Annotated in this window: 96 protein-coding genes and 2 pseudogenes (2 of these 98 running past the window's edge); 50 read left to right on the forward strand and 48 right to left on the reverse strand. The window is 56.0% G+C overall.

Annotated features, from left to right (window positions below; translation table 11 throughout):
• From IPM58_11415 to IPM58_11445, 7 genes are all read left to right on the forward strand, one after another.
• Positions 1-2,025, forward strand: the 3' portion of a protein-coding gene (locus IPM58_11415; GenBank protein ID MBK9307667.1) for an ABC transporter permease subunit. 297 nt of this gene lie to the left of the window's left edge; only the last 2,025 of its 2,322 coding nucleotides appear in the window; its start codon lies beyond the left edge, outside the window; the stop codon is at positions 2,023-2,025.
• 102 nt (positions 2,026-2,127) lie between these two features.
• Positions 2,128-3,543 (forward strand): phosphate ABC transporter permease PstA, encoded by a 1,416-nt coding sequence (pstA, locus tag IPM58_11420; GenBank protein ID MBK9307668.1) that lies wholly within the window; start codon positions 2,128-2,130, stop codon positions 3,541-3,543.
• 58 nt (positions 3,544-3,601) lie between these two features.
• A complete protein-coding gene (locus IPM58_11425; GenBank protein ID MBK9307669.1) occupies positions 3,602-4,402 on the forward strand; it encodes a phosphate ABC transporter ATP-binding protein in 801 nt (266 codons plus the stop codon).
• Positions 4,403-4,406: 4 nt separating this feature from the next.
• Positions 4,407-5,081: a phosphate signaling complex protein PhoU gene (phoU, locus tag IPM58_11430; GenBank protein MBK9307670.1), complete on the forward strand. Its 675-nt coding sequence runs from the start codon at positions 4,407-4,409 to the stop codon at positions 5,079-5,081.
• A gap of 94 nt (positions 5,082-5,175) precedes the next feature.
• Entirely contained in the window at positions 5,176-7,611 is a 2,436-nt protein-coding gene (locus IPM58_11435; GenBank protein MBK9307671.1) for a DNA translocase FtsK 4TM domain-containing protein, read from the forward strand.
• Positions 7,608-8,312 (forward strand): outer membrane lipoprotein carrier protein LolA, encoded by a 705-nt coding sequence (locus IPM58_11440; protein MBK9307672.1) that lies wholly within the window; start codon positions 7,608-7,610, stop codon positions 8,310-8,312. Before IPM58_11435 ends, IPM58_11440 begins: the two co-directional genes overlap by 4 nt.
• Before the next feature lie 45 nt (positions 8,313-8,357).
• Entirely contained in the window at positions 8,358-9,128 is a 771-nt protein-coding gene (locus IPM58_11445; GenBank protein MBK9307673.1) for a 2OG-Fe(II) oxygenase, read from the forward strand.
• A gap of 110 nt (positions 9,129-9,238) precedes the next feature.
• Here IPM58_11445 and IPM58_11450 read toward each other — a convergent pair whose 3' ends face one another.
• The 5 genes from IPM58_11450 to ubiE form a co-directional block, all read right to left on the reverse strand.
• Positions 9,239-9,748, reverse strand: a complete 510-nt coding sequence (locus IPM58_11450) for a hypothetical protein (GenBank protein ID MBK9307674.1) — start codon at positions 9,746-9,748, stop codon at positions 9,239-9,241.
• 68 nt (positions 9,749-9,816) lie between these two features.
• Entirely contained in the window at positions 9,817-11,211 is a 1,395-nt protein-coding gene (locus IPM58_11455; GenBank protein ID MBK9307675.1) for a radical SAM protein, read from the reverse strand.
• Between the two features lie 84 nt (positions 11,212-11,295).
• A complete protein-coding gene (locus IPM58_11460; GenBank protein ID MBK9307676.1) occupies positions 11,296-13,368 on the reverse strand; it encodes a universal stress protein in 2,073 nt (690 codons plus the stop codon).
• A 202-nt stretch (positions 13,369-13,570) separates the two neighbouring features.
• On the reverse strand, positions 13,571-15,196 hold the full coding sequence (locus tag IPM58_11465; protein MBK9307677.1) for a radical SAM protein: 1,626 nt from the start codon (positions 15,194-15,196) through the stop codon (positions 13,571-13,573).
• Between the two features lie 9 nt (positions 15,197-15,205).
• The gene (gene ubiE, locus IPM58_11470) at positions 15,206-15,982 is read right to left on the reverse strand and encodes a bifunctional demethylmenaquinone methyltransferase/2-methoxy-6-polyprenyl-1,4-benzoquinol methylase UbiE (GenBank protein ID MBK9307678.1); all 777 of its coding nucleotides are present in this window, start codon (positions 15,980-15,982) and stop codon (positions 15,206-15,208) included.
• Positions 15,983-16,100: 118 nt separating this feature from the next.
• Here ubiE and uvrA point away from each other — a divergent pair, with 118 nt between their 5' ends.
• The 10 genes from uvrA (at position 16,101) to IPM58_11520 (ending at position 31,021) form a co-directional block, all read left to right on the forward strand.
• On the forward strand, positions 16,101-18,608 hold the full coding sequence (uvrA, locus tag IPM58_11475) for an excinuclease ABC subunit UvrA (GenBank protein ID MBK9307679.1): 2,508 nt from the start codon (positions 16,101-16,103) through the stop codon (positions 18,606-18,608).
• A 162-nt stretch (positions 18,609-18,770) separates the two neighbouring features.
• Positions 18,771-19,088, forward strand: coding sequence for a nucleotidyltransferase domain-containing protein (locus IPM58_11480; GenBank protein MBK9307680.1), 318 nt, complete (start codon positions 18,771-18,773; stop codon positions 19,086-19,088).
• A complete protein-coding gene (locus IPM58_11485) occupies positions 19,075-19,458 on the forward strand; it encodes a HEPN domain-containing protein (protein MBK9307681.1) in 384 nt (127 codons plus the stop codon). Before IPM58_11480 ends, IPM58_11485 begins: the two co-directional genes overlap by 14 nt.
• Positions 19,459-19,880: 422 nt before the next feature.
• A complete protein-coding gene (locus IPM58_11490) occupies positions 19,881-20,375 on the forward strand; it encodes a hypothetical protein (GenBank protein ID MBK9307682.1) in 495 nt (164 codons plus the stop codon).
• Positions 20,376-20,530: 155 nt separating this feature from the next.
• Entirely contained in the window at positions 20,531-20,860 is a 330-nt protein-coding gene (locus IPM58_11495) for a DMT family protein (protein ID MBK9307683.1), read from the forward strand.
• A 244-nt stretch (positions 20,861-21,104) separates the two neighbouring features.
• Positions 21,105-23,516, forward strand: a complete 2,412-nt coding sequence (locus IPM58_11500; GenBank protein MBK9307684.1) for an ATP-binding protein — start codon at positions 21,105-21,107, stop codon at positions 23,514-23,516.
• 179 nt (positions 23,517-23,695) lie between these two features.
• The gene (locus tag IPM58_11505) at positions 23,696-25,078 is read left to right on the forward strand and encodes a hypothetical protein (GenBank protein MBK9307685.1); all 1,383 of its coding nucleotides are present in this window, start codon (positions 23,696-23,698) and stop codon (positions 25,076-25,078) included.
• Positions 25,079-25,103: 25 nt separating this feature from the next.
• Entirely contained in the window at positions 25,104-26,246 is a 1,143-nt protein-coding gene (locus IPM58_11510) for an FIST C-terminal domain-containing protein (protein MBK9307686.1), read from the forward strand.
• 6 nt (positions 26,247-26,252) lie between these two features.
• On the forward strand, positions 26,253-29,474 hold the full coding sequence (locus tag IPM58_11515) for a response regulator (GenBank protein MBK9307687.1): 3,222 nt from the start codon (positions 26,253-26,255) through the stop codon (positions 29,472-29,474).
• Positions 29,471-31,021: a response regulator gene (locus IPM58_11520; protein MBK9307688.1), complete on the forward strand. Its 1,551-nt coding sequence runs from the start codon at positions 29,471-29,473 to the stop codon at positions 31,019-31,021. The genes IPM58_11515 and IPM58_11520 overlap by 4 nt, the downstream gene beginning before the upstream one ends.
• Before the next feature lie 84 nt (positions 31,022-31,105).
• Here the strand turns inward: IPM58_11520 and IPM58_11525 are convergent, their stop codons facing one another.
• The 6 genes from IPM58_11525 to IPM58_11550 all read right to left on the reverse strand — a co-directional run bounded on the left by IPM58_11525 (position 31,106) and on the right by IPM58_11550 (position 38,572).
• A complete protein-coding gene (locus IPM58_11525; GenBank protein ID MBK9307689.1) occupies positions 31,106-31,681 on the reverse strand; it encodes a TIGR00645 family protein in 576 nt (191 codons plus the stop codon).
• A gap of 113 nt (positions 31,682-31,794) precedes the next feature.
• The gene (locus tag IPM58_11530) at positions 31,795-32,442 is read right to left on the reverse strand and encodes a response regulator (GenBank protein MBK9307690.1); all 648 of its coding nucleotides are present in this window, start codon (positions 32,440-32,442) and stop codon (positions 31,795-31,797) included.
• A 300-nt stretch (positions 32,443-32,742) separates the two neighbouring features.
• Complete coding sequence (locus tag IPM58_11535) at positions 32,743-33,426, reverse strand: response regulator transcription factor (GenBank protein ID MBK9307691.1); 684 nt, start codon at positions 33,424-33,426, stop codon at positions 32,743-32,745.
• Positions 33,419-36,880 carry a PAS domain S-box protein gene (locus tag IPM58_11540; protein MBK9307692.1) on the reverse strand — a complete coding sequence of 1,154 codons (3,462 nt, stop codon included), beginning with the start codon at positions 36,878-36,880 and terminating at the stop codon, positions 33,419-33,421. The genes IPM58_11535 and IPM58_11540 overlap by 8 nt, the downstream gene beginning before the upstream one ends.
• 193 nt (positions 36,881-37,073) lie before the next feature.
• Entirely contained in the window at positions 37,074-37,757 is a 684-nt protein-coding gene (locus tag IPM58_11545) for a response regulator transcription factor (protein MBK9307693.1), read from the reverse strand.
• A complete protein-coding gene (locus tag IPM58_11550; protein ID MBK9307694.1) occupies positions 37,754-38,572 on the reverse strand; it encodes a sensor histidine kinase in 819 nt (272 codons plus the stop codon). The genes IPM58_11545 and IPM58_11550 overlap by 4 nt, the downstream gene beginning before the upstream one ends.
• A 359-nt stretch (positions 38,573-38,931) precedes the next feature.
• Between IPM58_11550 and IPM58_11555 the strand changes: the two genes are divergently transcribed.
• Positions 38,932-39,648 (forward strand): GNAT family N-acetyltransferase, encoded by a 717-nt coding sequence (locus IPM58_11555; GenBank protein ID MBK9307695.1) that lies wholly within the window; start codon positions 38,932-38,934, stop codon positions 39,646-39,648.
• Between the two features lie 57 nt (positions 39,649-39,705).
• Here IPM58_11555 and IPM58_11560 read toward each other — a convergent pair whose 3' ends face one another.
• A complete protein-coding gene (locus tag IPM58_11560; protein MBK9307696.1) occupies positions 39,706-40,518 on the reverse strand; it encodes a LuxR family transcriptional regulator in 813 nt (270 codons plus the stop codon).
• Between the two features lie 174 nt (positions 40,519-40,692).
• Here IPM58_11560 and IPM58_11565 point away from each other — a divergent pair, with 174 nt between their 5' ends.
• Positions 40,693-42,087, forward strand: coding sequence for an outer membrane protein transport protein (locus tag IPM58_11565; protein MBK9307697.1), 1,395 nt, complete (start codon positions 40,693-40,695; stop codon positions 42,085-42,087).
• A gap of 20 nt (positions 42,088-42,107) precedes the next feature.
• On the opposite strand, the gene uvrC is transcribed toward IPM58_11565, so the two are convergent.
• From uvrC to IPM58_11580, 3 genes and pseudogenes are all read right to left on the reverse strand, one after another.
• Positions 42,108-43,934, reverse strand: coding sequence for an excinuclease ABC subunit UvrC (uvrC, locus tag IPM58_11570; protein ID MBK9307698.1), 1,827 nt, complete (start codon positions 43,932-43,934; stop codon positions 42,108-42,110).
• Between the two features lie 270 nt (positions 43,935-44,204).
• Positions 44,205-45,076: pseudogene (locus IPM58_11575) on the reverse strand (diaminopimelate epimerase).
• A gap of 139 nt (positions 45,077-45,215) precedes the next feature.
• On the reverse strand, positions 45,216-45,614 hold the full coding sequence (locus IPM58_11580; protein ID MBK9307699.1) for a VOC family protein: 399 nt from the start codon (positions 45,612-45,614) through the stop codon (positions 45,216-45,218).
• Positions 45,615-45,737: 123 nt separating this feature from the next.
• Between IPM58_11580 and IPM58_11585 the strand changes: the two genes are divergently transcribed.
• Entirely contained in the window at positions 45,738-46,889 is a 1,152-nt protein-coding gene (locus IPM58_11585; GenBank protein MBK9307700.1) for a site-2 protease family protein, read from the forward strand.
• A 75-nt stretch (positions 46,890-46,964) separates the two neighbouring features.
• Here IPM58_11585 and IPM58_11590 read toward each other — a convergent pair whose 3' ends face one another.
• From IPM58_11590 to secA, 16 genes are all read right to left on the reverse strand, one after another.
• Positions 46,965-47,813 (reverse strand): YihY/virulence factor BrkB family protein, encoded by an 849-nt coding sequence (locus IPM58_11590; GenBank protein MBK9307701.1) that lies wholly within the window; start codon positions 47,811-47,813, stop codon positions 46,965-46,967.
• Between the two features lie 39 nt (positions 47,814-47,852).
• Complete coding sequence (locus tag IPM58_11595) at positions 47,853-49,319, reverse strand: NADH-quinone oxidoreductase subunit N (GenBank protein ID MBK9307702.1); 1,467 nt, start codon at positions 49,317-49,319, stop codon at positions 47,853-47,855.
• A complete protein-coding gene (locus IPM58_11600; GenBank protein MBK9307703.1) occupies positions 49,316-50,923 on the reverse strand; it encodes an NADH-quinone oxidoreductase subunit M in 1,608 nt (535 codons plus the stop codon). Before IPM58_11600 ends, IPM58_11595 begins: the two co-directional genes overlap by 4 nt.
• Before the next feature lie 94 nt (positions 50,924-51,017).
• Positions 51,018-52,913, reverse strand: coding sequence for an NADH-quinone oxidoreductase subunit L (gene nuoL / locus IPM58_11605; protein MBK9307704.1), 1,896 nt, complete (start codon positions 52,911-52,913; stop codon positions 51,018-51,020).
• Positions 52,914-53,013: 100 nt separating this feature from the next.
• Entirely contained in the window at positions 53,014-53,319 is a 306-nt protein-coding gene (gene nuoK, locus IPM58_11610) for an NADH-quinone oxidoreductase subunit NuoK (GenBank protein MBK9307705.1), read from the reverse strand.
• Complete coding sequence (locus IPM58_11615; protein ID MBK9307706.1) at positions 53,316-53,828, reverse strand: NADH-quinone oxidoreductase subunit J; 513 nt, start codon at positions 53,826-53,828, stop codon at positions 53,316-53,318. The genes nuoK and IPM58_11615 overlap by 4 nt, the downstream gene beginning before the upstream one ends.
• A 121-nt stretch (positions 53,829-53,949) precedes the next feature.
• Entirely contained in the window at positions 53,950-54,516 is a 567-nt protein-coding gene (gene nuoI / locus IPM58_11620) for an NADH-quinone oxidoreductase subunit NuoI (GenBank protein ID MBK9307707.1), read from the reverse strand.
• A gap of 23 nt (positions 54,517-54,539) precedes the next feature.
• On the reverse strand, positions 54,540-55,607 hold the full coding sequence (gene nuoH, locus IPM58_11625) for an NADH-quinone oxidoreductase subunit NuoH (GenBank protein MBK9307708.1): 1,068 nt from the start codon (positions 55,605-55,607) through the stop codon (positions 54,540-54,542).
• A gap of 47 nt (positions 55,608-55,654) precedes the next feature.
• On the reverse strand, positions 55,655-58,321 hold the full coding sequence (nuoG, locus tag IPM58_11630; protein MBK9307709.1) for an NADH-quinone oxidoreductase subunit NuoG: 2,667 nt from the start codon (positions 58,319-58,321) through the stop codon (positions 55,655-55,657).
• A 94-nt stretch (positions 58,322-58,415) separates the two neighbouring features.
• Positions 58,416-59,720, reverse strand: coding sequence for an NADH-quinone oxidoreductase subunit NuoF (gene nuoF / locus IPM58_11635; GenBank protein MBK9307710.1), 1,305 nt, complete (start codon positions 59,718-59,720; stop codon positions 58,416-58,418).
• A gap of 81 nt (positions 59,721-59,801) precedes the next feature.
• Positions 59,802-60,347, reverse strand: coding sequence for an NADH-quinone oxidoreductase subunit NuoE (gene nuoE, locus IPM58_11640; GenBank protein MBK9307711.1), 546 nt, complete (start codon positions 60,345-60,347; stop codon positions 59,802-59,804).
• A 97-nt stretch (positions 60,348-60,444) separates the two neighbouring features.
• The gene (gene nuoD / locus IPM58_11645) at positions 60,445-62,211 is read right to left on the reverse strand and encodes an NADH dehydrogenase (quinone) subunit D (GenBank protein MBK9307712.1); all 1,767 of its coding nucleotides are present in this window, start codon (positions 62,209-62,211) and stop codon (positions 60,445-60,447) included.
• Positions 62,212-62,284: 73 nt separating this feature from the next.
• The gene (locus tag IPM58_11650; GenBank protein MBK9307713.1) at positions 62,285-62,764 is read right to left on the reverse strand and encodes an NADH-quinone oxidoreductase subunit B; all 480 of its coding nucleotides are present in this window, start codon (positions 62,762-62,764) and stop codon (positions 62,285-62,287) included.
• A 97-nt stretch (positions 62,765-62,861) separates the two neighbouring features.
• Positions 62,862-63,233: an NADH-quinone oxidoreductase subunit A gene (gene ndhC / locus IPM58_11655; protein MBK9307714.1), complete on the reverse strand. Its 372-nt coding sequence runs from the start codon at positions 63,231-63,233 to the stop codon at positions 62,862-62,864.
• 65 nt (positions 63,234-63,298) lie between these two features.
• A complete protein-coding gene (locus IPM58_11660; GenBank protein MBK9307715.1) occupies positions 63,299-64,498 on the reverse strand; it encodes an SAM-dependent methyltransferase in 1,200 nt (399 codons plus the stop codon).
• Positions 64,499-64,721: 223 nt separating this feature from the next.
• Positions 64,722-67,442: a preprotein translocase subunit SecA gene (gene secA, locus IPM58_11665; protein ID MBK9307716.1), complete on the reverse strand. Its 2,721-nt coding sequence runs from the start codon at positions 67,440-67,442 to the stop codon at positions 64,722-64,724.
• Between the two features lie 698 nt (positions 67,443-68,140).
• On the opposite strand from secA, the gene IPM58_11670 reads away from it, so the two are divergent.
• The 13 genes from IPM58_11670 (at position 68,141) to IPM58_11730 (ending at position 80,625) form a co-directional block, all read left to right on the forward strand.
• Positions 68,141-68,692, forward strand: coding sequence for a TlpA family protein disulfide reductase (locus IPM58_11670; GenBank protein ID MBK9307717.1), 552 nt, complete (start codon positions 68,141-68,143; stop codon positions 68,690-68,692).
• Between the two features lie 26 nt (positions 68,693-68,718).
• Positions 68,719-69,015, forward strand: coding sequence for a hypothetical protein (locus IPM58_11675; protein MBK9307718.1), 297 nt, complete (start codon positions 68,719-68,721; stop codon positions 69,013-69,015).
• Positions 69,016-69,110: 95 nt separating this feature from the next.
• Positions 69,111-70,181, forward strand: a complete 1,071-nt coding sequence (locus tag IPM58_11680) for a transporter (GenBank protein MBK9307719.1) — start codon at positions 69,111-69,113, stop codon at positions 70,179-70,181.
• Positions 70,182-70,225: 44 nt separating this feature from the next.
• Positions 70,226-70,558: a hypothetical protein gene (locus IPM58_11685; protein ID MBK9307720.1), complete on the forward strand. Its 333-nt coding sequence runs from the start codon at positions 70,226-70,228 to the stop codon at positions 70,556-70,558.
• Positions 70,559-70,638: 80 nt separating this feature from the next.
• Positions 70,639-72,099, forward strand: a complete 1,461-nt coding sequence (locus IPM58_11690; GenBank protein MBK9307721.1) for a hypothetical protein — start codon at positions 70,639-70,641, stop codon at positions 72,097-72,099.
• 246 nt (positions 72,100-72,345) lie between these two features.
• Positions 72,346-73,260 carry an energy transducer TonB gene (locus IPM58_11695; GenBank protein MBK9307722.1) on the forward strand — a complete coding sequence of 305 codons (915 nt, stop codon included), beginning with the start codon at positions 72,346-72,348 and terminating at the stop codon, positions 73,258-73,260.
• 142 nt (positions 73,261-73,402) lie between these two features.
• The gene (locus tag IPM58_11700) at positions 73,403-73,630 is read left to right on the forward strand and encodes a helix-turn-helix domain-containing protein (GenBank protein MBK9307723.1); all 228 of its coding nucleotides are present in this window, start codon (positions 73,403-73,405) and stop codon (positions 73,628-73,630) included.
• A gap of 1,029 nt (positions 73,631-74,659) precedes the next feature.
• The gene (locus tag IPM58_11705) at positions 74,660-74,953 is read left to right on the forward strand and encodes a hypothetical protein (protein MBK9307724.1); all 294 of its coding nucleotides are present in this window, start codon (positions 74,660-74,662) and stop codon (positions 74,951-74,953) included.
• A 1,115-nt stretch (positions 74,954-76,068) separates the two neighbouring features.
• Positions 76,069-76,386, forward strand: coding sequence for a helix-turn-helix domain-containing protein (locus tag IPM58_11710; protein ID MBK9307725.1), 318 nt, complete (start codon positions 76,069-76,071; stop codon positions 76,384-76,386).
• 114 nt (positions 76,387-76,500) lie between these two features.
• A complete protein-coding gene (locus IPM58_11715; GenBank protein MBK9307726.1) occupies positions 76,501-77,457 on the forward strand; it encodes a hypothetical protein in 957 nt (318 codons plus the stop codon).
• 42 nt (positions 77,458-77,499) lie between these two features.
• The gene (locus IPM58_11720; GenBank protein ID MBK9307727.1) at positions 77,500-79,038 is read left to right on the forward strand and encodes a hypothetical protein; all 1,539 of its coding nucleotides are present in this window, start codon (positions 77,500-77,502) and stop codon (positions 79,036-79,038) included.
• Positions 79,035-80,249, forward strand: coding sequence for a tetratricopeptide repeat protein (locus IPM58_11725; protein ID MBK9307728.1), 1,215 nt, complete (start codon positions 79,035-79,037; stop codon positions 80,247-80,249). Before IPM58_11720 ends, IPM58_11725 begins: the two co-directional genes overlap by 4 nt.
• A gap of 13 nt (positions 80,250-80,262) precedes the next feature.
• Positions 80,263-80,625 carry a hypothetical protein gene (locus tag IPM58_11730; protein MBK9307729.1) on the forward strand — a complete coding sequence of 121 codons (363 nt, stop codon included), beginning with the start codon at positions 80,263-80,265 and terminating at the stop codon, positions 80,623-80,625.
• A gap of 100 nt (positions 80,626-80,725) precedes the next feature.
• On the opposite strand, the gene IPM58_11735 is transcribed toward IPM58_11730, so the two are convergent.
• The 9 genes and pseudogenes from IPM58_11735 to IPM58_11775 all read right to left on the reverse strand — a co-directional run bounded on the left by IPM58_11735 (position 80,726) and on the right by IPM58_11775 (position 89,847).
• On the reverse strand, positions 80,726-82,498 hold the full coding sequence (locus IPM58_11735; protein MBK9307730.1) for a TIGR03790 family protein: 1,773 nt from the start codon (positions 82,496-82,498) through the stop codon (positions 80,726-80,728).
• Positions 82,499-82,601: 103 nt separating this feature from the next.
• Positions 82,602-83,660 (reverse strand): SUMF1/EgtB/PvdO family nonheme iron enzyme, encoded by a 1,059-nt coding sequence (locus IPM58_11740; protein MBK9307731.1) that lies wholly within the window; start codon positions 83,658-83,660, stop codon positions 82,602-82,604.
• 3 nt (positions 83,661-83,663) lie between these two features.
• Positions 83,664-83,759 (reverse strand): annotated as a pseudogene (locus IPM58_11745) (VPLPA-CTERM sorting domain-containing protein).
• 790 nt (positions 83,760-84,549) lie between these two features.
• Positions 84,550-86,424: a cytochrome C peroxidase gene (locus IPM58_11750; GenBank protein ID MBK9307732.1), complete on the reverse strand. Its 1,875-nt coding sequence runs from the start codon at positions 86,422-86,424 to the stop codon at positions 84,550-84,552.
• Positions 86,425-86,505: 81 nt separating this feature from the next.
• Positions 86,506-87,318, reverse strand: coding sequence for a hypothetical protein (locus tag IPM58_11755; GenBank protein ID MBK9307733.1), 813 nt, complete (start codon positions 87,316-87,318; stop codon positions 86,506-86,508).
• A gap of 25 nt (positions 87,319-87,343) precedes the next feature.
• The gene (locus IPM58_11760) at positions 87,344-87,991 is read right to left on the reverse strand and encodes a VPLPA-CTERM sorting domain-containing protein (protein ID MBK9307734.1); all 648 of its coding nucleotides are present in this window, start codon (positions 87,989-87,991) and stop codon (positions 87,344-87,346) included.
• A gap of 178 nt (positions 87,992-88,169) precedes the next feature.
• Entirely contained in the window at positions 88,170-88,889 is a 720-nt protein-coding gene (locus tag IPM58_11765) for a VPLPA-CTERM sorting domain-containing protein (protein MBK9307735.1), read from the reverse strand.
• Between the two features lie 245 nt (positions 88,890-89,134).
• The gene (locus IPM58_11770) at positions 89,135-89,482 is read right to left on the reverse strand and encodes a VPLPA-CTERM sorting domain-containing protein (GenBank protein ID MBK9307736.1); all 348 of its coding nucleotides are present in this window, start codon (positions 89,480-89,482) and stop codon (positions 89,135-89,137) included.
• Positions 89,470-89,847: a hypothetical protein gene (locus tag IPM58_11775; GenBank protein ID MBK9307737.1), complete on the reverse strand. Its 378-nt coding sequence runs from the start codon at positions 89,845-89,847 to the stop codon at positions 89,470-89,472. Before IPM58_11775 ends, IPM58_11770 begins: the two co-directional genes overlap by 13 nt.
• A gap of 265 nt (positions 89,848-90,112) precedes the next feature.
• Between IPM58_11775 and IPM58_11780 the strand changes: the two genes are divergently transcribed.
• Together IPM58_11780 and IPM58_11785 are read left to right on the forward strand one after the other, a co-directional pair.
• On the forward strand, positions 90,113-90,391 hold the full coding sequence (locus IPM58_11780) for a type II toxin-antitoxin system prevent-host-death family antitoxin (GenBank protein ID MBK9307738.1): 279 nt from the start codon (positions 90,113-90,115) through the stop codon (positions 90,389-90,391).
• The gene (locus IPM58_11785) at positions 90,388-90,828 is read left to right on the forward strand and encodes a type II toxin-antitoxin system VapC family toxin (GenBank protein ID MBK9307739.1); all 441 of its coding nucleotides are present in this window, start codon (positions 90,388-90,390) and stop codon (positions 90,826-90,828) included. The genes IPM58_11780 and IPM58_11785 overlap by 4 nt, the downstream gene beginning before the upstream one ends.
• A gap of 241 nt (positions 90,829-91,069) precedes the next feature.
• Here the strand turns inward: IPM58_11785 and IPM58_11790 are convergent, their stop codons facing one another.
• Together IPM58_11790 and IPM58_11795 are read right to left on the reverse strand one after the other, a co-directional pair.
• Positions 91,070-93,091: a cytochrome C peroxidase gene (locus IPM58_11790; GenBank protein ID MBK9307740.1), complete on the reverse strand. Its 2,022-nt coding sequence runs from the start codon at positions 93,089-93,091 to the stop codon at positions 91,070-91,072.
• 360 nt (positions 93,092-93,451) lie between these two features.
• Complete coding sequence (locus tag IPM58_11795) at positions 93,452-93,883, reverse strand: hypothetical protein (protein MBK9307741.1); 432 nt, start codon at positions 93,881-93,883, stop codon at positions 93,452-93,454.
• Between the two features lie 420 nt (positions 93,884-94,303).
• Between IPM58_11795 and IPM58_11800 the strand changes: the two genes are divergently transcribed.
• A complete protein-coding gene (locus tag IPM58_11800) occupies positions 94,304-94,546 on the forward strand; it encodes a ribbon-helix-helix protein, CopG family (protein MBK9307742.1) in 243 nt (80 codons plus the stop codon).
• A complete protein-coding gene (locus IPM58_11805) occupies positions 94,531-94,869 on the forward strand; it encodes a type II toxin-antitoxin system PemK/MazF family toxin (protein MBK9307743.1) in 339 nt (112 codons plus the stop codon). Before IPM58_11800 ends, IPM58_11805 begins: the two co-directional genes overlap by 16 nt.
• Positions 94,870-95,100: 231 nt before the next feature.
• Here IPM58_11805 and IPM58_11810 read toward each other — a convergent pair whose 3' ends face one another.
• The 4 genes from IPM58_11810 to IPM58_11825 form a co-directional block, all read right to left on the reverse strand.
• On the reverse strand, positions 95,101-95,355 hold the full coding sequence (locus IPM58_11810) for a hypothetical protein (protein ID MBK9307744.1): 255 nt from the start codon (positions 95,353-95,355) through the stop codon (positions 95,101-95,103).
• Complete coding sequence (locus IPM58_11815) at positions 95,343-95,777, reverse strand: hypothetical protein (GenBank protein ID MBK9307745.1); 435 nt, start codon at positions 95,775-95,777, stop codon at positions 95,343-95,345. Before IPM58_11815 ends, IPM58_11810 begins: the two co-directional genes overlap by 13 nt.
• Before the next feature lie 824 nt (positions 95,778-96,601).
• On the reverse strand, positions 96,602-97,183 hold the full coding sequence (locus IPM58_11820) for a hypothetical protein (GenBank protein ID MBK9307746.1): 582 nt from the start codon (positions 97,181-97,183) through the stop codon (positions 96,602-96,604).
• Between the two features lie 288 nt (positions 97,184-97,471).
• Complete coding sequence (locus IPM58_11825; GenBank protein ID MBK9307747.1) at positions 97,472-98,980, reverse strand: fused MFS/spermidine synthase; 1,509 nt, start codon at positions 98,978-98,980, stop codon at positions 97,472-97,474.
• 404 nt (positions 98,981-99,384) lie between these two features.
• On the opposite strand from IPM58_11825, the gene IPM58_11830 reads away from it, so the two are divergent.
• The 7 genes from IPM58_11830 to IPM58_11860 all read left to right on the forward strand — a co-directional run bounded on the left by IPM58_11830 (position 99,385) and on the right by IPM58_11860 (position 105,365).
• On the forward strand, positions 99,385-100,458 hold the full coding sequence (locus tag IPM58_11830; protein MBK9307748.1) for a VPLPA-CTERM sorting domain-containing protein: 1,074 nt from the start codon (positions 99,385-99,387) through the stop codon (positions 100,456-100,458).
• A gap of 480 nt (positions 100,459-100,938) precedes the next feature.
• Positions 100,939-101,463: a VPLPA-CTERM sorting domain-containing protein gene (locus tag IPM58_11835; protein MBK9307749.1), complete on the forward strand. Its 525-nt coding sequence runs from the start codon at positions 100,939-100,941 to the stop codon at positions 101,461-101,463.
• Positions 101,464-101,607: 144 nt separating this feature from the next.
• Positions 101,608-102,936, forward strand: coding sequence for a response regulator transcription factor (locus IPM58_11840; protein MBK9307750.1), 1,329 nt, complete (start codon positions 101,608-101,610; stop codon positions 102,934-102,936).
• A 191-nt stretch (positions 102,937-103,127) separates the two neighbouring features.
• Positions 103,128-103,433 (forward strand): heavy-metal-associated domain-containing protein, encoded by a 306-nt coding sequence (locus tag IPM58_11845; protein ID MBK9307751.1) that lies wholly within the window; start codon positions 103,128-103,130, stop codon positions 103,431-103,433.
• Between the two features lie 58 nt (positions 103,434-103,491).
• Positions 103,492-103,746: a helix-turn-helix domain-containing protein gene (locus IPM58_11850; protein MBK9307752.1), complete on the forward strand. Its 255-nt coding sequence runs from the start codon at positions 103,492-103,494 to the stop codon at positions 103,744-103,746.
• A 369-nt stretch (positions 103,747-104,115) separates the two neighbouring features.
• Positions 104,116-104,730 carry a hypothetical protein gene (locus IPM58_11855; protein MBK9307753.1) on the forward strand — a complete coding sequence of 205 codons (615 nt, stop codon included), beginning with the start codon at positions 104,116-104,118 and terminating at the stop codon, positions 104,728-104,730.
• A 260-nt stretch (positions 104,731-104,990) separates the two neighbouring features.
• On the forward strand, positions 104,991-105,365 hold the full coding sequence (locus IPM58_11860; protein MBK9307754.1) for a winged helix-turn-helix transcriptional regulator: 375 nt from the start codon (positions 104,991-104,993) through the stop codon (positions 105,363-105,365).
• Positions 105,366-105,479: 114 nt separating this feature from the next.
• On the opposite strand, the gene IPM58_11865 is transcribed toward IPM58_11860, so the two are convergent.
• Positions 105,480-106,190: a response regulator transcription factor gene (locus IPM58_11865; GenBank protein MBK9307755.1), complete on the reverse strand. Its 711-nt coding sequence runs from the start codon at positions 106,188-106,190 to the stop codon at positions 105,480-105,482.
• A 208-nt stretch (positions 106,191-106,398) separates the two neighbouring features.
• A complete protein-coding gene (locus IPM58_11870) occupies positions 106,399-109,053 on the reverse strand; it encodes a hypothetical protein (protein MBK9307756.1) in 2,655 nt (884 codons plus the stop codon).
• A gap of 371 nt (positions 109,054-109,424) precedes the next feature.
• Between IPM58_11870 and IPM58_11875 the strand changes: the two genes are divergently transcribed.
• The 6 genes in view from IPM58_11875 to IPM58_11900 are tightly spaced (at most 30 nt apart) and all read left to right on the forward strand, a layout consistent with a single transcriptional unit that may run on beyond the window.
• Positions 109,425-110,786, forward strand: coding sequence for a hypothetical protein (locus tag IPM58_11875; GenBank protein ID MBK9307757.1), 1,362 nt, complete (start codon positions 109,425-109,427; stop codon positions 110,784-110,786).
• Positions 110,783-112,081 (forward strand): O-antigen ligase family protein, encoded by a 1,299-nt coding sequence (locus tag IPM58_11880; GenBank protein ID MBK9307758.1) that lies wholly within the window; start codon positions 110,783-110,785, stop codon positions 112,079-112,081. The genes IPM58_11875 and IPM58_11880 overlap by 4 nt, the downstream gene beginning before the upstream one ends.
• 8 nt (positions 112,082-112,089) lie before the next feature.
• Positions 112,090-113,346 (forward strand): glycosyltransferase family 4 protein, encoded by a 1,257-nt coding sequence (locus IPM58_11885; GenBank protein MBK9307759.1) that lies wholly within the window; start codon positions 112,090-112,092, stop codon positions 113,344-113,346.
• A gap of 8 nt (positions 113,347-113,354) precedes the next feature.
• Complete coding sequence (locus IPM58_11890) at positions 113,355-114,152, forward strand: FkbM family methyltransferase (protein MBK9307760.1); 798 nt, start codon at positions 113,355-113,357, stop codon at positions 114,150-114,152.
• Positions 114,149-115,303 (forward strand): glycosyltransferase, encoded by a 1,155-nt coding sequence (locus IPM58_11895; GenBank protein ID MBK9307761.1) that lies wholly within the window; start codon positions 114,149-114,151, stop codon positions 115,301-115,303. Before IPM58_11890 ends, IPM58_11895 begins: the two co-directional genes overlap by 4 nt.
• Positions 115,304-115,333: 30 nt before the next feature.
• Positions 115,334-115,343: the 5' end (the start) of a putative colanic acid biosynthesis acetyltransferase gene (locus IPM58_11900; GenBank protein MBK9307762.1), read on the forward strand. It continues 536 nt past the right edge of the window; the window shows 10 of its 546 coding nt (coding positions 1-10); it begins with the start codon at positions 115,334-115,336; its stop codon lies off the right edge, out of view.

Below are 115,343 nucleotides of genomic sequence, written 5' to 3' on the forward strand. Positions count from 1 at the left end.
TTGGTCGGTATCGACGAACATCAAGAACTGGCCTATGTGTTGCGTGGAGATCTATTGGATTTTGTCTTCCTGGGGGAGGGCACGTCGGCGATCTCACGGATCCCTGCACAGGGCCTCCTGGCGGGTGGGTCCGTTACCGCGTTGGCGCGGGCCTTCGGTAAAGGACACGCTCTCGTCATGGGCACTGCGGATGGGCGTATCATCCCGGTCGCGATCGATTTCTCCCAAGACTTTCAGGGCGATGAACGTTCGATCACCCCGTCGGTTACGGTGGGAACTCCGATTCTTGCGGCCCCAGCTCCGCAACCGATCACCAGGCTGGCCTACCAGCTTGGGGATTCCGAGGTTCGGTATGCCGCTCTGCTCCGGGACCAGCATCTGTGGCTGAACACGGTGCGTACCGTCTCTCGGCCGGATGGAACCGTCTCCGCCTCACCGGCACAGGTCGATCTGACGCCCGATATCTCCGGTCGAGTGACGGCCTTTGCGCTCGCGAGTCGCGCAGACCTCTTGGCCGTCGGCACGGAGGAGGGCAAGGTCTACCATTTTGACCTCCGGGACGAGGCAAAACCGGTTCTGACCGAGACGACTCAGACTTCCGAGCGAGGCCAGGCTGTCACCGCGCTGGCCTATCTCATGGGTGACCGGAGTCTCGTGGTCGGCGATGCAGCCGGGCAGGTGGTCGTGTGGATGCCGGTACGGGAACATGCCACAACCAATACGACCCATATGACGCCCATTCATCGATTGGCCCCCCATGCGAACGCGGTCACTGACGTCACGATTTCGCAGCGGGATAAGGGATTTATCACGACAGATGCTGAAGGAGGAATCCGGCTGCACCATTCGACGTCTGCACAGACGTTGCTCACGTTCGAATCGCAACAGGGTGCGCTCCGCAGCACGTATTTTTCGCCGAAGGCCGATGGCCTGGTCAGTGTGACGGAAAATGATCGACTGATCCGGTACCAGATTGCGAATCCCTATCCGGAAATTACTCTGGCGACCCTGTTTTCCCCTGTGATGTATGAGGGCTATGAGCGACCGGAATTGGTGTGGCAGTCTTCGAGCGGATCGGACGACTTTGAGGCCAAATTTAGCCTCACCCCGCTCATCTTTGGGACGATCAAGGGGACTCTCTATGCCATGCTCCTCGCGGTCCCGCTGGCCGTATTGGCCGCGATCTACACCTCCATGTTCATGCATCCCGATTATCGGGCCAAGATCAAGCCGACGATCGAGATCATGGCGGCGCTCCCTACCGTGGTCCTTGGATTTTTGGCCGGACTCTGGTTTGCGCCGGTTCTGGAGCGGAACTTCCCCGCGATGACCGGAATGGTGCTGATGACTCCATTGGCTATTGGCCTTTCCGCCGGACTCTTTCTCTTATTGCCTGCGTCGATCCGGCATCGAATCCGGCCTGGTGTGGAGGCGTTGCTCATGATGCCGGTCATCATTGCCGTTGTCTGGGGATGCCTGGAGACGAATGCCTGGTGGGAAGCGCTCTTGTTTGATGGGCATTATAAATCGTGGCTCGAAAAGACGCTCGGGCTCAATTATGACCAGCGAAATGCCATCGTCGTCGGTGTAGCCATGGGGTTCGCCATTATCCCTATCATCTACAGTATCTCGGAAGAAGCCTTGACGAATGTTCCCAAGAATCTCATCGCCGGGTCCCTGGCCTTGGGCGCGACACGATGGCAGACGCTGGTGTATCTCGTGCTTATCTCAGCCAGCCCAGGTATCTTCTCAGCGCTGATGATCGGACTCGGTCGGGCTGTGGGAGAGACCATGATCGTCCTGATGGCGACCGGCAACACGCCGATTATGGACTGGAGCCTCTTCAACGGGTTCCGAACGCTTTCCGCTAATATCGCGGTCGAAATTCCAGAAGCGCCGCATGGGGGGACTCTGTATCGCACGCTCTTTTTGGCAGGCCTGCTCCTCTTTGTGGCGACCTTCCTGCTCAACACGATCGCGGAGCTCATACGACAACGGCTCAGGGAGAAGTATAGCCAATTCTAATCACCAGAGATCGCAAGAGACGAGATTTGGGATAAGCCGTAGCCGACGGCAGTCGTGCGGGGATGCAGGAAATCGGCAAATGGCGAGTTGCGAGACGATTCAATGAAAGACTGGTTCAGACAATTCATGGCGAGCGGGGAGCTCTTCATCTGGGGTTGTGGGGCGGGGCTTTCCCTGTCGTTGTTCATGATCGCGGGGCTCATGGTTCTCATCCTCATCAATGGGTTGGGGTATTTCTGGCCGGCGGATCTCGTCGAACTGACGCTGAAGGACGGAAAACATGTGATCGGACAGTTAGCCGGCGACGATGTGAGTCCAAAAGGGATCCCACGCATCAGGATGAAGATCGGCAATCGTGATCTCTACGGGTTGGACTATCGGTGGATCAATGCCGATCAGATCGTCGAACGAGCCACGCCGGTAGATCTTGTGATGGTGGAGCGGCGTGAGTGGGGGGACTTTTATGGACGGCTCAAGACGCTCCTAAAGGAAGATCAGGTCGTCATAGAAGGCGCAGAAGGCGTGTGGAAAGCCTTACCTCCACTTCTTTCTGATACTGAAGCGACCGAAGGGCCGCATCCATACTCAGTACTTCTCGTCGATGCTAATGGCAAAGAAAAAGCGTTGGCGGGTGAGCAAGTCCTTCGAGTCTTGCGCCCGAATGATCTATCGACCCTCGAAAAAATGTGGGTCTATATGGGCAACATCTGGACCGTGTTGACAACGGAGCCGCGAGAGGCCAACACGGAAGGAGGAATCTTTCCGGCAATATTCGGCACGGTCATGATGGTGATGATCATGAGTTTCATCGTAACGCCTTTCGGAGTGATCGGGGCCTTATACCTGAGGGAATATGCTCGACAGGGAGTCATTGTGCGCACCGTCCGCATCGCGGTCAATAATCTGGCCGGTGTTCCCTCGATCGTCTTCGGGGTGTTCGGGCTGGGGTTTTTCGTGTATGGCGTAGGTGGGACGATCGATGCGCTCTGGTTCTCCGACAGACTGCCGACTCCGACGTTCGGTACAGGAGGCATCATGTGGGCCTCACTCACGCTGGCCCTGTTGACCGTGCCGGTCGTCATTGTCGCGACAGAGGAGGGGCTTGCCGCTGTGCCGAGAGAGTACCGGGAAGGGTCGATCGGGTTGGGTGCGACGAAATGGGAGACGATATGGAAGGTCGTCCTTCCTACGGCACTCCCGGGCATCCTGACGGGATTGATTCTGGCGATGGCTCGCGCAGCGGGCGAAGTGGCTCCCTTGATGTTGACGGGTGTGGTGAAGCTGGCACCAGCCATGCCGATCGATTGGACTTGGCCCTTTATTCACTTGGACCGAAAGTTCATGCATCTGGGGTTCCATATTTATGATGTCGGCTTTCAATCGCCGAACGTAGAGGCGGCTAAGCCCATGGTCTTCGTCACCACGTTAGTGTTGATTGCCGTCGTTGTTACCCTTAATCTGACGGGAATTATCTTGCGAAACCGGATGAGGAGGAAATATGCTGGATCAACAGTATGAGGTTCTGTCTCGCGTGCCTCCCCAACCACCCGCTTCCTCCACGACGAAGGTGAAGAGTATGGAATCGAGTGTTTCAAAATTTTCTTCCCAACCGAGCACGCAAGGAAATCCTAAGCTTCGCATTGAGGGGTTCAACTTTTTTTACGGGCCGGTTCAATCTCTATTCAAGATTGATATGGAGATACCTGAGAACCAGGTGACTGCCTTTATTGGTCCTTCCGGGTGCGGAAAATCCACCTTGCTCCGTTGCATGAATCGCCTCAATGATCTGATCGAGGGGGCTCGGCATGAGGGAAACATCTTCATCGACAACATGGATATTTTCAATCCCCTCATCGATATCACCGACCTTCGGAAACGTGTGGGCATGGTCTTTCAAAAATCGAATCCCTTCCCGAAGTCCATCCATGAAAATGTGGCATATGGCCCTCGCTTGCAAGGCTTGAAGAATCGGGCGGTCTTGGACGAGATCGTTGAGCGTAGCCTCCGCGGGGCAGGTCTCTGGGAAGAGGTTAAAGATCGATTGCACAAGAGCGCCCTCGGTTTGTCGGGCGGACAGCAGCAGCGACTGTGTATTGCTCGGGCGCTGGCGGTTAAGCCGGATGTCCTGCTCATGGACGAGCCCTGCTCGGCGCTGGATCCGATTGCCACCGGGATTATTGAAGAATTGCTGCATTCTCTGAAAAAGGAGTTGACCGTCGTCATCGTGACGCACAATATGCAGCAAGCGGCTAGGGTATCGGATTGTACCGCGTTCATGTACCTCGGCCAGTTGATCGAGTTCGGACTGACGAAGCAGCTGTTCACGAACCCTTCGAAGAAGCAAACGGAAGACTACATCACCGGACGATTCGGGTGACACGATGGGACAACAACGACATTTCGACGAAGAACTCGCGGAGTTGAGGACAAAGTTAACACGAATGGCAAGCCTGGCCGAGGATCAAATCGACAAGGCGCTAGCTGCCTTGGTGAGTCGCGATGCGGCTCTGGCCTGCGAGGTCATCGAACGAGACCATAAAGTGAATGCGATGGATGTAGAGATCGATGAATCGTGTATCGAGTTGTTGGCCCTCCACCAGCCGGCGGCACATGATCTTCGGCTGGTTACGACCGCGATGAAACTGTCCACTGAGTTGGAACGTATCAGTGACCTGTCCGAGAGTATCTGTGAGCGGGCCATTGAACTAAATGAAGAGCCGCAACTCAAGCCTTACATTGATATCCCCAGGATGGGGAGCCTCGCCCGGGTGATGGTGAAGGAAAGTATCGACGCCTTTGTCAAGGAAGATGCTGCGCTAGCCAGGAAAGTGATCGGGGATGACGACTTCGTCGATGACCTCATGGAACAATTGTTTCGTGAGCTCCTCTCGTTCATGGTGGAAAATCCCCACACGATTTCTCGCGCCATCCGGCTCAGCTTTATCGCCAAGTCGCTCGAACGAGTGGCCGATCATGCCACAAACATTGCCGAGCTCGTCGTCTATTTAGTGGAAGGGAAGATCATCCGTCACACGTCTCCGACAGTTCAGTCCTGAGGACCTGATTAGGTTATTCCGTCGATAGCCATGGGATGATCAGGATCTCCGTTCATTTGAAATGACTTCCCCCCTGTGCTAGCATTCAATTTCTATGGGTGCGACCACCTCGGTTAAGCGGGGCGAGGCCCGCCGGGCTCCTTCTCCGCCTTCCCACATCCAACGTGAAGTGATCGGCGTGATCCTGATTGCGTCGAGTCTGCTCATGCTGTTGAGTCTTTTGTCGTTTGTACCGGGAGAGGCGGAAATAGTTGCGAGCGGACTGCCGGCGGCTGATCCGCCTCGGAATCTCATCGGTTCATTTGGAGCGTTGTTGGCTGGTGGAAGTTTCTTCGCTCTCGGTGGGGCCGCCTATCTGTTTCCCCTTCTTTTGGGTAGGCTGGGGCTTCGGTGTTTCTCTCAAGCACCGGTTGGGCTTCGATTTCGAACGGCTGCCAGCTCCCTCGTGGCGGTGGTTTTCTTGAGCGCGTTTCTTCATCTCGAAACAACGGGCGTCCCAACCGTAACCAGCGGAATGATTTCTCGTGGGATGGGTGGAGGGCTCGTCGGTCAGACCATTGCTGAAGGGCTCCGCGCTGTGTTTGCTGGAACCGGAGCCCATATTTTAATTATTGCCGGATTCCTTGTGTCACTCTTGCTGACGACTCCTCTCTCCCTAGCGGAGGCTGTTCGCCGGCTGCCGGGGCGTTGGGACGCCTTCCGTGAAGGCGTGTCTGAGGGGGTGTCTGCAGTGATGCCGGAGCGATCAGTTGAGGTTTCAAAGGAGACCGCCAATAGAAGGGTGAAGGGCAGATCACTAAAGCCTGGTCGTGCCGTCACGGAAGAGGAACGCCTTACGGGGAAGAATCAGGATTCAGAGTTGCCGTCACCTCCGCCCACTCCGATCATTCAACCATTCCCCAATTCAATACCCACGGTCGAGCAAGAGGACATCGAAACTGAAGTGGTTGTGTCAGGGTCAGATTCCGAAGACTACCGTTTGCCTGACCCGGAACTCTTGTTGAGTGAACCCACTGCGCCGATAGACCGAATGACGGATGAAGAGCTGAAAGCCCAATCGGAGGTCCTTTCGCGCGCCCTGGCAAGTTTTGGCATCGAGGGCACCGTGACCGAAGTCAGGCCGGGGCCGGTTGTGACGATGTATGAATTCGAACCGGCACCTGGTACGAAGGTGGCCCGCATTGTCAATCTGGCCGATGACCTTGCCCTGGCACTTAAGGCCACGAGTATTCGCATCGTTGCACCGATCCCAGGCAAATCAGTCGTGGGGATCGAGGTACCGAACCGGTCGCGAGAGACCGTGTCGCTGAAAGAAGTCGTCTTGAGCGAAGCGTTCCGCCGAGCCAAATCCAGACTGACGCTGGCACTGGGCAAGGACATTTTCGGCGCCCCAATTACGGCCGATCTTAAGACCATGCCGCATCTCCTCGTTGCCGGAGCAACGGGGGCCGGCAAGAGCGTCAGTTTGAATACCATGCTGTTGAGCATCCTGTTTTCCTCCAAGCCCAATGAAGTGAAGCTCCTCCTTATCGACCCCAAGATGCTCGAGTTTCAATCATATGAAGGTATCCCACATCTCCTGAGGCCGGTCATCACGGATCCAAAATCTGCGGCGAGGGGGCTCGGATGGGTCGTGGCTGAAATGGAACGGCGGTACAAACTATTGGCTGAAGCAGGAGTGAGAAATATCGAAACATACAATCGGATGATCGCCGGCCTTCACGAAGAGTTTGCTGAACACAGCAAGCCTGGCACGGAGCAGAGTGAGGCCTCGATGCCGTTCCTCTCTGAGGAGGAGCGTCTCTCGGCCGGGGAAAGCGCGATCCCCGATGGTGAGCGCGGATGTATGCAGCCGAAGTCGACACCACCAGAACCTCTTCCGTTTATCGTCGTGATGATCGATGAACTTGCTGATCTGATGATGGTGGCTCCGAAAGACGTGGAAGATAAGATCGCCCGTCTTGCGCAGATGGCGCGGGCTTCAGGTATCCACTTGGTGTTGGCGACGCAACGTCCTTCCGTCGACGTGCTGACTGGCCTGATTAAGGCGAATTTTCCCGCGCGCATCGCGTTTCAAGTGTCTTCCAAAACAGACTCGCGAACCATTTTGGATGCCAATGGGGCTGAAGCCCTGCTGGGTCGAGGCGACATGCTGTACCTCGCTTCCGGTACCGGCCGTCTCACTCGCTTGCATGGGTCCTTTGTCTCGGATGACGATGTTCGCTTGGTCGTGGAGTGTGTGAAGAAGCAGGTTACGCCTGTCTACAATCAGGAACTCCAGTCGTTAAAATTGGAAGAGGCTGCGGAAGAAGAGGCAAAGGATGAAGTCTATGAGCAGGCCAAAGACCTGGTGCTGTCGACCGGACAGGCATCCGCTTCGTTGATTCAACGCCGACTTCGGGTCGGGTATCCTCGGGCGGCGCGGATGATCGAACAGATGGAATCGGAGGGAATCGTGGGAGCAGCAGGACGAGATGGACGCCGGGAAGTTCTTGGCCGGCGTGGGCCGGTAGGTGCGGCCGAAGCATGAGACGGTGGAGCCTGATTGCATTGTGCCTTGTTGTAGGGGCGCCGGTTTACGCAGGGGATGCGTCTATCAATGAAAAGGCGTCTTATGAGGCTCGCGAGGTCGTGAAGCAGTTACAAGCACGGTATGAGAAAACGAAGGATCTCCAGGCTGATTTCTCACAAAAGACGAAGATCGAAGGATTTGAGCGACCGGTCATCTCTTCCGGAAAAGTGTACATTAAGAAGCCCGGGCGCTTGCGCTGGGATTACCTTGATCCAGCGAGCGAGCAGATCTATGTGAACCACGATGATGTCAAGATGTATGTTCCGGAACATAATCAGGTCTTGGTGGGAAAGCTGACTCAGATGGCCGCTTCCAAAGCACCGCTTGAACTGCTACAGGGAGCCGCCAAATTGAATGAGTCGTTTGATGTCGAGCCGACCGCAGGAACCGCTCGTGGAGCCGGCGGCATCCCGCTCATTACACTGACTCCAAAGGATAAGCGGAATGACGCAGCTCAGAACCTCCAGAAGATCGTGCTTGAGGTTTTTCCCAAGACCTACTATATCCGTAGGGTGTCGCTCTATGAAATCAGTGGGAATGTCGCGGTGTTTGAGTTTTCAAACTTGAAACCTAATCTTGGATTAGGTAATGAGGTGTTCGATTTTCAAACACCACCCGACACCGAAGTGGTCAAGGCGCCCGTCTTGAACGGGCCATAGAGAGTCATCATGGATCTCAGCGTAGAGGCTGAGAGGGGGCAGGTTATGAGCGGAGTGGTAGCGGCCCAAGCGAACACGGTAAGAGATGCGGTTGATCAGGCCGTGGCTGGGTTGGAATTCGAACGGCTTCACGGCGAGTATTGGGCGCAAAATGAGTTTTTAGTCATCAAGCAGTTCTTGCCCCGTTCCTTTGTGGAGGAAACATTCGTTCCTCAAGCGCAGAGTGTCAAAGCACAGCTGAATCGCAATTACATTCCCGGGCACAAAAAAGGCGGCAGTGTCAGCTATTACACGGTTCAAGAGAAGGCTCCGCTCTTTCTCGATCTCTATCGTTCTCCATCATTTCGAGGGTTTCTGAACCGGCTGGTTGAGGCCAAGCTGATGTTTTGTCCAGACAATGACCCCCATTCCTGCGCACTGTACTACTATACTGAGCCAGGTGATCACATCGGGTTTCATTATGATACGTCGTATTACAAAGGTGCTCGGTATACGATCCTCATGGGACTTGTGGATCGATCAACTCAGTGTAAGCTGGTGTGCGAACTCTTTAAGGACCATCCCACGAAGCAGCCGCGTCATCTCGAATTGATCACTGAGCCAGGCGACATGGTGATTTTCAATGGTGATAAGCTTTGGCATGCAGTGACGCCCCTCGGAGAGGGTGAGGAGAGGATTGCGTTAACCATGGAGTATGTTACGAATCCTGAGATGGGCACTGTGAAGCGGCTGTATTCCAACCTCAAAGATTCTTTCGGTTATTTTGGTTTCGCCACAGTCTTCAAACGGGCGCTGGGTTTCGATCGGCCCAAATAAATTACACACATAGTATGGTCTCCGCCATCCTAAACTGAACTCGTCCTAAGATTCGTGTCAGGTCAGGCGGGGGATACGAGCGCGACGCCGTGCAGACGGCGGGTGCGGTGTCACTGGTGTAGGTTCTTCATGGCAGCTGCGCAGAGGACGATGAAGAATCCCATCCAGAGGGCGGCTCTTTGGAAAGGGATGACCTCGTAAGACTCTTCCTCGTCGGCATCATCATCGGAGCGAAAGATGACGGTGTACAGAAACAAGGTGAGCAGGCCCAATACCAAGAGCAGCTTAACCATGAACACCATGAGGTATCTAGGGTGGTGCTGCACACTGGTGCCGGTTTGAGAGACCAGGATTTGATTGACGTAATGGAGATTGATGCCTCCGGTGAAGAGGAGGACGACCAAGAGGATGCCGGCCACTTTCTTGTAGTGCCGATAAAATATGTCTGTGATCGGCTTGACCTGATCCTTTGGAACGGCTTTCTGCAATCCAGGGGTGACCGCCATAACAAGAAAAGCCAAGCCACCAATCCATATGATCGCTGAAAGCAGATGAAGCCAGTGATTGACGATCGGAATGAGGATATTGAGATCAGCAGAAATGGTTTGGAATGTATCCATGGCGTTCGTATCGGATGCCGGAGGAGGTCAGCTGAATGATGGAACGGAGCCTTGGTCTCCGCTCGAGGTTACTCCGTATTAGGCTTGAAGATGGGTATGTCGTTGCCGAAACGCTTCTTCCGTAGCTCGTCCATCAGGTCGACGGTTATAAGGGAAATGTTGTTTTCTCTGGCATGTTTCTCTACGCCCTTTTTCACCATGGCGCGTAGGAAATAAGGGATTCGACTGAGCCGAAGTGCCGAGGCCTCATCCCAGGCAATGTCCGCCTCTTCAGACACATTGAAGGCGACCTTAATTTTTTCACCACCCTTAGGCGTGTACAGGCACCACTGATCTTCATCCAACCAGTCCCCATGGTCGACATAGGGGCGGGCACGACAGCCGCCGCAGATCTCGCTGTATTCGCAGTCACCACATTTGCCTTTGAGATGTGGATAGCGGAAGGAGTTGAAGACGTCCGATTGCTCCCAGAGATCGACAAAACTATGCTGGCGAAGATTTCCTGCCGATAGCGGCATATAAGGGCAGGGAGTCAACTCGCCGTTGGGGGTGACACGGGCGTAATTTGTTCCCGCAAGGCACCCTCCTCCCATGTATCCGGTGGCTTTCGTGATCGGAGAGTTGGGGTCCTTTTCATATGCCAATCGTTTGAAGTGCGGGGCGCATCGAGCGCGAACCAACATACCCTTGTAATTATCTTGGCATTCCACAAGATAGCCGAGCACCTCTTCATACTGGGCCGGTGTAATATCGGTGAGCTCTTCACCTCGTCCCGTACACACCATAAAAAAGACGTTCATGACGCGGGCGCCGAGCCGATGTGCCCAGTCAATCACGTCAGGGAGCTCCTTGTAGTTCATCGGCTGAGCGCTGAAGTGCACTTGGAACTGGAGACCGTTGCGCTTACTTGCCTCAATGCCCGCCACGGCCGCTTCCCAGGCCCCCGGGACACCTCGGAAGGCATCATGCTTGGCGGCCTCCAGCGAATCGATGCTGATCCCTACGCCCATGACACCGATCTCGACAAGGGTTTTGGCGAGTTGGTCGTCGATCAGCATGCCATTGGTACCAAAGACCACCATGAATCCCAACTTGACGGCATAGCGAGCTATATCAAGAATGTCGGGCCGGACGAGCGGTTCACCTCCCGTGATGACCAGGAGGCAGCCTTTATTGACCTCCCCGATCTGTTCGATGAGGCGGTAGCATTCCTCCGTGTTTAATTCATCATCCCCACCAGCGGCTTTGGTCGTGGCATCGAGATAACAGTGGTCACACTTCAGGTTGCAACGCTTTGTTAAATTGAGGGCGACGAGGTACGGTTTGAAATCATCGACGGTTCGCCCATCAAATGGACTGTCCGCGTTCTGGTTTGGATTCAAGAACTGGGTAACTTGTTGTTGAAATGTTCCAAGGACGCCAGGGAGTGCCGAGCCGCTGAAAATAGGTAAGGACTTTCCCATGTGGTCTAATGCAGAGTAGTGGGCGTTAAAATCTGGCTCGTCAGTCGATCAAATATGAAGTTGTGGACACAGAGCGCTTGGTGACTAGGTACGAGTTTTACCCGTGAGATCGGCGATCATATCTTTGAGATTGCCGGTCTTCATAGCATCAGCCATGTAACCCTTTGCTTGCTCGATCCCTTCGTTGGCGACCTCGATTGTGATCAGGGTCGTCCCAGTCTTCTCAGCATGCTTGAGAATCAATGCTTTTGTGCAATCGCGCATGAACCCTTCAGGAGCTCGATCCAATCTGGCCTGAGCCTCATCCGTCCAGGTATAGGGCGAAGCGGCTTCAGATTGTCCATTCGAGCCATTCCCATTCGTTTTTGGCGGCTGTTGCGAGGATTCGGCTGCGGCAGATGTACCGGTACCTTTATTCGAGAAAATTGGAGTGTACTCCTCTGCTGCGGCCTCCTTAATCATAGGGGCGGCATACTCGAGCGTGATGGTCGTCATCCCCAACTTCCTGGCGCTCTTCTCAATCCTCGCTTTCGCCCGTCTCCGTTGGAAACCGGCAGGCACGGCACGGATAGCCTCCTTGGCATCCTTAGTCCATTGCATTGGCACGTCATCGTAGGCAACGTCTGTCTCCAGTTCCCCTTCCGAAGCGGCCGCCACTTCAAAAATCTTCTTATCGACCTGTTTAAACTTACTCCCGTCCGCGCTGCACACCGGGCAACGAACCGGAGTGTCTCCTTTTCCGATGTAGCCGCATCCGTCACAAACGAAATAGGCTTGATCCATGCGGTCGAGGTAGGCTTGCGTTGAGGCGTTGATCTCCTTCGGCTTCTCTTCGACGATCTGGGTCATAATGCCGCTCAATGTTGGACCCATAAGATCCTTTGTCACGGCCTCGTCGGCCTGCATGCGGTCGCGGTCGATTCCCGCGGCATCAAGATTTCCACCCAGCGCTCGCATGGCGTCCATGGCACCTTTGGGAAGAATATGCCCAACAGCCGCGTCGACGACGGTGTTGCTGATGATGGTATGGCCTTTTTCGATGGCATATCGGTGAATGGCGGTTTTCGCAACTCCACGCGCAAAAACCGGGATCTTTTCCATTCGTCGAAGCGACTCTTCCGTCCAGGCAATTGTGTATTCCGCTTGGGTGTCGATCGGGGGTACGTATTTGCGGTTGGAGACCAGCACATTACAAGGCGCACTCCGCAAGAGATTCTCGGTGTTGCTGCCGATATCCATGTCCTCATCGCTATGGACGCCGATGCGCCCTACGATCAACAAGGCAGGGACATCCTTGCGAACATATTGAATGATCTTCTCAAACGCTTTTCCGTCCAGCAAGGTCGTTTTGACGTCGGTTTGTTCGGCTTGAGCAATTTCACGGGAGATGTCGAGGTGAGATTGGTAGATCTTCGCCAGGCCGCTATCGATAATCTCTTCGTGGAGCTTTTCCTGCTCTTTAAACCGAAAGACCTTGCCGGCCTCTTCATTGAGTACTCCGGAAATACTGTGGAAGGCGGCATAATGAAAATATGGGTCGAAGGCTGAAATCGCTTCAACCGGCATGTGAAATGCTTTGCCGAGGGCAAGCCCGGTCATCAAACCTCCGAACGAATAGGGACTTCCGTCGACTGCGACTACGATCTTGCCTCCGGTCAACGGCTGGATATTTTTGATGACCAACATGTCGGAGTTACGGACTCGACGGATGACGCGTTCGGTGTTACTGCCGATCACACTATCTTTAACCGCGCCGACCCCCAGGGCACCCATAATGACGAGATCGTACCCGTTGGTGTTGATATCCTCAGCCAGCACCTTCCAATTTCGCCCTTCAAGCGATCGTCGCTCGATCGGAAGGTTGGCGTCCGTACATTTCTTGTCGACATAATCCAGATAGGAATCGGTGATGATTTGCAGCCCACGGGTGATTAACGAATCGTGAATTTGACGTTGGCGATCCAGTTCCTTTTCATCATGGTATTCCTCGGGCAAGCCGGCTTCCATTTGTTTAAACCGCTTGTCATGCATCTTTGCCGCGTAGACATGGCTTCCCACGACCGTTGACCCGAAGGTCTTGGCCAAGTGGACGCCGACATCCACAGCCGTATTGGAATGGTCGGAATTATCAACGGGAATATAGATGGTCTTGTACATCAGGAGCGCCTCCTTAAGGCGCGAACCAGACAAAGGGATAATGTCCGTAATTATATGAAAAACAAAACGATTAACGTAAGAATTTGATACCCAAAGGAGTTGAATGATAGCACTGGCCGAAACTGGAATGCAAGGCGTCGCAGGGTGCTAAGTGAATAGATTACGCTCGTTGCTGAAGCATGATCTAGCGGCCGATTGGGCATCATACGGCGGAACTTGCCCTTGGCTCGGTTGTCTGGGAAGGAGAGGTAGCCGGTCGACGAGTGCGAAGAATCTCTTCAAGCGACAAGAGGGCATCTCGACCGGAATTGCCCTCAATGCCGCGGCTAAGATTCTGATCGGCATAGGTCGGTGATGGATTGGACGACTGAGAAAGCGAGCCGGTCCACCGACGAGGATCCGTGCTGCCGTGTTTTCGCTCCCATGCCTTGAGACAGGCTTTGGCGATGATCTTGTTTAATGGCGCTGGGTTATAGAGCAATTTTCGGATACTCGATGGAGTCAGCATCAAGGGGTTGTAGCCAGTAGACAGGTATCCTTCCTCTAGAAGCCGCTGCTCCAGATCGGTGTTCGGCTGGATACCCAAGAAGAACATCAGTGGGAAAACACGCTCCTCCCCGAGAATCGAGGCTACCATCTTGTAGGCCTCGACGCTCTGCAACAGGGTTTCTTCGGTCTCTTTAGGGCTATTAAGGGAGTAATTCAGGATAACCTTGCCGTTAAACCCAGCCTCCGCTAGATAGCGACAACCGTCATAGAGCCGTTCCAGCTTGAATCCCATATGGAGATTGTTCAGGACTTCTTGCGAGCCGGAGGTGATGGCGACTTCTAAGTCGCCGACCCCTGAGCGAACCATCAGCTTGGCGAAGTCGGGCGTGATCAAAGAGGTGCGAATATAGCCGGACCACTCGATCTCCAGCTTCTCGCTGATGATGCGCTCCATGATCTCCGTACATTGCGGATAGGCTTCCTTGCCCGTAATGAATTGGGCGTCGGTAAACCAAAAGCGACGGGCGCCCCACTGATGATAATGCTGGGAGATGTCTTTCACGACCATGTCCGGTGGTCGGTACCGCACTCGCTTGCCCTCAATGTAGGGATACAGGCAGAAAGCACAATCATAGGGACAGCCTCGTTTCGACTGCACTCCAATCGACTCACCTTGGTACTCCTGCCATTGTGGAAAAATGGAGGTCAGATAGGGGAGGTCGACGGCCGGGGCATCAAGCAGCGGTGGGGAACCCTGTGAGCCTTTTCGGATCCGCCCCCCTTCTTTGATGATATAGCGTTCGTCGTCGATCGAACGCCCTTCAAGGAGTTTTAGGATTGCATCCTCCCCCTCACCCAATATGCCGATCGTCCCTTCCGGAAGCTTCTCGATGAGTTGATCGGCAAAGGCAGTGAATGCTCCGCCTCCGATCATGATCTGTGCCTTGGGGCATTCTTTGCGAACCAGTGCCGGATAGGACAGGATCGTGTAGATATGACTGTAGTACCGATAGAGTTGCTTTACGCCCGCGACCGATGCCGCGATACGCTTGAGAGGGTTACTCGCAAAATAAAAATTGAAGGCGTGTTCCAGCGAGGAATCCCCTTCATGGGGCGAGAAGATCTGGATATCTCGCCATGAAAAGCAGACCAAATCCGGTGTGAAATCCGTTGCAGCATCGCGAATAGCCTGGCTGCGCTGGTTGATGGGAAATAACGACAGGTCGAGGATACGCTGTCGAACGTCTGGTTTCCGACGATGGATAAAGTCGGCTAAATAGGTGATCCCAATTGGATACACCTTCTTGCAGGGAAGGAAGATATAGAGAATGGAGTTCACGACGTCGGACTACTTTGTAGCTATATGGATGGCAACAATGCCGCCGCTGAGATTCTTATACGACACCTGACGAAATCCTGCATCCCGGAGGATTTGGCACAACCGCTCTTGATCGGGAAACCTCCGAATCGAAGCGGGGAGGTATTCATAGACGCCGGTGCGATCACGAGCCACGATCGTACCGATCCAAGGCAACAGCTTGAACGAATACCAATCGTATAGGGTCCGTAACCAACCGAACACCGGGCGCGAGAACTCCAAGCACACAAAGCGGCCGCCGGGTTTCATCACGCGGCGGATCTCCTTCACGGCTTGGGCCAAATCTCCAACGTTACGCATACAGAAACCCGTCGTCACCGCATCAAACGTATTGTCGCCGAAACCGAGATGCTCGGCGCTGGCTTGAAGGCAGGTGATCTTGTCGGAGAGTCGTTTCTTCCCGACTTTTTTGAGACCTTTGGCCAGCATCGCATGGTTCAAGTCAGAGGCAATCACGCGTCCCTCAGGCCCCATCCGAGATTCGATAAGAAGTGCAAGATCGGCAGTGCCCGCTCCCACATCGAGGGCCGTCCCTCGCCCGAGAGGGGCGATGAAGGAGGCGGTGATTTTCTTCCAGTAGTAATGGAGGCCAAAACTTAGGAGCGTATTGTTGAGATCGTAGGTGCCGGCTATGGAGGTGAACATCCGCTGGACGGCATCCTCACGCGCTTGCCCGGACCATGTGGAGACGACCTTCGCCGGAGCTTGCGAGTCCTGTGCTAACTGAGGACGCTCGGTTTTCACCATTTGATCGTGGTAGCACCCGCTTTCACGCTTTGTCAAGGCGGGTGAATCTGATGGTATAATCCTGTCCCCCTCCATGCGACTGCATGGGGAATCTCTGTAGAAGAAAGATAGGAAACCGATGGGTCATTCAATCGTGATCAAAGGAGCCCGGGAGCACAATCTCAAGAACATCGACGTGGACATTCCACGCGACAAACTCGTGGTCATCACCGGCCTGAGCGGGTCCGGCAAGTCGTCGCTCGCCTTCGACACCATCTATGCCGAGGGACAGCGTCGGTATGTTGAATCGCTCTCAGCCTATGCCAGGCAGTTCCTCGAACAGATGGGGAAGCCGGACGTCGATTCGATTGAAGGCTTATCTCCCGCGATTTCTATCGAGCAAAAGAGCACCAGCCACAATCCTCGTTCTACCGTCGGTACCGTCACGGAGATCTACGATTATCTCAGGCTCCTCTTCGCCCGCGTCGGACATCCCTACTGTTTTCAGTGTGGACAAGAGATCGCTGCGCAGACCGTGCAGCAAATGGTCGATGCCATTGCCTCGTTGCCGGAAGGGGAAAAGTTTCAGATTCTGGCGCCGATTGTCCGCGGTCGGAAGGGCGAGTATCGCAAAGAGTTGTTAGACATGCGCAAGGCGGGCTATGTGCGGGCCCGCATTGACGGCAAAGTTGTGGATCTGGGCGAGGACATCACGCTCGACAAGCAGAAAAAACATACGATTGAGATCATTGTCGATCGGTTGGTGATGAAGCCAGGCGATGCGCTCATGCGCCGGCTGGCCGATTCGGTAGAGACATCGGTCAAGCTGACCGGCGGATTGGTGGGCGTGCTCACGGAAAATGGACAGACCAAGCTCTATAGTGATCGGCTGGCTTGCATCAAGTGCGGCGTCAGCTATCCCGAAGTCACACCCAGGGTGTTTTCCTTCAATAGTCCGCACGGTGCCTGTCCCGCTTGTGACGGGATTGGCTATGCCGTAACACCAGGTTGTCCCGAGGAAGAGGACTTCACTTTGCTGGAGCTTTGCTCGGTCTGTCATGGGGCGCGCCTCAAGCCGGAAAGCTTGTCGATCAAACTGGCGAAAAGGTCGATCGCTGAAGTCACCAACCTCTCGGTGCGGGCGGCTGCCGACTTTTTTCACAATCTCAAGTTCTCGGACCGGGAGCTTGTGATCGCCCATCGTATCTTAAAAGAAATTCGTGAACGATTAGGCTTTCTCGTCAATGTCGGCTTGGACTACCTGACGCTCGATCGGGCGGCGGCGACCTTGTCCGGCGGCGAGGGGCAACGGATTCGCTTGGCGACGCAGATTGGGTCCGGGCTGGTCGGCGTGCTGTACATCCTCGACGAGCCGTCGATCGGGTTACACCAGCGGGACAATCGGCGGCTGTTGCAGACGTTGCTCAGGCTGCGGGATCTGGGGAACACCGTCGTCGTCGTCGAACATGATGCAGAAACCATGATTGCGGCGGATCACATTCTCGACATGGGTCCCGGAGCGGGCTCCCAAGGAGGGCATGTCATCGCGCAGGGTACACCGCAGCAGGTGATGGGCGATCTCAACTCGTTGACCGGTCAATATCTGCGCGGGGTTCAGACGGTGTCCGTGCCGCAACGGCAGCGGAAGCCAAGAGGAATGCTCTCGGTAGTCGGGGCCCAGAAGCACAATTTGAAAAACGTCACAGCAAAAATTCCTCTCGGACTCTTTACCTGCGTCACGGGCGTGTCCGGATCGGGCAAGAGCACGCTGGTGTTGGAGGTTTTGTTTCATTCTCTGTCCCAACTCCTCTATCACAAGAAGCCCAAGATCGATGGATGCAAAGAACTGAAGGGGGTCGACGCGCTCGACAAGATCATCGACATCGATCAGTCCCCGATCGGCCGGACACCTCGGTCCAATCCTGCCACCTATACGGGCCTATTCGGGTACATTCGTGATCTCTATTCGAATCTGCCGGAGTCACGGGTCCGTGGCTACAAACCTGGCCGCTATAGCTTCAACGTCAAAGGCGGCCGCTGCGAAGCCTGTCAGGGCGATGGACTCATCAAGATCGAGATGCATTTCCTGCCCGATGTCTATGTGACCTGCGAAGTCTGTAAAGGCCAACGGTACAACCGTGAAACGCTGGAGATCCACCACAAGGGCAAGAGCATCGCTGATGTGCTGAACATGACGGTGGACGATGCGTTGGAGTTTTTCGAGCATATTCCCCTGATCAAAACGAAGCTTCAAACGCTGCACGATGTCGGCCTGCACTATGTGAAGTTAGGGCAATCGGCGACGACACTCTCCGGCGGAGAGGCACAGCGGGTGAAGTTGTCACGCGAGCTGTCCAAGCGGGCGACCGGGCGCACGATGTACATCTTGGATGAGCCGACGACCGGCCTGCACTTTGCCGACGTGCAGCGATTGCTCGATGTGCTGGATCGCCTGGTCGAATCAGGGAACACGGTGCTGGTGATCGAACACAATCTCGATGTGATCAAAAATGCCGACTGGATCATCGACCTCGGCCCGGAAGGCGGCGATCGTGGTGGTGAGATTGTCGCAGAAGGACCGCCGAAAGAGATTGCGAAGGCGAAACGGTCGTATACGGGACAAGTGTTGAAAGAAGCGGGGCTGTAGGAGACTGGCTCCACGAGTGTGTCCAGAAGTAGCTATTCTGACAGGGCCAGATATGTCGAGGTGTCATGACTTTGTTGGTAGGGAATGCTACCATCGCGCATGGATTTGATGTGGCTCTGAGTAGTCCGATGTGTGGCCCGATGTCTATCAAAACAGGCTATGATGACGGCTCAAGAAGCTATTGATACAGCGGTCCAACGGCTAGTCACTGCGGCCAATCCGAAAAAAGTCATTCTCTTCGGCTCATTGGCAGAAGGAACGGCCACGTCGGAATCCGATGTGGATTTGCTTGTGATCGAACCTGAGGTCGCCTCCAAACGCACAGAAATGGTCCGTTTGCGAAAGGCCATTGGGTCCATCGGATTCCCGGTCGATGTGCTTGTTGTTTCAGAAGGGGAAGTGTCAGACTGGGGACATCTCCCTGGAACAGCTATATACTGGGCTCTGAAGGAGGGGAAGGTCCTCTATGAAGCGGCCTGAGGACCTGGCTCGCCGCTTCCTTGTTCTGGCCGACCGCGACATTAAAGCATTCCACAAGCTGTCTGGCGATTTGGAAATAGACGACGAGGTTGTCGGTTTTCATGCGCAGCAAGCGGTCGAAAAATGTCTCAAGGCGGTGTTGGCCAAGCATTGTGTCGAACTGCGAAAAACTCATGATCTACAGCTTCTCCTTGACCTCCTAGCCCAGAATAATCTGCTGAGTCCACCGTTGCGTGATGGAATCGACGCCCTAGGTCCGTTCGCAGTTGAGCTGCGATACGATTTGATGGAAACGGACCCACTTGATCGTGAACAAGCGAGGGCAGTTGTCTTGGCTGTTCGTGACTGGGCAGAGCAGCAGGTCTCATAGAATCAACTTCGAGTTGCATTGAAATTTTGTGATCGCTGCAAAAAGACCGCCCAAAGAGATTGCCAAGTCGAAACGATCGTATACGGGACAAGTGCTCAAGGAAGCAGGTGTGTAGGGGACTGGCTCCGCCACCAGGCGGTGCCTGTCCCCGTGGGATGGGCGGAAGGGCGAGCATTCCGGGTTCGCCGTGATACGATAAATCTTCGCGCCACCCTGATTCAGCGCTATTTGGCTGTGCGCCTTGTCGGATGAAATGACACAGAACGGTGCCCAGCACCATTACTGCTTCTGGATGGCAGCCAACGCTACGGCGAACCCTCCAAGTTCCTTCATTTCGCCCGCCAGGGAAAGTGAGAAGGGCATGAAAGGGAAACTTGAAGGTTGCTCATATGCCTTCATCAATCAATGGGTGATGAAGCTACATGCTTAAAAACAAGGATGTAATTGCTCAGCCTAGCCGTGGTCGGTTTTTCCCTGTTACCATAGCGTGGACAATAAAGACGTTGCACGACCTTAAGTTTGCCCCTCCTCCCTACCAAAAGCGATTAGACATCATATTTAGAAATTCGGATAGGACCAGCGCACATGGGCGAGTAGTTGCTGCACTGCATCCGCCGTATGAGATGGTCATCTATTCAGTTCCTGAAGAGATGAATCAGCAACACGCCAAGACTGTCCTGGATTTGGCAATGCGTGAATTGGCTGAATTCGGTACAAATGCAACGCCGTATGACAGACGCTGCATGTCCTTGTCGTATCGGGTGTATCACTCCTCGGAGAGTTGTCTGATCCTCGCGAAGCGAGTTCGTAAAGGAACGCAAACCAAGTACCGAGGCGACGGCAAGTTTTCAAATGCCTTTAAGCCAAAAGGCATTAAGACAGATGAGCTGATCATTAAGTCTATTAGCCTCATTTAGTTCGTAGTTGGAACCACCTGCAGTTTTCTTGAGAGGGCTAAGCCCTTGATTTTCTTGCTGACGATCTCCAACCGATAAATACCATTTCCTTTCCCGCTGCCTGAATTCAAGCGACAATATGCCAGCAGTTCCTAAAAGACGAAGGAGTCTGTCTCATGCAGACGATCGCGTTGCTGACGATTTCGAACGTGTTTATGACCATCGCCTGGTACGGCCATCTGAAGTTCAAGGAGGCTCCCCTGTTCACCGTGATTCTGGCGAGTTGGGGGATCGCCTTTATCGAATACTGCTTCCAGGTACCGGCGAATCGGATTGGTCATGCGCAGTTTAGCGCCGCACAGCTGAAGACGATTCAGGAGGTCATCACGCTGGTCGTCTTCTCGATCTTCTCCGTTGTGTACCTGAAGGAAGCACTGAAGTGGAACTATGTGGTGGGATTCGCGCTGATCGTAGTGGCCGTCTTTATCATCTTCAAGGAATGGTAGTGGTCTCCGTCTAATTGGTCTTGCTGATCAAATCGTTCCAAACCCGCTTGCAGCTCATTCCCTAGCTTATTACAATACCGCCCAATTCACTCCGACCATCCAGCGAAGGGGGAAAATCGGTATGCCGAAGGCGAAGAAAACAGAGTCTGGAGCACAGGCCGAAAAGGAAACGAAAAAGTCCGCCACACCTGTGAAGGTAACGCCGCCTACTTCTGAGGATTTTGAAAAGCTCGGCGTCTTCTACATGGGCCGGCCATACGATCTTGCCACGAAGCAGGCCAAGCCGGGATGGCTCCTCTATGACTCGAAAGATCTGGTGACGCACGCGGTCTGTGTCGGGATGACGGGTAGCGGCAAGACCGGCTTATGTCTCGCTCTTCTCGAAGAAGCGGCGATCGATAACATTCCAGCCATCATCATCGATCCCAAGGGCGACCTGGGCAATTTGATGCTGACATTTCCAAGCTTGAAGGGTGAAGACTTCCAACCCTGGATCAATGAAGACGATGCGCGCAAGAAGGGCTTGTCCTCCGCCGACTATGCCAACGCGCAGGCTGAATTATGGACCAAGGGATTGGCTGGTTGGCAACAAGACGGCGCGCGCATACAGCGGTTCCGCGATGCCGCGGACATCGCTATTTACACGCCCGGCAGCAGCGCCGGGTTGCCGGTGTCGATTTTGAAATCGTTTGCCGCTCCGTCGGCTGATGTCTTGAAAGATGCGGAGTTGTTGCGCGAGCGTATCAGCACGACGGTCACGAGCCTCCTTGGCCTGCTGGGTATCGAGGCTGACCCGATTCAAAGCCGCGAGCACATCCTCCTCTCCACGATTTTCGACCAGACCTGGAAGAAAGAAGAAGATCTGGATTTGGCCGCGCTGATCCATGCGATTCAATCGCCTCCTGTGTCCAAGATCGGGGTCATGGACGTCGATTCCTTCTTCCCGTCGAAAGAACGTTTTGCACTGGCGATGAAACTGAATAACCTCCTCGCTGCGCCGGGATTTCAGGCCTGGCTCGAAGGGGAAGCGCTGGATATTCAGTCCATCATGTACACGCCCTCAGGCAAGCCTCGCTTGGCTATTTTCTCGATCGCTCATCTGAACGATGCCGAGCGGATGTTTTTCGTGACACTGCTGCTGAGTCAGATGGTCGGGTGGATGAGGGCGCAATCGGGCACAACCAGCTTGCGGGCGCTCCTCTACATGGATGAGATCTTTGGGTATTTCCCACCGGTTTCCAATCCGCCGTCGAAATTGCCACTGCTGACCTTACTGAAGCAGGCGCGTGCCTTTGGTCTTGGGGTCGTGCTTGCCACACAGAATCCCGTCGATCTTGATTACAAGGGGCTGGCCAACACCGGCACCTGGTTCATCGGTCGGTTGCAGACCGAGCGAGATAAAGCCCGTGTATTGGAAGGCCTGGAAGGGGCTTCGAGCAGCGCAGGGAAGAAGTTTGATCGGGGTCAGATGGAGCAAACCCTGGCCGGACTCGGGAATCGCATTTTTCTCATGAATAACGTCCATGAGGACGAACCGGTGGTGTTCGAGACCCGTTGGTGTCTGTCATATCTCCGCGGGCCGCTCACGCGGACGCAGATCAAGACCCTGATGGATCCAGTGAAGCATGAAACGTCAAACGTGACACGTGAAACGTCCGAGTCAAAGTCGTCGGCTTCGAACGCGTCACACCTCACGCCTCACGCGTCACGTCCCATGCTGCCTCCCGATGTGCCACAGCACTTTGTACCGCTTCGGAGTACGAAACCGGAAGGGAGTGCGCTGGTATACGTACCGATGCTGCTTGGGTCGTCACAGATCCGGTTTTCAGATTCGAAGAGCGGCATTGACACGACTCAGGAGGTGACCGTCGTCGCTCCCATGGTAGATGGTCCCGTGGTGGTCGATTGGGATAAAGCCGATTCGGCGGGCTTGTCCGTGGATGATCTGGAACAAGATCCCGGAAAAGGCGCCCAGTTTCTTGCGTTACCGACAAGTGCCGGTAAGCTGAAGAGTTACACCGATTGGAGCAAGGACTTTGGCGGATGGCTCTACAGGACGCAGAAGGTGGAAGTATTCAAGAGCCCCAGTACTAAAGAAGTGTCCAGTCTTGGTGAGTCTGAGCGTGATTTCCGTGTGCGATTGCAGCAGGTTGGGCGTGAAACTCGCGATAAAGCCGTGGAAGAACTCCGCCAGAAGTATGCCTCGAAGATAGCGACGCTTGAAGAACGCATCAGGCGGGCCGAATTGGCAAAGGAAAAACAGCAGACCGAATCACACGCCAGTCAGGTACAGGCGGCGATTTCCGTCGGAGCCTCCATCCTTGGGGCCTTTATGGGACGAAAGACGATCAGTGCCTCGAACATCGGTCGGGCAACGACTGCGGTTCGGAGTGCCGGTCGGGTTATGAAGGAGTCGAAAGATGTCGGCGTGGCGGAAGAGAATCTGGCCGCTCTTCAACAGCAGCTGGCCGATCTTGAAGCGCAGTTCAAATCAGAGAGTGACGCCCTGGCGGCAGCGACCGATCCTCTGAACGAAAAGCTCGACATGATTTCAATCAAACCTACAAAGGCCAACATTGCTGTGAAGCTTGTGGCTCTCGCCTGGATGCCTCATTGGCGGGACGGGAATGGGCAACTTGCCGCCGGGTGGACGTAAGACAAGGCGGCGTATGATCAGGTGTTTTCGTTGAGTGTCAGCTCGGTGTCCTCGGCGTAGTTGTGTCTCGCCCTCCTCAAAGTCTTCACGGATTTCCTATCAAGTTTCGTCACCTAAGTGCCGAAAAAGTAACGACTTGGTTTGTGTGCCATTCGGCTTTCGAGCGGCATAACCGACGTATGACTTCGGATCTCTCACCACAGCCCATCGTGCGGACGCCGTTCAACTGGGCCAGAGGCCTGTGGGAGGCGTTACCCAAAGGGCTTTCTCTGGAGGGTGAAGAGTGGGCGCGCCGACATCGTGGGATTGTGTGGCTTCTCTGGGTCCATGCGGTGGGGGTTCCACTCTTCGGTGTGGCGGTAGGGCGGTATGTCTTCCTCGGTCTGATCGGAGGGGGCGTTCTCCTGGGCCTTGCTGGACTGGCCGCAAGCCAGGTGTTACCTCATCGAGCACGCGCTGCCGTGGCCACAGTGGGGTTGATCTCTGCCTCGACGCTACTGGTGCATCTGTCCGGCGGCTTTATTGAGGCGCATTTTCATTTTTTTGTCATGATGGTCGTGATCGTTTTGTACCAGGATTGGATGCCCTTTGTCTTAGCTCTTATGGCCGTCGTCGTAGACCACGGCGTGATCGGCACCTTGGCTCCAACGATGGTCTACAACCATGCTGCGGCGCAGCACCATCCATGGAATTGGGCGCTCATTCACGGGGGATTCATCCTGGCCGAGTCAGCCGCGCTACTCATCTATTGGCGTATGAATGAAACCGTACAGGGGGAACTGTCTCGAGAGAAGGAGAGAGCTGAGGCCGCCAGCCGAACGAAATCGCAATTCCTAGCCAATATGAGCCATGAGATCCGGACGCCGATGAACGGGGTGTTGGGCATGGCGGAGTTGCTCTTGTTGACGAATCTCACCGACAAGCAACGACGCCAGGTAGAACAGATTCGCGGGTCAGGCACTCAACTACTGCACGTTATCAACGATATCTTGGATTTCTCGAAGATCGAAGCGGGGAAGATCGTACTGGAGCACAGCCCGTTCGATGTGGCCTCCGTGATTTCCGAGACCGTGACGTTCTTCGGGCAATCTGCCCGTGCAAAGGGGCTGACGCTTTCTTGCACGGTTGATCACGATGTACGCACCAAAGTGGTGGGAGATGCCCACCGGCTGCGCCAGGTGCTGAACAATCTCATCGGGAACGCGATCAAATTCACTGCGTCAGGAGCCGTTTCCGTTACGGTGCGATCGGTGGCCGGAGTGGTCGGTGGGTTCGAGATCGCGGTGGAAGATACCGGAATTGGTATCTCAGACGAGACCCAAGCGGTGCTTTTCAAAGAGTTCTCTCAAGCCGACAGTTCGACGACTCGGAAGTACGGGGGGACTGGTCTTGGACTGGCCATCTGCAAACGATTGGTTGAAATGATGCAAGGGACGATTAGAGTCGACGGACGGTGCGGAGGCGGGGCGCGGTTCTCGTTTACGGTCCGGTTCACTGAGCAGGTCGGAGCTGGCGTGACATCCAGTAGGATGGCTGGCCATGAGGATCAAGAGGCCGCCTAGTTTGAAATCATAAGGAGGACACATCATGGAGCTTCACACACTTGGCCATGATCATAGGAAGGGGTGGTCGGTAAAGAGCCGGCCACGGATCGACTCACGCCAGACGTTAGTCGTTGTGTTTGGGTCTACCAGCTTGCTCGATGCTTCAGGGCCGATCAACGAGTTGCTGGAGGAGTACAGCGAGTCCGTGGTTGTCGGCTGTTCCACGGCTGGAGAAATTTTGGGGACCCAGATCTTTGACGAAAGTCTCAGCGCGGCGATCGCCAAATTTGAGCATACGAATCTCCGGGTAGCCAGTGCTCCGGTACAGTCGGTGGACAATTCCTTCCAGGCCGGGCAGGAGATTGCCCAACAGCTGAATGATTCAACCTTACGTGGCATCCTCGTGCTGTCAGACGGCCTCAGTGTGAACGGGAGTGAGTTGGTGCGAGGCTTGAATTCGACCGTGCTCCCTTCTGTTATCGTCACGGGTGGTTTGGCCGGTGATGGCAATCGATTTCAGCGGACGTGGGTCTTGCAGGATCGACGTCCTCAACCGGGGTTTGTGACGGCGGTGGGGTTCTATGGGAACCATGTGCGGATCGGCCACGGATCCAAAGGGGGATGGGATCTATTCGGACCTGAACGACGCGTCACGAAGTCCAAGGGAAACATCCTCTTGGAGCTTGATGGTCGTCCTGCCCTTCAATTGTACAAAGAGTATCTCGGTGAGCGAGCTGCCGGCTTACCCGCTACCGGCCTCTTGTTCCCTCTTGCGTTGCGAGCCAACCAATCAGATTCCAAGAGCCTTGTCAGGACGATTCTCGCTGTGAATGAGGAAGACCAATCCCTCACTTTCGCAGGTGATATCCAGGAAGGCGCGTTGGCGCAGCTGATGAAGGCCAACTTCGATCGATTGGTACAGGGTGCGTCAGAAGCGGCCACGACGACCAAGCTCTCGGCCGATGACGATTCCTGTACCCTTGCCATTGCGATCAGCTGCGTCGGACGTCGACTCGTCCTCGGGGAGCGGACGGAAGAAGAGACGGAAGCCACGCTGGAGGTGCTCCCGAAGCGAACCCAACAAATTGGATTCTACTCGTACGGGGAAATTTCACCCTATGCCACCGGCGCCTGTGACCTCCACAACCAGACGATGACGCTCACGACACTGAGTGAGGCGGCGTGATTGCCCATGCATCCTCTGCTGGCAAGACAGCTGAAGCGGGTAGGTCTCGATCAGGATCACCCACCACCGACACCGGAGGTCTGGGGTGAAATCCTGGAACGAATCAGCCAAAGCTATGTGGAAGCGGATCAGGGGCACGCGCTGTTGGAACGATCGCTTGCCCTTTCATCGGAGGAGATGCGAAACCTCTATGCGCAGCTTAAGCAGACCAGCGAGACCCAACTGGCTCAGGAGCGAAACAAGCTCCAGGCGGTCCTGCAGGCCATGGGAGACGGCCTCTGCGTCGTGGATGCGGCGTGGAAGATCCAGATGGTCAATCATCAAGCAGAAGTCCTATTCGGAAAGACTGCGTCGATACTTGTCGAGAGCCCTGTGTACCGAATGATTTCACCGGGTCCGGAGGAGTACCGAGAAGACTGTCTGATTACCGACAGCACCTTACCGCCTCTGGCCTCGGGTGAACCCTACCGGACAGAGGATGGTCTCTTGGTGACGGGAGACGGGCAGCTTGTCGCGATTGCGCTGGTCGTGACCCCGATGCTCTTGGATGGGGTTGTCATGGGGGCCGTCCTCGTATTCCGGGATATCACTCGTCAGAAACAGATTGAACGAGAGCGCCAACAGACCGAAGGGGTTCTTCGGCGAATTCAATCGGGATTATCCGAGTTGGCCAAGAGCCCGCAAATTTACGGCGGGAACTTACAAGACGCGTTTCGAACGATTACGCGGGTGGCGGCCGAATGTCTTCATTCGGAACGAGTCAGTATCTGGTTTTTTACCGGGGATCGATCGGCGATCCAATGTGCCGATCTGTATCAGCTCACCACGCGTGCGCATACTCAGGGTGCGGTGTTGAGTGCCATCGAGTATCCGAAATACTTTCAGGAACTTGACACCGAACGAATCGTGGCGGCTCATGAGGCCCAACGAGATTCGAGGACCGCTGAATTCACCACGAACTACCTGACTCCTCTCGGGATCACGTCTATGCTTGATGTTCCGATCCGGTCCGAGGGCAAGATGGTCGGAGTGATTTGCCATGAGCATATCGGCCCCATGCGATGCTGGACGTTAGAAGAACAACATTTCGCGGCCTCCGTCGCGAATACGGTGGCCTTAGCCATGGAAGCTGCGGATCGACGAAGGGTGGAACAAGCGCTGCGGACCAGTGAAGGGCGTCTCACGACGACCGTGCAGAGCACCAACATCGGAATCTGGGACTGGGATCTCACTTCGAACGAGGTCTATCTCTCACCGGAATGGAAGCGCCAACTGGGGTATGACGAGGATGAACTCGACAATACGTTTCAAGAGTGGGAGCGACGGATTCATCCCCATGATCATGATCGAGCAATGGGTACGATCGAGAGTTATCTGAGTGGACGCACGTCTGGGCTGGAGATCGAGCATCGCCTTCAGCACAAGGACGGCTCCTACCGGTGGATTCTTGCTCGCGGCACCATGATCAAGAACGAGGCGGATTTATCATCTCGTATCATGGGAATCCATCTCGATGTGACGGATCGTAAGGTCGGGGAGGAACAGCTCCGTCTGGCAAAAGACGCCGCCGAAGCCGCCAGCTTAGCCAAGAGCCAATTCCTGGCAAATATGAGCCATGAGATCCGTACCCCCATGAACGGAGTGCTGGGTATGGCGGAACTCCTCCTCCGATGCACGCTTGACGACAAGGAACGGCACCTGGTCGAGTCGATCCAACGTTCCGGCACGGCGCTGCTCTCCATTATCAACGACATCTTAGACTTCTCGAAAATTGAGGCCGGGAAGCTGCAGTTGGAGAGGATTCCGTTCGATGTACGGAGAACGATTCAGGAGGCTATCGACCTGTCAGGGCCTATTGCCCAGAGGAAGCAACTGAAGCTCTCCTTGCATATGGATCCTGATATTCCTACCTATTTACTTGGGGATCCGACTCGCTTGGGGCAGGTGCTTGTCAATCTGGTCGGGAATGCGGTCAAATTTACCGACCGAGGATCCGTCGAAGTATCGGTGACGAGCGAGAACCTGAGCGACCAGCAGCATGGATTGTCAGTCACCGTACGGGATACAGGGATCGGTCTCACTTCAGCCGTGCAAACCCACATCTTTGACGCGTTTTCCCAAGCCGATGGGTCGACGACACGGAAGTACGGAGGAACCGGCTTAGGGCTGGCCATTGTCAAACAACTCGTGACGCTGATGGGGGGGGGCATCGAACTGGAGAGCCGTGTAGGTGAAGGTTCGACATTCCGGTTCACTGCGCTCTTTACACGATGCGAACTTGCCCAGCACCCTGTCACGGTTTCGGAAGTCTCGACCACCGTCCGATCGGTACCGACCGATCTGCACGCGCAGCCTCAGAAGGAGCTGCACATTCTGTTGGTGGAGGACAATCCCGTCAATCGCGAAGTCGCCTCCGGCATGCTCGAGACGTTCGCATGCCGGATCGATATTGCTGAAAACGGAAGAGAAGCGCTGGCCGCGACGGAGACGAAGAAATACGATCTTGTTTTTATGGATTGCCAGATGCCTGAAATGGATGGCCTCACGGCAACTCGGTTGATCCGGGAACGTGAAGCCAAAGAGGCGCCCGCGGCTCGTGTCCCCCGGGTGCCGATTGTGGCGTTGACGGCGCATGCGATGCAGGGAGATCGAGAACTCTGTCTCGCCGCCGGTATGGATGATTATCTTACAAAACCATTCACGTTGACTCAGCTTGAAGATGTGTTGGTTCGATGGATTTCTGACAACAATACGAAGCAGACTCCTCGCGTGGCATCTGGGACGCCAGACGCTCTCGTCACCGGTGGCCAGGGGCCGACCGCTGCTGGGGGAGGAGGGCAGCGGTCTGATCCCATGGCTGACACTGCAATCCTTGATCAATCGGCCCTGGCCGCCATCCGCGTTCTGCAGCGCCCGGGTCACTCTGACATCTTCACCCGCATCGTCTCTCAGTATGTCGAGACATCACGAGAGATGGTCGCCCGGGTCCGTCAAGGAGTTCTCTCGAAGGATGCGGCTGAATTGCGTGCCGCTGCGCATCGGTTGAAATCAAGCAGCGCACAGTTGGGAGCCGTGGCCTTGGCTGCCGACTGCCGCGAGCTGGAACTGATGGGAGCTAGTGGAGAGCTCAACCGAGCGGGAGAAGTTTTGAGTCGGTTTGAACTGCACTACGCGTCTGCGTGCGCGGCACTTCAAGAGGAACTGGAGAAAGGAAGACCGGCCGCATGACACATGAAACTCGGCCAAAGGTTTTGATCGTGGACGACGATTCCATTGCTCGGTTGTTAGCCTGCGAGGCGCTTGAACAGTCCGGCTGTGATGTCAAAGATGCAGAGAATGGACGCCTTGGTGTCGAGGCCTTCAGCCAATACCGGCCAGACCTGGTCCTGCTGGATATCATGATGCCGGAGATGGACGGCTTTGCAGTGTGTGCGGCATTGCGACGATTACCGGAAGGGCAGCATACGCCGATCCTGATCATGACGGGACTGGAGGATTATCAGTCGATCACCCAAGCTTACGATGTGGGAGCCACCGATTTCATCGTCAAGCCGATCAACGGCCTTCTGTTGGGGCATCGGGCCCGCTATATGCTGCGAGCGGGTCAGGCCATGCAGGACTTACGTAACAGTCAGATCGAGTTAGTTCACGCTCGAGATGCAGCCCTTGAGGGAGCGCGGCTCAAATCGGAGTTTCTTGCCACGATCAGCCATGAGATTCGCACTCCGATGAACGGCATCATCGGGATGGATGAATTGCTGTTGGATATGGATCTGACACCGGAACAACGTGACTGTGCAGAGACGATCAAACTGTCCGCCAAAGCCCTATTGGACATTGTCGACGACATTCTAGATTTTTCCAAGCTGGAATCAGGGCGGGTCGCCCTCAGTCGGGAGGAATTCGAGGTCAAGGGGGTTGTGGCCGACCATCTTACGGCATTCCAGGAACGGGCCAAGGAGAAACGCATTCGCCTCCGATACGATATTGGATCGGCGGTTCCGTCGAAAGTGTTGGGGGATCCGGTCCGTCTCGGTCGCCTTCTCTCAGTCCTGCTCAGCAATGCCGTGAAGTTCACGGAACATGGAGAGGTCTGTGTGCGGGTTGAACCCTGTCCGCAGCCGACGGTTAGAGCGGGGGACAGCCGTCTCAGATTTAGCGTGAGTGATACAGGGATCGGGATTGAGGAGGCCGATGCCGATCGATTATTCCAGCCCTTCGTGCAAGTAGATGGGTCCAATCGGCGGAAGTATGGCGGGATGGGGTTGGGCTTGGCGCTTGCTAAACAGCTTGCCGAGCTGATGGGTGGGACGATGGAGTTTGAGAGTAAGATCGGGAAGGGAAGTACATTTTGGTTCGATCTGTCTCTCGCTCAAGCGGGCGACGGCGGGGTGTCGCCTGATACTCGTTGTGCGCTGGTGTATGTGAAGGAGGTGGTGAGCCAGGCTGTCCTGCTCAGAACATTGGAACGGCTCAAGTTTCGCACCCATACCATCCTGGAGGCCAAGCAACTCCACACTCTTGGGCCTGACCTTTCCCCAAACCTGTTGATTGCAGAGATCGATGTGTTGCGACAGGAAACGGACCGTGCCTCCGTGCAACAGCTTAAAGCGCGCTACCCGCATCTGAAAATTCTTGGGCTTACACACGATGCGGTAGGCGAAGGTGCGTCACGTCTGCCGTTTGAGATCAGTGGGTACCTCGAGAAACCGCTGACCGTGGAAGCCATCAAGGCTGTTGTCGAAACGAGGGGATGGGATACGTCAGCTCGGTGACTCGTCTCGCCGAACGTCTCTCCTTCAGCAATTCCATGACGAGTTGGTTATCGAGGCGGGTGGGGAGCATGGCGATCTTTCCGCTCAGTGCTTCTTGTCCTTTTGCATAATCTTATCGGTCCACGCCAGCAGGATGGCGGAGGCTAAGAATGTCATATGGATGAAGATCTTCCATTTCAGATGCTCAGGATCCTCGTTGGCTACGTCCACAAATCCCTTGAGCAAGTGAATGCTGGAGATCCCGATCAAAGAAGCCGCCAGTTTGATTTTGATCGTGCCGGGATCGACGTGGGTGAGCCAGTCCGGTCGATCTGGATGGTGTTCCAAATCAAGCTTGCTGACGAACGTGGCGTACCCCCCTATGACGACCATGGTCAAGAGATTGGCGACCATGGTCACATCGATCAACCCCAGGACCCCGAGCATAAACACGGTTTCTTCCATCTTGTTGATGTGGACGACCATCTCCCAGAGTTCAATGAGAAACTTGTAGGCATAAAGGAGCTCTGCCACGATCAGGCCGGCATAGAGTGGGGCTTGAATCCAACGGCTGGCGAAGACGACATGCTCGAACAACGCCTCGACTTGATTGCTGGCTGAGTGATGCTTCTTCGGGGATAGTATGCTCGCGTGAGTTTGTGGTAGTTGAGAATCAGACATCCAGGCCTCCTGACTGCGGCGTGATGTATCCTAGTCAGCGCGGTCGGGTCTGTCAATTCCAGTTACCAATGATAAGGAGGTCTGCAGCAGTATGGCGATTGTGTTTGATGCCGCTAGGGCAGAGCGTCAGTCGACAAACGGGCCAGAGTCTTCGTTAACAACGAGGCGCGGTTACAGGAATCCTTGATCTGTTCTGCGCAACGCCGGGGTGCTTCTTCAGCCGGTAAACGGGCAAGTAGGAGGTCTGTAAATCCATTGATAGACATCAGCGCGTTATTCAGGTCGTGCGCCAGCTTGGATACTGTGGCAGGCGAGATTGCGGTAGGGGAAGAGGCGTGCAAGACTCCGGTGGATATCATTGGTGCCCTGGCTCTGATGAAGGCAGATCGGACTGCCAGGGTCAGTTCCTGTGTTGACGGCAGAACACGGTGAAGCAGTGCGTGCGAGCCGGCCTGAACCGCCTCCAACAGAAACGCCTCGTTTCCTGATGGAGCGAATGCGATCACAGCGCTCTGTGGGGCAGCTGCCCGTAGCAGACGAACCGCATCCCCGCAGGTGCCGTCAGGCAACTCGACGTCCACGAGCAGCAATGATATCTCACGGTTCCCCAGGACCTTTATTGCTTCCTGAAGCGAATAGGCGATCTCCACATCAGGATTGAGAGAAAACAATTTTGCAAGCAGGTCTCTGAATTGCGGAGCGAGAGTTGCCTTCGGTTCGATCAGTAGGACGGAGGTCGTGTCCGATACGGGCATTGGCATGAGAAAATCCGACTCCGCTACACGTGGCTACCAGGCATCAATCCGGACAATATTTGTACAGGTCACCGCGGATCTTGAGGATAGACCCACCTCCTTCTTATCGGCACGATCGACCCCATGCTTAACGTAGTCGACGACGTGCGGAGCATCATGGCAGAGCGAGGGGTCGGTCAGGAGTGTGCCGGCTGGTATCGGTGGATCTCGGCTGTCTGATTCTCCAGGTGCTGGGTGTGCCTTGCGGGTTGGGCTCCTTTCAGTGGCCACAGAGGCTGGGGTATGACAGGCCAGGGTGTATCTCGATCAGTTGGAATCTGCACTCAATCGCCTACCTGACCCTTTGAAGCTTCCAGCGTAAAACGCTGCGATCTGCGAGCGGCGCCCAATATTCAGTTTCGTGTAGATGTTCGCGAGGTAGTTCTTGATGGTTTTTTCACTGAGGTGCAAATCGTGAGCGATCTCTTTGTTCGTGAGACCTTGTGCGACCAGCGGCAACAGCCGTTGCTCTTGGGGCGAGAGGAGCGAGCGCTTCGAATGGCCAGGTTCACGATACATGTTCTTCAGCCACCCCAGCGTCTGACCGGTCAACCGAGGATCGATGTGTACCTGTCCGGCCGCCACTGAACGAATGGCGCGAATAAGAGCATGAGAGGCGATGTCTTTCAGAATGTACCCGTGCGCTCCGGCAAGAATCGCTTCCAAGACGGTATGCTCGTCGGCGAAGCTCGTCAGGAAAAGCACGCGAGTCTGGGGACAGGTGGCAAGAATTTCTCGAGCAGCCTCCACGCCGCTGCCATCGGGCAATCGAATGTCGAGGAGCACCAGATCGGGCTGTAATCGGCAACAAAGTTTTGTGGCATCCTTCATCAGGCCTCCCTGAGCAAGGACCTTCATCCCAGGGGTCAGATTGAGGACCGCGCAGAGCCCGATGCGCACCACTTCGTGATCATCCACAATGATCAACCGGATCACCGACCCTTTACTCATACACGATGTCCTTTTTCAATGGTACGTCAACCGTAATGATGGTCCCTTGTTTCGGAGCGCTTTGCAGGGTAAAGGTACCGGATATGTGTCGCGCCCGCGCCGCCATGTTACTGAGCCCATGGCCCATGCGTCGCTTGCGGGTTTTCAGAAACCCGACGCCATTGTCTCCGATGACCAACCGGATGGAGTTGTCGATCAAGCTCAGCTGTACCCAGCGATGGGAGGCATGAGCGTGGCGGATGCTATTACTCAAGGCCTCCCGCGCGATATTGAGGAGTTGTTCCGCCAGCTGGGGAGTCACGAACGAAAGAACAGGACTCTTGATCTCAAGCTGGGGTGTGGCCTGGTCGGTTCCGGTCATTGACGCGATGAGTTGATTGAGCGCATGCCCAAAATCCAGTTCCGTGGGGGGGTGTCTTGTCAAGAGTGCGATAAATCGGCGAACGTCTACCATGAGATTGTTGAGTTGGCTGATGGCGTGACTCATATGGGCCTTCGAACGGCGGGCCGATTGCTTCATGGCCAGTTTCCCCGCCTCCAGTTGCATACCGATGGCATACAAGGCTTGCAGGAGGTTATCGTGCAGATCTCGACTCAGTTGCTCGCGTTCCTCCATGGCCAGCTTGCGCTCAGTAATGTCTTGGACTGCGGTCAGAAGCAACGGCCCCATGTGCCCGGATAGTTCGATCCGTGTCGCTTTCACCGACACCCAAATGATTTCTCCAGACTTTCTGATATAGCGATGTTCAGAGCTGTACTGTGACCGAACTCCCCGAAAAAACTCGTCTGTGAGCACGATATTGGCAGAAAGATCTTCAGGGTGCGTATAGAGCGCATAGGTGCTCCCGAGGATCTCTTCTTTCTCATAGCCCGTCAACTCGCACAAGGTCCTGTTGGCACTGATGGCACGCCAGTTCTCATCGAGAATACAGAGCCCGACGGGAGCTTCGGCCACGAATTGCTGGAGCCGTAGCTCGCTTGTGCGTAAGGCATCTTCAGCGCGTTTACGTTCCGTGACGTCCTGAAACGTCCACACGCGGCCGACGATTTCCCCACCAAGAATCTGAGGTCGCGAGTGCCGCTCGAACAGCCGGCCGTCTTTAAAACGCAATACGTCAAAGCTTGATTCTTCGGGATGGGCGTACAGTGCACGCACTTTCCCCAAAAACGAAAGGGGGTCTTCCAATTGATCTGCGACGGCGATGAGCAACGCGTCGTCGTCCTGACAATCGGCTAAATCAGGAGGAATGTTCCAAAGGGACAGAAAGCGCTGGTTGGTACTCGTGACCTTTCCGTGACGGTCGACGATGAGAAGACCATCCGCAACTGAGTTCATCGCAGCCTGAAGGAGCGAGTAGGAGTGCTTCTGATTGTCGATATTCTGAATGACGGCAATCAGATAGTCCTGATCCACGGAGCCGGAATGGACCAACGACACGGTTAAGGTGACCCAGACCCAGGTGCCATCGACCCGGCGATAGCGCTTTTCCATTGAGAAAGAGTGCCGTTTTCCGGCGAGCAATTCTGCAAGATGTGCAAGGTTCGCCTGGATGTCGTCCGGGTGGGTGTAGTCTCGAAAGTTCCGTCCGATGATCGCTTCCGGTGGATGTCCGATGATTTGGCATAGATGCGGATTTACTCGGAGGAATCGACCATCGAGAGTGAGTTGCGCAATCCCGACTCCTGCATGTTCATACAGCGTCCTCCATCGGGCCTCATTTTCACGAAGTTGGGACTCAATAAGCCGGGTGTCGGTCATATCACGGACAATGCAGCCGACGGTGGGGCTCCCTCGATAACCTCCTGGAATGCGTGTCAAAATTCCAGAAAAGTGGCGTCTGTCCTGACCGAGCCACACGCTATATTCGACGGTTGCAGGTTGTCCGGTGGTAATGACGCGTCGGATTGCTTCCACATAGTGGGTTCCGGTTTCAGGTCCGAAGATGTCAGTGATGAGCTTGCCGATGAGCTGAGCTTTGGGGACGAGCAGTTTGTCCTCGTTCCCTGTCCAGACGTGGAGGTATCGCCCGTCCTGATCGAATTCGAAGGCCAGGTCATCCAGCGCGTCTAGGAATGACCGGAGTCGGTCTTCACTTCTCAGCCTGGCTTCTTCAGCTCGTTTCAGGTCGGATCGATCGACGTAGAGACCGACGGCAAGCGAAACCTGCTCGAACTCGTCGGAGACAAAGACAGGCCAGAGGAGGAGATCGAGCATCTGACCGTCTTTACGCTGACGGCGCAATTCAATCGGGCCCGTTAGTTCTCCACGGATTCCTCTTTCCCACAAGGCATCAGACGTGGCCTCTTCCCCGGCGTGCACGTAGGGAATTTCACGGCCGAGCACCTCTTCCTCAGTCCAGCCAAACAGCCGGGTTGCCGCCTGATTCCAACTGATGACCCGACCGGCTCGGTCGAGGCAGACGAGTGGAAGGGCCGACTCGTTCACGAGCGTCCGGAGCAGTCGGGAAGTTTCCGCCAGCTGCTTTTCGGCCCGCTTCCTTTCCGTGATATCTTCACAGGCGACGAGGACAAGAGTCGTTCCCATGTGATCATGAATGGCTCGGGCTCGCTCCTTCACCCATAGTCGGGTGCCATCTTTCCGAATCTTTTGAGCTTCCCATTCCCACAAGGTATAGGGACTCGTCACGCACGCCGTGAGTCGTTCGAAGGTGGTCTGGTGTTCACTGGAATCAAACACCTCCGCAATCGATCGGCCGACAAGGTCTCTGGGGTCGTATCCCAATTGTTCGGCGCCAAAACGGTTGACCGATAAGACGGTGCCGTCCGAAGCAAGTGTGAAATACATGAAGGGGTTATGCTCGTAAAGGGACTGATACCGCTGCTCGCTGGCCCGGAGGGCTGACTCGGCTTTTTCCCTCCGCTCGACCTCCCGCTTGAGCTCTTGCACGGCACGCTCGAGTCCGGCCGTCCGCTCTTGCACACGCGCTTCCAGAGATTCCTGAAAGGCTTGCTGGGCCAGTTCTGATTGTTTGCGCGTGGTGATGTCTTCTACGGTGCCAACCATGCCTGAGGCCGCACCATTTTCTCCGGAAAGGGCACGACCACGGCATGCGACCCATCGAGTTTCTGCATTCGGCAGGATGATACGATGCTCGACGAGGTAAAAGGTGCGCTCCGCGACGGCGGTGCCAATGGCATCACTGAGTCGTTGTCGGTCGTCGGGATGGACGAGCGCAAAGAATCCCTCATAAGTTCCATCAAAGGAGCCTGGACGCAGTCCGAAGATCTGTTCGGTTTCCGGAGACCAGCTGACCCGATTGGTCTCGGATTCCCACGCCCACGTTCCCACTTGGGCTGCCCCCAGCGCCGATGCGTGGGCAGGTCGATGGTCCTGTTCGGGGTGAGCCAGGGCCTGTTGTAACTCAACAACTCGCCGCCGTAGTTGGATTAATTCGGCGGAGACAGGGTCGCTCATCCCTACCGGAGAATTCATACGTGTGGATTCCATGTGCGAGGTCGACCAAGAGTCTGAGATGCGTGTATCCGCCTGTCCTGACAGGCTGCCATTGAGAACAATGGCTAGCCTGATAGCATAGATTCTCGTACCGATACAATACAACAGGCGTGGCTGAAAACGTGGCGAGGAGAACGAGCGAGTAACGAAGGCCTACAGGATGGTAGGTGCCCTAAAGTCTTGGACTGTGTGCAGGGGAGGATGGCACATGACCCTCTTTCATGAACCAGGCAACGGCCTCGGTCCGGCGTTTCACGTGGAGCTTGTCAAAGATATTCGCCAGGTAGTTTTTTACTGTCTTATCACTCAAGCGGAGATGGACGGCAATCTCCTTGTTTGTTTTCCCTTCAGCCAGCAAAGGTAGAATGAGACGTTCCTGAGGGGACAGGCGGGTGACAGTCTGGGAATTGATGCCCAGGTGTGAGCTGGTCCGAATCCAATGAAGGGCCCGCTGGGTCACTCGCGGATCCAGATAGCCATGACCGGAGGCGACCGTGCGAATTGCGCGAACCAGGTCGTCCATGCGGACATCCTTGAGGACGTATCCATGGGCTCCATTTTGAACGGACGCCATCACCGTCGCATCTTCAGCGTAACTGGTAAGGACCAGAATGCGAAGCTTTGGCGCAACGGCCAGAAGCCGTCGACAGGCGTCGGTCACCGTGGCGTCGGGGAGTTTGACATCAAGCAAGACCATATGTGGAGTGAGTCGCTCGACGGCGGAGACGCCCTCTGCGACCGTTCCTGCCTCGCCGACGATCGTCATATCCGGTTCGAGGTGAAGCAGAGCGCGAAGCCCTCGACGGACCATCTCGTGATCATCGATAAGAACGATGCTGGTTTGTGGCTGTTTCATACAGGCGCCAATAGAGGTTCCAACGAAAACTCCGCGGTCACGTGTGTCCCGCCGCCGGTCTTGGACTCAACCCGTAACGTTCCCCCGAGCTTTTTGGCACGGGCCTCCATGTTGGCCAGTCCGTATCCACCAGACTGTCCGACAACCGTGGAGAATCCGATTCCGTCGTCCTGTACCGTGACGCGAATTCGTGTGTCTATCATGCGAATGGCGACTGTCGCTCGAGATGCATGGGCATGGCGGGCACAATTGCTGAGCGCTTCTCGTACGATATTGAGGATCTCTCGTTCTTCCTCATGCGTGAGCACCTCAAGAGCACCCCGCTGAAGATCCAATCGTACGCGCAGTTGGCCTGTCTGCTCATAGGTCGTGCGCAGCGTATTCAGCTCAGAAGCGAGATCAAATTCCTGGACGGCCCCGGACTCCAATTCGCGGATCATGCTCCGGACCTCATGGATCAGCTGGTTGATCTGCGTGATCGTTCTTGCATCAGATGATTTTGCTTCCTGATTATTATCATGCCTTAGTTTTCGACTCATTTCAATACCCAACCCGATGGCATACAGCGACTGCAGTACGCAGTCATGCAGATCACGACCGATGCGGGTGCGATCCTCCAGGAGCATGTGTAGGCGCCGTTCGGTCGCCTTATAGGCCGTGGTCAATTCACCAGCGCAGGGTTCCAGTTGAGCCCAACCATAGGATTGCTTTACCGGTCGGGCCGACTGTGAGAGTGAGAGCTTTGATGGAGTCCGGAGCCCTCCGTCCAACACTTCGAATCTCTTCTTTCCCACGGTGACGCGAGTTTCTTCCATCCGCCTTCCTCCTATCTGAATCTCCACGAAACGCCCTTCCAGCACCTAGACCAGCACCTTTTACTGCAACAAGACCGGGAAAGCACCTGGCGGACCCGCCAGGTGACGTTTGTTATCTAAGGTGGAACCATCCGCCTCCCTAATTCGGCATTCGGCCCAGCCATTCGGCCCTAGTGCGGTACCTATTTCTTCAGTTTGCAGGGAGGTGGTCATGCCAACCTCAGTCGGTTCATGGAAGTGAGCCAGGGGAAAGGCAATGGAGTCTATCAAAGGACTTCTGATTGCCCTCCATTTGGCGCTCAGTCCAATCAATTGGCCCTAGTGCAGTCATTATTTTCTTACCTTGAAAGGAGACAGCTATGTCCACTTCACTGGTTTCTCAGGAAAGAGGAGTTTCGTTCTGTGAAGGGGAGTTCTTCGTGAAGACCCTTGAGACCCGAGAGGAGTTGACTCAGGCGTATCGATTACGGCATCGAGTGTTTGCGGAGAAACTGCGGTGGGTGCCAGCGACAGAGGACGGTCAAGAGATGGATATGTATGATCTGTGGGGAGTCACCATCGGAGTTCTCTCGCATGATGGCACGTTGCTTGGCATGGCACGTCTCCTCCCCTCTTCAGGCAAGTTCATGTTGGAAAATGAATTTGGGGCACTACTTCCCGGAGATTACCCCATTAGAAAAGAACGGGACACGGCCGAAATTACTCGGCTTACTGTTAATCCTGACATCCAAGACGCAAAGCTTTCCACCCAAGTCATGCTAGCGACGTTGAAGGGGATCTATCAATGGGCGGTGGAGAACGAGGTTCGGTACTATTACCTTGAGGTCGAACACCGGTTCTTGCGAGCGCTGCGTATGTTGGGCTTCCCTTGTGAACCGATCGGTCCTGTTGTGAAGCTTCCCCCGGCCGGGGCAAGTGCGGTGGCGGCGCTCTATGACATGGCTCGCTTCGACGATGAGAACATGGAAAAGCGGCCAAGCTTCCTGGAATGGATCTCAACGATCAGAACCACAACCGGCCAGACCATAACGGGGCGGACATCGAGTGCTTCGCCAGAGGTAGTGGGGGTGGGATAGAGTTCTGTACAACCAGGGCAGTTCTATTTTTGGTACAGGAGCCACATTCCCATGTGGCTAAACGACGTTCGGTAAGCCATGTTCGATGGCGGTGGCTACCGCCTGGGACCGTGATGTGACATCAAGCTTAGAAAAGATGCTCTCGACGTGGAATCGGATCGTACGTTCAGTCACACCCATTATCTGGGCAATTTCCCAATTCGTTTTGCCATTCTTGACCCAGTTGAGAATCGTCAACTCCCTCAGTGTTAATCGCTTTACACAGCGATCCATTGATTGGGCCTTAGCAGGGGCCGTGCGCAATAGCGCCAGGTGAACATAGTATCCGAAATACTCAATGAGTGGCACATATCGTGTGGCATCAACGCTCTCGGCGGAAGCAAAGGAACAGAAGGTCGCGATTCCACATGCAGGATCGGCGGATCCGGTTGTAATTCCATCTCCCAGCCCGAATTCCTTTGCAGCGGCCATGAATTCTTGCTGCTTCGGAGAGCGTGCCTCTTGGTACGTCGTTCCCCAATGTTGGGTGCCTGGCTTTTGTAGAGCGGTCTGGAAGACTGGATCGACTTCAAAATAACCGTTTTGCCAGTAGAGTCGAATCCATTCCTCAGGGTAGCTTACATTGATGACGTTGGTAAACCCGTCGAAACTTCCGGTAGGTGTGAGGCGGGCGAGGCCGCTAATCACTCGCGTAAAAGGAAACAAATTTTGAAACTGGATCAGTGCCTCTTTGACATCTGCCGTTGAGTCCGCTTCAATCGTGTAATGCAGGGCTTCGACAAAAGCCGTGCATTCATTTTTTGAAAGTGCTTCGAAAAGTTGGCTGGGGAAAGGGCGTTTACTTTTGCCGGTCTGTGATACCTGTGCCATGGAGAGCCTCCAGTATGAGGAGAGTCAAAATCGGGAGGACATTATAGAAAAGTGAAACAAGTTTTAATAGGGCTAATTTAGTAGATCCATATGGACCTATACGTATAGCGATAAAGTAGAGTATTGACCTAGCGAAGCCAGGGACAGCCAACGCAACAAGAAGCTAGTGTAGCCATGCGCCAGCATTCTCCATCAGGTTGCTTACCCCATTATCGGGTCGTCGCTGAGGTGATTGTCGTCGTGGCGGTGTTGTTTCTGTCCCCCATACTCGCAACTGCCCAAGCATTGAGATTTCAACCTCAGGGGGCTGTCGCTGCAGCTCAAGGCAACGCGTTTGCCGCCCAGGTGGATGATGCCTCAGCTATTCAATATAATCCTGCTGGCCTTACACGAGTTTCTGGTATCCAAGGGGTATTCGGAATTGCGTTACTCGGCGGTTCCATCAAGGCCAAAAGCATTTCGGGAGTTGACACTCGAGGAGATTTCGGTGGAAGCGTGAGTTTCCCTCCGCCTGGACATACATATCTTAGTGCCAATCTAGGAGCACTAGGGGCCCCTCGGTTTTCCTCGCTTACTATTGGATTAGGGTTGACCTCGCCGTTTGGCTTAAGAACTCGCTACCCAATCGATAGCCCATTTCGGTCAGCCGTCACATCGGCAGAGTTGCCGCTGATCGCTATCAAACCTACGATTGCCTACAAGATAAGCGAGAAACTGTCGGTAGGCGTGAGCGCGGATATCTATACCTTCGCAAGTTTTCTTGGTGAAGGACATGGGGAGCAGTCACAGATTGGGACGGGTGCCCTTGGAATTCCAGCCGGAGCGTCGGTCGAACTGAGCGGCAAGGGGACCGGTGTGGGTGTAACCGCCAGCCTACTCTATACTCCTATGAGAACGAAAGCCGGTAAACCAATGCTGTCACTCGGCTTGGTCTATCGTTCGCAGGCGATCGTGCCCTTGAATGGCGCGCTCCTGGTCCAGGGAGCTAAGTTCGCCGATGGGTCTGTCGACCTTGTGCTCCCGCAAATATTTACCGGTGCGGTGGCCGTTTGGCCGGTGCGTACCAGTGAGAGAGAATGGAAGGTTGAGCTTGATGTTGAGTACGTGGGATGGAGTTTGCATAGAAATTTTGATGTCCACCTTGCCAATGGGGCGACAATTCTTCAGCCACGAGAGTGGAAGAATGTTCCGGTGATTGCGGTTGGAACCGAGTATAAATGGCTTCATCCTCCCTGGCTCCCAAACTGGGAGATTGCCGCTCGATCAGGCTACACCTTCACGGAAGATCCGGTTCCCGATCGGACTTTTCAGCCTGGCATCATTTCTTTGCCTGCACATACCCTGTCCCTTGGCGTAGGATTTCTCTGTACAGGGGCCGGACGATTTCTTGGACTGATCCCATGCAGTGGAAAGTCGGCGTTGTGGCCGAAAGGCATCGGGCTCGATCTTGCCTATCAGGAGTGGTTTTATGAATCGCGTACGGTGGTCGGGAACCTCAACCCAACGGTAAACGGCACCTATCACGCGTTTGTGCATCTAGGGACATTCAGCCTGCGCTATCTGTTCTGAGGTTACCAGGAGGACTTGAGTTATTGGGCGAGGGCTTTGCGGAGATTCGAGACAGTCTCTGGACTGAGTCCGGCGCTCTGTAAGGCCTCATCGCTTGCCGCTTCTAATTTATCCAAGCTCCCAAACCGACTCAACAGCTGTTTACGTCGAATCTGCCCGATTCCAATGACCTCATCGAGTTTGGAGTTGACCAATGCTTTTCCTCGGAGTTTTCGGTGGAACGTGATGGCAAAACGATGGGCTTCGTCGCGAATATGTTGGAGAAGATGCGTGGTCGGCGACGTAGCGGTCAGAGCGATCGGGTTCTTTCTGCCGGCGAGAAACACGCGTTCCTCCTTCTCGCCACGGGCCTTGGCCAACCCAAGAATCGGGAGGTGTTGGTGTCCAACTTCCTTTAGCCCCTCAATGGCTGCCGCTAATTGCCCGAGTCCTCCGTCGATTAGGATTACGTCTGGGTGAGCTAAGTCGTCCGTGGTTCGATCCGGTTCTTCGCCGGATTTGCCGTAGCGACGTATCACGACCTCCTTCATGCTGGCAAAGTCGTTCGCCCCCTGCACGGTTTGGATTTTGAATCGCCGGTAGTCTGCCTTTTTCATATCCCCGTCTTCCCACACGACCATTGATGCCACGGATTGGTTCCCCATCGTGTTGGAGATATCAAACCCTTCAATCCGACGAGGCGAACGCTCAAGGCGGAGCATTCGTTTCAGCTCCTCACAGGCCTGCCGGTCGAGCTCCTCCTCACGAAGATGTTCGGCAACGGCTGATGTGGCGTTCTCTTCCGCCAAGAGGACCAGCTGATGCTTGACGCCACGTTCGGGAGCCAGAATGCGGACAGGTTCTCCACGTTTTTCGGACAGCCACTGTTCGATCACGCTTACGTCATCGAGGGCGGTCGGGACCAAGACTTCCCGTGGCGGTTGCCCGTCTTTATTGTAAAATTGCTCGATCGCGGAACGGACCAGCTCGTTGTCCGACGCATCCGCCGATAGAGGCCAGAAGAAATCTTTCCGTCCGATCAGCAATCCGCCGCGCACGAACAGAATCTGGAGATCCACGGCAGCTCCCCGACGCGCAATCCCGAGCACGTCCTGATCGGTAGCGGAGGTCTGGGTAATGCGCTGTTTTTCCAACATCCGTTCGATCTTGAACAGCCGGTCTCTCACTCGAGCCGCTTCCTCGAACTCTTCCCGCTCGGCAGCTGATTCCATTTTGACGCGGAGCTCGTCGAGCAGCTCATGGTCCCGCCCCTCCAGAAAGTGGCGGACTTGCTTGACGATGTGATGGTACTCCTCCTTCGACTGATTACCCGTGCAGGGGGCCATGCAACGTTTGATTTCAAATTCGAGACAAGCACGTTCGGCCTTCCCGTCGATGTCGATCGTGCAGGTCGCCAAGGGGAAGGCGTGCTTAATCACCTTCAAAGTTTCGCGCAGGGCGTTGGCCGGTGTGTAGGGGCCGTAGTACAACGCGCCATCTTTTTGCACACGACGGACGATCGACAGCCGTGGGAAATCGTCCCTAATCGGCAGCCGGACATAGGGGTATTGCTTGTCGTCCCGCAAGACGATGTTGAAGCGGGGCTTGTGTCGCTTCACCAGGTTGCTTTCGAGAATCAGGGCTTCGAGCTCAGATCGGGTCACCATGGTTTCCAGATCGGTGATCTGACTGACGAGGAGGCTGGTCTTCGGGCTGTGGTCTGTACCCTTCTGGAAATAGGAGCGCACGCGGTCGGCTAAGACCGCGGCCTTTCCGATGTAGATGATGTCGCCTTGCCCGTTTTTGAAGAGGTAAATGCCGGGGCTGCTGGGCAAATGGGAGAGTTTTGACTGGAGGGTTTCAGTCATTGGTCAACGGTCATGAGTCAATGGTCATCAGGACACGCCACTATTCTATCAATGATGGAAGGGTGAGGCTATGCGCCGTCAACAAGACGGCCGCTCGGCGAATCTGCGAAGCGAGCTTGCAGCACTCAAGATTCGGGAATCGATTGGTGATGAGTCGAGAGGCATTTGCGCATGTGCCTACCATTTTCCAAACATCTAAATCCTGAAAAGATATAACATTCTTTGGCCTTGCCATGACTGATTCTGTTGACTCATTGACCACGGACTTGGTCAGCGTAGTGTGCGCACGAACGATGGACTCAACGTCCCTCGCGCAACCTCGGCAACCGGCCCTTTCATCGTCAGGCTAAAGTCTTGCCCCCCACACGGATGTTCAGGACGCCCCCCGGCATTGTCACGGTGACGGGAGCCTTCACCAGTCCTAACCGCACAGCGGCGCTGGCCGCTGCACAGGAGGACGAGCCGGAGGCCTGTGTCTCTCCAGCGCCCCGCTCCCAAATCTGGATAAAGATCTCTTTTGGGCCGGTCGGGACAGCCAACTGAACATTGGTTCGTCTCGGGAACAGCGTATGATTTTCCAAGGCAGGGCCAAGTTGTAACAGGTCTTCCCTCGACCAGGATTCGCCCGCCGGTCGAAAGACCACGCAATGCGGGTTCCCCACACTGACGCCGGTGAAAACCAACGAACGCCCCGCAGCTTCGATAGGTTGCTGAATCAACTCTGGTACGTTCAACGAACAGGGTAACGCATTCGGCGTGAACGTGGCGTTCCCCATCTCAACCGTCGCGGCGCTGGCGTCTCCATACCGGTCTATATGCAGCTCGATGGTGACCAATCCACCTTTGGTCTCAACCGTGAAGCGCTTTTTCTTGGTCTTGCCTGTCGCGTGGAGATAGCGAGCAAAAATACGAAGCCCATTTCCAGATTTTTCTGCTTCACTGCCGTCAGGGTTGAAAATGCGCAACCCGAAATCGGCCTTCTTTGAGGGGACCAAGGCCAGAATGCCGTCGCTTCCCAGCCCCCAATTGCGATCACAGATCGCCTTGATGACGTTCGGTGTGAGCTTCACGCTCAGTGTTTTGGGATCCATCACGATGTAATCGTTGCCCAGGCCATGCCCGCGGAAAAAACCGTTCTTCATTCAAGGGCTCCTTTGGTATCTCGTCGTTCGTTCTTTCGATCCTGAGTTCCAGGTTTCATGTTCCAAGTTTCCGGACAACCTGAAACATGACATTTCAAGTCGTTGGCCGATACGCTTCGCGAGGCCCGCTTCACGAGTTTCAAACCAGGGCCGTGCCCGGTGGCCGCTCGATCAGCTCAATTTCGTAGCCGTCCGGCGCATCGATGAAGATGAATCGGCTTCCGGAGGACGTCTTCGTCGGTCCATCGGTAATCGTGACCCCTTGGGCATTGAGCGACGCCATCGTCTCCTCGAGGCTTTCCACTTGGAATGCGAGGTGGACCAGATCTTCCTGGACCTTCACCGGTCCACTTGGGGGAAAACTAGTTAATTCAATGAGTTCGTCGCTGTTAGGAACCTTCAGGAACGCCAACTGGGACCCCCGAGGAGAGGTCTTTCGCTCGATCACCTCAAGACCCAGCACGGTCGTATAGAACTGAATAGTCTCATCCAGGTCGCTGACCCGCATCCTGGTATGGAGAAGCTTGTTGATGTTCATAGGCTCTCTTATACGTGAAACACATGTCAGATCGCCAGGCCACGCTCGGTAGATATGAATGAGTATAGGTGATCGAGGAGGTCAAATTGACCCTATGAGTCTTCGGCTGTTACGGTGCTGTCCATGCGACTGCCGTCTTGGGAAATCGGGCGTGCATTGGGAATTCCCATTCGTGTCCATGCATCCTGGTTTCTCATCTTCTTATTGGTGACGTGGAGTCTCTCCACTGAGTATCTGCCGGATAGCCTGCCTGGTCTCTCACCCGAGCGGTATTGGACGATGGGGGCGGTCGCGGCGGTTCTTCTGTTTTTCTCTGTCCTGCTCCATGAACTCGGACATTCCTATGTGGCACTGTACTATCGCATCCCAATCGAGCAGATCACTCTCTTCATTTTTGGGGGTGTGGCCCACATGCGCAGGGAAGCTCCGTCACCAAAGGCGGAATGTCTCATTGCCCTCGCTGGGCCAGCCGTAAGTTTGGCGATTGGTGGGACCTGTTTTCTGTTCGTGATTCTGGCGGAATCGCTCCAACAGCAACAGGGGCTCCAGGGGGTGACCATGCTCTGTGCCTTGTTGGGTATCGTGAATGTGCAACTCGGGTTGTTCAATTTGATCCCGGGTTTTCCTCTTGATGGTGGGAGAGTGCTGCGTGCCGGACTCTGGGCTTGGAAAAAGGACTTTTATCGTGCGACGAAACAAGCTGCGGTTGTCGGTCTTACATTTGGGGTGATCTTGGGTTTTGTCGGCCTTGTGATCGCCTACAGGGCTGCCAGCGGCGACCTGCCTGCCTCCATGATGTCGAACGGAGGATGGATCGTGTTCATCGGGATGTTTCTGTTTGCCGCAGCACAGGCAAGTCGTCGTCAGGCTGTGGTACGCGAGACTTTGGCGACGATCCCCATCCGGGATTTGATGGTGACTACGGTAGTCTCTATTCCTGCCCAGTGCATGCTTGATGAAGCGGTGAATCGGTATTTTCAGGCCTATGGATACGGAGGGTTTCCGGTCTTGGCAGATGGTCGGTTGGTCGGGATAGTGACGGTCTCAGAGGTGCAGGGTGTAGGGTCGGCACTTTGGGCCTGGCGCCGAGTTGACCAGGTGATGCGCCCCGTTTCAGAGTCGTTGGTGATCGCCCCGGAAGTACCCGTGATTCATGCGATGGAACAAATGGCTCGTGGAGGATGGGATCGCTTGGTTGTTATACAAGACAGAGAGGTGGTTGGTCTCGTGACCCAATCGGCCATCGTACATTGTTTGCGGTTGCGGAGAGGGTAGGGCGGCGGACGGGGGAATCTTCAGTAAGAAGGCGGCCAGGCACCGTTGCCTCGGTCTTCTGTCCAATCGTTGAATTCAGCTCCGATCCGCAGGCGATGATCGTGGAATTCTGGCAAGCTGTTGAAGCTTGTGTGCAATCACCCCACCGAACAACAACAGTCCCGCTGAATAGTAGACCCACAGCAGTAAGAGCACAATTTCCAGTAGTGATCCATAGAGTCGTGCGTAGACGGTGGCGTAACCGCCATAGCTGAGGAAGATGACTTTCGTGGAAACCCAGAGCAAGCCGAACGTCAGTGCTCCCGCCATGGCGTCTCGCCATCGTGGTCGGCGTCGAGGCACGAGGCGATACAAGAGACTCACGGCCAGGAACGCGAGCGCAAAGGGCAGGGTATACGTCAGATGGAACTCGTGGGCAGCCAAGGCGACAAGGTCAAGACCCCAGAGGCGAGGCGCATAGGCAGTCAAAAACGTGATGGTTTCTGTCGCCACGTACGAAACAAAGAGAAGAAGTCCCATAGAACCCAACAACGCGATGGAAATCGCCGTGGAAATCAGTGGGTGCCGTTTTTGGGTGCTCTCGAAGACGACGTTAAGCGCATAGTCGAGTTCGTAGAAGACGAGCCCGCCAAACCAGAAGAACGATAAGAACACGAGCCATCGTAGGCTGTCCAACGAACTGATCCGATGGAGCTCATCAGCCAGTCGTTCGCCTAGTGAAGGGAGAAATCCTTTGAGAAAGCTCAGCATGAACTGTTCACCGATGACCTCTTGGCTGACAAGAAAACTGATTCCGTAGAGCAGGAGGAATACGAGGGGAAAGAGCGAGAGCAACGAGAAAAAAGCCAGGGCGGCCGCCAAGCTAGGGCAGCCCTGGCGCAAGAACGCGTTCAATGCATCTAGGAGAAAGCGGAGGGCGTTCATGGTGCGCCGCACAAGAATCGGTTAACGGTCCGCGAGGACTTATTTGAGTGTCGACACAGCCTGCGTCGCAAAACTCACGAGTGGGTTGGGGTAAACCCCGAAAATGACGACCCCGGCGACGGCGCAGGCCAAGACGATGGAGAGAGTCGGAGACATCACCAAGCGCGGAGCGTTGTCCGACTGATCGATCGGCTCCCGCATATACATCACCATAACGACTCTCAGATAGTAATAGGCCGAAATGGCGGCGAAGATCAGGGCAAGAGCTGCCAGCCATGTCAGGCCTGCTTCCACTGCCGACAGGAAGAGATACAATTTCCCAACGAAACCGGCAGTCGGAGGAATACCAGCCAATGAGACCATGAAGATGAGCATCAAGAGTGCGGCTACGGGGTGACGTTGTGAGAGCCCCGTAAAGTCTTCGATCTCTTCTCCTTCGACACCGCCTTTACGAAGCATCGCCACGATTGCGAACGCCCCGAAGGTCATGAAAGTGTATAGCGCGAGATACAGGAGCACGCTGGCGATGCCGGAGGACTGTTCGATCCGTCCGGCCGCCACCACGCCGATCAGCGCGTAGCCCGCATGGGCGATGCTTGAATAGGCCAGCATGCGCTTGATGTTGGTTTGGACCAGAGCGACGATGTTCCCGATCAGGAGTGTTGCGATGCAGAGCACGAGAAAAGTCGCCGACCAGTTTGCCTTGAGCCCTCCCAAGCCTTCGACAAACACCCGCAGGAACGCGCCGAAGCTGGCGGCCTTCGCAGCCACCGCCATGAACGCGGTCACAGAGGTCGGGGCGCCTTGATAGACGTCGGGGGTCCACATATGAAACGGCACGACGGCGAGCTTAAAGCCGAATCCAACCGCGAGTAGGATTGTCGCAAACAGGAGTAACGGCTCGCTCAGTCCTTGGCCGGCGATGGCGACGGCAATTTGGGGAAGTCTGGTACTGCCGGTTGCTCCATAGAGGAGTGAGATACCGTAGAGAAGAATACCTGATGAAAATGCGCCTAACACGAAATATTTTACGGAGGCTTCGAGAGAACGTGGTTCGGCGCGCTTAAGTCCGGTGATGGTGTACAGTGAAAGAGACATCAACTCAGTGCCAAGATAAATCGTCAGGAGATCTGAGGCCGATACCATGACCATCATTCCGGTGAGCGCGAGCAGAATGAACCCATAGTATTCGCCGTAATAGAGGCGCTCTTCCTTGAGGTACGAATAGGAAAGGAGGATGGTGAGGCCGGTCACGAAGTACAGAAGTACCTTCCAGAAAGCTCCGTAGTTATCGATGACGACAAGACCGCTGAAAATCAAGGTCGGCTCACCGATCTGAGAGGCCGTGAGTCCCATACAAATGGCAAGCGTTCCCAGACTTAACCACACCAGGCCGTCCTTAGCGGGCCGCTGCAGCACCGGATCCAGTACAAGCACGATGCAGGCCGTCGTGATGACGAGCAGTTCCGGTAGGATCAGAAAGAGGTCTCCGACTGCGAATGTCATGGTCGCTGTTCCTTCGTCGGGACAGTGGCGAAGTGTGGAGGAGCGGGCATCTCTCGATCAATAGCTCGCTCAAGATTTGCGGACAGTGCAGGTCGCACAGACAAGGAATTCTGGCGATGGCGCAAGGCTGTCTCCTCCTGGGAAGCCGGTGTCACGCGTGCGATCACTTTCTCCACGCTGGTATGCATGCGGGTCAGCATCGGATTCGGAAACAACCCGATCCAGAAAATCAGGACCACGAGCGGCACCAGCATCGCCATCTCGCGAGGGTTGCAATCGCGCAGCCTTGGAAGCAGGTGCGCAGCCGGCACGCCGAAGGCGACCCGTTGAATCATCCAGAGGAGATAGGCGGCAGCGAGGATAATCCCCAGAGCCGCCAACGCGGCGGCAATCTTGCTCCAGAGGAACGTGCCGACAAGGACCAGAAATTCGCCCACGAAACTGTTCGTGCCGGGAAGACCCAGCGAGGAGAGTGCAAAAATAACCAGGAACGTGGCATAACGAGGCATCGGCTTCGTGAGCCCGATATTGTCGGCAATCTGACGGCTATGGGTCCGCTCGTAGATCATGCCCACACAGAGAAAGAGCCCACCGGTGGTGATGCCGTGGTTCACCATCTGCATGACGGCACCCTCAATCCCCTGAATGTTGAACATAAAGAGGCCTAGGGTTACGAATCCCATGTGGCTGACGCTTGAATAGGCAATGAGTTTTTTGAGGTCATCCTGAGCCAGAGCCATATAGGCACCGTAGATGATCGCCACGATCGACAGTATGACCATCAACGGAGTGAGAAGCCGTGACGCATCCGGCAACATGGGGAGGCTGAAGCGTAGAAACCCATAGGCCCCCATCTTGAGCAGAACGCTCGCGAGAATCACGCTGCCGGCCGTGGGGGCTTCCACGTGCGCGTCCGGGAGCCAGGTATGGAAGGGGAACATGGGAATTTTGACGGCGAACGCGATGAAGAAGGAAACAAAAAGCCAGATCTGGAGTCCCAGTCCGTAGGTCTGTTGGCTCAGCGCCAGAACGTCGAACGTATGGCCGCCCTGGAAATATAAGACCATGATCGCGACCAGCAAGAGGACGCTGCCGGCGAAGGTATACAAGAAGAATTTGATAGCCGCATAGAGACGGTTCGGTCCCCCCCAGATGCCGATCAACAGATACATCGGGATCAGCATCGCCTCCCAAAATACGTAGAACAGGACGAAATCCAACGCACAGAAGACGCCGATCATGGCGCATTCCATGATCAACAGCATGGCCATAAAACTTCGAACTCTCGCCTTTATGGCGTGCCAGGAGATCAGAACGCAGAGCGGCATCAGGATGGTTGTCATAATAATCAGAGGCAGGCTGATTCCGTCCAGACCAAGCTTGTAACTGATGGAGAGCGCGGGGATCCATCGGGCCGATTCAACAAATTGCATCTGATCGGAGGATGCATCGAAGAGCCACCAGAGCGGCAGCGAGATCAGGAGGTCGGTCACGGTAATGCCGAGCGCAACAAGCCGTACGGAGCTGTCTTTGACGGCAAAGATGAGGGCGGCCCCAATCAGCGGCAGGAAAATCAAGATCGTAAGCCAGGGAAATCCACTCATCGGGCTTCTCGTTCGGCGAATGTGGAGGAGGGTGTCTCGTGTTGGAGTCGAATCATGCTGGGTTCACTCTTCTTTATCATGCTATTCATACCCATCACAGGAGAAGATAGGCCGTCAAAACAACAATGCCCAGGGCCATTCCCAGCGCATAGTGTTGAGTCTGGCCGCTCTGGATGAGCCTCAATATCCATCCTCCCCACGTAATTATCCGAGCGATTCCGTTGACGGCACCATCGATCACGTTGACATCGACCCGTTTCCAAAGCGTGGACGCTGCCCTGAACGTCGGCTGGACGAACAGGTAGTCATACAGCTCATCGACGTACCATTTGTTGAGAGAGGCTTCATAGAGGCTTCTCCACCGCCTAGCGACGCGGTCAGGTAGATCAGGGTTCACCACGTAGACATAATACGCGGCGGCAATGCCGACCAGGCCTAAGCCTGTCGCGGTCAACATGATGGTGAAGCCATCGGAACCATGCTGAGCAGCGGTCTCGTGTCCGGTGGAAAAGGCCGGCTCCAAAAATGATGGGATGCCAAGATACCCCGTCAGTATGCTGAGGCCGGCTAGAATAAGCAGTGGTCTCGTCATCGTCTGCGAAGGTTCATGAATGTGGGCCGCATGGTGTGGGTCGACACGCGAAGAACCCCAAAACACGACGAACACAAGTCTGAAGCTATAGAAGGCGGTCAACAGCGCCGTCAGCAGACCCAAGACGGTCAAGACCTGACCAAGTTCTCCTGACGACCAGGCCGAGACGAGAATCTCATCCTTGCTAAAAAAACCCGCTGTGAGTGGAAACCCAGCGAGAGCCAATGAACCCACCACAAACGTCCAATAGGTGGTCGGCAGTTTGTCTTTGAGACCACCCATCTGTCGCATATCCTGCTCATGGTGGAGCGCAATGATGACCGAGCCACAGCCGAGAAATAGCAGGGCCTTGAAGGCACCATGGGTCAGGAGGTGGTACATGCCTGAGGCATAGGCCCCAAGGCCACAGGCCATGATCATGTAGCCGAGTTGACTCACGGTTGAGTAGGCCACCACGCGTTTGATGTCGGTCTGAGTCACGGCGATTGTCGCGCCAAGGACCATCGTGGCGGCGCCGGTCACCGCCACGACGCTCATGGCCGTGGGGGACACGTTATAAATGGGGGCGAGTCGGGCGACCATGAAGACCCCAGCCGTGACCATGGTGGCGGCATGAATGAGTGCTGAGATGGGCGTAGGGCCTTCCATTGCATCAGGCAACCAAACGTGAAGAGGGACCTGCGCCGATTTACCCACCGCGCCGGTGAACAACAAGAGCGCGATCAGAGTGTAGACAGAAACGTCCCACATGCCTCCGAACGGGCCGAGGAGATTCATGGTCAGATCGGTTGCTTCATGGATAGCCGGAAAGATATCGAGGTAGTTCAGCGATCCGAAGTGATACCAGACTAAGAGCAGGCCTAAGATGAAGCCAAAATCTCCGACTCGATTCACGAGGAAGGCTTTGGTAGCCGCCGCACAGGCGGATGCACGTTCATACCAATGTCCGATCAGTAGATAGGAACACAGTCCGACGGCTTCCCAAAATATGAAGAGCTGGAGCAAGTTGTCGGCAAGCACGAGCATGAGCATGGAAAACGTAAAGAGGGCGATATAGCTGAAGAACCGAGCATAGCCTGGATCGCCGTGCATATAGCCGATCGTATAAATGTGGACGAGTGAACTGACTCCTGTCACCAGCAGGAGCATGACGGCGGTCAGTCGATCGATATGGAGACCGATGTGAATATCGAGATCCCCCGAGACGAGCCACGTGTAGAGTGGGACGGAAATCACCGAACCGGAGGCGACTTCGATAAAGGCTGCAAGCGACAACGCGAAGGATAACAATACTGCTGGAACCGCGGTGACGTGCGCACGGTCTCTGATCTGCGAACCACGTAGGCCGAGAACGAGAAACGCGGCCAGCGGGAGGAGTGGAATGAGTGCGTAGAGCATGGTGGAGATATTACTCGATGGTCATCAGCTCGGAATAGGCCTCAACGAAGTACCAGGGGGAGTCGGCGTGTGAAGGCTGACGCGTCGTCACGGAGGTCCTTTACCATTTGAGCAAATTGAATTCCTCGACGTTGATCGTCGATTTTGATCGATGCAAGGCGATGATGATCGCCAAACCGATCGCGACTTCTGCCGCTGCCACCGTCAAGGCAAAGAAGACGAACACTTGCCCTCCAATGACCTGTAGATGGTCGGAGAATGCCACGAAATTAATGTTGGTCGCATTCAGCATCAACTCGATGGACAGAAGAATGGCGATGATGTTGCGACGAATCAATACGCCAACAACACCCGTGAGGAATACGATCGCACTCAAGATGACGTAGTAAAACACAGGGACGCTCATTGGACACCTGGGGCTTGGGGTAAATCCTTGTCCTCGTTTTTGCCGATGTGGGGTTTGGCAATGAGAATGGCGCCGATCATGGCGGCGAGGAGAATCAGGGAAGCCACTTCAAACGGGAATAAATAGGTTGAGTAGAGCGCTTGGCCAATCGTTAGGGTATTGTCGGAGGTCTGAGCGTCGACAGCCATCGCGGCAGGGTCACGGCGGGCTGCGCCCATGCCGTCCGACAGCAACACCAGAAATTCGATCGACAAGGGAACGCTAACAAAGACGGCGATTCGCGATTGGCTGTGGTACCGGTCGTCGCGGTTGACGTTGAGCAACATGACTACGAACAGATACAACACGACGATTGCTCCGGCATAGACGATGATTTGCACGGCGGCAAGGAATTCGGCATGCAGCGTGATATACAGTCCGGCGACATGGAAAAACATGACCAGGAGAGACAACGTACTATAGACAGGGTTTCTGAGTACCACCACGAGAATGGAGGTGATGGTAATCATTCCCGCGAAATATCCAAAAAACACGTACGCCACGGTACGATTCCTCAGTTAACGGTCGACAGTCCAGGACTTCTGCCACTGGGCGGCGGTCATGGGACCTTCCCAATGCGTTCCATTCGGATCAGTTCGGCTTAGGCGGAACGTGTGTGAATGGTACGTTGAAGAACGCGACGTTCGGATGCTGCAGTTCTAGGCGCTTCTCACGGATCGGAAACGAACGGTCGCCGATCGCGAGGAGCTGTTGTTTATTCAGATGGAGTTGTCGCTTGTCAAAGACCGCCCATTCAAACTCTCTCGTCATTCCCAACGCATCGACGGGACAGGCGTCGACGCACATCCCGCAGAACAAGCATCGGGTCATGTCCATATAATATTCTTTCGAGTAGCGTTTTGTCGGTTCTCCTGGCACCTCGGCGCTCACGACACGAATCACACGGGATGGACAGGCTGCTTCACAGAGGTCACAGCCCACGCACTTCTCGGTTCCATCGTCATACCGGAGCAAAGCGAGCATGCCACGATAGTTGTCCGGCAGTGTGCGTTTCTCGTGAGGATATTGCAATGTGATCGGTCGGTAGTTGAGCACGTGGGACAGAGTCGCTTTCATGCCGACCAGGATTTCATAAAACGTAATGGTCTTGAGCCACTCGGACAGGCTCAGGCGTTTGGAGCGTACGGTTGATAACATGGCGGTCCCGTCGATTCTGCTTTCTACTGCGTGAAGAATACGGCAATGGATGTGACGACGATGTTCGCCAATGCAATGGGTAACAGCACTTTCCAGCCGAACTTCATGAGCTGATCGTATCGCAGTCTCGGCAGTGTCGCACGCAGCCAGAAAAAGAGGAACAAGAATGAGTAGGTCTTGACCGCAAACCACATGGTGTTCTCGATCCACGCCAACGACGGCAGGCCCAAGAGCTCAAGAATAGTTCCGGGGTACGGGGCATTCCAGCCACCCAGAAAGAGTGCGGCAGCCACACAAGACACCAGGACCATGTTGGCGTACTCGGCGAGGAAGAAGAACGCGAAGCGGAGCCCGCTGTATTCGGTGAAGAATCCGGCGACCAGTTCACTCTCGGCCTCAGGCAAATCGAACGGCACGCGGTTGGTCTCGGCCACCGCAGAAATCACATACACGACAAAGGCAAAAATCTGCGGTGCCGGAAGGGCGAATAGATACCAGTGCCAAAACCAACCCTGTTGGGCATCGGTGATCTTCACTAAACTAAGCGAGCCGGCGAGGATGACTATCCCGATGATGGAAAGCCCGACGTTGAGCTCATAGCTGATGATTTGTGCTGCCGAGCGCAACCCCCCGAGCAAGGAGTATTTGCTGTTCGAGGCCCATCCTCCGATGATGATGCCGTAGGCGCCGAGCGAGGCGAAGGCCAAGATATACAGAATGCCGATATTGATATCGCTGATCACGAAGGGCTTGACGGTGATGCCACCGATCTCAAACGTCCAGTTCGGCCCCCAGGGAATCACGGCAAACCCGATAAACGCAGGAATCAGGCAGATGATCGGCGCCATGGTAAAGAGGAGCTTGTTGGCGCCGGCGGGGATGATATCCTCCTTGAAAAACAGTTTGATCGCATCCGCAAAGGGTTGGAGGATTCCGTATGGTCCCACTTCCATGGGGCCCATGCGGTCCTGCATCCACCCCAGCACTTTTCGTTCAGCCAGGGTGAGAAGGAGTACCGTCACGATGACGATTCCCATGATGGCGCCGATTTGGGTCAGAGAGATGGCAAGACGCAACCCTAATTCACTCACGATAAGACTCCTGGATTAGCATAGGCATCAGTAACAGTCGTGGCTCGTCACGCGACCCTCATCATCGACACTGTAGCTGTTTTGAATGAGGGGACATGCGTGATCGGATCAACTGCGCAGTCAAACAGCCCGAGGGCCGGTTGGCCGAAGTGATCCGGAAACCATGCGGTACCTTGAGGTACTCGCGCCATAATTTTAACCTCGGTCGTTATTTCTCCGGAGGGACTGCAGAGGCGGACGCGATCTCCATCCATCAAGGCAAAACGGGCGGCGTCGACAGGATTAATTCGGAGCTGCCCACGGTCTTCAATCTGACGGAGGCCTTTCGAACGGGTCGAGAGCTTTCCGGAGTGGAACAGACTCTGTCCAAATCCTACCTGCAGCGTGCCGTCCGGTCTGGATTTCTGTGGGGCTAGTCGGTATCGCATCCCGAGATTGGGATGGTAACCCTCACGGAGGTAACGATCCATCGCGCTGCGGTCGACTTTCAGGGGCGACGGTGTCGGTCCAAGCGATCCATAGCCTGAAATAGCGCCTCGGATCTCTTTCAAGATGTCTTTGCTCTCTGTGTACTCCATCGACATTCCGAGCAAGATGCAGAGCGCAGCGAAGATCTCCCAGTCGGGACGGCTTTCACCAATCGGCTCAATCGATGGACGAACGGCCTGCACATGCCCCTCGCTATTGGTAAACGTCCCTGTTTTTTCCATCGACGATGCAACCGGTAAGACGACATGGGCCAGGGACGCCGTCTCAGTTAAAAACAGCTCCTGGCACACGAGCAAATCTAATTTCCGCAACGAATCCTCTGCGCGTATCGGTGCGGGGAGACTTGCCACGGGATTCTCACCCACGATGAAGAGAGCTTTCAAGGATCCTTCCTGGGCACGCGTCAGCATTTCGACGAGCGAAGCGCCGCCGGCAGGTGGTAGCTCTGCCTTCCACAGTTTTGCGAATCGTTCACGGTTCGCGGCATCATCAAGGAAACAGCCTCCTGGAAGAAACTCGGTCAAGGCCCCCATTTCGACCGCGCCTTGGTCATTGTTTTCTTCTGCCAGTGGTGCAAATCCACACCCAGGTTGGTCCAACTTACCCGTCAAAATGAGGAGATCGAGAATCGATAACGCTCCAGCGTACCCCTGTTCACTGCGCAGGAGTACCGGTCCCGTCAGAACGATCACGTTGCGTCCCGCAGCCAACACCTTGGCGGCTTGTCTAAACGAGTCGGGCTCGATACCGGTGGCTCGCTGAAGGTCTTGCCAAGAGAACTCTCGCAGCAACGCCGTCACGGCATTGACGTAGGTAGGGTACTGCTGTGCGAGATCCGGTACGATCAGATTCTCCTCCACCACGGCCTTCAAGAGACCGAGGATACCATTCTGCATCTCGCTGGGTGGGATGGGAAAATGATGATGGGAAAGATTGGTGATGTTGCTGATTGTGTCGACGACAGGTATCAGCGATTCAATGGTGATCAGCGTTGCGTGGCGCTTCTTCACTGCTTCTTTAACTTTGAGCCCCGTGATGGGATTCGTCTCGGTGATGTTCGTGCCGACAAGGACCAGTACATCGGCGTCCAGAATATCCTCAAACGTGACGGTCCACCGATGGGTTCCCTGGACGAGTCGCATCGCGTGCAAGGCGTTGACGTGACCGTATCGGGCACTGCTGTCGAGATGATTGGTGCCGATGGCCACGCGCATAAATTTCTGAAAGAGGTACAACTCTTCGTTGGTGCAACGACCTGAAATCAATCCTCCGAAACTTTGTCCTCCATGCAGCGTCTTTAGTTCATGGATACGACCGGCAACGTATTCCAAGGCGTCCTCCCAGGTCGTTTTGACGAGGGCCCCGTTTCGCCGAATCAGCGGATGGGTGAGGCGGTCAGGGTGGCTGGCCGCATGAAATCCAAAAAACCCGCGAGCGCACAGGTCTCCATTATTTCGACCGGCCCCGTGCGCGGAGTTCACCTCGATGAGCTCCTGGCCTTTCGTCTGGACGGTCATCTGACATCCATCTCCGCAGTATCCGCAAATCGTGTCGGCTCGTTTCAACATCCAGGGCCGATATTCGTACATTGAAAGCCGGCTGGTAATTGCGCCGACCGGGCAGATTTGCACGCAGCCTCCGCAGAACTCGCAATTCAGCGGATGCGGACCGAAGTGCTTGATTTCGGTCATGGTTCCACGCCCGACCGGTGCCAACGCTTTTACATCCATGACCTCATCGCAGTAACGGACACAGCGGAGACACTGGACGCAGCGATTCATCTGTGTTTCGATGAGCGGACTGAAATACTCTTTGGAGAAGATGCGTTTGGTTTCAGTGAAGCGACTGGTTGCCGTGTATTGATGGGAGAAATCTTGGAGATCGCATTTTCCCCCTTGATCACAGACCGGACAATCGAGTGGGTGATTGGCGAGAATGAACTCGAGCACCGAACGATGGGCATCGTTCACCACGGTCGTGGCGGTGCGCACGCTCATCCCCTCGTCGACCGGCGTGCTGCAGGCGGTTTGAAGCTTAGGCATCTTTTCGATTTCAACCAGGCACATGCGGCAATTGGCATCCGGCTTGAGTTTCGGGTGATAGCAAAAATGCGGAATCATGACGCCGACCCGTCGAGCCGCTTCGATTACCAATGTTCCTTTCGGGACCTTGACCGTCATCCCATCGATCGTGAGACGGACGATCTGTGCAGTGGGGGTTATCATAGGGCACATTCTGCCGACACGCATACAGGGTGACAAGCTGATATCAGGGCGTCCATCCTTGTCAGCCCGCGTGCCTGTTCCTTGTCAGCGTCCTTCATCCTCGTCCCACCGGTTCCAGTTTGATCAGATTGGCGGCCTCTGCTTCCCTGATGAGGTCGACGTATTCCTGCCGCCAGTACTTCAGCGTACTTTGGATGGGGGCAACCTCTGCATCGCCGAAGGCGCAGACCGTACGGCCTGCGATGTTCTTGCATAGATCCAGTAAGGTTTCAAGGTCCTGCATCCGACCACGCTTGGCCAAGATCCTGCGTAGGGTTTGGACAAGCCAAGAACTACCTTCTCGGCAAGGACTGCATTTCCCACAGGATTCATGGTAGAAAAATTCCATCAGTCTGAGCGCCGCCCAGACCATGCTGGTCCCTTCTTCCATCACGGTTACGCCGCCGGATCCCAACATCGATCCTGCCGCTGCGACGTGTTCAAAATCGAGCTTCACGTCAAGATGGGCCGGCGTTAAAAAGGGTGCTGATGCTCCTCCGGGGATGAACGCCTTGATCGGTTTATCGGAGCGCATCCCGCCGGCATGTTCGTAGACCAACTCTCGTACCGTCACACCCATCGGAACTTCGTAGTTGCCGGGGCGTTTCACATGTCCGCTGACACAAAACACTCTGGTGCCCGTACTCTTGGGAGGTGACCCAATGGCGGCGAACCATTCTGGCCCACGACGGATGATATGCGGCAGGTTGGCCAGCGTCTCCACATTGTTGACCACGGTCGGCTTGTTATAGAGGCCATGCGTCGCTGGAAACGGAGGTTTGATCCGCGGCAGCCCGCGTTTGCCTTCGAGAGATTCCAACAGGGCTGTTTCCTCACCGCAAATATACGCACCGGCCCCACGATGGACCCAGACGTCCACATGAACACCCGTGCCGAGAATGTTTCTCCCGATGTACCCGGCGGCTCGTGCTTCGGCTATGGCATGGTCCAAGATCTGGGAGCCGAGGACCATTTCACCACGGATGTAGATGTAGGCAGTCTCCGCGCCGATCGCGTAGCAGGCCAACACGATCCCTTCCAGAACTTGGTGGGGGTCGCGCTCCATCAACTGTCGATCCTTGAACGTGCCGGGCTCGCTCTCGTCCGCGTTGCAGCAGAGATAGCGGGGACCGTGATAATCCTTCGGCAGGAACCCCCATTTGACACCGGTCGGAAAGCCCGCGCCGCCACGACCGCGTAAGCCTGAGTTTTTGACCATGGCCGTGACATCGGCCGGAGCGATCTTGCCGAGCGTCGTGCGCAAGGCCTGATAGCCTCCGGTCTTTTCGTAGTCAGGCAAGGAGCCGGTGTAGCCTGGCTGCATCATGTTTTTCAGAAGAATGAGTTCGTGTTTCGGCATCTTACACTCGTAAAACGTCGCTCATGAAACGTGAAGCGTCAGATAACCCGACGTGCTTTCGTGCGAACGACGAAATACAGATCACGCTTCACACGCCCGCTCCGCGGGCGTCGCTCCCGGCCACATGAAAGGCCCGCTCTTAAGGGAACTGGTTCCCGTTGAACGGAGATCGGATAAAATTTGATCCAACTTGTCTTCCGTCAGTTGCTCGTAGTAGTCATCGTTGATCTGCATCATCGGACCGGTCCCGCATGCGGCCAAACATTCCACGGCGCTGAGGCTAAACAGTCCGTCTGCGGTTGTTTCTCCCGGGGCGATTCCCAACTTGGTTGCAATCCATCCGATCACCGTGTCTGAGCCCACGAGGGCGCACATGAGGGATTTGCAGACCTGCAGGTGGAACTTGCCGACGGGCTTGAGATGAAACATCGTGTAGAAGGTAATCGTCTCGTAGACTTGCGGCGGCGTCAGTCTGAGGAGGGCCGCAATCTCTTGCATCGCGGCTTCAGTCACGTAGCCGTGATCGCGTTGGGCGACATAGAGAAGCGGGATTAAGGCCGACCGCTTGACCGGATAGCGGGATAAGATGTCGGTGATTTCATCTTTATATTTTTCGGAAAACGTCATGCGTGCTTCGTCCTGGTGCTGACACGCGTGCAAGGATCAAGCTGACAGGCTCCCGATGTCAGCCTGCCGGTGTTCTGCCCTGTCAGCCGTTCAGAGATCATCGATCGCACTCTCCCATCACGACGTCGTACGTGCCGAAAATCGTGATGATGTCGGAGATCAAGTACCCACGGGCCATGTAATCGAACGCTCCCATGTGGATGAAGGACGGAGATCGAATCTTCAGCCGATAGGGACGAGGACTCCCGTCGCTGATGATGAAGAACCCCAGTTCACCTTTGGGTGCTTCGGTTGCGCAATAGGTTTCCCCCTTCGGAGGCTTGAAGCCTTGGGTGAAGATGATGAAGTGATGAATCAAGCTCTCCATATCCCGCATCACCCGTTGTTTGGGCGGCGGAATGTATTGCGGCGCTTCGGCGATGATCTGTCCGGGCGGCATCTGATCGAGACATTGCTTGATGATCCGTGCGCTCTGCCGCATTTCTTCGACGCGGATCCAATAGCGATCATAGGTATCGCCGTTCTTTCCGACCGGCACTTCCCAATCCACTTTATCGTAGACGCCGTAGGGTTCGAGCTTGCGAACGTCGTAGGCGACGCCGGATCCGCGCAACGTGGGACCGGTCATACCGAAGTTGATTGCGTCTTCGCCGGAGATCACGGCAATGTGTTTGGTCCGTCCCAGCCAGATTCGGTTGTTGGCCAGCAGGGACTCGTACTCGTCGACTTTTGCGGGAAACGTTTCCAGGAACGCGTTGAGTTGATCCACCAATTCTGGAGTGAAATCACTGTCCACACCCCCGATCCGGTAATAATTCAGGGTCAATCTCGCGCCACACAGCCGTTCGAACATGTCGAGCAAGATCTCTCGCTCCCGAAACGTCCAAAAGAAGACGGTCATCGCTCCGATGTCCAAGGCCTGGGCACCCAACCAGAAGAGGTGTCCGACGATACGCTGCATCTCCGCCACGATGGTGCGGATATACTCGGCCCGTTCTGGAATGGCGATGCCGAGCAGCTTTTCAACGGCTCGAACATAGGCATAGTTGTTCGACATCGCACAGACATAATCCAGCCGGTCCGTATGTGGAATGATCTGCATGTAGGCCAACCCTTCGGCCAATTTCTCCACACCTCGATGCAGATAGCCAAGGTCCGGGGTGGCTTTGATGATCCGTTCCCCATCAAGTTCAAGAACGACCCGCACCACTCCGTGGGTGCTTGGATGCTGTGGGCCCATATTCAATAAGAGTTCTTCCCGTCGGTGTGCGGAGGATGTGGGCGGTTCGGAAAGAAACGGCTTCTTGTCCTCTTCCGGAACTTCACCTGCAACCTGTTCGACCGGCGGTTCATCGAACCGGGGGATAAAGTCGAACTGACTGCGCCACCCACGACCTTCCGTCGGGAAGTCCTTGCGCAGGGGATAGCCTTCCGCATAGTCCTCCGGGAGCAGGATGCGACGCAGATCCGGGTGCCCGGTGAATCGGATCCCCATCATGTCGTAGACTTCTCGCTCCAAGAAGGTTGCGCCCTGCCACACACTCGTGACGGAATCGAGAGTGGGATCGTCTTCGGTTACCCGGGCTTTGAGGCGAATGCGCCTTCCGAACGGAAGCGACAAGAGGAGATAGATGACTTCAAACCGTTCTTGATCGGCCGGGTAGTCGGCGGAGCAGATATCGGTGATGTGATCAAAGCAGGCCTGTGGATCGTCATGCAGAAAACGCGCGATCGTCAAGATGTTTGACGCGGCCACCTGAACGGTGACTTCTGAGCGAACCGTATCGAGGTCGACGGAAAGCACCCCCTCCGGGAACCTATCCAGCATGGTATCAGTGAGAGATTGTATGTGTTCGTCAATCATCAGCGATCATCAAGCTCACAGATCGATGTGTTCGTCTTTCATCCCCCTCCACACCGCGGAGGGAGCTGGACCGTTACTTCACGAAGACCCTTTCGCGCTGAATCTTTTCCTGTAACTTAAGAAGCCCATCCAACAACGCCTCCGGCCTGGGCGGGCAACCGGGAACATAGACATCGACCGGCACAATCTGATCTACGCCTTGAACGACGGCGTAGCTGTTGTAATGATTGCCCGATGTCGCGCAGGATCCCATGCAGATCACATAGCGAGGTTCAGGCATTTGGTCGTAGATCCGGCGAATAACCGGGGCCATTTTTCGCGACACCGTTCCCGCGACAATCATGAGATCCGACTGTCGGGGCGAGGCGCGAAAGACGCCGGCGCCGAAGCGGTCCAGGTCGTAGCGGGAGGAGACGCTGGCGATCATTTCAATCGCGCAGCACGCCAACCCGAACGTCATCGGCCACAGCGCAGACTTTCTGGCCCAATTGACGACGGAATCTAGCGTCGTCGTCATGACATTTGCATCAAGCTGTCGTTCAAGAAGACTCATGACCCGTCTCTCGTCGTTCGTGAAGCGTCGTTCGTCAAAAGCGGAGTGCGCACCGTTTGCACGTCACGCTTCACACGAGACGAACAACAGCCCAGCGTCAGTCCCATTCGAGCGCTCCCTTTTTCCAGGCATACCAAAATCCCACCACCAAGATCGTAATGAAGACGATCATTTCGACGAGGCCCACAATCCCAAGATGCCTGAATGCAACCGCCCACGGGAACATGAACGCGGTCTCGATGTCGAAGATGACAAACAGCATCGCAATCACGTAGTACCGGATGGGGAACTGGACGCGCGCATCCTGAAAGATGGGGCTCCCGCTTTCATACGGCGCCAACTTTGCTCGATAAGGCTGGTCAGGACGCACAAAGCGTCCGAGATAGAGAGCCATCGCCCCGAGGGCCATGCCGACACCGATGAAGACCAGGATCGGTAGGTAGCTTTCCGGAGCCGTCAAATTGCCCATAACGAACCTTCTACAGTCTCATGGCGAGCGGATGGGGTTGTATGGACGCACCCATGCTCAACCCTTCAGGCAGCCGACTGCGCCGCGAGCGCTTCGCCAAAAAAAGGCTTATATTTCAACCCGTCTAGTTCAGGATTCACGATATCCTTATGCTGGATCAGGACTTTGAACGTGGTCCCCATGCCGTTCGGTCGAAGAAGGTGAACGGCGGCTTTGAACGCAGGACTGTCCTGCTCCAGCTGCGTGATCATGTGTTCGATGCCGAGCCCCATCAGAAAACTCAGCTGATTGGTAAAGCCGGTCGTCTGGAGGCCAGATTCTTTACCGGTGCGGGCCAGGCCCGTGAAATCCACATGGGCCGTCATGTCCTGCTCTCCGACACGGAGGAACGGCTCCTCACCGGTGGAGTGTTGCGAGTAACAGAGGAATGTCCCGCCTTTTCGATCGGCTCGATAGAGATCCTGGGCGGTGTGGCCGTAATCAATGGTCAGGACGAATCCTCGATCGAGCAACTGAGCTATCTGCTTCATCCAGCTCAATGCATTAAGATTGATTTCGGTCCTGTAGCCCACGGGCCAATCGATGCGCAGTCGGTGTACGTGATTGGTCAAGATGTCAGATGACAGCGGACGGAGGCATTCAACGAACTGCCCGTTGTGAGAGTCCACACAGAGCTCCTCTATTCCATCGGCCGTAACCTGAATCCGATGGACGGGAAAGGAGTCGATGAGTTCATTGCTCAGGAAGAGTCCGGTCACAGGTTGAGGGGCGACGGTTTCAAGGTCGTCCGTCCATGTGAGGAGGTTCGGCCGATCGAGCCATGGTGCGAGGTTCGTACGTTGTACCTCACGCATCGCCGGGCTCCGATCGATGAAGATGTAGTGAAGACGCTCAAATAGATCATGGAAATTTCGCCGGCAGGCGGATAAAAAGTGTCGTGCCAGCAACCCTTTGCCGGGACCCATCTCCACCACGGTAAATGGGGTGGGCTGCCCAAGCAGTCGATCCATTTGCTCAGCTTGTTTCGCTAAGGCCTGTCCAAGAATAGGATGAACATCCGAACTCGTATAGAAATCGCCATGCCAACCGATTCGTTCAGTCGGGTATTCCGGCGTACGCATGTAGTAGCCGAACTGCGGATGGTAGAGCGCCAATTCCATGAACCGAACGAACGGAATGGGGCCTGAGGCGCCGATTTCAGCAGCAATGGCGGCGACAAGTTCTGGATGGCCTGTGTTCACAGAAAGCCCCCAATTAACCGTCATCAATGGAAAAATCGACACCCATTAGATTATGGGTAGTGGTTACCCATTTGCCAGGGTCATGAAAGGGGCATAGGGTAGCGTCTGGAACTCCCTTAAGTCAAGGTGAAGTAAGGGGGAATCGTGCTTGAAGCGATAGGTGAAGGAGATCGTGACGGCAGCGGGGAAGTGAAACGGCCGGATCCAAACGGCACGATGATTCCCCAGGTATCTCAGTCAAGCGGCTCTATACCCCGTGGCACTTTTTATACTTCTTTCCAGATCCACAGGGGCAGGGATCGTTGCGGCCGACCTTGTTCTCAGTCCGTTGAGCTGGAGCAGGGGCCGCGATCGGTTCCTCGCCTCGATTCAAGGTCATTCGCGGTTGCGGACGTGACGGGATCGATTGGGGCGGATGACCCGGCTGCTCCCCTTCCTGCCGGACGGCCTGCACATGGAAGAGGCGATCGAGCGTGTCGGATTTGATCCGTTCCATCATACCGGAGAAGAGGTCGAAGCCTTCCCGCTTGTATTCAATCAGCGGGTCTTTCTGACCGTACCCGCGAAGGCCGATCCCGTCTCGCAGGTGATCCATCCCCAGCAGGTGATCTTTCCAATGGTGGTCGATCACCTGGAGCATGAATGTCTTCTCGAGAAAACGCATTAATTCTGGTCCCAGTTCTTGCTCTTTCTTGGTATAGCCTTCCCGAGCCTGGGTCCGGAGATCTTCCAACAAGGCATCCCGCCCGACATCCCGCAGCGCATCACCACCGTCGTCCTTCCCCTGTGTGATATCCAAACCAAACTGACTCTGCATGACTTCGGTCAGCCCTTTGACGTCCCACTCTTCGGGATACTGATCGGGAGGACAATACACATGCAGGGTCGACTCCACCGAGCTGTCGATCATGTCATGCAAGTCGTTGGTGAGGTTGTCGCCGTTCAGCACGGCCCTCCGGTGCCGATAGATCACCTCACGTTGCTTATTCATGACATCGTCGTATTCAAGCAACTGTTTGCGGATTTCAAAATTGTGGGCTTCTACCTTCTTTTGCGCGTTCGCGATCGCGCGAGTGACCATGCCGTGTTCGATGGGCACGCCTTCTTCCATTCCGAGCTTGAGCATCAACTGGGACACTCGCTCCGAAGCAAAGATCCGCATCAGATCGTCTTCAAGCGAGAGATAAAACCTCGACGTACCGGGGTCGCCTTGGCGGCCGGCTCGTCCCCTGAGCTGGTTGTCGATCCGGCGACTCTCGTGCCGCTCTGTCCCCAAAATGTGAAGGCCTCCGGCCGTGAGAACCTCCTGCTTGTTCTTCTCGCAATCCGACCGGATTTCCTCGAAGATCTCGAGCTTCCGGCTCTCCGGGATGCTCTCGTCGCGATAGAGCACCTGCTTGTACATGAATTCTGGATTGCCGCCCAGCAAGATGTCGGTGCCGCGTCCGGCCATATTGGTGGCGATCGTGACCGAACCTTTCCGTCCGGCCTGTGCCACGATTTCTGCTTCACGCTCGTGCTGTTTCGCATTCAGGACGTTGTGTTTGACGCCGTTCCTGTTCAACAGGCCGGCCAGTTTTTCTGATTTTTCAATCGAAATAGTGCCCACGAGCACCGGTTGCCCGCGCTCATGGCACTCTTTGATCTCCTCAACGATCGCTAAAAATTTCTCTTTCTCGGTGCGGTACACCACATCGGCATAATCCTGCCGGATCATCTGACGATTGGTCGGCACGACGTTGACATCGAGATTGTAGATCTTGGCGAACTCCGCGGCTTCCGTGTCCGCGGTGCCGGTCATGCCGCTGAGTTTGTTGTACATGCGAAAGTAATTCTGAAAGGTGACGGATGCCAGCGTTTGGTTCTCGTTGGCGATCTTGACCCCTTCTTTGGCTTCGACGGCTTGATGCAACCCGTCGCTCCAGCGGCGACCCGGCATCAGACGTCCGGTAAACTCATCGACGATGATAACCTCGCCGTCTTTCACCACATAGTCCACATCGCGCTTATAGAGGGTATAGGCCTGTAGCGCCTTCACTACATGATGGACCATGTCCATGTGGGCCGGGTCGTACAGGTTGTCGACACCGAGCAATTGTTCGACCCGCGCGTTGCCGTCCTCGGTCAGCGAGGCGGTCTTGGTCTTCTCTTCGATCGTATAGTCTTCCGGCTTAAGCTGAGGAATGATCGCATTGATTCGATAGTAAAGGTCGGTCGTTTGATCGGTCGGGCCTGAGATGATCAGCGGTGTCCGGGCTTCATCGATCAAAATACTGTCGACCTCGTCCACGATCGCGAAGTTCAACTCGCGCTGGACACATTGACTCAGATCCGTGACGACCAAGTTGTCGCGGAGATAATCGAACCCGTACTCGTTGTTCGTGCCGTACGTAATGTCGGCGCGATAGGCCTCAGGTCTGGTGCAGGGGCGCAGGTGTTGCAGCCGTTTATCCGAGGCCTCGTAGGTCGGGTCGTAGATGAAGGACGCGTCGTGTTGAATGACCCCTGTGGACAGACCAAGGGCATGGTAGAGCTGTGCCATCCATTGGGCGTCTCGTTTGGCAAGGTAATCGTTGACGGTGACGAGATGGGCACCCTTGCCTTCCAAGGCGTTCAGATACACGGGCAGGGTGGCCACCAAGGTTTTGCCTTCCCCGGTCTTCATCTCAGCGATCCGGCCTCGGTGAAGGATCATGCCGCCGATCAACTGCACGTCGAAATGCCGCATGTTGAGTATGCGGCGCGACATTTCCCGACAGACGGCAAAGGCTTCGGGCAAGATATCGTCCAACGTCTGACCGGCCTCGAGTCGCTTCTTAAAGTCTTGCGTTTTATCGGCGAGGGCTTCGTCGGAGAGGGGTGTAAGGCTCGCTTCTAGCCCATTGATCTGGTCCACGATAGGACGTAGGGCTTTGATTTCTCGATCGTTTTTGCTGCCGAATATCAAATTGAGTACTTGTGTAACCATAGAGTTAAGATGAATAAGATAAAAATGAGAATAGTCGTTGTGAATGAACGTCGATGTCTCGTTAAGCTTGGGAGTATACAGCATCCACTCCATGAATCCTATCTCGATCCTGAAGGAGCATGACGACGACTTGACAAGCGGCGCCATTGTCGCCTACCATTCGGCCCTACTTGTAGCATCTGTTGCATCCGTGGGGCTTTGTTGCAATGGATCACGTTCGGATGCCGTCGTCTTGGTCACGGTGCTTGGTATCTGAAAATGAAAAGCATACCCCGTAAACTTCTCACGATCTCTCTCGTAATTTGTCTTGTACTTGTCGGCGGGTTGGCCCAGGTCCAAGCAGCGGAGCACGCGAGCCACCACGCAGAGCACCAGGCGGCCACGCATGGAACACTGCTTTGTTCATGGATGTGTGCAGCCGGTACGGTCCTCGATACCGAAGTAGTGTTGATTCAGGCCGAACGTCGCCCCGTCGCCCTCCTACCGGTCCTTCATGCGAAGGAATCAGGTTTTGAACAATCCCACGTTTCTTCCAGTCGCGCTCCTCCGCACGTCTGCTCCTAATTGGTTGCCCTGCAAATCAGTAAGCTAGGCGACCCTCCGTTATGACCAAACTCCGTTGCAGCGTAGCAACAGAATCCTGGTCAAGATGTTTCTGGATGAATCCATGCATTGATCAGAGTGGAGGACCATCAATTATGAAGCAAATCAACCATAAACTTCTTCCGAGCGTACTGCTGCTGAGTGCCATGGTTCTCATCAGTACTGGCGGGGTATGGGCAATGGGCTCGCGGGTTCCGGCAGTGGGGACCGCCGCGGAGGATTTTCAGCTCACGGATCTGGCGGGTCAACAACAGAGTCTGAGCCAGTATCGAGGCAAGGTCGTACTGGTCAACTTCTGGGCCACCTGGTGCAAGCCCTGCACGACAGAAATGCCGGCTATGCAGGCCATGTACGACAAGCTGCAGGACAAGGGATTTGTAGTATTGGCCGTCAATGAATTAGAAGACGAGGCGAAAGTCCGCGAACATATCCAGCAGCATGGCCACACGTTCCCGGTGCTCTTGGACCGTGATAACAAAGTGGCGAATCAGTTCGGAGTCTTTGGTTTACCGGTCAGCGTGTTTATCGATGAAAAAGGTGTCGTTCGTGAATACATCAAAGGCGGGCTCCTGACCGAGCAGGTGATCCTCGATACCGTCGCACGTATCCAAAAGCCAGAGCCAATCAAAGCGGCGTCGACTCAATAGAAGAGCGTTTGTTGGGGCAAAGAGAAGTGAAACGATCCGCATCCATCTGGGCCTTGTTGCTCTGCCTTGTACTGGTAAACGGGGCGATGGTCGCCCCAAGCGTCAGTCATGCCGAACACCATGCTGACCATCAGGCTGGAACTCATTCAACCGGCCTCTGCGCATGGTTGTGTGCAGGTGGTGTTGGGATTGAATCGTCGGTTGTGTATTTTACGGCGCACCTGCATCTTTTGGAATCTCTCGATAGTTCTCCCTTGGAAACACCCTTCAGTGTGCTCTCGCTTCCCTATTTCTTCCGCGGGCCTCCCAGCGTTCTAGCCTAGCGCCGACTGTCGGCGCGTCATTTTAACAATCGTGTCTCGCGATGGGGTTCGCGCTGTGGATCCTGTCGTGTCACTCAACAGAAAGAGTGTGGGTTATGCTGCGTACGATCTGGTCTTCTGTTCTCACCGTCGCTGGTGTCGTCGGAATGGTGTGCTTGACCCTCAGCCCAGCTCCGGTCGATGCCTCTTGCGGCTCGGTCAGTTGCTTTGTCGTAATCGGGTCTCAGCAACAAGTGCCGATGAAGGGGCTGCTGACCATTAATGCTATCTACAACTTCACACCGATGGAGGCGCCGCCAGGTGAGGGCGGACGCATCCCATTCGCCAGTCAGGGTGACAGAACCCTCACGTTGGCGAACCTGGATGTGAACCGCATCGAGACCACGACACGCACGGCCACACTCGACCTCAACTACGGTCTGACCGAACGACTCGGTATCCAAGTGGCAATCCCATACAAGCACGTTGAGTCGGATGCGCAGATCGGTGGTCTCACCCCGGTGCCGTACAGCGAGAGGGGACTTGGCGATATTCGGGCCACACTGAAGTACAACGTGTTGCCCACTCTGCGGAGCATGGTGGTACTTGGCGTGGGGATCGATTTCCCCACAGGGAGCTATGGACGGTTTGCGCAAGGCGCTACCTTGGCAGAATCGACGCTGCAGATCGGCCGAGGCAACTTCGGTATCGTCCCGATGATTTATCAGACGTATGAACTGATTCCCCATCGGGTGAACCAGTTTGCGTCGGTGAGTTATCGGCACACGTTTAAGAACAGCGATGGTTATCAGTTCGGTGATGAAGTGAGTGGGGCATTGGGGCTTAATGTGATCCCGCTTGAACGGACCCCATGGTTGGTGTTGACGCAACAGTTCAATTTTCGATGGATGCAGAACGACGCCATGGATGCATCACTGTTTCAATTCAACCCCGGAGGAGCGCCGATTCTGCTCGATCCGACTGTTAAGTTCCGGGCCATACCGACAACCGGCTCGACCTATGTCGCCTATTCACCGGGCATCATGGTGAATGTATTCAATTTCGCCTCAGCCTATTTTATCGCGCAAATCCCGATCCATCGAGACTTTAACGGCAACCTGGAGCAACAGATCAGCTACATTTTTGGCGTGACGAAGTCGTTCCAACTATTTGGTGGGTCTTCGTAGAACAGGACCAGAACAGCGGTATTGATTCAGCCATGATGAGGAAGATGCGACAACAGGTTTCTCAGGCTCTGACCGGCTGCTGCGCTGTGCTGTGGCTGACAGGATTCTTGTCGGTCGGGCAAGGGAATCTGGCGGCACAGTGGGTGGCACCGCACTGTCCGAACGGGCAGGCACAACATGGTCAGCAGAGCCACAATCATTGTACATGGCATTGTGCCGGGCTCGACATCCAGGGTGGTGGAGGGCGTGGAGAAAGTACTACGGACGTTCAGATAGACCTGGTCTGGAGTCTCGGCGCCATCTCCGTGCAGGACGCTGTTGTGAATGGCCAATTTCTCCCACGTGGCCCGCCGCAAGTTCTGTTTCAGATCGCATGAAACGTATCGGGCTGGGAGCCGGCTGCGCTCCCTTCAGAGAAACGTTAAGACGACGATTACAAACGAGGAAGGAACGACCCATGGAAACGATGAAGAGACGAATGTATGCGTCATATGTCACAACAAGCGCGTTAGGGCTTGCGCTGATTAGCCTTGCAGCTTGTAGCTCAGGAGATGACACCACTGCGACGCCGGCACCTAGCGCCAGCGCCGGACTCACGAACCCGTTGGTGTTCATCAACAATACGGGTGACAAAACTCTGGAGACGATCAAGCACGACGGCGACACGAACAATCAATCGATCGGAAAGCTCGGCGGCAATAACGAATTTCAAGGTTCGGCCCTCGGCGACATGACGTCCTCGGCAGGCGATTGGGTCTTCGTGAATCTCACCGCCGCCAAAGGGGTGGGCATCATCGATCCGCTCAGTGGCGCGAAACCAATCTTTGAGACCATCATCCCCACAGGGGAGCGGCCAGTGCACATCTATCGTGACGCTGTCGATGGGGAGGTGATTTGGTCGATGAATGACGGCAATGCTACCACGGGGATTGACGGCGAAAATTGCGCGGCGCAATCAGAAGGGTCGATCTCGATTTTGCACAATTCACATCTGGGCGCAGGCGGAGAAGTTCCGGAGTTGAAAAAGACACTCTGCTTCGGGCTAGGCCATAAAGTCACGGCATTTGCTAGGCCGACGGCGACCGACGCATCAATTCTCAAGCGCACGTTTATTACGAGCGCCAAGAGTGGCGAGATGACGGTGATCGACAATAACTCCCTCTCCGGAACGTATCTGACTATCATCAATAAGATCGATCTCTGTGACGGCAACAAGGAAGCTTCCTGCGACAGCGATGTCGCTACCCCGAACGCGTCTTCTCCGCACGGCATTGCCTGGTCTATCGCGACAGGAAAAGTGTACAGCCGTCAGGAAGGGTATGAGAACGTCGTCGAGGTCGATCCGAATACCATGCAAATCGTTCGCAAGGTGGATATTGCCCCCTTCTCGTCCTCAGGGATCAGTCCGGACGGCAAGTTCCTGTTCCTGCGCGCCACCGATAAGGCGACGGATCCTGATCATGTCCTGGGGAAGTTGGGTGTGATCGATTTGACGGCAAACCCACTGGCCGTTACGACGTTTCCAGATCTCCAGGATCTTGCGCCAGGCTCGTTCAAGTTCAGCCCGGATGGCACCAAGTTGTATCTGACACAGTCGAATGACAACACGGGTTTGACGGCCGCCCAACAGGCTAATCTCAAGCGGGATAAACTTGTGGTTCTTGATACGGCGGCTTTGCCGGCTGCGCCCACTGTGACGGCAGAGATCGGGCTCTTGGCTTCTCCGGCAGGCCACAATCTTGATTTGCACGTGCATGACGGCAACCTAAAGCACCTTTGGGTCACGAACAGGGACGACAACTCCGTCTCGGTGATCAACGCCGCGAGCAATCAGCTGGTACAGCGGGTGGCGGTCGGCAGTGCACCGAATGGGCTCCTGGTGTATGAGAGCAGCGCCTTGGCGGGCCACCACAATTAAGTAGCGGCGGTGACGACACCAGAATGACCGGCGGCCTCTCAGGGTAGCCAAAACACCTGAGCCGCCGGGCAATCCTTGGTGTGTGGTGATTGAGATGGAGGTAGAGACATGTCTGAGCAGGCTGCCTCCTGCTCGGACCAGCGCGGGGCAGAGGATCCTTCCCTTGACCTCTGCCCCGCATTTTTTCTAATGTCAGTGAGGCAAATATCAAGGCTTGCTGTTCAGTACGAAAGTGTTGCGAAGAGAATGACATCGAACGATCACAGCCGGTTGTTCTTGCCTGCCTGGGGTATTTCACTGATTCTGCATGGAGCGGTTGTCGGCTTGGCGCTCCTTTTTGTCGCGCAGATCAAACCGGTTCCTCAAGGCGAAACGTTCCAATGGGATGTGGCGTTGGTGGATGGGGCAAGGCCAGATTCTCTATCCGAGCAGGCCCAATCGGCCGTTGAGTCTTCAGTACCGCCTGCCAAACAACGCCCTCCATCACGGACGAAGCCGGTACAGGAGCTTGCCCAGCCGGTCATGCCCACGGAACAGACGGTCGAACCTCCATATCCGGGGGGTCAACAAGTGTATCCGATTGAACGGACGGTGGAGGTTCCTCAGTTCCACGACGAGCCGCTCGAACAGGTTGCTGAGTCAGCAGCCGAATCAACGGTGGAGCCCCATGAGGGTGAGCCTGTTCCGGATTCGCCCACCCCTGAGTCGATCGAATCGCAACCTATAGAACAGGAGTCGGTTGCGGTCGCATCGGCTCCGGATGTTGCTGTATTCCAAGAGGCTCCTGATCCGGCTGAGACGCATACCAGTCATATGGATGCCGCTTCGGTGAGCGTGCCGGAATCACAGGCCTCCGGTCTGGAGATGAAAGCGGACAACCGCTGGCTGGCTGAAACACTCTGGCGGCGAGTGGCGGAGCTCAAGCGCTATCCGAGCACGTCGCGGATGAACGGAGAAGAAGGGAAGGTCATCTTGAAGGCTGTGATCCGATCTGATGGACGGCTCGCGACCGTGACTGTCCAGAAGAGTTCTGGCTTCAGTGCGCTTGATGAAGCGGCGATGGAAGCGGTCAGACTCGCCTGTCCGCTTCATATGAAGTACACCATGGGCAAGCCACAAATCGTCGTGAGTTTGCCGATCGTGTATCGCCTCGCCAATTGATACGTCTGTGAAAGTAGAATGGCCTAGAACGTCGGGCCTGTGCACACATCATTCAATGCGAGATGGGTCACTCGGAGGTCGGTGATTAGAACCATATTCGATGGCTGTGACTGGAGAGGAACAGATCTCGTTGGCCGGCGCGATTGAAAAACCAATGCTTCGAGTCGGAGAGGCGGCGGAATTGCTCTCTGTCAGCCGGTGGACGATTTATCGGTGGGTGGAAGATGGACGGCTGCGCGGAACAAAGCTTGGTAAAGGAAGCTTGCGGATCTTTCGCGAGTCCGTGGCCTGCTTGATCAAGCGGAATGAGACTGCGATCGCGGGCGCGTCGCCGGTGACCGCTGATCATGCACCATCAAGGGCGGACTGACCAACGCTTTCTGTTGCAACTTGAGCAGGCATGGGTGGACGGGTCATGCAGGGTGGTGTATATGAAAGACGTGAGAACAATTAACACCACCGCACATCGTTTTGATCATCTGATCGGCCACGTTGCATGCGTGACCATCCTGACGTACCTCGGATTAGTTCTGCTGGCCACTGGCTGTGCGGCGATGTCCGTTGAGCCGACGGGGGCTCATCACCATTCCCAGGAAGCAAGCCATTCCTCCCTCTGCGCCTGGTCCTGCCAGATGATCTCGCAGAGCGGCCCGGCGGCATCGGTGCCGATGGCTGTTGTCAGTTTCGTTTCGGCCCCGGCGATGCTCCCTCACGCTCACCCCCAGCTACACACTTCGGTTGCTCCACGTTCCTCTCGTGCTCCCCCAAGTCTGTCACTCGGATAATTCAGCCGGACTCGTTTCCTGTGGCAGGTGCTATCGTCGCGAATGTGGCTCATCTGTCGCCTCTCTAGAAACGTGTCCCTCTTGAGTCATCCTGATTCTTTGAGTCGTAACCGGAAGCAATCAGAAACTTCCCGAGAGCGGTTGCCCATCCCTCTCGGACTGATCAGGGCGGGGCGTTTCGCTGCCCATCGGCGGCCCCGCTCTGGTTACTTTGGTAGGGCAGGTGGTGGCGGGTGATCATGAGTCATCGAGGTTTAGGCGAGCATCGTTGCACTATCACTGTCCGGCCGAGTTGCCCCCTCGATCGGACGATCCGGGGCGCAGGTCACCCCTCCGTCGACCTCCGCCCCGGTCCTTTACGGGTGGATGTAGCAGACGCATGAGAAACGGGTCTGGCAGTTGCGCACTCTTCTCCCAGACCTGCCTGGGGAATCGGTGGTGCCTCCCTCCGATTCCCTGGCCCTTCGGGGTTCAGGACGCGGTGAGTCGTTCTGAAGCGAAGAAACTGTCTCCCGGTACGTTCCAATATCAACGCGCTTCTTAGTGGAGTAGGAAGTATGGTGTATAGTGATCGATCGAGTGGGAACGTACCTAACCTATACTGAGGAGGAGTTATGAGCCGGATCAAAGTTACCATGGCTGTTGTTGCGGTATGTGGAATGCTTGGAGGAGGAATCACCCAGTCCGCATTGGCCGGAGGGGACGGACACGTCAAGGAGGTTATCAAGCACGCGAAAGAAGGAATTGCGCACGAGAAGGAAGCGATCAAGCACCTGGAGGAAGCTATCCAGGGAAGCGACAATGCTCACGCCAAAGAAGCGCTTGAGCATGCGAAGGAATCGATGAAGCATGCAGAGGAAGCCCTGGCACATGCCGAAGAGGCTCAGCATCCGGCCAAGCACAAGTAAACGATCGAGCCGGATCGCTGCCTCACAGCAGTAGGGTCCCGAGCATCGTCGCAGGCCGAAACCGCATGAATAGCGTATTTCATGAAGCGTCGTTTGTGAAGAGTCCGGATCTGAAGACGAGATACGCTTCACGTTTCACGGAAATCTCGGCGTAGCGACCTGCCTGGGTGCGGATACGCATAGGCAGATGGGTGCGGGAGAAACGTTCATGTAGATACATGACCCGATACGAACATCGCCGTGTTTTGTCCGAGTAGGCGCCCCTCCCGCTCGGATGCTAGCGCGGGACGAAGGGTGCTGCCTCCTCCTTCGTCCCGCACTATATTCTGTGCGGAGGAACACATGGGGGGAAGCTGGTACGCTGAAGTGATGAATCCACGATTTCATGAGATGTCACATGTGTAGCATGCGTAGGCATCTGTAGGTAGACAGCACATCCGCATTGGTGTACAAGCTCATTCAATATACGTAGGGCCAGATGGGGTACGACACTAGGGTGAGATAGAGGGCCAATAAAGTGAAGCGCTTCGGTCGGATATTCAAGCACCGTTCCATCGCTGTCTGTGCAGTCGCGATTTATGCGGTGCTGGTTGTGCTGAGTGCCGGCTGCACATTGGCCCATGCCGAGAAAATTCAAGCGCATCATCACCACAGTGAAGAGAAGTCGTCTCCTCAAAGCGTATTTTGTTCCTGGGTCTGTCAAGCAACGTCTGATCTCGTCACGGTAGCGCAGCCGCCTGTCGCGGTTGCCTGGATCGTAGTCGAACCGCAAGTCCTAGCTCCCGCTTCATATTGCCTGGCATCTGCCTCTCCAGTACTTCAACCCCGTGCCCCTCCGAGCCGCGGGTTTCTCCTGCACGGATAAGAATCAGCACGGCACGGTCTCTCGTTTTGGGAATGCTACCTCTGCTGAGTCTTATTCCGGCTTCATCCTAACCGTAACACATAGGAAATTGGTCTGAGTCAAGCAGCCGTTGGCTCGGACGAGGGGAGAGGGTGCTTCTTCCTCGGCCTTCTCCCCACTATCAGAAGCGACGACGCGTACAACGAGGGTGATCGGCCTTTTCTCGAACACCGTGTAGAAACGGCCCGTACAGAATATGGAGGAATTGATTATGGATGCGATCGGAACTTTGCAGCAGAAGAAACTGCTTCGTGTCGACGAAGCAGCACAGATTCTCAATGTCAGTCGGTGGACGGTGTATCGCTGGGTGGAAGCCGGGCGCCTTGGTGGTACTCGACTGGGCGTGGGGAGCTTGAGAATCTTCAGCGAGACGGTGGCGGCCCTTATCGATCTCCACTGCGTGGGGGTGACTCCGGCAACGCCCGTTGACCATTCGGCCACCCAGATCTCGCCCAAACAGAGAGGGCTCAAGCATCGCTATGTGAGTGATGACCGGGGTCGTCGGGATAGGCATCCCGTCGCCGTCTAGATGAACGCGCAACGGCTCTTGTCCAAAACGTGGGGCTACGGGTGTCTGGTCCTGCTGAGCCTATGGAGCAACCCCTCTTCAGTGGAAGCATCCTGTGGTTCGGTGAGTTGTTTCGTGGTGATCGGTTCGCAGCAGGCCGTCTCACCGGCCGGTGTGCTGACGGTGAACCTCAGTTTCGCCCACACACCAAACGAGATTCCTCCCGGAGGCGCGAACACCATTCCGTTCGCCAACCAGCAGACCAAGCAATTGATCCTGGCGAATAGCCAGGTCAATCAACTCAGCACGCTCGTTCAAACAGGGGTGTTGGATCTCAACTATGGACTGACGGAACGGATCGGCCTACAAGTGCAGGTACCCTACCGCATCGTCGACGCGATCGGACAGATCGGATCCGGTGCCGTCTCCAATACGTTTGACCGTGGATTCGGAGATATCCTTGGGAAGGTGAAGTATAACCTGTTACCCAGCCTGCGCAGCATGGTGGTCTTGGAAATGGGGGTCTGGTTTCCCGTCGGCGACTACGGCTACGAACCTATCGGTGGGCAGCTCGCCGAATCGACACTCCAAGTCGGACGAGGGACCTTCGGGGTTCAACCGGGCTTCTATCAAACCTACGAGCTGATTCCGCATCGATTGAATCAATTTCTATCCGGGAACATTCGATACACGTTCCGAAACTCGGATGGGTATCGGTTTGGTGAAGAGTTTTCCGTGAATGCAGGGCTCAATCTCGTGACGTTCCCCTGGTTGACGCTCACCAACCAAATCAATTTTCGTTACAAGGGAAGAGACAACATCGAGGCAGCATTACTCGAGTTTCGACCTGCTCCATTGAACCGGGCCGTCTTGCTCGATGCAAACATTATCGGCCGATCCGTGCCGACTACCGACCATACCTATGTCGCATTTTCCACCGGGGCGGTGGTCAATGTCTTCGACTTTGCCCAGGTCTATTTCATCGCCCAGGTGCCGATCTATCGAGACTTCAATGGGAATCTGCAGCAAGAGGTCAGCTTTGTGGGGGGCGTCACGAAATACTTCACCACGCCGACCCTGTTTAAGCAGTGAGTCGAACGAGTGAAGACCTAAAGTTGTTAGGAGCTTGGCATCATGGCACAGACGACGCAGATCACCAGATGGCGTGATAGGCTCGGGTGGTGGGGGAGGTACGCGATACTTCCGGCCCTTCTCTTGTTCGGTGCGTGTAGCGGTGGTGAAGACGGCGATCCACCGCCGAACACGCCCCTCTCGATCCCGATGGCACTGGTCGTCAATCAGGGCGAGACGACCATGACGACGCTTCGGCTGGACGGACAGTCTCCTCCTGTCATCAATACCTTGCCCCTCGGCCCGCCACAGGCGGATGCCATCGGCGGTGTCGCGTTCTCACTCGGCGAATGGATCTTTGTCACCAATACGGCGACCAACCAAGTCGCTACCATCGATCCGATCGGGGGGCTGACACCGATTCTCGAAGGTTTCCTGACTGAAAATCCATTGGATCCCAGAGTCAAAATCGGGCAGAGGCCAACACGCATTTACAGGGATCCGGTCGATAAGGAAGTACTGTGGACGATGAACGACGGAGATCCGGCCACCGGTCTTGATACGGTCGCTAACTGTTCTCAGGGAGGTTCCGTCTCCGTCCTTCATAATTCGCATCTCGGCGTGGGTGGGGAAAAACCCCGCGTGACATCGATCGTGTGTCTGTCAGGAAAGGGCGCGCACTTCATCGCGTTCTCTCGGCCGCCGGTCACGGCGCAGGAACTTGCGTTTGTCTCCAGCCAAACGACAGGGCTGATCAGTATCCTGCTTCCCGTGGCAACGGCAGGAGGAGATGTCGCGTGGAGTGAGTTTTTTCAGAAGATCGACCTGTGCGACAGCGCCAAGGAGGCGTCATTGGGACAACCAGCCTGTGACGGCAGCGTGACGACGGCGAATCGTTCACTGCCCGCCGGGATGTTTTGGTCCAAGGCCACGGGGAAGATCTATAGTTACCTCGCGGGGTACCGCTCGGTGGTGGAGATTGATCCGACATCCTTCACCATTATCAGGCGCATCGATGTGCCGCAATTCCAGCAAGTGGCGCTCACACCGGACGACCGATTTCTCTTCTTGGTCGGCGAGGACAGCACCTCGGATCCGGCTAAAGTGAGCGGGCGAATTGGTTTCGTCGATCTGACTCAACCGACGCTCACGCTTGTGGGCCCTCACGCCTTAGACCATGTTCGGCCTGCTCAGTTCCGCTTCACCGCTGATGGTAAACGACTCTACATGACCCAGACGAATGCCACGATAGGACTCACACCGCAGCAATCCGGTGTGATGGTGAGGGACGAGCTGCTCGTTTTCGATGCGACGACGTGGCCGACGTCGTTTCCGCTGCTCACCACGGTCGATCTGCCCTCCGTCGGCCCGCTTGGAGTCCACGCCCTTGATCTGTGGGTGACCGGCCCCAAGGGGGCGGGATCGGCCAAGGGCATTGTGGTGACGAATGCCCCGCACACCGGCAATGGATCAGTCTCTCTCATCGACGCCGCGAACCATACGATCACGGCGACGATTCCGGTCGGAAGAAGCCCCAAACAGGTCACGGTCTACTATGTGGGACTTGCCGCAAACGACAATCAGGCGACACCGACCCAATGACCGCCTGTGAGATCGACGCAGCAGTGACGCGTCTCTTTCCGGACTTTAAACCACCAGGTGAGGGCCATGGCATGCTAAGACAATCGCGGGTTGCTTATAATCGGACGTGCCTCACGCTTCTTGCGGCACTACTGCTTGCGTGCCTCTCCCCATCGACTCCGGTTGTCGCCGGTACGATGGATCGTTGGCAGGCGTTGACGGACGAAGGAGTCGTGGCTCGTGAGCAGGCCAAGTACCAGGAAGCAGAACACCTATTCCTACTGGCGAATCAGCAGGCTCAAGGCTTTGGTCTTCTCGACGTGCGTCGTGCAACCTCACTGAACAATTTAGGGTTGGTATTTCATGATCAAGGGAAACATGAGGTCGCGAAGTCCTACTATGAGCGGGCGCTGGTCCTCTGGGAGCAGGCGCTCGGTCCAGCCCATGAACATGCGGCGGTTGCACTGCATAATCTAGCCGAAATTTATTTGGAGCAAGGTGAGTTTGGCCAGGCAGAGACCCATTATCTTCGCTCGTTGACGATCGGAGAACGAGTGTTAGGTCCCGGCCATCCAAAGTTGGCCGTAGGATACAATGGGTTAGGAATGCTCTATCGAAAGCAGGGACGTCAGGTTCAAGCAGAAGCGAGCTTTCACTTGGCACTGGGCATGCTGGAGAAATCGGATGGCACCGAATCCGTGGAAGAGGCCACGATCGTGAACAATCTGGCGTCGCTCTACAAGGAGAAAGAGTTGTATGCATTTGCCGAGCCGCTGTACCAGCGAGCCCTCAATCTTCGTCGGGCATTCTTGGGCGAGTGTCATCCTAGCGTCGCCATGAGTCTGAATAACTTAGCGAATCTGTACCATGCTCAAGGACTATCCGAACTTGCGGATCAACGCTATCGTGAGGCGGTCGCCGTTCTTGAGGCGGTGCCGGACTCACCAGAGAGGCTGATGGGGAGTATCCTTGGAAATTGGGCCTTGCTTGCGCATGAGCGTGGTCTCTATATCGAAGCCAAGTTTCGGTACGAACGCGCACTGGTCATTCAGCATCAGACATTGGGAGGTCATCATCCGATGGTCGAGGTCTTGCGTGATCGTTATGCCGGTCTACTTCGGGAACTCGCGAGTGAGTACAGGCGGGGTTCATTACCACGAGGGCCTCAGCCATCCGCACCCCAAGGGTCAAATGGAGTTGCTCAAGCGGTGGACGTCGGAAATCTCGAGTGAAAAGAGAGCTGACATGACGAGATTGAGAACAGTATGGGTAGAATCAATCCGCGCAACCCGTCTGCGTGCCTACGCCCTAGGCGTCACGGCCTGGTTGTTGATCGGAGGATGCGGCGGAGTGTTTACGGGAATCCCTGAACTGGATACACCCGATGGACGAGTGTTCGCGCAACGCTGCAGCGCTTGCCACGGGAAGCCGTTCGGAAGCCATGGAGTGACCCACGGAGTTCCTGATCCCCGGTTCAGAACCCTGGCGGAGTGGCAGGATCTTCTGCCGAGAATGGAACAGTTGATGCGCGAAAAGGGGCTCCCCTCCCTGACTGAATCCGAACGTGCGGCGATCATCCGCTATGCGAGCCGGCATGCAAAATCATAGGGAATTGCGTTATTGTTGAATGTTGGGACATCCCATAGCTGCTCCGTTGTTTGGCCAAGGGCCACAGTGAGATGAGGAACACCAGGATCTTCTGGTGTTCTTAGTGTGAAGGGAGGGTGGTGCTCTGCTCAGCTCGTCGCAGCAGGGTAATCAATTGATTCTGTCGATCACGCGCAAGGTCAAGGGCTCGCATCAACCGTGCGCCAGGGGCGCTCAATCGCCGATCAGCAGGGGACACCAGTGCAGGAACTGATAAGGAGACGGGCGGACGTTCCTTCATCGGGTTGTACAGAGGATCGCCGAAGAGCACCATGCGCCAGCTCACATAGCGACTGGTCAAGTAATAGACTTCGACGAGAGAGTATTTTCCCGTCAGCAGCAGAGTCGTAAAACGAGCCGGCTCAGGGAACGCATCCAGATAGGGTTCGCCCACAGAGCCAAGTGTCGCCGTAATCCCTCGTTCCAAGGCATTTTTACACCAACCACGCTCAGTGGGATCATGCACACTCACGGCCTCGGCTGAGGCCATGTGATAGCCGATGGCGCCGGGGTTGAATGAAAAGACGTCGTCGTACGCCCGCAGCTTGTACCACCCGATATAGAGCGCAACGCCGGGGATGGTGGTCATGGTCGGTTGCGCATCATCCAGGACCACGCGGTAGGAGGAGTGCTCGTTCATCAGCGTCGCAGCCTCCCGCAAGCTGCGATCGTAGAGGCCGTAGGCATCGGTCGTACCTTTGGGCTGGAGCCCGCGCGCATCGAAGTAGACGGTACCGTCCAATCCCATGCGTTCGGCTTGCAGCGCCTTGTCGACAAGGCCTTTCGCCGATTCGGCGGTCGGGGCATCCAGCCGGCTGACCATGAGGACAGGCAGTTCATCCTGGTTCACCGCTGCGTCTTGAAAGAGCGGATTGTCCCAGCGCCAGGCCACAGAGTAGAGATCTCGATCCCACCAGAGCAGGCTCAGCTCGCTGTCCACACTGGCATCGGCATAGGTATAGGTGAGGAGATCGACTTCCGCGCTTGCCAGTTCAAGCACTCCTCGCATACCGAACAGCCGTTCGGCCCAGCGGTAGATCAAGGACCGCTCAGAGGAGATTGGTCGACGAGCAAGCCCGGCCCACAAAGAGCTCGATCGTTCGAGTAATCCGCGCCAGGCCGCCGCCTGAGGCGTATCCGGAGCGGCAGGTGGCTGTTCCGATCCTCCGTGCTTCTGAAGCAAGATGCCCCATCCGCCGTATTGTTGGGTAAGACGGAGTAATTCCTGTGACGATCGCTCGGACTCCGATTCCTGCGCTTGCCGGATTTGCGCAAGCGCACCCCGCCAGGTGCGATCGACCCGTGACAACAGAGCCGCCGTCCTGGCTGTTTCGAGGAGATCCTGTGCTGGGAACAGCGTGGTATCCGGTTGGTTGAGAGACGCAGGCGCCAGCCTGCCGAACTCAGCGTTCAACTGTTCCAATTGCGCCCGGCTCTTTTTCACCACATTCTGCGCGTCCGTGAGCACCCGGCGCTCTTCAGCTGACAGTTGAGGAGCCTCCACACGCAGCGGCACGCCGTACGTGGTCACGATGACGCGGATGGATGAAGACAACGCCCGGTCTTCCAGTATCCGCCGCGCAGGAGTCACGATGAGATCTTGGTACTCCCGGCGAGTGAGTTTGTCGCGATGTGGAAGGTCGAGCCGAATGACATGCGTGGCAGGTACCCCACGCCGTGCGGCGTAATGCGCGGCGACCTCCAGACTTTCCGGGCTCTTGGCATTAGCCAGAATCACCACATGGTGTGACTGTAATTCAGCTTGCGCAAACGAGGCATGACTGATCGGCGCCATGAAGCAAGCAAGAATGAGGACGAGACGTGTGCAGGTCATTGGTTGCTGACACACTCTACCGCATGTTCGATCAAGAACAAAAGAATGGCGAGTGGAAGTGGGGAGCGCGCAGCGCTCGTCTCGATCAGGAGGCGTATGACGACTAAGAGGCCATGGCCCTTCGCCGGTACATGAAGCCGATCAATCCCGTGACGCCGCTGCCGAAGAGCCATGCGGCCGCGGGGAGTGGTACAGCAGTGATCGGTCCAAGGCTGGTGAGGCGAAAACCAAGGCTGCTGCCTCCCACGAGCGGATTGTAAAAGCTGCTGTAGGTGGGGCGGAGCGTCTCCTCTCCGAGCCAAAGTGACCCTCCGCGCATCACACGATTCGAACCCGTGGACTCATCGATCCACTCCATCACATTGCCGCCCTGATCAAACGTGCCGTAGGGGCTCGCACTTCCGGGACCGGCGCTTCCGACCGAGGTCACATGGCCGAGATTGACGGTGCCGTCCCAATTTGCGCCGAAGTTGTAATTGGCGACGTTCTCGCCGGGGTTGGCGATATCTCCGGATGGAGTAGCGGTGGCGATGGTCGGCACGGCATCGCTGCTGGTCGGATAGAGATAGTAGTTGGCGGTCGCACCATCATTCTTGTGAAATGCCGCCTTATACCATTCGTCGTGGCTGGGAAGCGCGACCCAGTTCATCCCATCGTGCTGATCCGGTCCATGCACACCCTGACTCACGAGGGTATTCGTGTCGGCGAAGGTGTAGAAGCCGCTCTCTGTATCGCCCGTCATGACCCAATTGGCATATCGCGCCGCGTCGTAGAAACTCACATAGTTGACCGGTTTATCGCCATAGTTGGGTTTGGGGTTGTACATGGTGCCCGGCGATGCAGCTGGATCGAAATTGATGCCTCCCTTCACCACGGCAAAACCGGTGGCATTCGTCATGTCGGGATTGTAGAGATCGTGAGGATTCACACCATTGGGATCGACCGCGTTCAGGAAGGCGGCATAGCGTGAGTTTGTGACTTCGGTTGACGTGATGTAATACGGATACGCAACGGCCCCGCGGCCGGTCAGAGGATCGGCGCCGTTGCCTACATTACCGACGGGAACCGTAGGCAGGTTGACGTATGACGCATCGACCGATGTCCCCTGGGAGAGAGCAGCGGCGGACAGCAACACGATCAAGAATCGACGGAACTGTACCATGAGTTATGCCCTCCAAAGCCCTTGTCGGCGGGCCACACCGGCCAGCCCGATCAGCCCGCTGCCGAACAGCCAGGCAGCCGCCGGTACCGGGACGGGTGAAGCAAAGGCAAAGGTTCCCACCGTTTGGCCCAGATCGCTTGGGGCAAAGAACGCGGAGGTGACCTCAGGACTCCATTTCAGATTGCCCGAGAGGGCAAGGGAGAAGGGGTCGCTGCTTGCCGTCACGTCGGTCAGCTCGAAGACGGGAATCGGGAATCCATAGTTATTCAACAAGTGCCAACCTGAACCGTCCGCTGTGTTGCCGACCCGTGTCGCATCAAACTTCAGCGCAAAATCACCGGTGACGAAAATGCCAGGGAAGTTACCAAGAAACCGCATCACGCCGCCCAGTCCGATCTGGCCGCTGGCTGTGCCGGTCACATCGCTCGGATCGTAGGTGAAATTCGTGGCTTGAATGGCACGGCCTGCCGGATTGACGACGGACGAACCGGTCACGCCGTAGATGAGACCCGTCGCGGGGATCTCGCCGGTTCCGGGAACGAGGTCCGCAACCCCGGCCGTATTGATCTGAGTGGCAGTCAGTGAGCCAGAAGCAGGTGCATTCCAAAACTCTTCCAGGTAGAGCGTCGGCGGTGTGCCGGAAGGATTGAGGACCATTTGAGCCAAGGCATCACGATCGAGATTCATCGTGAACGCGCCGCCGGTCACGGATGCCGCGGGCGAGACGGTAGGTGAAAGCAAGAGTACGGACAAAAATATGATCGATGCGCGAATGGAAGATTTCATCGTTGGTGCTCCTTTTCATCTGATCATGGATGACATTCGTACGTATGTTTGTTCTTCAGACCGACTCATTGAATTCGGCGACCGGCTATTTACAACCATCCTGTCATGGCTCCAAAAATTTCTTCTGCGGTGCGCCGCCGAAGCGGCCGACCGCGGGAATTTCCATCAGCTGCTCGCCAGGCATGATCGCGCGCGGCAACCCAGGTCCGTTCGGAATGAACAGTTGTGGGTGATCGAACGGAGCCTGCTGAAAGCGCACCCGTTCGTCGGTCAGCGACAGGAGAAAGGCCAACATCGCCGCTTTTTCTTCCGGCGTGAATCCTATAATGGACATCAGCTCGATCTGGGTGCCGTCAAGCGTCACCATCCCTTCATGGGCATCGCCGGCTCGATCGTAGAAATCGATGACGGCAGGCAGGTCCACCTGGCCACCGTTGTGAAAATAGGGCGCCGTCAGCTCGACATTCCTGAGGCCGGGCACCTTAAACGCCCCATCGACGACGATTGGTTCCGGCGGCGGTGGGGTGAGTCGCTTGACGGTGGAGAGCCAATTCCCGAGATCATCCTTCGCGCCCAGACTGAGATCTTGGAGCGTCTCCAACACGCCGATGTTGTTGAAGCCTCGGTCCATCGCTTGGCCGTCACGGATGCGGGTTGGGCTGGCCCGGACCTGGCGAACCGAGGCGCCCGTCAGTTCGGCGCCCTCGTGGCAGGTGATGCACTGTCCCCGAGTCTGGCTCCGGAAGAGGTCCACGCCCAGGATGGCCTGCGCACTGATGGCGTTCGGATTCCCATCCATGAACTGGTCGTAGGGCGAATGATCGGCGACGAGTGTGGCTTCGTACAACTGAATGGCCAGGCCGAAGAAGAGCGCGAAGTTGTATTGCATCAGGGAATACTCGTTCGCCGTGAGCACCCCTGTAGGCGGATCGATCACGGTGGGTGTCCCGTCGGTTCCCACCCGAATCAGTTTGGATGAGTCCCACCACTGACGGTGAAATGCAGCCTGAATCAGTTCTGGATACCCGCTCACACTCAAGCCTTTCTGGGGCCACCGGCTCAAGGAACCGAGTACGCTGTCCTCCGGATGCACAAGCTGGAGTCCCAGAGGACGTAGGTTGGAGGCCGGCCGGCCGGGAATCTGGTAGCGGACGAATTTCTTGCCGATGTCGCGCATGGTGCGGCCCCTGGCGGACATTTCATCTCCGCTCACCGGTGGGACGACCGCTTGCGACGCCAGGCTGGAGTCTTCCAACCGTACTTGAACGGCAACCGGACTGGTGGGACTGTCCGCGCGGAAGATACGGGCGTTCGGATCTCGATCTCCCATTTCATTCACCCCGTTGAACACATTGTCGGCGCGGCCATCCCAGAATTGGCGGTGATTAAATACGGCGTTAACAACGGTCGGCGTATTGCGCGGTTCCACACGGCGGATATTCGTCGACTCGATTCGAAATCCGTCGGGGTCTGGTTCCTGGCGTACACGATCAGCCGGGCCGTTCCCGACTCCGAGGAAGACAGAGTTGCGGACACCTTGCGAGGACAAGACATCATTGCTCAACGGGAAGAACGGAAAATCGGATCCGGTCACTTGCCCCACCGGGCTGAGATTTCTGTGGAAAGTCGTATCTGGATTGGGTGCGCCGGTCGCGGTGATGCGCTTCAAGCCTGGTGAGAGCTGATTCTTTGATCGTGTGTCGGCCATTCCTGAACTGAAATGACAACTGGCGCAGGCGGTGACGCCGTCACTGCCGACCTGCATCTCCCAGAACAAGGCCTTGCCCAGGCGGATGGCGGCTTGGCGATCGCTGACAAAGTCGGGAAGGTTGGTCGGCTCCGGCACCGCCACGGTTTTGAGAGAAGGTGGCCGTGGAGGATCGGCCGGACTGTTGACCTGAGAGAGTGATTCTGTCGCGACGGTGACGCCGAGCCCGATGACGGCAACGGCGAGAACATGAGCAATACTGGTGCGCATAACAACTCCTTCCGATGTTCAGGGAGGGACCGGCTCCCGGATCGGCCGGGCCGTGAGCGCGTGCGTCCCGTTGAGCAACAGCTACTGCCTATGGGCGATAGCGTTCCGCTTCCGCATTCTGCCCCTTGCCAGCGATCCCAGACCGAGAAGGCCGCTTCCAAACAGCCAGGCGGCGGCGGGGAGAGGAACAGGTGAAGCGGTCACGTCGACCGTATATTTCCCTGGCGTGCCGGAAAATCCGGTAAAGTTTCCTCCCACAAACAGGGTATAGGTTCCTGCAGGAAGGTTGGTGAAGGACTGAACGGCGCTGCCTCCCGGCGTGGCAGAGGACGCACTGTCTAGAAACCCGAGGCCACTTGTTCCGAGTGGGTTATCCGCATTATTCTGGTACGCCAGGAGGCGGTCCGAGGTACTGCCCACATCCCATCCCTGGAACAACGAAAAGCCCGGTTTCAAAGTAGAGCCAAGACCGACATCCGCCGCCACGGTGATGCTCAGGTTGGATTGACCATCGAGATGAATCAGCCCGAAATCGGACCCATGCCCCTGTCCCTGCGTGCCCGTGAAGCCCGGGTCGTTGTCATTCCACGCGCGAGGTCCGACGGCCAAGGCGAAGGTTGGATCTGCTCCCTTGCCGCGGGCGTCGGTAGACGACACCGTTTCAGCGCCGCCGACTCCGACGTTCGCGTACCACATCGCGTTCAGCGAACCGGTGTAGGTCGGTGCAGTGCCGCCGGCCCAATCAGTGGGAAATCCTCCGTCCGCGCCGGCGGTCCCAGTGCTATCCCAACCGGTGAGGTTGTAGACCACGCTGGCGTGTGCCGTAGACCCACTGACCACCCAGAGGGCGGCAAGGGCTATGACTGTTGATCTGATCACGGTGTGCCTATTCATGACGATACCTCCATGTAAGAATGTGTCATGCTGAATTGCGAAACCAATTTCGTCGTGTTGCCAAGCCGGCTAATCCCGCCAACCCGCTCCCAAACAGCCAGGCGGCGGCGGGGAGAGGTACGGCTGTGAGTTGAAAGTTTCCCCCTAAGAAAGCGGCGCCGTCCGTACCGGGGTCTGTCTGGTCCGGGAATCCAAAGCCGCTGCCGAACGAGGAATAACGGACATCGATCACGGTAATTCGAGGATCGACGAGACCGTTCCCGCCGAAGAGGGCCGTGGCTACATCACCGTCCAGATGCGCGCCCACGATGTATTCGACCCCCGGAGAGAGTATGGTGCTGATCACCGGTGCAAATCTGAAGTATCCATCCAAGGCCGCGTCCGTACCGGGTGCGACCGTGGTTTGAACGAGCGGTGCTCCGCCTGACGCAAGCCACAAGGCAACCTGAGCGGGTCCGGCCAGACCATCCTGACCGGAATCGTATACGCCCAGTGCTTCAATCGAGGTCGGGGCCGTGACGGAGAATTTCCACCCCAACGTCCAGGCTGAGCTGTCGTATTCGAAGTCAATCTGGGTGAGATCAATGGCGGCCGCCTGTGCCGGTTGAGCATGGATTGAGCTTGCGAGGGCAATGGTGAGGGAGAATGCACAGACCGTACGCGTGAGGGACATGGTGAATCCTTGGTTACCGGGTGAGGTTGGCCCATCAGTAAAAACAGAGATCGAGTCAAGCACGAGAACGATTCATGAAGCGCGTGACCCGATTCCTGTTCACACTGAGGAGAGCGACCAGCTCCAGTCTGGCCCAAGCTGGTCGCTCTCCTTCTCACGAGGATACTGAGTGCCGAACTTAAGCCAAAAGCTTACGCCGTGCGAGCCCTGCAAGGCCGACAAGTCCGCTTCCGAACAGCCACACCGCGGCGGGCACCGGCACGGGTGACGTCGACAAACTTGCTGCCCAGTCGTGTAACCCGGTCTGGCCGAGGTCAAACGACGGATTGCCACCGTAGTTGAGCGTATACAGGCCGGGAGTCAACACCCACTGCTTTGACACTGCATCCATGCCCGTTCCGCTAGCGGTCCCGTTCGGCCCTCCGGCATTGGCCAGGTGATCGATATACGTGAGATTTGTGGCCCAGCTGATATTTCCCGTATTGTTCCAGGTATGATTCGCCGTGTCGGCGTTCACATCTTCCACCCCGGAGAAGAGACTGAACGCGGGAAAGAGCTGACTGGTACCGCCATGACCCCGCTCAAGCTCCAGCGTCAAGATCGTTGAACCACTGAGGCCGGTGAGGTCCAAGAGCGTCCAGTTGGAGGTGTGGGTCCAGCCTTTCGCGCCGGCAGGATTTCCCGGTTCCGCCCAACTCTTGGCGCCGACGCTTCCGTGGTAATGCGCAAGGTCGATATTCCCCATGACGACTTCATACTCATAGGTGAGTCCCGATTGGTGGCCGGCTGGATTCTCTGTGACCGTCGCCGCGTGAGACGGAGCCGCTCCGGCCAGCCACAGCCCTAATGCAGCCAGGCCTAGACCGACCGACCGCTTTCTGGTGATAAGAGACTTCATACAGGTACTCCTTGGTTAGTGAAAAATGAATGAGCGCCATATCTCATGCCTGGGGTTTCTACCAGAGGCGTACTGGCTGATCTACCGATCGGCCCTAGCGCTTGCTACAAATGTGACGGAAAAGTTCTTGCGGGGGCGGGAATGGTGATTGGTCATCGAGCAAGAAGAGAGAGCGGAGAGACGTCCAGACCAAACCTGAACATCTCCCCGCTTTTTGAGGCTGCGAGTAGCCTGTCTTGTTGACTTTAGGCCGACAGCCGTCTCCTGGCGAGCCCAGCGAGACCGACAAGTCCGGTGCCGAACAACCATAGAGCGGCAGGAACCGGGACAGGCGAAGTCGTCAAAGTTGCCGAGAATGCATGTGTGCCGGTCTGCCCGAGGTCGAATGAGGGGTTCCCTCCGAAGTTGAGGGTGTACAGGCCGGGGGCTAGGGCCCAGCTGTCAGAGGCCGTTGTCGCGCCCGTTCCGCTATCGGTGCCGTTCGGGCCTCCCGCGTTGGCGAGATGGTCGACGAATGTGAGATTCGTGGCCCAGCTGATATTACCGACGTTGTTCCAGGTGTGATTGGTTGTGTCGACGTTCACGTCCTCCACACCGGAAAAATACTAAAAGCGGGGAACAACGATCCGGTGGTGCCACGGTCTAGTGTGAGGGTCAAGAGGGTGTTGCCGCTTGCACCGGTGAGGTCCAAGAGCGTCCAGTCAGAGGTATGGGTCCAGCCCTTCGCGCCGGCCGGGTTCCCCGGCTCCGCCCAACTTTTGGCGCCGACTGAACCGGTATAAGTCGCAGAGTCGCTGCTTCCCATGGCCACTTCCCACTCATAGGTGAGTCCGGATTGATGGCCGACTGGATTCGGCGTCACCGTCGAGGCGTGAGACGGAGCAGCTCCGGCCAGCCACAGTCCCACCGCCACGACGGTCAGATAGGAAGACCGCTTTCTGATAACGAGAGAGTTCATACAAACACTCCTTTGGTGAATAGTGAAAAATAGTTGAGGACCGGCGCTCGTGCCGCAGTATCTACCAGGGCAACACAGGCCCATCTACTGATCGATCCGTATGGCTGCTACAGATATGACAGAATGATTCAGAGGGCGGGTGTGATACACGAAACCGGTGGGGTACGGAAAGGTACGATCAATGTGGTCGAATAGGAGAAGAGTGGTGGACAAACGCCTCATGGTTATCATATTGTAGGTACGTCACTACATAATAGGGGGTCTTATGCGGATGGGGTTGCGCGAAGCGAACCAGCAGTTTTCCCGGTTGGTGAAAGCCGTCAAGCAAGGCAAGGAAGTGCTCTTGACCGAACGTGGGAAACCACTGGCCGTTGTGAAGTTGATTGAGGAATACGGCGATGCGCATGCGGCCGTGCGAAGGTTAGAAAACGTCGGGCTGTTACGCGCGGCATCGAAACGTCGGGTACTCCCCGCGTGGAGTGCCCGCCTCATCCGTGGTGTGCCGGTATCCCACACCGTCATGAAGGACAGAGAAGAACGGTGACTCCCCGTCAGTGGGCCTACTTCGATACCAGCGTGCTGGTGAAACGGTATGTCCAGGAGGCAGGTTCAAGCGCCGTGCGTCGCCTCTTGCAGCGATTTCGGTTTCTATCGTCCTCCATTATGCCGGTCGAGGCCATGTCGGCGATCAGTCGGCGACGGGTGTCCGGCGACCTCACGCCGAGAGATTTTCTCGCCATCCGATCAAGGCTGCGGAAAGATCGAGATTATTGGGAACTTGTGGAGGCAGGCGAATCGGTCCTCTTGCAAGCTGAAGAATTGGTTCAGCAAGCAAATGTGCGTACGCTCGATGCGATACATCTGGCATCGGCGATGATATTTAAGTCTGAGTCGAGGCTGACGATTCCCTTTATTACCGGCGATACGAAGCAGCGTGATGCCGCTCATCTGTTGGGTTTCACTGTCATCTGGGTGGAATAGCCTGCATTGGTTCGTGGCGAAGCCCACCAGGTAGCCTATCTCGTGAAGTGTCTCGGCCAACGGTTTCATGTTTCAAGTTTGAGGTGTTTGGTTCCTGCACAACAGGAAACGTTGAACATGAAATCTGGAACTCAGAATCAAAGGAGCGAACGACGAACGACGAATCTTGTCGCAGCGGCGGAACGCCTCACGTCTGATCGTATTGTCGTGGTATTCAGACCGCCTCGATTTTGATTCCCAGTCAGTGAGGCCCGAACACGCCCTCAAGAAATCCCGGCAATGGCGGGCCACCGGCGGCACCGGTCATCGGGATTTCTACCATCTCATCCTTCGCGAAGCCCGGACCGCTTGGTTGAACCCGATTCTGGTTGCCGACATGGCCGTTGGGGACGAACAGTTGCGGGTGGTCGAACGGCGCTGCGGCGATCCGTACCCGCTCGTCCGTGAGGGCTTCCAACCAGGCCACCACGGCATCGACCTCATCTGACGCCATGTTGGCGATCCCTAGGGGTTCGATCGGTGTCCCATCTCTCTGCATGATCGGTGCGACGTTTCCTCCACGGCTATAGAACAGGACTGCCTCGCGGAGCGAATGGGTGTCGCCGTTATGAAAATAGGGAGCCGTCAAGGCAACATTGCGTAGTGATGGAATCTTAAACGCACCCTCGATGCCGAAGCCTTTGATGACCGCCGCACCGTCGAAGTTTGAGGGCGGCGAGTCGGGGAAGAGGCGCTTGCTGTGCGACAGCGGACCGAAGGCATCGCTTGCCCCCACGCCCAAGTCGTCATCCGTCGGCCGCAGGCCGATGTTGTTAAAGCCTTTGTCTATCACATTGCCGTCGCGGTTGCGCACCGGGCCATTGGCGGCCAACCCAATTCGCCGGACTGAGGCGTCGGTGAGTTCCGCGCTCTCGTGGCAGTTGCTGCAGCGCAGATTGTTCGGGCCACGGGTCCGATCGTTGAACAGGTGCGCACCGAAGAGCGCAAAGCGGGTGATGTGGTTGGGATTCTGGTTGGTCCAGGGATTGAGCGCGGGATCGGTGGCACTCGGGTGGTCTCGTCGGAATCGGTCCCATGGGGTGTCGTCGGAGACCAAGGTCGTTTCATACAGTTGAACAGCCAGACCGAAGAACAGCGCAAAGTTGTACTCCAGCAACGTGTATTCGTCGGTGTTCGGGTTTCTGTCTCGTTGATCGACGATCGACACCGTGCCGTCCTCTGCCACCTGAACGAATTGTTCGCTCTGCCAATACTTCTCCTGGAAGGCCGACCGGATCATGGCATTGTAGGACTTCACTCGGAGGCCGCGTTTCGGGTAGCGGCTGAGCGGACCCAACACACTGTCGGATGGGGCGACCAGTTGTTGCTGGAGAGGGCGTACGCCATGGACGCGCTTGCCGAGGCGGCGACTGTGCTTGCCTTTTCGGAGATCGCGTGCGATCGCTTGTGCGGTGCGACCTGGGGCGGCCATCTCGATCTCGCTGACGATCGGGCCGACGGCCTGCGAAGCCAGGCTTGAGTTCACCAGCGCGACTTGAACCTCAGCCAGACTTCCACCCATTGCCGCCATCACGCGGGCCTCGGGATCCCGAGCGCCCAGCGGATTGACACCATTGAAAATATTCTCGGCGCGACCATCCCAGAACTGGCGATGATTAAACACTGCGTTGATCATCGAAGGCGTGTTGCGCGGTTCCACTCGGCGGGTCTTGAGTCGGCCCACCTGGTAGCCCAGTGGATCAGGACCTCGGTCGAGATATGGCACGCCCTGCGAACTGACGACGTCGTTACTATCGGTTGCTGAGTCCAGGGCGCCTCGCTGCCCGGCAATCGCAAGGCGGGTGAGGGGAAACTCCGAGCCGGTAAGTTGGTAGTTCGGCCCGCCGATCTTGAAATTCAGGTCCTGTTGCGGCACATGCTTGAGCCCGGGTGACAGCTGATTCTTCGAGCGTGGATCGGCGCCCGCGCGAAAATGGCAGCTCGCGCAGGCTTGCACCCCGTCACTGCCGATTTGCATGTCCCAAAACAGGGCCTTGCCCAAGGCGATCGCCGCTTGCTTATCCTTGACATATTCTGCGAGTGCCTGATCGCCTGGGCCAGGCACCGGCACTGCGCGCAGGTCGCCAGGCAGGTTTGACAGGTCGCTGGCCGTAGGCGGATTCAGCACGCGCGGAATCGTGCCGTCACCGGTGAGGGCCTGTAGTGTGGATGTGGACAGGACGAACAGCGTGACCAGACCGAGTGAGACATGCGCGGTTTTCATACAGCCTCCTGCATTCAGGTATCTGCGCTCCGGCCGTCGCTGCCAATGGTTGCCACCGATGGGTGCGAAGAGCACGATGATTCACTGGCCCATGGCTATCATGGAAATTCGGGCATTCGCCAGACCCCGTGCTTACGCATGCACCAGATGTGAGAGAAATTGTCGCTGTGGTGCGCGAGCGCTCAATATCGCGACAACAACAGGAGGTAACCGACAGAGACCGTACGTCCCATTAATCGTCCGGTCTTCTCAGGTCGTGTTGTCCAATCAAAGCGGGCTGAACGAAAGGATCGGTACAGATCCCCCATCCAGCCCGTTTCCCGTGCTCGCTGTCCTGAGTCTCGGTGACGGTACGGCGAGCTACTGTTTCACCCCATTGGCTGTGCCGAGCGCGCCGAACGTGTTCTCCCAGCGGCCGATAAACGACTTCTTGTTGCGGTGCAATTGCAGATCAAAGCTGGAGACGAACGGACGGCCGAACGGCGTGAAATCCATCGTCAGTTCAGCGGAGCAGTCTTCCTTCACGGTCGCCTCGCCGGTAAACCGAAGATCGGTCAGGGGTTTGCCCTGATCGTCCGTCAATGAAAAATCACAGGCCCCTTCAACTTTCCCGTTCTCGATTGAAAACTTACAGACACCGGTATGAGGATTCGCCCTCACTTCTGCTTGATAGGAGACCCAGTGACCTCTGAGATCTCGCTTCTGACAACGGCCTTCCTCTTCGAAAAACGCGTGAGCCTGGTTGCAGAGGATGAGTGACACAACGGCGGTCGCCCACAACATGCGCTTCATGACGATGCTCCTTTGGTGATGCAGTCTCGATGAGTATTTATTGACGGAGGGAGTGGTAACAGGATTCGGGAACCCGCCACCAGCAACGGTGCTACCTGATGCAACACATATGATGAAAAATGGACCAAGCCGTTCGGCATCGATCCTGAGTTTCACGTTTCATGTTTCGAGTTTCAGGTTATCTGAACACGTGAAACCTTAAACTTGAAACCTGAAACTGCCATTGAATATTGCGTGTGAAGCGCATTTCGTTCCGGGTTCGGACGCTTCACGCTTCACGAATGACGAGAGGTGTCCAGCGGCGTATCGGCGGTTGCAGGAGAAGCGGTCATAAATCATATGGGCGAGGGCGAAACGGCGTTGTTGCGGGCTCTTGACGATATGCACGGTATGACGTATGGTCATACCTGGAGGTGGTCTATGCCACGAGCAAAAGTTGCGGTCTCTCTCGACGAGTCCACGGTCGAACGCTTGGACCGGTTGGTCAAGAAAGCGGATTTCCCTAGCCGGAGTCAAGCGATACAGGAAGCGGTAGAGGAAAAGCTCTCTCGCCTGGAACGAAGCCGGTTAGCTCGAGAGTGCGCCAAGCTCGATCCTGAGTTCGAGAAGGCCATGGCCGAAGAGGGATTGTCCGAGGACGTGACGGAATGGCCCGCATACTGAGAGGAGAGATTCGTTGGGCGGATCTCAATCCGGTCCAGGGCAGAGAACAAGCCGGGCGGCGTCCAGTCCTGGTTCTCAGTCATGATGTCTTTAACGAGCGATCGGGGACTGTTATTGCTGTGGCGCTCACCAGCGTACCTCAACGCGCCGGCTTTCCCCTCACGCTCGAGCTTCAATCCAAGGGGTTGCCGAAGAAATCCTGGGTGAAGGTCAGCCAGATACGAACACTCGCGGTGGAACGAATCGGTGGCCGTTTGGGTACAGCTGGGCCAGAAGAACTGAACCAGATTATCGAGGGACTGAGAGAAATCATCGGTGATTAGCCCGCCCTGGTGTGTGACGAAACCTACCGGACAGCGTATAGCGTGAAGCGTCGTTCGTGAAGCAAATCGGCGAACAGTTTCAAATTTCACGTTTCGAGTTTCAGATTATCCGAACACGTGAAACCTTAAACTTGAAACCTGAAACCTGAAACCTGAAACTGCCATTGAATATTGCGTGTGAAGCGCATTTCGTTCCGGGTTCGGACGCTTCACGAACGACGAACGACGCATCTATCTCCACGTCGGCCATTCTACATCCGGATCCTTGAACACCGGGTGGCGGGGACTCGGCCGTTGCCGAACTCGTCGAGGGCTTGGGGTGCGAACACGATTCTGCATGATGATTGGGTCGATGAGATCACCGCAGGTGAGACATCGCCAGGCACGAATGGCGTCAAGTGGGCTTCCTTGTATGACATCGAGCGGATCGAGCGGATCGACGGGGTGCATGAGGCCGTGACAACGGTGACAGGTTACCGGATCCATGTTGCCGCCTCCGTATCGAATGCCCGTCCCTGCAGAAGACGTTCAACCGGCCCTTCACCGGCAGGAGTTAACGTTGCGTTGGGAGACCTGGTCGATTCGGGTGTTCGATTCAGTTCAGCCTGGAGCAGGTAGCCGATGTCTGCCGGATCAATGGGTGCAACCAGGACATGACGAATACATCCACTCGTCACGACCGAGACGCCGGGATACATGGTTTCAAGCATATGGAGCAATCGACGCAGCTGGATTTGGGAAACCGGCTCGACGGGGCTGGGTCCGATGAACACCCCCTGGGGGTTGAGATCCCGGCATTCATCGATCGCCCGCTCGACCGTCCGCACCAACACCGCCTGGTAGCCATGTGTCGCGAGCCAATCCGCGAGCTTGATCCCAAAGTCTAAATTCGGTTCTACGATCATCACGCAGGGTCTTTTCCTCATCGGGTTTGGCATCGCCTGATCTCCTTGTATGTGTGAGTGTGAACGATGCATTATCGTGCTCGGTGCGTTTGAAGGCTTAATCTCAGGTGGTGCGAATCCGCATTCACAGAACGAGACGTATCGAAACACGGGATGGGGAGGATAGGCTACCGAAGCGCGCTGATGACTGCACCAGATATGGCGAAAAAGCTGCATAGGACGAGGCAGGAACTAGGCGAGGGCTTCCGGATGAGCGAACCTGACCTTGACTGCTTCGTGGACCAAGTCCATGGCAGGAGCATCGAATCTGGGTGCACGTACGCATCGTTGTGCGAATCACTCAGAGAGCAAACGCCTACAGTCCAAGTTTCGTCACATATGTAGCATCTGGAGCGGTCTGCACTGGAGAATCGGGGCGAGAGAGGCGTAGGCTACTACGACAGCGTCAGACGAAGTCCCTGGCTCATGGTGAGATGTTCAGAAGGCACGCGATTCGGACGGACATGCAGATTGTAGAAGCGATTCGTTCCATCACACTGGCCCTGTTCTTTCTGGTCGTCGTGCCGATCCTCGGCCTCGTGGCGGCGTATACCCACGACAGCCGCTACGACGAACTGCTCGACGATTGGTAGTACGCAGAATCCGATTAATACCCCCTCAACGCACGAAACCCACTGGAACCGGCCGGGGCTTCAGTGGGTTTCGCGATCCACCTGACTTCTTCCCGTTTGAGGGGAGAGGGCGTCAGGTCTCATCGTTCGTCGCTACTTTCTCCATACCCACGTACAGAGAGCTATAACGTGCGACCTGCTTGGTTCATGTCAAGCTCAGGCAGCCCGCTTCTTGAGGCGCGATGTCAACAGCCCCGCTAAGCCTGACCCGAACAACAGGGCGGCGGCAGGTAATGGGACCGCAGCGAGTTCAGCCGTGCCGTTCAATGTGAACTGGAGCGAAAAACGGTTCCATCCCGTCGGTAAGCCCGCAAGTCCGCTTAAGCTGCGAGTCCAGCTCAAGCCGGTGAAGGCGTTAGTCGTGTCGTTGAAGGTCCCAGTTGCGTTGCCGCCGACAGTAAGCGATAGGTTCGTGCCCAGTCCTGTCAATTGGCCACCCAGCGACGTCAGGTCGGCCGTGATGGTCGATCCGCTCGTGCTGCTGGCCGGCACGGGATTCGGACCTCCCGTAAAGAGGGCGAAGGTGTAGGGCCCTAGCGGAACCGGAGCAATGATGTTCGGCAAGGGCTGGTACTGGCCCATCACGATTTGCCCGTTTGTCGTAAAATTGCTCGACAAAATGGTGCCGCCGCTGCTGTTCTTCAGCGACACGGACCCGCTCGTGAAGTCCAGTTCCGTGACGGTCGCCGCCTCCGACTGCCCTGGTGGGACGCAAAGCGTCAACAACAGGAGCATCATGGTCAGCCCTGATGTCATTGTCCTCGAAGAGGAGTTCTTCATCATCCTATCCTTTCCGGCCAAGAGCCGCCCCTCAGCCATCGCCACGTGTGACAGCCCTAATTTTCGTAGCCAGACCACACAATGAATACAGGCTCTCCATAGACATACAGATTCTTCATACGCCCGACCATACCAATCCCTCGTGGGGAGGGCTACAGATGAAAACTAATACCTGCAACACTTTTGTCCAAACTTGCGAAGTAGAGGTGGTGAGCAGAGGAACGGATACGAGATTCTTCTGGGGGACTAACGCAGCAACAGCTCGAACGCGATGCGTTCGAGAAACAGTTTTCGGTAAGCTTCGGACTTCCGCACTTGACGGCTTTCCATCGGATTGTAGTCGTCGGTGATCGTGAACCCATCCGTGTCGCGTATCCTGTGCTCATGCTCGATGAGCCAGCGAATGCGGGTATCTTCACTGGACGCATCCAGAACGATCGGAGCTTCGGAGGCCAGAAACACGAAGTCCGTGAAGTCCGACTTCTCTGTGGTAAACACCCGGAGATGAGGGAAGAGGCTCTGTAACGTCCGATACACCGCCGCGACGGCATCGGATCCTTCACCGGTCATAAACCCAACGTAGTTGAGCGCCAGCAGCCCTCCTTCGTTCAAGAGGGAGCGCAGTTCACTCAGCATCTCCTGGGTGAGCAGGTGGGTCGGTTCCGTGCCGCCGGTGAAGCAATCATGGATGATGAGGTCATAGCGCCGGTTGAGTTGCTTGATCTCATACCGTGCGTCGCCGACGAGGAAACGTCCGGTCGGCTGAAAATTGAAAAACCTCTGGGCCGCGTCCGCCACCGCCGGGTCGATTTCAATCGTGTCGGTGGCGATGCCCTTTGATTTGAGATCGCGGGCGACATGCCCTCCACCCAGGCCGATGAGCAAGGCCTGAGAGGCCTGAGGACGAAACAACGGCAGCAGCCCCAGCACCTGTTGGTAGCCGAGGACGCTCCGGTCCAATTTCATATCGACCGCGCTGATCACCGAAGCATCGGACAGCATCAGGCGGTAGCCACGCCGCTCATCGTCCACGACACGTACCCAGCCGTAGAGACTTTCCGCTTCAGATCGGACTGTGAAACCCTCAACCGACTTGTATGTGGCGGCTAGCCCGGATGTCGTCAGCGTGGCAAGCACCACAGCTACTACTATGAGTGATCCAGCCCATCGAGCCTTCACGCTGGCGGAGCGCTCATGCCAGACGATCAGAGCCGCAAGGGTGGCCAGTAGCAGACTGAGCGAGACGAGAATCGCTTTCGTTCCGAACAGCGGTAAGAGGTAGAAGCCCAATAGCAGCGTGCCGGCGACGCTCCCGACCGTGCTGACCGCATAGACTGAGCCGGCCACAGTCCCCACCCCGCTCAGATCGCGCGTCGCGCGCTTGATGACGTACGGCCCGACCATCGCCAGCGCGGTCAACGGAAGCGTGAAGAGCAGCAGCGCACTGCTGAACGCACCCGCGCGGAGGCCGAGCGGATCCGTAACGCGGAGAATCGGGCCGGTCAGAAAGGGAATCGCCGCCGTACCGAGCGCTGCGACCAGAATCACATGGCTTAAGCGCAGCCCCGGTACTCGGTCGGACAGATAGCCGCCGAGGAAATATCCGAGCGCTAACGCGATCAAGGTCACTGCGATGAGAGAGGCCCACACGTACAGACTCACACCATAGAACGGCCCGATGATTCTGGTGCCGAGCAATTCCAGGATCATCACCGCTGCGCCGGTCGTCGTAACGGTCAAGTAGAGCACAGGCATTCCCCGGATCAGGTTGGATTCAGGGTGGCGCTGGGTGGGCTGTTGCAAGGCCAAACCGGACATCGTGTTCATGCATCTACATCTAGCATGGATCAGGCACGACACAACGATCGATTTGACCACAGGGTAGTGAATCCCACGCGGTTTCAGTAGCACCTGTTGCATCTGGTGCACGTGTCTGTGGAGGACCCGGTTCATATTTGGTACTAGGGTGACGACGCACGAATCGGACTGCTTTGATAATCAGGGAAAGGAGGAAAGCCATACATAGCTCAGGCCGGGTGGTGAACCTCTACGAGCGCTAGGCCTGGTACAAATGGCGGCTTGGCGATCAGCTGAGACACTGTCTGTTTCTCGTATGTCAGCAAGAGTTCATTCATTTTAAACGACATGAAAGGAGTGTTATGAATAAAGCCCTCATACTGGGATCTCTGTCTGTCTTCAGCTTCATGTTGGCGGCGGGTACCGCCTCTGCTCACGTCGGCTATGGCACGGAGCTCTACAACCAGTCTACCAATACGTTCGGTCCCACGGGGACCGGCGGGTTCAACCCTACCGTGTCCAGCAATGCGGGCTGGATTTCCGGCATGAGCGATAACGGCGTGAATCGCACCGCGACGGTCGATACGCTGGCTGATAGCCATAACAACCGGGCCCGGTTCTTTAGTCTTGACCAAACGTCCACCGTCAGTATCACAGTGACCGGTACAGCGAACACGTTCCAACCAGGCCTCGGTCTCACACCCTCCACATTAAATCCGGGGTTCTCACTCTTCAGTGGGATGGTGCCCTTGGGTTCCCATGATGGCGTGGGTGACCTGAACGGATTGACTCCGGCTCAGATCACGGCCTTGCAGACTCCAGCCATGGTTGGGACCTCAGTCGGTGCCCCTGATGGAGGCCATCTGCAAAATGTCCCTGCCTATGCGACTTGGTCGCCGTTCTTCGACACCATGGATGAAATTATCCCAGAGGGTGGTGGTGCAGTGGATGCCGGTGGTCCCAATTGGGGTGTCTATCAATCGGACGGCAACGTGACCATGGGGAACAACAATGGTGAGGTAAGCACCATGACCTTCACGGGTGTCGCCGTCGGGGATGGCCATGACGGTGACGTGCAAGACAACCGTGTCACGTGGACCGGGACCCTAGGACCTGGCATCTATTCATTGTTCATCGGTGGTGCCAATCAGACCGACTTGGCCTCCCTGTTTGAGGAAGTGCAGCAAGGCACGCCGATCGGATGTACGGACGTGTCCTCTTCTTGTAATGGCACGAACTTTGGTAATCCGAGTGATCCCAACAACCCGGCTGCGACCGACCCCTACTTCAAGCTGCGTGGGGCGCGCAACATGCACATCTCTATGGCGGTGAACGGAGACGTGTCACCGGTTCCCGTGCCAGCTGCTGCGTATCTGTTTGGGACAGGCCTCATCGGCCTGGCCGGCATGGCTCGGCGTAAGATGATGGCGAAATAATGCGGACGTAAAATCGTGTGTGCTCGGAGGGGTCGCTGTGACCTCTCCGAGCGGATCTTCGTTGAGCCTGGTCTGGTCGTTCCCCAAATACCTGAGCACTTTTAGCGATCTTTTTGTCACATCTGTAGCATCCGTTGTATCCGGTAGTAGTAGGAGTTTGACCGCTCTTGATATCATCGTTTTCCAGTAGGAGCAGGCGGAGTAGAGGAAAGAGAACGGCGTGGTTCGGTAGGAGCCAAAACTCGATATGGCGCGAGGAAACGGAATCGACCGGGTACACGTCATCCGACTGGTGCTGAAGCGTGCCAATCCAATGCCGAAAATGTATTTCTTGTCACATATGGTAGCAGATGGTGCTCCGGTCGGTAGACCTCCGTCGCCGCACAAATTATAAGCGTAGATATGACCGAACAGAGCTCTATCTCATACGGTCAGATGGTGTTCCACTAGGTGCTTTTCACTTTAACAAAGGAGTTCAATATGACACGTACCAATAGGTTGAAGACGGCGATTGCCGGATTCGTTGCCGCTGGAGCATTTGCCCTCGGCGCGACCGCACAGGCCGTCACCCTCGATGCAGGGGTTTTCAACAACACCCTCGGAAGCGCGGCGAACCCGGTCACGTTCAACGTCACTGCCGGGTCCGGGCTGTTCCTGGATACGATTAACTTCGACTTGGGTTCGTTCACCCATTTCAATATGACGTCCACGGCGAACAACATTCTCAGCTTTGGTGCGCCGATTTTTGAGAACAACGGCGATACGGAAGTGGTGGCTGCAGCGCCCACCTTTACGAATCAACCGCTCGCGGATCTTGGATTGTCACGCGACTATCACCTGCACCCACAGGGTCTGAATCAAGGTGGCGGAACATACACTGTCTCATTGTGGGGATCGACTCTCGGAGGGCCAGGGGTGCCAATCCCGGGTGCCGTGTGGCTTTTTGGTACGGGTGTAGCCGGTTTGGCAGGACTAGCCCGTCGGAAGATGATGGCCAAGGCCTGATCGTTAGAACAGTGCTGTAACTCGGAGGGATCGATAGAGCGATCCCTCCGAGTTGGTTTCCACGGTTCGGCGGAGTGGATATTCGCTTGCATAGAGAATTCAGAGACTGATTAACGGATGACTGTTCGTGGCAGGAGTGAACATATGAAACACAGACTCATGACGAAGATGTTCACCGGAGTGTGCCGCAGGTTCGTCATGGTTTCCATTTCAGCCCTGGTGTGGTGGAGTTCCTTGGGTATTGGCATGGCAGCCAGTCTTCACTCGTTTAATCCGAATAGCGCAGCCCCATATCTCGCCGGGACAATGCTCTCGAGCAACCCATCGGTCATGGAAGCCCGTGTGACCTTTTTTCATCTGACAGAGTCCGTTGTGGAACTCGAAGCCTCTGTTCCGTCAGTGGTAGCGGAGCCCATTGCGCTCACGGGTCATACCGAGGGGAAACCCGATTCCTCTTTCCCGTCAGGCGCCGTTCTGTTTGCGCTGGTTTCCTTCGGGATGATCGGGATGGTCTCTCGCGGGGACATGGTGTCGAGGAAGTCGCACATGGCCACGGCAACCCAGCCCTCTCGCTCGAGTGCCGCCCGCGTCATCGGTCTGCTGTCGCCGGACTCCGTCTTTGCCGAAGAGATCGAAATGCAATTGCGCCAAGCAAGCTATGAAGTGCGAACGGCTGGTTCAGCGAGCGAAATTCTCATAACCTCCGATCCGACGAGCTTTCTCCTCATGGTCGTCGACCATCGAGTCCAAGATTGGGACATGCTCCGGACGGACCCTCTGCTTCGGCGGCTGCCACTGATGGGAGCGGTCCCGCGTGGTCACCTTTACACTGAGGATCAGTGTCTATCGGATCTCGAACGGGGGATGGATGGCGTTCATGATTTCAGAGACGGTGAAGGCCTGTTTCTTGCCAGAGTTCATGCCTATGCGCGACGAGTCGATGGTGATGCAATGCGACGTGGCGTCTATCAGGTCGGGGCCGTCAAATTGGATGCCGATACCCATGAAGTGAGCATTTCAGGGCGCGCGGTGAAGCTGTCTGCCAAGCCGTTCGCGATCTTGGCCGCGCTCATGCGTGAGCCTTCAAAGATTTTCAGCAGACGGGAACTGGTGGATCTTGTGTGGGGACGGGATTTTGCAGTGGGTGGACACGCCTTGGATGTGCACATTCATGCTGTGCGGCAACAGTTGGACCGAGAACCGGATCATCACTGCCGGCTGATGACCATCAAAGGTGTGGGATTCAAACTGAAACCTCTCTCCGCAGTCAATCCGGTAGTACCGGTGGCTGCTAATGCCGGCACGTTGCGCTGCTCCGTGACCGGCCGACTCGAACGCGTCCAGATGCCTTTGTCGGAATCGTCTGTCGCCGTTGCAAAGGACTGGCGCAAACCGTCTCTGCGTCGTCGGGCCAGGGAGCTTCGTAAACCGCTTGTGGCCGCACATCGTCACGCAGCCGCCTTGGCCGGATAGGACGTCAACAATCTCTTTTGCGATCTTGTTCCGAGGCACGATAGACCATCCCGTCCCCATACGGCTCTCACGGACCAGAGGCCTCCTGTTGGAGACGGGTATGACACGTATGAAGTCAGCGGTAGGTAGTCAGCGAACAATGATTATGTCGCAGGCACTTGCTCGCGACCGTTCTACAAGGAGGGAGGCCCATGAATAGGATAGGAATCACGGTGGTGCTTTTGGCGGCGTTGGGCGGGCCTGTGGGACTTGCACAAGGGGCGAGAGAGGAAGCGGTCGTCCTGATGTTCGACGGAAAATATTGTGATGCACACTTGAGTGAAGTTGAAGCCACCCTCAGAAAAGTGGCAGGCGTCAAAGCCGTCGACACGAAGAGTATGAAAGGTCATGCCATTGTGACGGTCGAAGGAGCCAAGACAGACTCAGATCAGCTCGTTCAGGCGGTGAATAAAGTGAAAGGTGAGGGATGGCACTGTAGCGCACAGGTGATGCGGTAGCCTCGCCGCACAATGGATGCCGGTTCCTTTGGCGGCGATCTCTCAATCAGGATTGACGATGGAACCGATCTTGCTGCGGATACAGGAAACAGCCAAGCTCCTGAGGGTCAGTAAATGGACGATCTACCGGTGGGTTGACGAGGGCCGGTTGCGTGGCACCAAGATCGGCCGAGGCAGTTTGAGGGTCTTTCGAGCATCGGTGGAGGAGCTGATCGAGAAGACTCGAATCGAAGATCCGGTGGGCCCCCGTGGCCTGGAGCCTCGCACGGAACGCGTTAAGACCATCAGTCCAAAGACCCACAAAAAACGCTGACTGATGCGACTATGTGATTGTCCCACAAACCTGGTTCGGGAAGAACAACGCTGACGCCCGTAATCCTCTCTGATCCCTAACACCTGCCTTTTCTTATCTGCTCCATCGTCGCGCCATCAAACAATCGGAACACTCAGGCCTAAGCAACCCTCAGCTACGATTGCCAACCGATCTGTGGCGGGCATTACGCTCCGACTGCGTCAAGACCGGCATCTTTGCTATACATTTACTACGTTTGCTATCATCAACCAATCTTGATAATTGTTTAACACCAAACACCTACATTTCCTCCTTTCACGAGCTGTATACTTCGGCTCACTGGTCGTGGAGAGGTTCCTCCAGTAGCTTCACTTCAAAAGGACACACATCATGATGCACCCAACTCTCTTCCTGATGATCGGATTGGTTGGTCTCGGGCTGTCGGCGACACCTGTTCATGCGGCGGCCGTGACACAGCTGGATTTGACCGGAGGCGCAGTGAATTTCGGAGGACAGCACCACGAGATGATGGACCGTCTGCTCGGCCAAGATGGTACGTTGAAGTTAGGTCAATATCAGGCGATCGGTGAGATCGTTCCGTCGATCGGCAAGTCTTGCGAGACCTTCTCGATCTTCACGTCTGGGTTCCATAGCGCGCCCGCTCCGACGGCTACGATTTCCGGTTCATCAATTTCGGTCGACTTGTCCTCATTATTCTTTGGCACAAGCCGTGGCAGCTTCCACCAAACATGGAATATCGGCAGCCAGGCGACCGGCCTGTTCAACCAAGACAGTCGTGAATTTACGGTTTCATGGAATCATGTGTTCGACGGAGACAATCAAGCGGGACCGGCGACATTTTTCTTGAAAGGCATCGTAGCATTCGCAGTTGACTCTCAGCCGGTGCCGATTCCAGCCGGCGTCGTGCTCTATGCCACAGGGCTGTTCGGTGTGGGTTCATGGAGCTGGTGGCGCCGTCGAGCAAGTCTCACGGCTGCAGCCTAAGACCAATTTCGCGTTTTCGAATCTCACTTCAGCAGCGAGGTCTCTCTCCGGATCGTCATTCGTAGGCTTTTCAGCCAGATTTCCGATCCATCCTGAAGGCCTTCATCAGGCCCTCGCCATCTTACTACTGAGTCATTCTATCTCTGTTGTCGCACCGAATGACAACGCCTGCTCACGAATCGTTCAGAGATCTTCATTCTGATAATTATCTGCAGGTTTCACCGTTGACTACGCCCGTAGGGTGCTGTAGGAAAACCATGATGAGTGAAAAAGCAAACACTCGAGCGAAGAGGGTGCGATTCTTTCGTGCGCTGGCGGACGAGATGAGGGTGCGTATTCTGGAACGGCTCAGGAGTGGAGAGCAGAATGTCTGCGCGCTTTCAGCAGCGTTCCAAACCGGACAATCGCGACTCTCGTTCCATCTCCGTGTACTCAAGGATGCTGGACTCGTGACGCACCGCCCGGAGGGACGTTCAATCTACTACACGCTGAACCACCGTGCGATTCAAGAGGCTGAGGCGAGCCTTGGCCATCTTAGGAAACCTGATGTATCCACTTCTCAAACGGGCTCATGCGCTGATCGCTCTTATGTGGAAGCCCAAGGACATCACGAAACGATTGATGGGCTGCAGTGAGTGCCCCAACACGTTGGGCTTCTCTACCATGGAAGTTGTCGGCTACGAAACCCACATCTCTGATTCTGTCTCCGATGTGAGCCTGCGGTGCGCTGCGATGGCTCGCGCGGTCGATCAATGGACCAACGGCTGGTCCGACAGCTTATAGCCGAGCGATTTGACGGACACGATGGATTCGTCGAGGATCGGCATCTTCACCTTGAGACGCCGCACGTGGACATCGACCGTTCGAGTGGTGCCGTAATACTCGTATCCCCACACCGCGTTGAGCAGCATGTCCCGCGTGAGGACCCGGCCGGGGTGACGTAAGAAGTGCTCCAGCAACCCGAATTCTTTCGCCGTCAGCGGAACCTCTTTCCCCTTCACCGTCACCTCGTGGCGAATGAGGTCCATGTGGAGCGGACCGTAGGTCAAGGAGGTCGGTTTGTGTTCGTTCGCCCGCTCCAGGCGACGGAACAGCGCTTTCACCCGAGCGACCAATGTTCTTGGACTGAAGGGTTTGGTCACATAGTCATCGGCGCCCAGCTCCAATCCCACGATGGTATCGGACTCCTCGTTTTTCGCCGTCAACATGAGAATCGGCAGCAAGGCGGTGTCCGGCTTTTGCCGGATGGACTTGCAGACTTCCAACCCGTCCATTTCCGGGAGCATGAGATCCAAGATGACGAGGTCGGGGTGTTCGCTGGCCACGAGCTTCTGGGCCTCGAGACCGGTATGGGCGATGCAGGGACGAAATCCCTCCTTCTCAAGATAGTGCTTGACCAGCTGGGCGATCTCCGGTTCGTCTTCAACGATCAAAATCGTTTTTGGACGTTGCGATGTCATGCACAGGTTCTCTCGGTCTCGCTGCTCGTTCCACATCACCAGTGGGTACAGCATACGCCCACGATGTTACAGGAGTGTTAAGCCTTCGGAGCGTCAGATGGGATGCGGACAACGGTTGGCGACGGCCATTCAGCCATCGTGAACTCGGCACGAAGCCCTTCTCCGGAACGTCGAAGCCGGCGCACCTCGTGCTGCTCGTGGTTGACCGTCACGGTCCGAGGAGCGCCTTCATTTCCTCTTCAGCCAATTCGATGGCTCCACGAGGGGTGTAGTGCACATCATCAAGGAGCACGTCGGACAACCGGTTGGGTTGACTCGCTTTCCATCCCCGCTCATCCATCAATCGTCGCGAATTGATGACCAGCACCGCCGGATCCGAGTCGGCGATGGCGCGCAAGGCGCCCGGATAGCGAGCATATTCTGCTTCCTGTGCCGGGTTTAATCCCTTTCGGTACGGATCGCTCATCAGAATGATGGGAAAGTCTGGCGTGCCGGCCCAGGAACGGATTCGAGCGATCAGCCGTTCCGTCTCTGCACGGAATTGTTCTGCCGTCGAGCCTTCACCGCTGTCGTTGGCACCGAAATGAAGAACGGCCGCGTCGAACCCCAGGGCACGAAACAGGAGTCCAGCTCCTCTGTAGGTGCTCAGAAATTCTTTAGTCGACAGGCCGGCCGCGCTCAGATCCTGAATGACGAGTCCATACGGGCATTGGTCGCTCTTGAAGCGGGCGCCGATAATATCTGTCAGCGCTGAAGGGAGACTGCCAAGTAGTTCTAGTTGGAGGTGACGTTGCCCATTGAAAGGCAGTGGGACCGTTGTGAACGACTTGACGATATACGTCGCATCAACCAGCGACAGCGGGGCAGTTTCTTCGATCGTCGCCGTTGCGGAATAGCTCGGCACTAAGTCAGATGGCCGTGCCGTATAGAAGATCCCTCCGGACTGCGGATGTGTCGCAGCAAACACCTCAGCTCGTACTGAACTTTGCGTGCAGAAGTATTGATTGGTGGTCGGAATTTCTGCTGCTGGGTTAAGACTGCGCGCATCAGGTTCAAGGACCATCAACTGACCGTACTGCTGCCCGTTCACCGATTGCGGTCCAGCCGGCGCGGCATGCGCTGCAGCGGGGATGCCCGGTAAGAGCCGCTCTGTAGGAATGCGAGTCGGAGAGGGCCCGGGACGGGCAGCTGCCCCTCTCAGGAGCCAATCTCCGAACGGAGCGCCCCCTCCAAAAGATTGATAACCGGCCACGACGGTTTCGGGCACATTCTGGTATCGTTTCCACGCTTCGTATTGGAGGCGCGGCACATACACCTCACCCTTTCCTTCCGGTGATGTTTCCTGTGAATCGCCAAGCATCGCAATACGGACAGTGCGAGTCCGTGCCTGCGTCCAAAGGCCGGAGAATAGAGCCGCCGATCGAGTAAAGGTCGGTTCGACTTGATCAAACGGCAGCAGTACAGCCGGTGGGGGTGGAGGTGGCGGAGGATCACCCGGCGGAGGGCCAATTGGTGAACCCTTCGTGATGCCATGACGGGCAATCATTTCTTCGACCGTCACGATTTCGATCTTCCCTTCCTCACGTAGTTTGACCAGATAGTCGGCGACCTCGTCGAAGTCCTGATCGTATCGTTGCCATTCTAAACCGAGTTGCTCGCCGTACTTCACCGCATGGTCGATCGCCGCGATGATCTCGGTCAATGACCGAGCATCGCCTGACACCGCCCACAGGTTGTAGGGGTTGGTGAGCCCTCCATAGAGCGAGCGGCCGGTATTGTCGGAGAAAATGTTGCCGCTGTATGCAGCTACTACGCCTCGTTTCGCCAGCTCAGCATCGAGCGAGGCGTTGTGCTTGGCATCTTCGTAGCACCAGAAGATCGGACGGCGGTAGCCGAGCCGCTGCAGATCAGTGAGATGCTGGTCCATATCAGCGGCAGCGGTCTCGAGCGTGTGAAAATCTAGGTAGTTGAGTCCCTCCGTGGATTCGCCGCCGATGGTCCATCCGGCTGCCACCATTTCTTTCAGTTGGTCATTGGTGAATCCCCCTTCCAACTCGACGCGACCTGGATCTTTGAGCATTTCGGTCACCGGACAGTAAGAGCCGATCAGGTTACGTTTTTGAGCTTCAGGGAAAAGGTGGGTATATACACTAGCAAAGTTATTCTCGCCCCAGATGTTGATCTGTGGTTTCGCATAATAGCCGTGGAGAAAATCGCTGACGTAGAACGTTCCTGAACTGTTGGGCCGGAGATCGAGGAGTATGCGGAAGGTTGTGAATGCCTGACTTTCCACCGCTCCGCCGCCGTATCCGACATGGTCGCCGGTTTGCCACGTGATGGGATTCCATCCATCGATGAGCCGCCGCCCCACGCCTCCTGTGGCCCAGTTAAAGCGAAGATATTGGGAAAAACTTGGGGATGTCGCGAGATCGAGGGTCACAGCCGTTGCGACGGACACGGACGGCTGATACCAGAAGAGACCGAAATTGCCGAGATCGCTCATCGGCTGGTCGTCCATATCGACCACCATTTCGATTCGCCCACCATCGGAACCGCCGGTACACTTCGCTTGGATGTAATGCACCGCGGTACTTCCTCCGAAGGGTGCATGCTGAGGGAGGCTGTTGTTGTCGCTGACCTGGCTCAAGTCACACGAAGCAGTTCCACTGGTGAGTCTCGGCCAATTGTGAATCGAGGCTTGTCCGCGAGTCGGACTGGATCCATCTGCGTGCCATAAGATTTGATGGGAAGCCACCGGCAAGCCGGCAGGTGGGTTCGCAGCCTGATTGGTCGGCAACGAGCCTTGGTTGTCCTCTGCTCTACAGGACAGTAAGGTGCTGAACGTCAGGATTAGAACGAACATCCCAAGACTCGTGTGACCGGTCTTGTTCTTCTTAGAACAGCTGAGATGCCTCATCTCTGTCTCTCCATCGACTAACAGAGCTCCTTCAACCTCACCCTTACGGCCTTTGATCTCGTATCATAGTGGTCCATATGAAATCCCCCCCGGTGACCATATTTACAATTTGTTAACAGAGATTTGAGCGAACGGTACCCTCAGCTTCAACAGCGGGCGGTAGACTGAGGTCCCCTGAAGGTTGAGGAGAGGGTTTTCCCTATGCAGACGACCAGACTACGTGACCGTGCGGTGGGCGCTCTAAACTGTGCATCCATGGATGTGGACATGTCCCCAGTTGTCTTCCTCTCGACGTGGCCCAACCACCATCGGACATCATGCTAGCTATTTCTGCGTTGGGTCCTTGGTGGATCAGTTTGAAGTCCAGTGCCAAGGAGCTGGGTCTGCTCGGTCGAATTCCGATGTACGCGCTTGCCTCCGGCCTCGTCATCCTCGCCGGATTGGCGAGGGAAATCATCGTGGCGTCGACGTTTGGGCTTAGCGGCGATCTCGATGTGCTCGTTGCGGTCATGGGATTTCACCTCTTGTTCGGGGTGCAGGTGGGCAATGCCGTTCAGCAGGTGTTTGTGTCCAAGTTGGCGTCGCAGCATCACGATCGTCTCAGGCCGCTCATCAAACAAGCCGCTTGTGTCCTTATCTTGGTCAATGCGGTCGCTCTCACTGCGCTGGTCCTCGGGTCTGGGCCCGTGCTTCGTTGGATTTTCCCAGCCTTCACCGTCGAACAATATGAAACAGGCACCCGCTTGATACGCCTCTTGCTCTTTCCGATCGCGTGTGCCGGATTGGCGGGAATTTTGCGGGGTGGCCTTTCTCTCATAGGCAGTTTTGCCCCGGTCTTTCTGGGCGGGGCGGTCGTGTCACTCTCAACGATCGCATCGATCCTGGTCTTTGCCGAGCGATGGGGAATCGACGCGCTGGTATGGGGATTTGCAGCTGGGCATTTTCTCGTCCTTGGGTGGTTTCTGCTGGCGTTGTGGAACTGTCCGGATTCATCTCCACCCACAAATGCGGGAGAGCAGAGCCGGCCTGTTGAGGTGAGCGAACTATGGCGACCGGCATTGATCGTACTGTTCGGGGAATTTCTGTTTCAGGCCGTCGTGATGACCGAACGGAGCTTTGCGTCGGGACTAGGATCAGGGAAAATAGCTGCCTTCTTTTATGCAGGCTCGATCATTGCGGTCCCGCTCGCCTTGTTTACAACGCCGATCAATACGACACTCTTCCCGAAATTGGCCCGCGCCTTCCATACGGGGCGCCGCGAGGGGCAGGCGCTGTTAGTGCGATATGGTGCGGTTCTCTTCAGCGGAGCAGTCTTGTTCAGCATCGCGCTGGCTCTCGGTGCCAAACCGTTGATCGAGATCGTCTTGGTCAGAGGAAAATTTTCCATGGCCGACGCCGAGATCACCGCCCATATCTTGACAATGCTGGTGTGGGGATTACCGTTGGCCGGCTTGTACGGGATTATCAGAAATTCGTTCTACTCGCTTGCCGACTATCGCACGCCGGTGGTGGGATACGGGATCAAATGGCTGACCCTCATGCTGTGCGGCAGTTGGCTGGTTCCGTCTCTCGGCGTCGACGGACTCGCTATTTCCTCTGTGGCGGCCCAAGCATCCGATACGAGTGCGATGGGGTGGCTCTTGCATCGTCGCCTGACCGCACAGTCGGAGGCATTGTGACATCGACGACTGACGAGGATGAGCTCTCGTTTTCAGACAACCAAACCTGGAGCGGCCTCGTCTTGGGCCTGTGGCTGACGGGCGTGTTTGCCGGGTCACTGTTTGGGAGGATGGAGGGTCGAAAAGGGCACGTGTATGAGATCATCATGCTCATGTCGCTCGTATGGCCGGCCGGATATTTTCTGCTGAGCCGTTGTCGTTTCATCCCGAGCGGTTTCAGTGCTGGAACGATCGCGGGGTTGGCGGTGTTTGGAATCTTCTGTGGATTCAGTGCGCTGGTCAGCCAGGCGCCGCTCGAATCGACTCAGTACACCGCGTTGACGATTCTGACGATTATCGTTGTGCTCCAGTTCACTACTAACTTGGACGCGGCCCAGTATGAGATCGGGATGAAGACGTATGCCGTGATCATGGCGGCACTCGTCTCCGGGTTTGCCCTCTACGACTATGTGCCTGGTCGTCGGCTTGGGGGTGGGAGTGAGATCTTGAATCCAGCCAGTTTCGCGTTGGTCACCATGTCCGTTTTTATCACAGCCATGGCGATCAGAAGAGCCGTCGTACGGATTCCGATTCTTGTCACCATGGGGACTGTGATCTACCTGACCGGTGCGCGAGCCTCGGCTCTCGCGGCGATGGTTGGGCTTGCGATCACCCTCTTTTCACGCCGACGGACCGCGGGAACCAGTGGGTATCTCTTGCTTGCCGTCTGCATCATCGTCGGCGCCGCGCTAGCGGCATACTACAGCGAGGCCGTCGTTCGTGGGATCACCGACTTTTTCGCCATTCAGGACCGTCATCGCGGCTTGGAATCAGGCGGATCCGGGCGACTGGAAACCTGGAAAACGACATGGAATCTGTTTCTCAGCCATCCGATTCTTGGTGTTGGGTTTCGGACGCACGAAGTCGTTCTCAAGGTCGCCTCGTCGGCCCATAACGGCTACTTGGCGTTATTAGCAGAGATTGGGGTGATCGGGTTTGTGGCGGTGCTTTTTGTCACGCTTACGGGGTTGTATAAAACGTGGCGCCGGAATCAAGATCCCTCTCAAACGTTCAGTTCCAGCGTGCTCTTGGGATTAGCGTGCGGATATTGTGTCCTCGCGATTTTTGAGCGGTACTTCATCAATGCAGGCAATCCGACCTCGCTCCTGTTTCTGTTGAGCATTCTTGGCCCGGTCCTCTCCCAGGGCGAATTGGAAGCTGCGGAGAGTGGTCTCGCGCATGGCGATGGCGAGACCGAGGAGTTCGAGCCAGGTTCCCTCGACGATGACGCTTTTGAAGCCCGGGCAGGAGCATAGGGGTTTCAATGAAACACACGGCACCCGACAACATTCCTCTCGTTGTGCTGCAGCAGGTCTGTATTCCGCATTATCGCCAACGTTTGTTGGAAAAGCTGGGAACGGATCCGCGATTTCGCGTCCTTGTACTCGCAGATCCGGCAGCCGATGTTCCATTTCTTCCTCTGTCGGGCGCTCCCAACCAATGTCAATTCGAACCGGCCACGCAGCACGTCGTCAGACTGCCCTTTGGGCGTTCGCTGTCTTGGCAACCAGCTGCCGTGAGGGCGGTTATTCGAGAACGCCCTGATGTCGTGATCGCACAGGGGAGTCCCTATGAGTTGACAGCCTGGGTTTTGGCCATCGTTGGGCGCATCTGCGGGATACCAGTTCTGCTGTGGACTCATGGACTGCAGGGTGACGAGTCCGGAATCAAGTGGATAGTTCGCGCCTGGTTGTTTCGACTGTGCCGGGGATTGCTGCTCTATGGTGATCATGCAAAATACCTGTTGATGAGGAAGGGTTTTGCTGCAGGACGGCTGCATGTCATTTATAACTCCCTCGATGACGGTGAACAGGCTGCGGTGTCTGAGCAGATTGCGCCGGAAGATTGTGAGGCATTCCGCCGCTCGCTCGGCATCGGTGCACAGGAACGGGTGATCTGTTTCACGGGTCGTCTCCAGCCGGTGAAGCGCTTGCCATGGCTCCTGCGTGCATTACATCTTGTGGTGCAACAAGGCAGGAATGTCCATCTTGTCTTGGTCGGTGACGGAAGCGAACGACCGATGTTGGAATCGCTGGTGGAAGAATTAAGACTTACCAAGTTGGTGCATTTTCTCGGGGCTTCCTACGACGAATCCCGACTTGGTCTTGTGCTCTCCACCAGCGACCTGGCCGTCGTTCCATCCGGGGCCGGTCTTTCCGTCATGCATGCCCTCGGATACGGTACCCCGGTCCTCATCCATGACAAGGTTGAGGAACATTTCCCAGAGTGGGAAGCGGTCAAGGAAGGGGAGACGGGATGGTTCTATCGATACGATGACTTGTCGGACTGCGCCGAAAAGATCATCGACGCTCTCTTCCCCATCCCGCGAAAGCCCACGATGGTAGAGGCGTGCCGATCGGTGATCAACAGCCGATACAATACGACCACTCATGCCCAGCTGTTCATTAGCGCCATCGCGAAGCACTGTACGCTGGCGACACCTGTCGCAAGAGATCGGCGGCAGGTGGATGAGCTGATTCCGTACAGATCGTTCGAGCACTCGGTCAAGGAGCGGCGATGAGCAAGCTCATGAAACACGCGCGAGCGCTGTACACAAAAGTTGAGCGGCGCGTCGCTCAACACACCCTCAATCGTCTTCTGGACCACTGCGCTCTTGTTCACCACAAGATCGGCACAGGCTACGGAGGTTGGTTCGTCCCAGCCGACTTCCTGAGCAAGCGATCGCTCTGTTACGGAGTGGGTGTCGGTGAGGATATCAGTTTCGAAGTCGAACTCATCAATCAGTACGGGTGTGAAGCCCATTGTTTTGATCCAACTCCTCGGGCACAACGTCATGTGGACCAGCTGTACCGGAATACGATCAACGGCACCCCCACTTCAATCAATGATGCAGTCGATCTCTCCTACAAGATTGATCCAGGATGCCTAGCCCGGCTTCACTATCACGCCATCGGCCTGTGGAGCCAGGACCGAACCATGCGTTTCTACGCACCGGCCAATCCGTCTCATGTGTCACACTCGATCGTCAATTTACAGCACACCACCGAATACTTCGAGGCTGACTGCCGAACGCTCTCGACCGTGATGCAGACCTTAGGTCATTCTGACTTGTCTTTGCTCAAGCTTGATGTCGAGGGAGCGGAGTATGAGATCTTAGCATCGATCCTAGACGGCGACATCCGCCCGGCTATTCTCTGTGTCGAATTCGATGAAGGCTATAACCCATTGGACGAAGGGTATCTGTCGCGCATTCTGAATATGGTCTCTCGCGTCAAGACATGTGGCTATCGATTGACGCATGTCGATGGGTGGAATGCCACGTTCGTTCTCCGTCGTGCAATAGCGGGATCCGAGAGGAACATATGAAAGTTGGCATGGTTACGGCATCCGTGTCTCGAAAGGGCGGAGGGATACAGGAGGTTGTCAGAAGGAGCGCGATCGAGTTGCATCGTCGAGGTTCCAATGTCAGCGTTTTTGGACTCAGTGATGAGCATGCCGACGAGGATGGCAAAACCTGGAAGCCGGTTGCGGTCAGTGTGTTCCAACAGCGGGGGTACAAGCCGTTCGGATACGCTCCGGATCTGTTGTCGGCACTTCGTTCAGCGGCTCCGGATGTGCTGCACAATCATGGCTTATGGATGTATCCTTCCGTTGCCTCGGTGAAGTGGGCGAAACTGACTCACCGTCCCTATCTCATCAGCGTGCACGGCATGTTGGACCCATGGGCCGTCACCCATTCATATTGGAAGAAGAAGCTTGCGAGCATGATCTATGAACACCGCCACCTGACACAGGCTGCGTGTCTTCATGCGCTGTGTTCAGAGGAAGCCGATACCATTCGTCGCTATGGGCTTTCCAATCCGATTTCCGTCATCCCGTTTGGCATCGATCTTCCCCTTCTGGACCTTGGAGAGACGACTCGACATGAAAAGGCGCTCCTATTTCTTGGTCGTCTCCATCCCAAGAAAGGGCTCATGAACCTCTTGATGGCCTGGCAACGACTTCAACACGATCGCATACCCACCGTAGCGGGATGGGAATTATGGATTGCAGGATGGGACCAAGGGAATCATGAGCAGGCACTTCGAACATATGCTGCCGAGCAAGGCATCGAACGCTCCGTCCGGTTTCTCGGGCCGAAGTTTGGACGAGACAAGGACGTGCTGCTTCGGTCAGTGGGCGCATTTGTGTTGCCCTCCTTCAGCGAAGGCTTGCCGGTCAGTGTCTTGGAAGCGTGGGCCTATGGGTTGCCGGTGGTCATGACGAAAGAATGTAACCTTCCGCAAGGATTTTCATCCGGGGCGTCGATATGCATCGATACGACCGCAACAGGGATCGTGCGTGGGCTGCGGGACATCATGGCGCTGTCCGCTGACGATCGTACGGCCATGGGAATGCGCGGGAGACAACTCGTGGAACACCAGTTCTCATGGACTTCCTATGCGGAACACATGTCGTCCCTGTATGAGTGGATGAGTGGGGCGGGTCCACGGCCTGACTGCGTGAGCACTCATTAGGAATTGAGTTCAGAGGATGGGTAGTCTGTGATGAGCACTC

Origin of the sequence: Nitrospira sp. (genome assembly GCA_016715825.1) — a bacterium.
Classification (GTDB): Bacteria; Nitrospirota; Nitrospiria; order Nitrospirales; family Nitrospiraceae; genus Nitrospira_D.

What these genes read in the sequence shown, in the direction of transcription:
- pstA (MBK9307668.1), top strand. Translation starts at nt 2,128, where the DNA reads ATGAAAGACTGGTTCAGACAATTCATGGCGAGCGGGGAGCTCTTCATC.
- IPM58_11425 (MBK9307669.1), top strand. Translation starts at nt 3,602, where the DNA reads ATGGAATCGAGTGTTTCAAAATTTTCTTCCCAACCGAGCACGCAAGGA.
- phoU (MBK9307670.1), top strand. Translation starts at nt 4,407, where the DNA reads ATGGGACAACAACGACATTTCGACGAAGAACTCGCGGAGTTGAGGACA.
- IPM58_11435 (MBK9307671.1), top strand. Translation starts at nt 5,176, where the DNA reads ATGGGTGCGACCACCTCGGTTAAGCGGGGCGAGGCCCGCCGGGCTCCT.
- IPM58_11440 (MBK9307672.1), top strand. Translation starts at nt 7,608, where the DNA reads ATGAGACGGTGGAGCCTGATTGCATTGTGCCTTGTTGTAGGGGCGCCG.
- IPM58_11445 (MBK9307673.1), top strand. Translation starts at nt 8,358, where the DNA reads ATGAGCGGAGTGGTAGCGGCCCAAGCGAACACGGTAAGAGATGCGGTT.
- IPM58_11450 (MBK9307674.1), bottom strand. Translation starts at nt 9,748, where the DNA reads ATGGATACATTCCAAACCATTTCTGCTGATCTCAATATCCTCATTCCG.
- IPM58_11455 (MBK9307675.1), bottom strand. Translation starts at nt 11,211, where the DNA reads ATGGGAAAGTCCTTACCTATTTTCAGCGGCTCGGCACTCCCTGGCGTC.
- IPM58_11460 (MBK9307676.1), bottom strand. Translation starts at nt 13,368, where the DNA reads ATGTACAAGACCATCTATATTCCCGTTGATAATTCCGACCATTCCAAT.
- ubiE (MBK9307678.1), bottom strand. Translation starts at nt 15,982, where the DNA reads ATGGTGAAAACCGAGCGTCCTCAGTTAGCACAGGACTCGCAAGCTCCG.
- uvrA (MBK9307679.1), top strand. Translation starts at nt 16,101, where the DNA reads ATGGGTCATTCAATCGTGATCAAAGGAGCCCGGGAGCACAATCTCAAG.
- IPM58_11480 (MBK9307680.1), top strand. Translation starts at nt 18,771, where the DNA reads ATGACGGCTCAAGAAGCTATTGATACAGCGGTCCAACGGCTAGTCACT.
- IPM58_11485 (MBK9307681.1), top strand. Translation starts at nt 19,075, where the DNA reads ATGAAGCGGCCTGAGGACCTGGCTCGCCGCTTCCTTGTTCTGGCCGAC.
- IPM58_11490 (MBK9307682.1), top strand. Translation starts at nt 19,881, where the DNA reads ATGCTTAAAAACAAGGATGTAATTGCTCAGCCTAGCCGTGGTCGGTTT.
- IPM58_11495 (MBK9307683.1), top strand. Translation starts at nt 20,531, where the DNA reads ATGCAGACGATCGCGTTGCTGACGATTTCGAACGTGTTTATGACCATC.
- IPM58_11500 (MBK9307684.1), top strand. Translation starts at nt 21,105, where the DNA reads ATGGGCCGGCCATACGATCTTGCCACGAAGCAGGCCAAGCCGGGATGG.
- IPM58_11505 (MBK9307685.1), top strand. Translation starts at nt 23,696, where the DNA reads ATGACTTCGGATCTCTCACCACAGCCCATCGTGCGGACGCCGTTCAAC.
- IPM58_11510 (MBK9307686.1), top strand. Translation starts at nt 25,104, where the DNA reads ATGGAGCTTCACACACTTGGCCATGATCATAGGAAGGGGTGGTCGGTA.
- IPM58_11515 (MBK9307687.1), top strand. Translation starts at nt 26,253, where the DNA reads ATGCATCCTCTGCTGGCAAGACAGCTGAAGCGGGTAGGTCTCGATCAG.
- IPM58_11520 (MBK9307688.1), top strand. Translation starts at nt 29,471, where the DNA reads ATGACACATGAAACTCGGCCAAAGGTTTTGATCGTGGACGACGATTCC.
- IPM58_11525 (MBK9307689.1), bottom strand. Translation starts at nt 31,681, where the DNA reads ATGTCTGATTCTCAACTACCACAAACTCACGCGAGCATACTATCCCCG.
- IPM58_11530 (MBK9307690.1), bottom strand. Translation starts at nt 32,442, where the DNA reads ATGCCAATGCCCGTATCGGACACGACCTCCGTCCTACTGATCGAACCG.
- IPM58_11535 (MBK9307691.1), bottom strand. Translation starts at nt 33,426, where the DNA reads ATGAGTAAAGGGTCGGTGATCCGGTTGATCATTGTGGATGATCACGAA.
- IPM58_11540 (MBK9307692.1), bottom strand. Translation starts at nt 36,880, where the DNA reads ATGAATTCTCCGGTAGGGATGAGCGACCCTGTCTCCGCCGAATTAATC.
- IPM58_11545 (MBK9307693.1), bottom strand. Translation starts at nt 37,757, where the DNA reads ATGAAACAGCCACAAACCAGCATCGTTCTTATCGATGATCACGAGATG.
- IPM58_11550 (MBK9307694.1), bottom strand. Translation starts at nt 38,572, where the DNA reads ATGGAAGAAACTCGCGTCACCGTGGGAAAGAAGAGATTCGAAGTGTTG.
- IPM58_11555 (MBK9307695.1), top strand. Translation starts at nt 38,932, where the DNA reads ATGTCCACTTCACTGGTTTCTCAGGAAAGAGGAGTTTCGTTCTGTGAA.
- IPM58_11560 (MBK9307696.1), bottom strand. Translation starts at nt 40,518, where the DNA reads ATGGCACAGGTATCACAGACCGGCAAAAGTAAACGCCCTTTCCCCAGC.
- IPM58_11565 (MBK9307697.1), top strand. Translation starts at nt 40,693, where the DNA reads ATGCGCCAGCATTCTCCATCAGGTTGCTTACCCCATTATCGGGTCGTC.
- uvrC (MBK9307698.1), bottom strand. Translation starts at nt 43,934, where the DNA reads ATGACTGAAACCCTCCAGTCAAAACTCTCCCATTTGCCCAGCAGCCCC.
- IPM58_11580 (MBK9307699.1), bottom strand. Translation starts at nt 45,614, where the DNA reads ATGAACATCAACAAGCTTCTCCATACCAGGATGCGGGTCAGCGACCTG.
- IPM58_11585 (MBK9307700.1), top strand. Translation starts at nt 45,738, where the DNA reads ATGCGACTGCCGTCTTGGGAAATCGGGCGTGCATTGGGAATTCCCATT.
- IPM58_11590 (MBK9307701.1), bottom strand. Translation starts at nt 47,813, where the DNA reads ATGAACGCCCTCCGCTTTCTCCTAGATGCATTGAACGCGTTCTTGCGC.
- IPM58_11595 (MBK9307702.1), bottom strand. Translation starts at nt 49,319, where the DNA reads ATGACATTCGCAGTCGGAGACCTCTTTCTGATCCTACCGGAACTGCTC.
- IPM58_11600 (MBK9307703.1), bottom strand. Translation starts at nt 50,923, where the DNA reads ATGAGTGGATTTCCCTGGCTTACGATCTTGATTTTCCTGCCGCTGATT.
- nuoL (MBK9307704.1), bottom strand. Translation starts at nt 52,913, where the DNA reads ATGCTCTACGCACTCATTCCACTCCTCCCGCTGGCCGCGTTTCTCGTT.
- nuoK (MBK9307705.1), bottom strand. Translation starts at nt 53,319, where the DNA reads ATGAGCGTCCCTGTGTTTTACTACGTCATCTTGAGTGCGATCGTATTC.
- IPM58_11615 (MBK9307706.1), bottom strand. Translation starts at nt 53,828, where the DNA reads ATGATTACCATCACCTCCATTCTCGTGGTGGTACTCAGAAACCCTGTC.
- nuoI (MBK9307707.1), bottom strand. Translation starts at nt 54,516, where the DNA reads ATGTTATCAACCGTACGCTCCAAACGCCTGAGCCTGTCCGAGTGGCTC.
- nuoG (MBK9307709.1), bottom strand. Translation starts at nt 58,321, where the DNA reads ATGATAACCCCCACTGCACAGATCGTCCGTCTCACGATCGATGGGATG.
- nuoF (MBK9307710.1), bottom strand. Translation starts at nt 59,720, where the DNA reads ATGCCGAAACACGAACTCATTCTTCTGAAAAACATGATGCAGCCAGGC.
- nuoE (MBK9307711.1), bottom strand. Translation starts at nt 60,347, where the DNA reads ATGACGTTTTCCGAAAAATATAAAGATGAAATCACCGACATCTTATCC.
- nuoD (MBK9307712.1), bottom strand. Translation starts at nt 62,211, where the DNA reads ATGATTGACGAACACATACAATCTCTCACTGATACCATGCTGGATAGG.
- IPM58_11650 (MBK9307713.1), bottom strand. Translation starts at nt 62,764, where the DNA reads ATGAGTCTTCTTGAACGACAGCTTGATGCAAATGTCATGACGACGACG.
- ndhC (MBK9307714.1), bottom strand. Translation starts at nt 63,233, where the DNA reads ATGGGCAATTTGACGGCTCCGGAAAGCTACCTACCGATCCTGGTCTTC.
- IPM58_11660 (MBK9307715.1), bottom strand. Translation starts at nt 64,498, where the DNA reads ATGACGGTTAATTGGGGGCTTTCTGTGAACACAGGCCATCCAGAACTT.
- secA (MBK9307716.1), bottom strand. Translation starts at nt 67,442, where the DNA reads ATGGTTACACAAGTACTCAATTTGATATTCGGCAGCAAAAACGATCGA.
- IPM58_11670 (MBK9307717.1), top strand. Translation starts at nt 68,141, where the DNA reads ATGAAGCAAATCAACCATAAACTTCTTCCGAGCGTACTGCTGCTGAGT.
- IPM58_11680 (MBK9307719.1), top strand. Translation starts at nt 69,111, where the DNA reads ATGCTGCGTACGATCTGGTCTTCTGTTCTCACCGTCGCTGGTGTCGTC.
- IPM58_11685 (MBK9307720.1), top strand. Translation starts at nt 70,226, where the DNA reads ATGCGACAACAGGTTTCTCAGGCTCTGACCGGCTGCTGCGCTGTGCTG.
- IPM58_11690 (MBK9307721.1), top strand. Translation starts at nt 70,639, where the DNA reads ATGGAAACGATGAAGAGACGAATGTATGCGTCATATGTCACAACAAGC.
- IPM58_11695 (MBK9307722.1), top strand. Translation starts at nt 72,346, where the DNA reads ATGACATCGAACGATCACAGCCGGTTGTTCTTGCCTGCCTGGGGTATT.
- IPM58_11705 (MBK9307724.1), top strand. Translation starts at nt 74,660, where the DNA reads ATGAGCCGGATCAAAGTTACCATGGCTGTTGTTGCGGTATGTGGAATG.
- IPM58_11710 (MBK9307725.1), top strand. Translation starts at nt 76,069, where the DNA reads ATGGATGCGATCGGAACTTTGCAGCAGAAGAAACTGCTTCGTGTCGAC.
- IPM58_11720 (MBK9307727.1), top strand. Translation starts at nt 77,500, where the DNA reads ATGGCACAGACGACGCAGATCACCAGATGGCGTGATAGGCTCGGGTGG.
- IPM58_11725 (MBK9307728.1), top strand. Translation starts at nt 79,035, where the DNA reads ATGACCGCCTGTGAGATCGACGCAGCAGTGACGCGTCTCTTTCCGGAC.
- IPM58_11730 (MBK9307729.1), top strand. Translation starts at nt 80,263, where the DNA reads ATGACGAGATTGAGAACAGTATGGGTAGAATCAATCCGCGCAACCCGT.
- IPM58_11735 (MBK9307730.1), bottom strand. Translation starts at nt 82,498, where the DNA reads ATGACCTGCACACGTCTCGTCCTCATTCTTGCTTGCTTCATGGCGCCG.
- IPM58_11740 (MBK9307731.1), bottom strand. Translation starts at nt 83,660, where the DNA reads ATGGTACAGTTCCGTCGATTCTTGATCGTGTTGCTGTCCGCCGCTGCT.
- IPM58_11750 (MBK9307732.1), bottom strand. Translation starts at nt 86,424, where the DNA reads ATGCGCACCAGTATTGCTCATGTTCTCGCCGTTGCCGTCATCGGGCTC.
- IPM58_11755 (MBK9307733.1), bottom strand. Translation starts at nt 87,318, where the DNA reads ATGAATAGGCACACCGTGATCAGATCAACAGTCATAGCCCTTGCCGCC.
- IPM58_11760 (MBK9307734.1), bottom strand. Translation starts at nt 87,991, where the DNA reads ATGTCCCTCACGCGTACGGTCTGTGCATTCTCCCTCACCATTGCCCTC.
- IPM58_11765 (MBK9307735.1), bottom strand. Translation starts at nt 88,889, where the DNA reads ATGAAGTCTCTTATCACCAGAAAGCGGTCGGTCGGTCTAGGCCTGGCT.
- IPM58_11775 (MBK9307737.1), bottom strand. Translation starts at nt 89,847, where the DNA reads ATGAACTCTCTCGTTATCAGAAAGCGGTCTTCCTATCTGACCGTCGTG.
- IPM58_11780 (MBK9307738.1), top strand. Translation starts at nt 90,113, where the DNA reads ATGCGGATGGGGTTGCGCGAAGCGAACCAGCAGTTTTCCCGGTTGGTG.
- IPM58_11790 (MBK9307740.1), bottom strand. Translation starts at nt 93,091, where the DNA reads ATGAAAACCGCGCATGTCTCACTCGGTCTGGTCACGCTGTTCGTCCTG.
- IPM58_11795 (MBK9307741.1), bottom strand. Translation starts at nt 93,883, where the DNA reads ATGAAGCGCATGTTGTGGGCGACCGCCGTTGTGTCACTCATCCTCTGC.
- IPM58_11800 (MBK9307742.1), top strand. Translation starts at nt 94,304, where the DNA reads ATGCCACGAGCAAAAGTTGCGGTCTCTCTCGACGAGTCCACGGTCGAA.
- IPM58_11805 (MBK9307743.1), top strand. Translation starts at nt 94,531, where the DNA reads ATGGCCCGCATACTGAGAGGAGAGATTCGTTGGGCGGATCTCAATCCG.
- IPM58_11810 (MBK9307744.1), bottom strand. Translation starts at nt 95,355, where the DNA reads ATGGATCCGGTAACCTGTCACCGTTGTCACGGCCTCATGCACCCCGTC.
- IPM58_11820 (MBK9307746.1), bottom strand. Translation starts at nt 97,183, where the DNA reads ATGATGCTCCTGTTGTTGACGCTTTGCGTCCCACCAGGGCAGTCGGAG.
- IPM58_11825 (MBK9307747.1), bottom strand. Translation starts at nt 98,980, where the DNA reads ATGCCTGTGCTCTACTTGACCGTTACGACGACCGGCGCAGCGGTGATG.
- IPM58_11830 (MBK9307748.1), top strand. Translation starts at nt 99,385, where the DNA reads ATGAATAAAGCCCTCATACTGGGATCTCTGTCTGTCTTCAGCTTCATG.
- IPM58_11835 (MBK9307749.1), top strand. Translation starts at nt 100,939, where the DNA reads ATGACACGTACCAATAGGTTGAAGACGGCGATTGCCGGATTCGTTGCC.
- IPM58_11840 (MBK9307750.1), top strand. Translation starts at nt 101,608, where the DNA reads ATGAAACACAGACTCATGACGAAGATGTTCACCGGAGTGTGCCGCAGG.
- IPM58_11845 (MBK9307751.1), top strand. Translation starts at nt 103,128, where the DNA reads ATGAATAGGATAGGAATCACGGTGGTGCTTTTGGCGGCGTTGGGCGGG.
- IPM58_11850 (MBK9307752.1), top strand. Translation starts at nt 103,492, where the DNA reads ATGGAACCGATCTTGCTGCGGATACAGGAAACAGCCAAGCTCCTGAGG.
- IPM58_11855 (MBK9307753.1), top strand. Translation starts at nt 104,116, where the DNA reads ATGATGCACCCAACTCTCTTCCTGATGATCGGATTGGTTGGTCTCGGG.
- IPM58_11860 (MBK9307754.1), top strand. Translation starts at nt 104,991, where the DNA reads ATGAGTGAAAAAGCAAACACTCGAGCGAAGAGGGTGCGATTCTTTCGT.
- IPM58_11865 (MBK9307755.1), bottom strand. Translation starts at nt 106,190, where the DNA reads ATGACATCGCAACGTCCAAAAACGATTTTGATCGTTGAAGACGAACCG.
- IPM58_11870 (MBK9307756.1), bottom strand. Translation starts at nt 109,053, where the DNA reads ATGTTCGTTCTAATCCTGACGTTCAGCACCTTACTGTCCTGTAGAGCA.
- IPM58_11875 (MBK9307757.1), top strand. Translation starts at nt 109,425, where the DNA reads ATGCTAGCTATTTCTGCGTTGGGTCCTTGGTGGATCAGTTTGAAGTCC.
- IPM58_11885 (MBK9307759.1), top strand. Translation starts at nt 112,090, where the DNA reads ATGAAACACACGGCACCCGACAACATTCCTCTCGTTGTGCTGCAGCAG.
- IPM58_11890 (MBK9307760.1), top strand. Translation starts at nt 113,355, where the DNA reads ATGAAACACGCGCGAGCGCTGTACACAAAAGTTGAGCGGCGCGTCGCT.
- IPM58_11895 (MBK9307761.1), top strand. Translation starts at nt 114,149, where the DNA reads ATGAAAGTTGGCATGGTTACGGCATCCGTGTCTCGAAAGGGCGGAGGG.